The organism is Colwellia sp. KS18-150 (assembly GCF_057551365.1).
Genome location: NZ_BAAJMC010000001.1, coordinates 461372 through 576714 on the forward strand (window position 1 = coordinate 461372; position 115343 = coordinate 576714).

Annotated in this window: 113 protein-coding genes and 1 riboswitch (2 of these 114 running past the window's edge); of the genes, 70 read left to right on the top strand and 43 right to left on the bottom strand. The window is 38.4% G+C overall.

Going from position 1 to position 115343, the window contains the following annotated elements:
* The 4 genes from aceE to ampD form a co-directional block, all read right to left on the bottom strand.
* Positions 1 to 109: the 5' portion of a pyruvate dehydrogenase (acetyl-transferring), homodimeric type gene (aceE, locus tag AC27IF_RS02150; RefSeq protein WP_487051717.1), read on the bottom strand. The gene continues 2570 nt to the left of window position 1, outside the view; 109 of the gene's 2679 nt are visible here — the first part of the coding sequence; it begins with the start codon at positions 107 to 109; its stop codon lies beyond the left edge, outside the window.
* Positions 110 to 316: 207 nt separating this feature from the next.
* Complete coding sequence (pdhR, locus tag AC27IF_RS02155; RefSeq protein ID WP_487051719.1) at positions 317 to 1063, bottom strand: pyruvate dehydrogenase complex transcriptional repressor PdhR; 747 nt, start codon at positions 1061 to 1063, stop codon at positions 317 to 319.
* 322 nt (positions 1064 to 1385) lie between these two features.
* The gene (gene ampE, locus AC27IF_RS02160) at positions 1386 to 2303 is read right to left on the bottom strand and encodes a beta-lactamase regulator AmpE (protein ID WP_487051721.1); all 918 of its coding nucleotides are present in this window, start codon (positions 2301 to 2303) and stop codon (positions 1386 to 1388) included.
* 16 nt (positions 2304 to 2319) lie between these two features.
* On the bottom strand, positions 2320 to 2940 hold the full coding sequence (gene ampD / locus AC27IF_RS02165) for a 1,6-anhydro-N-acetylmuramyl-L-alanine amidase AmpD (RefSeq protein WP_487051723.1): 621 nt from the start codon (positions 2938 to 2940) through the stop codon (positions 2320 to 2322).
* 45 nt (positions 2941 to 2985) lie between these two features.
* Here ampD and AC27IF_RS02170 point away from each other — a divergent pair, with 45 nt between their 5' ends.
* From AC27IF_RS02170 to AC27IF_RS02190, 5 genes are all read left to right on the top strand, one after another.
* A complete protein-coding gene (locus tag AC27IF_RS02170) occupies positions 2986 to 3507 on the top strand; it encodes a retropepsin-like aspartic protease family protein (protein ID WP_487051725.1) in 522 nt (173 codons plus the stop codon).
* Positions 3508 to 3528: 21 nt separating this feature from the next.
* Positions 3529 to 4419 carry a carboxylating nicotinate-nucleotide diphosphorylase gene (nadC, locus tag AC27IF_RS02175; RefSeq protein ID WP_487051727.1) on the top strand — a complete coding sequence of 297 codons (891 nt, stop codon included), beginning with the start codon at positions 3529 to 3531 and terminating at the stop codon, positions 4417 to 4419.
* A gap of 123 nt (positions 4420 to 4542) precedes the next feature.
* Positions 4543 to 4968, top strand: coding sequence for a GNAT family N-acetyltransferase (locus tag AC27IF_RS02180; protein WP_487051729.1), 426 nt, complete (start codon positions 4543 to 4545; stop codon positions 4966 to 4968).
* A 253-nt stretch (positions 4969 to 5221) separates the two neighbouring features.
* Positions 5222 to 6022: a transporter gene (locus AC27IF_RS02185; RefSeq protein WP_487051731.1), complete on the top strand. Its 801-nt coding sequence runs from the start codon at positions 5222 to 5224 to the stop codon at positions 6020 to 6022.
* Between the two features lie 13 nt (positions 6023 to 6035).
* Positions 6036 to 7784 (top strand): amidohydrolase, encoded by a 1749-nt coding sequence (locus tag AC27IF_RS02190; RefSeq protein WP_487051733.1) that lies wholly within the window; start codon positions 6036 to 6038, stop codon positions 7782 to 7784.
* Positions 7785 to 7819: 35 nt separating this feature from the next.
* Here the strand turns inward: AC27IF_RS02190 and AC27IF_RS02195 are convergent, their stop codons facing one another.
* Positions 7820 to 8293 (bottom strand): hypothetical protein, encoded by a 474-nt coding sequence (locus AC27IF_RS02195; RefSeq protein ID WP_487051735.1) that lies wholly within the window; start codon positions 8291 to 8293, stop codon positions 7820 to 7822.
* Positions 8293 to 9471, bottom strand: coding sequence for a PepSY-associated TM helix domain-containing protein (locus tag AC27IF_RS02200; RefSeq protein WP_487051737.1), 1179 nt, complete (start codon positions 9469 to 9471; stop codon positions 8293 to 8295). The genes AC27IF_RS02195 and AC27IF_RS02200 overlap by 1 nt, the downstream gene beginning before the upstream one ends.
* Before the next feature lie 208 nt (positions 9472 to 9679).
* On the opposite strand from AC27IF_RS02200, the gene AC27IF_RS02205 reads away from it, so the two are divergent.
* Complete coding sequence (locus AC27IF_RS02205; RefSeq protein WP_487051739.1) at positions 9680 to 11782, top strand: TonB-dependent siderophore receptor; 2103 nt, start codon at positions 9680 to 9682, stop codon at positions 11780 to 11782.
* Positions 11783 to 11850: 68 nt separating this feature from the next.
* On the opposite strand, the gene msrA is transcribed toward AC27IF_RS02205, so the two are convergent.
* Together msrA and AC27IF_RS02215 are read right to left on the bottom strand one after the other, a co-directional pair.
* Complete coding sequence (gene msrA / locus AC27IF_RS02210) at positions 11851 to 12414, bottom strand: peptide-methionine (S)-S-oxide reductase MsrA (RefSeq protein ID WP_487051741.1); 564 nt, start codon at positions 12412 to 12414, stop codon at positions 11851 to 11853.
* Between the two features lie 24 nt (positions 12415 to 12438).
* Positions 12439 to 13410 carry a prolyl hydroxylase family protein gene (locus AC27IF_RS02215; protein WP_487051743.1) on the bottom strand — a complete coding sequence of 324 codons (972 nt, stop codon included), beginning with the start codon at positions 13408 to 13410 and terminating at the stop codon, positions 12439 to 12441.
* Positions 13411 to 13535: 125 nt separating this feature from the next.
* Between AC27IF_RS02215 and AC27IF_RS02220 the strand changes: the two genes are divergently transcribed.
* On the top strand, positions 13536 to 14780 hold the full coding sequence (locus AC27IF_RS02220) for a sensor histidine kinase (RefSeq protein ID WP_487051745.1): 1245 nt from the start codon (positions 13536 to 13538) through the stop codon (positions 14778 to 14780).
* Positions 14781 to 14806: 26 nt separating this feature from the next.
* A complete protein-coding gene (locus AC27IF_RS02225) occupies positions 14807 to 15343 on the top strand; it encodes a response regulator transcription factor (protein ID WP_487051746.1) in 537 nt (178 codons plus the stop codon).
* Here the strand turns inward: AC27IF_RS02225 and AC27IF_RS02230 are convergent.
* Positions 15340 to 16467: a DUF3083 family protein gene (locus AC27IF_RS02230; RefSeq protein WP_487051748.1), complete on the bottom strand. Its 1128-nt coding sequence runs from the start codon at positions 16465 to 16467 to the stop codon at positions 15340 to 15342. The genes AC27IF_RS02225 and AC27IF_RS02230 overlap by 4 nt on opposite strands.
* A 134-nt stretch (positions 16468 to 16601) precedes the next feature.
* Between AC27IF_RS02230 and AC27IF_RS02235 the strand changes: the two genes are divergently transcribed.
* Positions 16602 to 16823 carry a DUF3820 family protein gene (locus AC27IF_RS02235; RefSeq protein ID WP_487051750.1) on the top strand — a complete coding sequence of 74 codons (222 nt, stop codon included), beginning with the start codon at positions 16602 to 16604 and terminating at the stop codon, positions 16821 to 16823.
* A gap of 334 nt (positions 16824 to 17157) precedes the next feature.
* Positions 17158 to 17331, top strand: a complete 174-nt coding sequence (gene rmf / locus AC27IF_RS02240) for a ribosome modulation factor (protein ID WP_487051752.1) — start codon at positions 17158 to 17160, stop codon at positions 17329 to 17331.
* Positions 17332 to 17468: 137 nt separating this feature from the next.
* Here the strand turns inward: rmf and AC27IF_RS02245 are convergent, their stop codons facing one another.
* The 10 genes from AC27IF_RS02245 to moaA form a co-directional block, all read right to left on the bottom strand.
* The gene (locus AC27IF_RS02245; RefSeq protein ID WP_487051754.1) at positions 17469 to 18215 is read right to left on the bottom strand and encodes a HesA/MoeB/ThiF family protein; all 747 of its coding nucleotides are present in this window, start codon (positions 18213 to 18215) and stop codon (positions 17469 to 17471) included.
* A 27-nt stretch (positions 18216 to 18242) separates the two neighbouring features.
* A complete protein-coding gene (modC, locus tag AC27IF_RS02250; RefSeq protein WP_487051756.1) occupies positions 18243 to 19373 on the bottom strand; it encodes a molybdenum ABC transporter ATP-binding protein in 1131 nt (376 codons plus the stop codon).
* Positions 19370 to 20059 carry a molybdate ABC transporter permease subunit gene (gene modB / locus AC27IF_RS02255; protein WP_487051758.1) on the bottom strand — a complete coding sequence of 230 codons (690 nt, stop codon included), beginning with the start codon at positions 20057 to 20059 and terminating at the stop codon, positions 19370 to 19372. Before modB ends, modC begins: the two co-directional genes overlap by 4 nt.
* Positions 20056 to 20850, bottom strand: coding sequence for a molybdate ABC transporter substrate-binding protein (gene modA, locus AC27IF_RS02260; protein WP_487051760.1), 795 nt, complete (start codon positions 20848 to 20850; stop codon positions 20056 to 20058). Before modA ends, modB begins: the two co-directional genes overlap by 4 nt.
* Positions 20851 to 20853: 3 nt before the next feature.
* Entirely contained in the window at positions 20854 to 21306 is a 453-nt protein-coding gene (gene moaE, locus AC27IF_RS02265) for a molybdopterin synthase catalytic subunit MoaE (RefSeq protein WP_487051762.1), read from the bottom strand.
* A 26-nt stretch (positions 21307 to 21332) separates the two neighbouring features.
* Positions 21333 to 21581 carry a molybdopterin converting factor subunit 1 gene (gene moaD, locus AC27IF_RS02270; RefSeq protein ID WP_487051764.1) on the bottom strand — a complete coding sequence of 83 codons (249 nt, stop codon included), beginning with the start codon at positions 21579 to 21581 and terminating at the stop codon, positions 21333 to 21335.
* A gap of 25 nt (positions 21582 to 21606) precedes the next feature.
* On the bottom strand, positions 21607 to 22092 hold the full coding sequence (moaC, locus tag AC27IF_RS02275) for a cyclic pyranopterin monophosphate synthase MoaC (protein WP_487051766.1): 486 nt from the start codon (positions 22090 to 22092) through the stop codon (positions 21607 to 21609).
* The gene (moaB, locus tag AC27IF_RS02280) at positions 22092 to 22634 is read right to left on the bottom strand and encodes a molybdenum cofactor biosynthesis protein B (protein WP_487051768.1); all 543 of its coding nucleotides are present in this window, start codon (positions 22632 to 22634) and stop codon (positions 22092 to 22094) included. The genes moaC and moaB overlap by 1 nt, the downstream gene beginning before the upstream one ends.
* A 21-nt stretch (positions 22635 to 22655) precedes the next feature.
* A complete protein-coding gene (mobA, locus tag AC27IF_RS02285) occupies positions 22656 to 23255 on the bottom strand; it encodes a molybdenum cofactor guanylyltransferase (protein ID WP_487051770.1) in 600 nt (199 codons plus the stop codon).
* Position 23256: 1 nt separating this feature from the next.
* Complete coding sequence (moaA, locus tag AC27IF_RS02290; RefSeq protein ID WP_487051772.1) at positions 23257 to 24228, bottom strand: GTP 3',8-cyclase MoaA; 972 nt, start codon at positions 24226 to 24228, stop codon at positions 23257 to 23259.
* A riboswitch (molybdenum cofactor riboswitch) is annotated at positions 24215 to 24378 on the bottom strand. (Overlaps the previous gene by 14 nt.)
* A 181-nt stretch (positions 24379 to 24559) precedes the next feature.
* Between moaA and moeA the strand changes: the two genes are divergently transcribed.
* Positions 24560 to 25795 (top strand): molybdopterin molybdotransferase MoeA, encoded by a 1236-nt coding sequence (moeA, locus tag AC27IF_RS02295; protein WP_487051774.1) that lies wholly within the window; start codon positions 24560 to 24562, stop codon positions 25793 to 25795.
* A 97-nt stretch (positions 25796 to 25892) separates the two neighbouring features.
* Positions 25893 to 26294 carry a hypothetical protein gene (locus AC27IF_RS02300; protein WP_487051776.1) on the top strand — a complete coding sequence of 134 codons (402 nt, stop codon included), beginning with the start codon at positions 25893 to 25895 and terminating at the stop codon, positions 26292 to 26294.
* Between the two features lie 29 nt (positions 26295 to 26323).
* Here AC27IF_RS02300 and hemL read toward each other — a convergent pair whose 3' ends face one another.
* From hemL to AC27IF_RS02325, 5 genes are all read right to left on the bottom strand, one after another.
* Complete coding sequence (hemL, locus tag AC27IF_RS02305) at positions 26324 to 27631, bottom strand: glutamate-1-semialdehyde 2,1-aminomutase (protein ID WP_487051778.1); 1308 nt, start codon at positions 27629 to 27631, stop codon at positions 26324 to 26326.
* An 87-nt stretch (positions 27632 to 27718) separates the two neighbouring features.
* A complete protein-coding gene (locus tag AC27IF_RS02310) occupies positions 27719 to 28729 on the bottom strand; it encodes an aspartate carbamoyltransferase (RefSeq protein ID WP_487051780.1) in 1011 nt (336 codons plus the stop codon).
* 118 nt (positions 28730 to 28847) lie between these two features.
* Positions 28848 to 30941 carry a trypsin-like serine protease gene (locus AC27IF_RS02315; RefSeq protein WP_487051782.1) on the bottom strand — a complete coding sequence of 698 codons (2094 nt, stop codon included), beginning with the start codon at positions 30939 to 30941 and terminating at the stop codon, positions 28848 to 28850.
* 115 nt (positions 30942 to 31056) lie between these two features.
* Complete coding sequence (gene hemJ, locus AC27IF_RS02320; protein WP_487051784.1) at positions 31057 to 31509, bottom strand: protoporphyrinogen oxidase HemJ; 453 nt, start codon at positions 31507 to 31509, stop codon at positions 31057 to 31059.
* Positions 31509 to 33299 (bottom strand): chloride channel protein, encoded by a 1791-nt coding sequence (locus AC27IF_RS02325; protein ID WP_487051786.1) that lies wholly within the window; start codon positions 33297 to 33299, stop codon positions 31509 to 31511. Before AC27IF_RS02325 ends, hemJ begins: the two co-directional genes overlap by 1 nt.
* A 242-nt stretch (positions 33300 to 33541) precedes the next feature.
* Here AC27IF_RS02325 and AC27IF_RS02330 point away from each other — a divergent pair, with 242 nt between their 5' ends.
* Positions 33542 to 34258 carry a DUF6776 family protein gene (locus AC27IF_RS02330; protein ID WP_487051788.1) on the top strand — a complete coding sequence of 239 codons (717 nt, stop codon included), beginning with the start codon at positions 33542 to 33544 and terminating at the stop codon, positions 34256 to 34258.
* Between the two features lie 85 nt (positions 34259 to 34343).
* The gene (gene erpA / locus AC27IF_RS02335) at positions 34344 to 34697 is read left to right on the top strand and encodes an iron-sulfur cluster insertion protein ErpA (RefSeq protein ID WP_487051790.1); all 354 of its coding nucleotides are present in this window, start codon (positions 34344 to 34346) and stop codon (positions 34695 to 34697) included.
* A 72-nt stretch (positions 34698 to 34769) separates the two neighbouring features.
* Here the strand turns inward: erpA and AC27IF_RS02340 are convergent, their stop codons facing one another.
* Both AC27IF_RS02340 and AC27IF_RS02345 read right to left on the bottom strand, forming a co-directional pair.
* Positions 34770 to 35801, bottom strand: coding sequence for a sensor domain-containing diguanylate cyclase (locus AC27IF_RS02340; protein ID WP_487051792.1), 1032 nt, complete (start codon positions 35799 to 35801; stop codon positions 34770 to 34772).
* Between the two features lie 143 nt (positions 35802 to 35944).
* Entirely contained in the window at positions 35945 to 37096 is a 1152-nt protein-coding gene (locus AC27IF_RS02345) for a cyclic di-GMP phosphodiesterase (RefSeq protein ID WP_487051794.1), read from the bottom strand.
* A gap of 248 nt (positions 37097 to 37344) precedes the next feature.
* Between AC27IF_RS02345 and AC27IF_RS02350 the strand changes: the two genes are divergently transcribed.
* The 13 genes from AC27IF_RS02350 (at position 37345) to rplI (ending at position 53313) form a co-directional block, all read left to right on the top strand.
* Complete coding sequence (locus AC27IF_RS02350; RefSeq protein ID WP_487051796.1) at positions 37345 to 37962, top strand: tetratricopeptide repeat protein; 618 nt, start codon at positions 37345 to 37347, stop codon at positions 37960 to 37962.
* A 373-nt stretch (positions 37963 to 38335) separates the two neighbouring features.
* Positions 38336 to 40744 carry a ribonuclease R gene (rnr, locus tag AC27IF_RS02355; protein WP_487051798.1) on the top strand — a complete coding sequence of 803 codons (2409 nt, stop codon included), beginning with the start codon at positions 38336 to 38338 and terminating at the stop codon, positions 40742 to 40744.
* Positions 40745 to 40797: 53 nt separating this feature from the next.
* Positions 40798 to 41553 (top strand): 23S rRNA (guanosine(2251)-2'-O)-methyltransferase RlmB, encoded by a 756-nt coding sequence (rlmB, locus tag AC27IF_RS02360; RefSeq protein WP_487051800.1) that lies wholly within the window; start codon positions 40798 to 40800, stop codon positions 41551 to 41553.
* A gap of 103 nt (positions 41554 to 41656) precedes the next feature.
* Positions 41657 to 42940 carry a DUF945 family protein gene (locus AC27IF_RS02365; protein ID WP_487051802.1) on the top strand — a complete coding sequence of 428 codons (1284 nt, stop codon included), beginning with the start codon at positions 41657 to 41659 and terminating at the stop codon, positions 42938 to 42940.
* A gap of 162 nt (positions 42941 to 43102) precedes the next feature.
* Complete coding sequence (locus AC27IF_RS02370; RefSeq protein ID WP_487051804.1) at positions 43103 to 44518, top strand: efflux transporter outer membrane subunit; 1416 nt, start codon at positions 43103 to 43105, stop codon at positions 44516 to 44518.
* A gap of 8 nt (positions 44519 to 44526) precedes the next feature.
* Positions 44527 to 45813 (top strand): efflux RND transporter periplasmic adaptor subunit, encoded by a 1287-nt coding sequence (locus tag AC27IF_RS02375; RefSeq protein ID WP_487051806.1) that lies wholly within the window; start codon positions 44527 to 44529, stop codon positions 45811 to 45813.
* Entirely contained in the window at positions 45813 to 48902 is a 3090-nt protein-coding gene (locus AC27IF_RS02380) for an efflux RND transporter permease subunit (protein WP_487051808.1), read from the top strand. The genes AC27IF_RS02375 and AC27IF_RS02380 overlap by 1 nt, the downstream gene beginning before the upstream one ends.
* Positions 48903 to 49198: 296 nt before the next feature.
* Positions 49199 to 50314: a phosphoserine transaminase gene (locus AC27IF_RS02385; RefSeq protein WP_487051810.1), complete on the top strand. Its 1116-nt coding sequence runs from the start codon at positions 49199 to 49201 to the stop codon at positions 50312 to 50314.
* Between the two features lie 101 nt (positions 50315 to 50415).
* Positions 50416 to 51585, top strand: coding sequence for a phosphoglycerate dehydrogenase (locus AC27IF_RS02390; RefSeq protein WP_487051812.1), 1170 nt, complete (start codon positions 50416 to 50418; stop codon positions 51583 to 51585).
* A gap of 236 nt (positions 51586 to 51821) precedes the next feature.
* Positions 51822 to 52241, top strand: coding sequence for a 30S ribosomal protein S6 (gene rpsF, locus AC27IF_RS02395; RefSeq protein WP_487051814.1), 420 nt, complete (start codon positions 51822 to 51824; stop codon positions 52239 to 52241).
* 34 nt (positions 52242 to 52275) lie between these two features.
* Entirely contained in the window at positions 52276 to 52563 is a 288-nt protein-coding gene (gene priB / locus AC27IF_RS02400) for a primosomal replication protein N (RefSeq protein ID WP_487051816.1), read from the top strand.
* Positions 52564 to 52614: 51 nt separating this feature from the next.
* Positions 52615 to 52842, top strand: coding sequence for a 30S ribosomal protein S18 (gene rpsR, locus AC27IF_RS02405; protein WP_011041278.1), 228 nt, complete (start codon positions 52615 to 52617; stop codon positions 52840 to 52842).
* 18 nt (positions 52843 to 52860) lie between these two features.
* The gene (rplI, locus tag AC27IF_RS02410; RefSeq protein WP_487051818.1) at positions 52861 to 53313 is read left to right on the top strand and encodes a 50S ribosomal protein L9; all 453 of its coding nucleotides are present in this window, start codon (positions 52861 to 52863) and stop codon (positions 53311 to 53313) included.
* 59 nt (positions 53314 to 53372) lie between these two features.
* Here rplI and AC27IF_RS02415 read toward each other — a convergent pair whose 3' ends face one another.
* Positions 53373 to 54341 carry a 1-aminocyclopropane-1-carboxylate deaminase/D-cysteine desulfhydrase gene (locus AC27IF_RS02415; RefSeq protein WP_487051820.1) on the bottom strand — a complete coding sequence of 323 codons (969 nt, stop codon included), beginning with the start codon at positions 54339 to 54341 and terminating at the stop codon, positions 53373 to 53375.
* A 156-nt stretch (positions 54342 to 54497) separates the two neighbouring features.
* On the opposite strand from AC27IF_RS02415, the gene AC27IF_RS02420 reads away from it, so the two are divergent.
* The 26 genes from AC27IF_RS02420 (at position 54498) to tldD (ending at position 85122) form a co-directional block, all read left to right on the top strand.
* The gene (locus AC27IF_RS02420) at positions 54498 to 55457 is read left to right on the top strand and encodes a hypothetical protein (protein ID WP_487051822.1); all 960 of its coding nucleotides are present in this window, start codon (positions 54498 to 54500) and stop codon (positions 55455 to 55457) included.
* On the top strand, positions 55444 to 56061 hold the full coding sequence (locus AC27IF_RS02425) for a PilN domain-containing protein (RefSeq protein WP_487051824.1): 618 nt from the start codon (positions 55444 to 55446) through the stop codon (positions 56059 to 56061). The genes AC27IF_RS02420 and AC27IF_RS02425 overlap by 14 nt, the downstream gene beginning before the upstream one ends.
* Positions 56058 to 56744, top strand: coding sequence for a hypothetical protein (locus AC27IF_RS02430; RefSeq protein ID WP_487051826.1), 687 nt, complete (start codon positions 56058 to 56060; stop codon positions 56742 to 56744). The genes AC27IF_RS02425 and AC27IF_RS02430 overlap by 4 nt, the downstream gene beginning before the upstream one ends.
* The gene (locus tag AC27IF_RS02435) at positions 56737 to 57078 is read left to right on the top strand and encodes a hypothetical protein (RefSeq protein WP_487051828.1); all 342 of its coding nucleotides are present in this window, start codon (positions 56737 to 56739) and stop codon (positions 57076 to 57078) included. The genes AC27IF_RS02430 and AC27IF_RS02435 overlap by 8 nt, the downstream gene beginning before the upstream one ends.
* A gap of 15 nt (positions 57079 to 57093) precedes the next feature.
* Positions 57094 to 58812, top strand: coding sequence for a pilus (MSHA type) biogenesis protein MshL (mshL, locus tag AC27IF_RS02440; protein WP_487051830.1), 1719 nt, complete (start codon positions 57094 to 57096; stop codon positions 58810 to 58812).
* Positions 58813 to 58839: 27 nt separating this feature from the next.
* On the top strand, positions 58840 to 59793 hold the full coding sequence (locus AC27IF_RS02445) for an ExeA family protein (RefSeq protein ID WP_487051832.1): 954 nt from the start codon (positions 58840 to 58842) through the stop codon (positions 59791 to 59793).
* Positions 59790 to 60950, top strand: coding sequence for a tetratricopeptide repeat protein (locus AC27IF_RS02450; RefSeq protein ID WP_487051834.1), 1161 nt, complete (start codon positions 59790 to 59792; stop codon positions 60948 to 60950). The genes AC27IF_RS02445 and AC27IF_RS02450 overlap by 4 nt, the downstream gene beginning before the upstream one ends.
* A 78-nt stretch (positions 60951 to 61028) precedes the next feature.
* Positions 61029 to 62741: a GspE/PulE family protein gene (locus tag AC27IF_RS02455; RefSeq protein ID WP_487051836.1), complete on the top strand. Its 1713-nt coding sequence runs from the start codon at positions 61029 to 61031 to the stop codon at positions 62739 to 62741.
* A gap of 3 nt (positions 62742 to 62744) precedes the next feature.
* Positions 62745 to 63980 (top strand): type II secretion system F family protein, encoded by a 1236-nt coding sequence (locus tag AC27IF_RS02460; protein ID WP_487051838.1) that lies wholly within the window; start codon positions 62745 to 62747, stop codon positions 63978 to 63980.
* Between the two features lie 84 nt (positions 63981 to 64064).
* Positions 64065 to 64571 carry a hypothetical protein gene (locus AC27IF_RS02465; RefSeq protein ID WP_487051840.1) on the top strand — a complete coding sequence of 169 codons (507 nt, stop codon included), beginning with the start codon at positions 64065 to 64067 and terminating at the stop codon, positions 64569 to 64571.
* 113 nt (positions 64572 to 64684) lie between these two features.
* A complete protein-coding gene (locus AC27IF_RS02470) occupies positions 64685 to 65299 on the top strand; it encodes a type II secretion system protein (protein ID WP_487051842.1) in 615 nt (204 codons plus the stop codon).
* A gap of 92 nt (positions 65300 to 65391) precedes the next feature.
* Positions 65392 to 65904, top strand: a complete 513-nt coding sequence (locus AC27IF_RS02475; RefSeq protein WP_487051844.1) for a type II secretion system protein — start codon at positions 65392 to 65394, stop codon at positions 65902 to 65904.
* A gap of 153 nt (positions 65905 to 66057) precedes the next feature.
* Positions 66058 to 66531: a type II secretion system protein gene (locus AC27IF_RS02480; RefSeq protein WP_487051846.1), complete on the top strand. Its 474-nt coding sequence runs from the start codon at positions 66058 to 66060 to the stop codon at positions 66529 to 66531.
* Positions 66532 to 66560: 29 nt separating this feature from the next.
* Entirely contained in the window at positions 66561 to 67025 is a 465-nt protein-coding gene (locus AC27IF_RS02485; protein WP_487051848.1) for a pilus assembly FimT family protein, read from the top strand.
* The gene (locus AC27IF_RS02490) at positions 67015 to 67569 is read left to right on the top strand and encodes a type IV pilus modification PilV family protein (protein WP_487051850.1); all 555 of its coding nucleotides are present in this window, start codon (positions 67015 to 67017) and stop codon (positions 67567 to 67569) included. Before AC27IF_RS02485 ends, AC27IF_RS02490 begins: the two co-directional genes overlap by 11 nt.
* A complete protein-coding gene (locus AC27IF_RS02495; protein WP_487051852.1) occupies positions 67569 to 68429 on the top strand; it encodes a prepilin-type N-terminal cleavage/methylation domain-containing protein in 861 nt (286 codons plus the stop codon). Before AC27IF_RS02490 ends, AC27IF_RS02495 begins: the two co-directional genes overlap by 1 nt.
* Positions 68419 to 68850, top strand: coding sequence for a PilX N-terminal domain-containing pilus assembly protein (locus tag AC27IF_RS02500; protein WP_487051854.1), 432 nt, complete (start codon positions 68419 to 68421; stop codon positions 68848 to 68850). The genes AC27IF_RS02495 and AC27IF_RS02500 overlap by 11 nt, the downstream gene beginning before the upstream one ends.
* 104 nt (positions 68851 to 68954) lie before the next feature.
* Positions 68955 to 73850, top strand: a complete 4896-nt coding sequence (locus AC27IF_RS02505; RefSeq protein ID WP_487051856.1) for a DUF6701 domain-containing protein — start codon at positions 68955 to 68957, stop codon at positions 73848 to 73850.
* A 166-nt stretch (positions 73851 to 74016) separates the two neighbouring features.
* On the top strand, positions 74017 to 75060 hold the full coding sequence (locus tag AC27IF_RS02510; protein ID WP_487051858.1) for a rod shape-determining protein: 1044 nt from the start codon (positions 74017 to 74019) through the stop codon (positions 75058 to 75060).
* Positions 75061 to 75240: 180 nt separating this feature from the next.
* Positions 75241 to 76143 carry a rod shape-determining protein MreC gene (gene mreC / locus AC27IF_RS02515; protein ID WP_487051860.1) on the top strand — a complete coding sequence of 301 codons (903 nt, stop codon included), beginning with the start codon at positions 75241 to 75243 and terminating at the stop codon, positions 76141 to 76143.
* A complete protein-coding gene (mreD, locus tag AC27IF_RS02520; RefSeq protein WP_487051862.1) occupies positions 76143 to 76622 on the top strand; it encodes a rod shape-determining protein MreD in 480 nt (159 codons plus the stop codon). Before mreC ends, mreD begins: the two co-directional genes overlap by 1 nt.
* Before the next feature lie 21 nt (positions 76623 to 76643).
* Positions 76644 to 77240: a Maf family protein gene (locus AC27IF_RS02525; RefSeq protein ID WP_487051864.1), complete on the top strand. Its 597-nt coding sequence runs from the start codon at positions 76644 to 76646 to the stop codon at positions 77238 to 77240.
* A 71-nt stretch (positions 77241 to 77311) separates the two neighbouring features.
* Positions 77312 to 78769, top strand: a complete 1458-nt coding sequence (gene rng, locus AC27IF_RS02530) for a ribonuclease G (protein WP_487051866.1) — start codon at positions 77312 to 77314, stop codon at positions 78767 to 78769.
* 34 nt (positions 78770 to 78803) lie between these two features.
* On the top strand, positions 78804 to 82823 hold the full coding sequence (locus AC27IF_RS02535; RefSeq protein WP_487051868.1) for a YhdP family protein: 4020 nt from the start codon (positions 78804 to 78806) through the stop codon (positions 82821 to 82823).
* 2 nt (positions 82824 to 82825) lie between these two features.
* The gene (locus AC27IF_RS02540; RefSeq protein ID WP_487051870.1) at positions 82826 to 83668 is read left to right on the top strand and encodes a carbon-nitrogen hydrolase family protein; all 843 of its coding nucleotides are present in this window, start codon (positions 82826 to 82828) and stop codon (positions 83666 to 83668) included.
* A gap of 14 nt (positions 83669 to 83682) precedes the next feature.
* A complete protein-coding gene (tldD, locus tag AC27IF_RS02545) occupies positions 83683 to 85122 on the top strand; it encodes a metalloprotease TldD (RefSeq protein WP_487051872.1) in 1440 nt (479 codons plus the stop codon).
* 55 nt (positions 85123 to 85177) lie between these two features.
* Here the strand turns inward: tldD and yjgA are convergent, their stop codons facing one another.
* Positions 85178 to 85696 carry a ribosome biogenesis factor YjgA gene (yjgA, locus tag AC27IF_RS02550; protein ID WP_487051874.1) on the bottom strand — a complete coding sequence of 173 codons (519 nt, stop codon included), beginning with the start codon at positions 85694 to 85696 and terminating at the stop codon, positions 85178 to 85180.
* A 96-nt stretch (positions 85697 to 85792) separates the two neighbouring features.
* On the opposite strand from yjgA, the gene pmbA reads away from it, so the two are divergent.
* Positions 85793 to 87160 carry a metalloprotease PmbA gene (pmbA, locus tag AC27IF_RS02555; RefSeq protein WP_487051876.1) on the top strand — a complete coding sequence of 456 codons (1368 nt, stop codon included), beginning with the start codon at positions 85793 to 85795 and terminating at the stop codon, positions 87158 to 87160.
* A gap of 30 nt (positions 87161 to 87190) precedes the next feature.
* Here the strand turns inward: pmbA and mgtE are convergent, their stop codons facing one another.
* The 12 genes from mgtE to AC27IF_RS02615 all read right to left on the bottom strand — a co-directional run bounded on the left by mgtE (position 87191) and on the right by AC27IF_RS02615 (position 96915).
* On the bottom strand, positions 87191 to 88549 hold the full coding sequence (gene mgtE / locus AC27IF_RS02560) for a magnesium transporter (RefSeq protein ID WP_487051877.1): 1359 nt from the start codon (positions 88547 to 88549) through the stop codon (positions 87191 to 87193).
* Between the two features lie 176 nt (positions 88550 to 88725).
* Positions 88726 to 89004: an HPr family phosphocarrier protein gene (locus AC27IF_RS02565; protein ID WP_487051878.1), complete on the bottom strand. Its 279-nt coding sequence runs from the start codon at positions 89002 to 89004 to the stop codon at positions 88726 to 88728.
* A 5-nt stretch (positions 89005 to 89009) separates the two neighbouring features.
* A complete protein-coding gene (gene rapZ, locus AC27IF_RS02570; protein ID WP_487051880.1) occupies positions 89010 to 89867 on the bottom strand; it encodes an RNase adapter RapZ in 858 nt (285 codons plus the stop codon).
* Between the two features lie 175 nt (positions 89868 to 90042).
* The gene (locus tag AC27IF_RS02575; RefSeq protein WP_487051882.1) at positions 90043 to 90495 is read right to left on the bottom strand and encodes a PTS sugar transporter subunit IIA; all 453 of its coding nucleotides are present in this window, start codon (positions 90493 to 90495) and stop codon (positions 90043 to 90045) included.
* Positions 90496 to 90512: 17 nt separating this feature from the next.
* Positions 90513 to 90800 carry a ribosome hibernation promoting factor gene (gene hpf, locus AC27IF_RS02580; protein WP_487051884.1) on the bottom strand — a complete coding sequence of 96 codons (288 nt, stop codon included), beginning with the start codon at positions 90798 to 90800 and terminating at the stop codon, positions 90513 to 90515.
* Between the two features lie 25 nt (positions 90801 to 90825).
* Positions 90826 to 92349 (bottom strand): RNA polymerase factor sigma-54, encoded by a 1524-nt coding sequence (locus AC27IF_RS02585; protein WP_487051886.1) that lies wholly within the window; start codon positions 92347 to 92349, stop codon positions 90826 to 90828.
* 79 nt (positions 92350 to 92428) lie between these two features.
* Positions 92429 to 93160 carry an LPS export ABC transporter ATP-binding protein gene (gene lptB / locus AC27IF_RS02590; protein ID WP_487052217.1) on the bottom strand — a complete coding sequence of 244 codons (732 nt, stop codon included), beginning with the start codon at positions 93158 to 93160 and terminating at the stop codon, positions 92429 to 92431.
* 13 nt (positions 93161 to 93173) lie between these two features.
* Positions 93174 to 93779: a lipopolysaccharide transport periplasmic protein LptA gene (gene lptA, locus AC27IF_RS02595; protein WP_487051888.1), complete on the bottom strand. Its 606-nt coding sequence runs from the start codon at positions 93777 to 93779 to the stop codon at positions 93174 to 93176.
* A 38-nt stretch (positions 93780 to 93817) separates the two neighbouring features.
* Complete coding sequence (lptC, locus tag AC27IF_RS02600) at positions 93818 to 94384, bottom strand: LPS export ABC transporter periplasmic protein LptC (protein ID WP_487051890.1); 567 nt, start codon at positions 94382 to 94384, stop codon at positions 93818 to 93820.
* Entirely contained in the window at positions 94381 to 94938 is a 558-nt protein-coding gene (gene kdsC, locus AC27IF_RS02605) for a 3-deoxy-manno-octulosonate-8-phosphatase KdsC (RefSeq protein ID WP_487051892.1), read from the bottom strand. Before kdsC ends, lptC begins: the two co-directional genes overlap by 4 nt.
* Positions 94938 to 95903 (bottom strand): KpsF/GutQ family sugar-phosphate isomerase, encoded by a 966-nt coding sequence (locus AC27IF_RS02610; RefSeq protein ID WP_487051894.1) that lies wholly within the window; start codon positions 95901 to 95903, stop codon positions 94938 to 94940. The genes kdsC and AC27IF_RS02610 overlap by 1 nt, the downstream gene beginning before the upstream one ends.
* A gap of 25 nt (positions 95904 to 95928) precedes the next feature.
* The gene (locus AC27IF_RS02615; protein ID WP_487051896.1) at positions 95929 to 96915 is read right to left on the bottom strand and encodes a calcium/sodium antiporter; all 987 of its coding nucleotides are present in this window, start codon (positions 96913 to 96915) and stop codon (positions 95929 to 95931) included.
* A 304-nt stretch (positions 96916 to 97219) separates the two neighbouring features.
* On the opposite strand from AC27IF_RS02615, the gene mlaF reads away from it, so the two are divergent.
* From mlaF to AC27IF_RS02680, 13 genes are all read left to right on the top strand, one after another.
* On the top strand, positions 97220 to 98062 hold the full coding sequence (gene mlaF / locus AC27IF_RS02620) for a phospholipid ABC transporter ATP-binding protein MlaF (protein WP_487051898.1): 843 nt from the start codon (positions 97220 to 97222) through the stop codon (positions 98060 to 98062).
* On the top strand, positions 98062 to 98838 hold the full coding sequence (gene mlaE, locus AC27IF_RS02625; protein WP_487051900.1) for a lipid asymmetry maintenance ABC transporter permease subunit MlaE: 777 nt from the start codon (positions 98062 to 98064) through the stop codon (positions 98836 to 98838). The genes mlaF and mlaE overlap by 1 nt, the downstream gene beginning before the upstream one ends.
* A 62-nt stretch (positions 98839 to 98900) precedes the next feature.
* Positions 98901 to 99374, top strand: coding sequence for an outer membrane lipid asymmetry maintenance protein MlaD (gene mlaD / locus AC27IF_RS02630; protein ID WP_487051902.1), 474 nt, complete (start codon positions 98901 to 98903; stop codon positions 99372 to 99374).
* On the top strand, positions 99374 to 100159 hold the full coding sequence (locus AC27IF_RS02635; protein ID WP_487051904.1) for an MlaC/ttg2D family ABC transporter substrate-binding protein: 786 nt from the start codon (positions 99374 to 99376) through the stop codon (positions 100157 to 100159). The genes mlaD and AC27IF_RS02635 overlap by 1 nt, the downstream gene beginning before the upstream one ends.
* 3 nt (positions 100160 to 100162) lie before the next feature.
* On the top strand, positions 100163 to 100456 hold the full coding sequence (locus tag AC27IF_RS02640) for an STAS domain-containing protein (protein ID WP_487051906.1): 294 nt from the start codon (positions 100163 to 100165) through the stop codon (positions 100454 to 100456).
* A gap of 43 nt (positions 100457 to 100499) precedes the next feature.
* Positions 100500 to 100751 carry a BolA family protein gene (locus tag AC27IF_RS02645; protein WP_487051908.1) on the top strand — a complete coding sequence of 84 codons (252 nt, stop codon included), beginning with the start codon at positions 100500 to 100502 and terminating at the stop codon, positions 100749 to 100751.
* A 149-nt stretch (positions 100752 to 100900) separates the two neighbouring features.
* Positions 100901 to 102178, top strand: a complete 1278-nt coding sequence (gene murA / locus AC27IF_RS02650; protein ID WP_487051910.1) for a UDP-N-acetylglucosamine 1-carboxyvinyltransferase — start codon at positions 100901 to 100903, stop codon at positions 102176 to 102178.
* Between the two features lie 251 nt (positions 102179 to 102429).
* Positions 102430 to 106281, top strand: a complete 3852-nt coding sequence (gene putA / locus AC27IF_RS02655; protein WP_487051912.1) for a bifunctional proline dehydrogenase/L-glutamate gamma-semialdehyde dehydrogenase PutA — start codon at positions 102430 to 102432, stop codon at positions 106279 to 106281.
* 189 nt (positions 106282 to 106470) lie between these two features.
* The gene (locus tag AC27IF_RS02660) at positions 106471 to 107166 is read left to right on the top strand and encodes a COG3650 family protein (RefSeq protein ID WP_487051914.1); all 696 of its coding nucleotides are present in this window, start codon (positions 106471 to 106473) and stop codon (positions 107164 to 107166) included.
* Positions 107167 to 107275: 109 nt separating this feature from the next.
* On the top strand, positions 107276 to 107746 hold the full coding sequence (locus AC27IF_RS02665) for an Lrp/AsnC family transcriptional regulator (RefSeq protein ID WP_487051916.1): 471 nt from the start codon (positions 107276 to 107278) through the stop codon (positions 107744 to 107746).
* A 52-nt stretch (positions 107747 to 107798) separates the two neighbouring features.
* Positions 107799 to 108641, top strand: a complete 843-nt coding sequence (locus tag AC27IF_RS02670; RefSeq protein ID WP_487051918.1) for an HDOD domain-containing protein — start codon at positions 107799 to 107801, stop codon at positions 108639 to 108641.
* 199 nt (positions 108642 to 108840) lie between these two features.
* Positions 108841 to 110265: a sodium-dependent transporter gene (locus AC27IF_RS02675; protein WP_487051920.1), complete on the top strand. Its 1425-nt coding sequence runs from the start codon at positions 108841 to 108843 to the stop codon at positions 110263 to 110265.
* Positions 110266 to 110352: 87 nt separating this feature from the next.
* Complete coding sequence (locus AC27IF_RS02680) at positions 110353 to 111255, top strand: class I SAM-dependent methyltransferase (RefSeq protein WP_487051922.1); 903 nt, start codon at positions 110353 to 110355, stop codon at positions 111253 to 111255.
* A gap of 164 nt (positions 111256 to 111419) precedes the next feature.
* Here AC27IF_RS02680 and AC27IF_RS02685 read toward each other — a convergent pair whose 3' ends face one another.
* Positions 111420 to 112274 carry a DNA ligase gene (locus AC27IF_RS02685; protein ID WP_487051924.1) on the bottom strand — a complete coding sequence of 285 codons (855 nt, stop codon included), beginning with the start codon at positions 112272 to 112274 and terminating at the stop codon, positions 111420 to 111422.
* Positions 112275 to 112379: 105 nt separating this feature from the next.
* On the opposite strand from AC27IF_RS02685, the gene AC27IF_RS02690 reads away from it, so the two are divergent.
* Entirely contained in the window at positions 112380 to 112871 is a 492-nt protein-coding gene (locus AC27IF_RS02690) for a hypothetical protein (RefSeq protein WP_487051926.1), read from the top strand.
* Between the two features lie 28 nt (positions 112872 to 112899).
* On the opposite strand, the gene AC27IF_RS02695 is transcribed toward AC27IF_RS02690, so the two are convergent.
* Positions 112900 to 113625, bottom strand: coding sequence for a DUF3581 family protein (locus AC27IF_RS02695; protein ID WP_487051928.1), 726 nt, complete (start codon positions 113623 to 113625; stop codon positions 112900 to 112902).
* A gap of 92 nt (positions 113626 to 113717) precedes the next feature.
* A complete protein-coding gene (locus tag AC27IF_RS02700; protein ID WP_487051930.1) occupies positions 113718 to 113999 on the bottom strand; it encodes a GIY-YIG nuclease family protein in 282 nt (93 codons plus the stop codon).
* A gap of 54 nt (positions 114000 to 114053) precedes the next feature.
* Here AC27IF_RS02700 and arfB point away from each other — a divergent pair, with 54 nt between their 5' ends.
* Entirely contained in the window at positions 114054 to 114467 is a 414-nt protein-coding gene (gene arfB, locus AC27IF_RS02705; RefSeq protein ID WP_487051932.1) for an alternative ribosome rescue aminoacyl-tRNA hydrolase ArfB, read from the top strand.
* Between the two features lie 85 nt (positions 114468 to 114552).
* On the top strand, positions 114553 to 115343 hold the 5' portion of the coding sequence (locus tag AC27IF_RS02710; RefSeq protein WP_487051934.1) for a DUF2797 domain-containing protein. The gene runs 61 nt beyond the window's last position; only the first 791 of its 852 coding nucleotides appear in the window; its start codon is at positions 114553 to 114555; its stop codon lies off the right edge, out of view.

Consider the following 115343-nt stretch of genomic DNA (forward strand, 5'->3'; position numbering starts at 1 on the left):
GTAAAAAATGCGCGCGCTCCGGCCCTTCATTTTCTAATACTGATTCCATTGATTCCAACCACTCCTGGGTTTCTAATGAATCAATATCAATGTTTGGTAGATCTGACATATTGCGTTCTCTCCAATATCTTTATTTGTATTTAATATTTACCAATTCGGTATAAGCTAGGCTATACCACTGTATTTGTGCAAACTGTCTTTCTTGAGTTAATAGTACTGACTCTAGTTAAGTTTGCTGTTAAATTTTTCTTACATCTAATTCTAATTTTTGCACGTTGTTATGTGCTGTTGTGTAATCATTGAGTAGCAATAATGATTACATTCGTCTCATGGAACGTTCCATACGACTATTTTCTTGGGTTAACTTTAATAAAACTTCTTCAATAAAAGCGAGGTGGCGGTGACTTGCTCCCCAAGCTTTTTTAGGTTGTCCGCTCGATATTGCCTCGAGTAAGCTCTTTCTATAATCAGTTATCTTGCTAAAGATATCAGGGCGTTTAGCTAAAACTGTTAAGTTTTGTTCTATATTGTCTATCAATAAAGCCGACATACTTCGTGCAGTATGTAATATCACAGCGTTATGAGATGCCGCACATATCACAATGTGAAATTCATAAACAGCTTCGGCTTCTAAGCGAAAATTGTTTTCTAACTGGCTACTGCCAATGAGATCATGTTTGGCATGAATGAGATCAAAGTCGGCACTAGTACCTCGCATCGCGGCATAATAAGAAGCCATGCCTTCCATACCATGACGAAATTCTAATAAATCAAATTGTGATTCATTACTATTTGCCATTAAATCGAATAAAGGCTCAGCAAAAGATTTCATGATTGTTTTGGTTACAAAAGTTCCGCCACCTTGTTTGCGAGTTACTAACCCTTTGGCTTCTAATTTTTGTACCGCTTCTCTTAAAGAAGGCCTAGAAACTTCAAATTGTTTCGCCAGCTCTCGCTCAGGTAATAACTTCTCACCCGGCTGTAAGCTACCTTCAATAATCATGTTTTCTAGTTGCGCTAGAATAATGTCAGATAGCTTTTGCTGTTTTAATGGTTGTGGCATTAACGGTATAACCTTGATTCATGTATTATCTGTTTTAGCGACAAATCGCCTATGATTTTAGTGGTAAATTGGTAAGACCATTAAAGTTACAGACAATAAAATAGCAAACAAACGCCATATTTGCAATGTAATTTAGTTGAAGGTGGTTATTAAAGCAAGGTAATTTACTGAGAAATACGGCGATAAAAATAGAGTTTAAACTTTAAACGAGTGTTTAATTTAAGTATTTAAAAGTAATGGTCTTACCAATGTAAGGAGGATTTCAAAAGGTATTTAGGGGCTCTAAATTTAAATAAGATACCCCTTACAAGCTACTTGCTGCTTAGTTTACAATACCCATTAAGGTGAGTATTGAGATCACGGCTAGTAATAATAATACATTACGCTTAGCTAGACGAACTAGCAGGCATGGCTCTGCAGTACAGTCTTCTTCATCAACCATAATGTCTTCTGACTTCTGAGCTACATCAATTAAAATTTCATGAGTAGGTTTCTTACCATCAAACAAGCTTTCTAACCAAATAGGTAAGGCCTTTGAAAAGTGACCAACGAACATATAGCCAAATGAAGTTATACGAACAGGCAACCAATCAAGATAAAACAATACATCATGATAATTTTTACAGCCGGATGAAAGATCGGGCACATCGGGTTGAGCATTTTCCGTGGTTATTTCATCTGCTTCTTCAACATTAAGTTGGCTTTCTTCAGCTTGTGTTTCATTTGAACAGCCATTTTGTTGTTCTATCACGGTTGTTAGCAATCGATAAAATACAACGCCGGCAGCACCAAAGGTGATAAAAAATAACATAATAGCGATATAGTAACGGTAATTCAGCCAAATAAGTGCCTGACCAAACCCCATTTGAGGTAAGTTTTTATCTTGCAATAATTGCTGATGATGCAACTCAGTTGTTGTCGTTTCACCACGAAAAGCAGAATGTAAATATTGCTTATAGCTATCCCTGATAGAGATACAGCCAAAACTGACAATAAGTATTAGCGTCGAAATAATTAAATGCAATAAACCATCACCTACTATGGATAATATTGCGTAGACAACGGCAACCGGAATAAGCAAAAAAATGCTGTAACTGAGGTTGCTATCTTTTAGTTGTGATAATGTGGCATTATTTTGGAAGAAATTGACGTATTGCTGATAATAATGATCAAATCGCCACAGGGATGAGGATAATGATTTTTCCGCTATTAGGGCGATTAGTAAACTTAGTAAACTCATATAATTCTCTATAGGGTTATCTTGGTGTAGTTGCTTTTATTTTTGTTAATTTTTGTTGAAAATATTGCCAATCAAAAGCTTGACCGGGGTCGGTTTTTCTCCCTGGCGCTATATCACAATGACCAACGATATTTGCATCACTGATTAATGGGTAATTCTGTTGCAAACATTGTGTTAATTTTACTAGCTGCTGATATTGTATTTCTTGGTAAGGTAAATCGTCAGTTCCCTCAAGTTCAATACCGATAGAAAAGTCATTACACTTTTCAACCCCTTCAAAACAAGAAATACCAGCATGCCAAGCTTTATCGTCGAAGCTAACATATTGAATAATACTGCCATCTCGTCTAATTAAGCAATGGGCAGAGACTTGTAATGTAGCAATATCTGCAAAACTAGGATGATCATCAGGATTTAAAGTGCCTAAGAAAAGCTCATTTATATGGTTATTTCCAAATTCACCCGCAGGTAGTGAAATATTATGAATAACTAATAAACAGATCTTTTCCTCGAGCGAGCGAGGTGTAAAGAAGTCTGACTTTAGCTGTTTTATGCCTTGTAGCCAACCTTGCTTTATAGCAAAGCAAGGTAATAAATTATTACTTAATTCAGCTTTTTTCTGTGCGCTTAACGACATACAATACTTTTAGTTTCAATTATCTAATTTAATATTGATCTTATTATGACTGAAGATGACTCAACAAACAAAATAGGTAAAGCATTTGTTTGGCTAGCGTGGATTATGGCGCTAGTTTTATTAATGTTTGTTTTTCAGGGAGTACTTGATGAACAATATAACCCTAACAGTAGACCACAGGTTAGCTTAACTAGTGCTGGGCAAGCTGAAGTAGTATTAAAGCAAAACAGGCAAGGGCACTATGTTACACAAGGCTCTATCAATGAAACACCTGTGGTATTTTTATTAGATACAGGCGCGACACAAGTGTCAATTCCTGCCCATATCGCTGATGAATTACAGCTAGAAAGTTTTGGTAGCTATCCAGTACAAACAGCTAACGGTAACGTGACAGTATATAGAACTCAAATAGATCAGCTTAGCATTGGAAACATTTTCCTATATAATGTCGCGGCGCACATTAACCCTGGAATGAAAAGTGATTCGATTTTGTTAGGGATGAGCGCGTTAAAAAAAGTCGAATTTAGCCAAACAGGCAAACAACTTACCTTGCGAGAAACCCCTTAAAGGGCATAACTGGAAAAACCAATGCATACTGCTGAATTAGCCAAACTACAACAAGACATAACATCAACCGTTACTTGGGCGCTTAAAGAAGATTTAGGTATTAATGATGAGCAAACACCAAGCACCACTGACGATATAACGGCAATGCTTATCCCAGAAACCGAACAAGCTGTAGCTACGGTAATTACCCGTGAAGATTGTATTGTTTGTGGTGTGGCATGGGTTAATGAAGTTTTTGCCCAGTTAGATGCCGCCGATATTGATAATGCCAATACTAAAATAACCTGGTTTGTTAATGATGGCCAAATGGTGAAAGCTAATACCACATTATTTGAATTAGAAGGTAATGCGCGAACATTACTTACAGGTGAGCGTAGCGCATTAAACTTTTTGCAAACGCTTTCTGGAACAGCAACCCTGACAAGTCATTATGTGAAAGAGTTATCAGGTACTAATACTAAATTGCTAGATACTCGTAAAACTTTACCTGGCCTGCGTAGTGCACAAAAATACGCGGTACTTTGTGGTGGTGGCGTTAATCATCGTATTGGTTTGTTTGATGCATTTTTAATTAAAGAAAATCATATCGCTGCTTGTGGTGGTATTGCCCAAGCTGTTGCTACAGCTAAGCAAAATCATAGTGATAAAACAGTCGAAGTTGAAGTTGAGTTAATGGATGAATTACAACAAGCTCTTAACGCGGGTGCTGATATTATTATGTTAGATAATTTTACGCCAGCTATGATTGAAGAAGCTGTCACTGCGACCCGAGGCAAAGCTAAATTAGAAGTATCCGGTAATATGACGATAGAGATATTACAAGAATATACTAAAGCCGGAGTAGATTTTATTTCTTCTGGAGCGCTCACTAAACATGTACAAGCCGTTGATTTGTCCATGCGTTTTAAGTAACAGCCTACTTTGAATAAATGGAACATCTAGGTTAGGCAGTTGTTAAACAACTTGTCAGCATCAATACTAGCCTAGATGTGATCTAAGTAATTATTTATACAATCACTATTGTCACTTCACATTATGTCAACTTTACCTCATCAATTTGCATTAACGCTAGACAGCCCGACAGTAGCTGATTTTATATCGTTAAGAACTCAAGTTGGTTGGGAGAGTCCTGCAGAAAATAATGTTAAATTAAGTCTGCAAAATAGTCTTTTTCATGTTGCTATTTACGATAACGAAAAGCTTATTGCCATGGGCCGAGTTATTGGTGATGGCGCTATGTACTTTTACATTCAAGATGTCGTCGTTGCTCCCGACTATCAAGGTCTGGGGCTAGGTGCAACATTGATGGATAAAATAGAGCATTACCTATCCGTTACTGCTAAACAAGGAGCCACTATAGGACTTCTCGCTGCGAAAGGGAAAGAGCCCTTTTATGCTCGTTACGCCTATCTTGAAAGACCTAACCATTCCTTAGGAAATGGCATGTGTAAATTCCTATAAGTTTTCCAGTTAACTTCACTTTGATCACTTACTATTTCTCTGTCATTTGAGCTTACATTTATTGGTTAGCTAAGCCATTATCCCAAGTTGAGGTTAAATCCCCTCTATCGCAGCGGCGATTTTGTGTTAATTAATCGTATGATTTAGATGTTTAAATTGTTAATGTTTGTCTATTCAACATGGTATAAATATTACCATTGAAAAGTAGAAGATTCTTATAAGACATTATCAGTTAGAGAATTAAGGAACCGACATGGAAAAACTTAAGTCAATTGTTTCATTAGTGACGTTAAATGCCATTGCTTTTAGCAGTTTTGCATTTGAAGGGTTAAGTAATGAAGAAGTCGCCAAAAAATTAAATAATCCTATTGCAGCTATGATCAGTGCGCCTATTCAAATTAACTATGATGAAAATTATGGTCTTGATGAAAAAGGCTCTCGGTTAATGGCCAATATTCAGCCTGTTATTCCTATTGAGTTAAATAAAGATTGGAATGTGATTTCCCGTACCATTTTACCTGTTATTAGTCATGATACTGGCAATGAGAGCTTCTCAGGTATTGGTGATATTGTGCAATCAGTATTCTTTTCTCCTAAAGCTGCTACCGATAATGGTTGGATATGGGGAGCGGGGCCCGTGTTATTACTTCCCACCGCCTCTGAAGATAATTTTGCTTCGGATAAATTTGGCTTAGGGCCGACAGCGGTTATTTTAAAACAAGAAAACGGCTGGACTTATGGTGCTTTAGCAAATCATATTTGGAGTGTCGCTGGCGATAGTGACGCGGCAGACGTTAACGCCACTTTTGTGCAGCCTTTTATTGGCTATACCTGGCCAACAGCAACATCTCTATTCTTTAACAGTGAAACTACCTATGACTGGGAGCGTGATGAAAAATCTGTGCCGTTGAACTTAATTGCCAGTCAAGTTGCTCGAGTTGGTAGCCAAACATTAAGTTTTGCATTGGGCGCTAGGTATTGGCTTGATAGTCCTGATGGTGGTCCTGAAGGCCTAGGTGTAAGATTTGCAGTCACTTGGCTCATTCCAAAATAATAAGGACATAGTAATGCGAAACATTCAAATAATACTATTAACGCTGACGATTTCAGTGGCTAGTTTTATCGTCAATGCAAAAACCAATAAAGAAATTAATGAATTAACGGTTTATATCGCTAAAAAAATTATCACTATGGACGAAACTATTCCTGAGGCAACGGCCGTTGCTGTCGCTCATGGGAAAATAGTGTCAGTAGGCTCACTAAAGTCTTTAGCCCCTTGGATGAAAGATCGAAAAGTGGTTATTGATGAAACCTTTAAAAATAAAGTATTAATGCCAGGTTTTATCGACCCGCATGTTCACCCTTCGTTACCTGCTATTTTAACGCAGTTTCCATTTTTAGCCCCCGATGATTGGCATATCCCTACGGGTGATTTTCCAGGGGCTAAAAATCACCAAGAGTATATTGCTAGTTTGAAAAAACAAGTAGCGGCTTATCAAAATGACTCTACAAAAGATCAGAATATTCCGTTTATCAGCTGGGGCTTTCATCAGTTATGGCATGGTGAGGTTTACCGGCCAATACTTGATGATTTATTTCCTAATACACCGGTTATTCTTTGGCACCGCTCATTTCATGAGTTAATTGCCAATACCAAGGCGATAGAGCTACTCGGCGTTACAGAAGCAGAAATAGCGCCTTATGCTCATGATATCAATTGGCAAAGAGGGCAGTTTACGGAATATGGCGCTAAAGTCGTTCTTGTACCTAAATTAATGCCGAAAATCATGACCCCTAAATCATATGCTCAAGGTATGGAAAGTTTTGTTGAAATGCTCCATCTAGGCGGTGTTACTTCAGCAATGGATATGGGAATTGGTATTTTTGGTGATCCAGAAGCCGAAATCGCTATGGTGAAAAAAGCCATGGCAGATGCGCCTGCGCGCATAGTATTAACGCCTTTTATCACCGACTTTCTTACGCGAAAAGTTTCGCCAGCAGAAGCATTAAAACAAGTGCAAACATGGGAGGCTGCGAGTAACGATAAAGTCATGTTGGATGGTCACTTTAAATTGATGATGGATGGCGCTGCTTTTTCTGGCTTAGGCCAAATGGACTTCCCGGGTTATATCGATGGTCATCAGGGTATTTGGATGTCGCCACTAGAAACAACTTATAAATACGCTGAAACATTTTGGAATGCAGGTTATCAGTTACATGCTCATACCAATGGCGATAAAAGCACTGATGCGCTAATTAGTTTAGTGGCGCGCTTACAAAAACAAAAACCACGTTTTGATCATCGTACGCTATTAGAGCATTTTTTATATGGCACTGAAGATCAAATGCACCAAATGGCGGCATTAGGAATGGGCGTTTCGGCAAACCCTTATTATCAATATATTCTTGCTGATATGTACGCAGAGAATTGGCTAGGTGAAGATCGTAGCCGAAATATGTCACCCTTAGCAGGTGTCGGCAGAGCAGGCATGCGTTTAGCTTTACATTCAGACGCACCTATGGCGCCATTAAGTCCACTGACGTTAGTATGGGCAGCCGTAAATAGAACAACCATCAATGGCAATCAAAATGCGAAAACGCAGGCGATTAGCGTTGACGAAGCATTAAAGGCGGTAACAATAAATGGTGCTTGGGCGATGAGAAAAGAGGACAGCATAGGCTCTATTCGTGTCGGTAAAAAAGCTGACTTTGTTGTGCTTGAACAAAACCCTTATAAAGTGCGAAAAAGTAAAATTAAAGATATCGCAATTTGGGGAACGGTTTTCGAAGGTAAGCTTTACCCGATAAAACATTGAAAGTAACCAGCCCAACAGGTGAGTGAAAGAAAATACTAACTTTCACTCACTAATTCTACCGGAATGTCCCAGCTAGTTACTAACTGCTGACCTTGCCAATCTTCTATAGTTAGCCATAATTTATCTTCTTTTTTTATCGTTTTAGGTGCAATAGCATGAACTTCTTGACCATGTTGACTACCGTGTAAAATCCCACCATCACCTGTTTGTAATTGTGCTAATGGCAAAGGCTTAACACCTATATTTAGGTAGCCTTGGCGAATGTCGGCAACTTTGCCTTGACTAAAAATAAGGAAAAAATCTTTAGTGTAAATGCCATCATGCAAGTAAGGAACTTCCAGGTTATAAGGCATAGGCGCTATTTCAAATGCTCCTAAGGTTTGTTTCTCCCATGTGTCCGGAAACTGTGGAAATAAAGATTGATAAAGAAAATAAACAGATAACAGCAAAACAAGGCTATTTATTTTATATTTATATCGATTCCAAAAGGTATTGCTGATACGTGCCATTAAATTGTTTCCTGCTGAGTCAGTGAGGTTTCTCTATTTGCCATTTTTGATGATTTTAATGTCTGGCCTCTGGTAGCTTTTACTGTACGACTTCCCCACATTAAAAATCCAGTGATAGACATACCAGTTAAAATCACCCCAAAAATAAACCAAATTATTTTCGTCCAAATACCGCCAATTGTTCCGTAATGCAGTGGGTTAGCAATATGAGATAAGGTTTGTATGGCATTCATTTTTGCTGGTGATCTTTCACTTTCAATGTTACCAGTCCAAGGGTTAACGATGACACCATAGGAGTATTGATCAAAGAAAATAAAATCACCTTCACCATAGAGTTTATAAGTATCTCTATTATGCTCTGGTGGCATGATGTAGGTGGCTTTAAAGTCAGGAAACTTCTGCTGAGCAATAGTCAGTGCATCAGGTAAGGTGACAGGTTTTACCGGTATGTTCTTACTGCCGATTGGTAATTGAGCTACTTTAACCAGAGGAGGGTGAGGCTCGATATCAATGTGGTTATGCCACAACATAGCTTGTACTAGATACCATAAACCAGTAAGGCTCATCAGTATTAAGAACCAAATGGACCAAACTCCCGACAATTTGTGTAAATCAGCCAGTAGTGTTTTTTTTCCTTGATTAAGGCGTAGTTTTGGCTGAGTGAATGCACGCCAAAACTTTTTATAAACAATAAGACCTGTGATCAGTGCTCCTAACATAACAATTGCCATAGCGCAGACAAGGTAATAGCCGACACTATAACTATTTTGCCAAGGAAATAATAACCAGCCATGTAATGAGCGCATAAAGTTAATGAAGGTCATCCCTTCAACAATGGCTTGAATATCTCCTGTGTATTGATTGACATAAGCAATAGCAAAAGGTTTATCGCTGTCGGTAAAAATGACCGCATTGACCAAGTATGACTCGAAATTCATCGCAGTACTTACTTTTGCTGTTGGGTATGCTTTTTCAACAATAGCTATAAGCTCAGGCATGGTTTTTTCAGGTAGCGCATTTGGGTTAACTGCCCGTGCTGATGGATTGGTGAGCCAAGTTAATTCGTGGCTGATTACAGAGATGGTACCTGTTAAACACACAAAGCAAAAAATTACCCAAATAGGCAAAGAAAACCAACCATGTAGCTGGAACCAGAAACGATTAGAGAGTTTTACCATGATAAATCCGCGTTATTGCGTGTCTGCTTAACTGTAATTTAGCGTGCATAGTAATCTTCTCAAGTTTAATTATCAATCTAATCTTATCGATAATCATTGTTATTTGTATTTTTGAGTAATAATGATAATGGTTATCATTTACATGGTTGATTGTTTAGATGTACAATATGCGCGATTAAATTCTTATAAAAAATATCTAAGGGTAAACATGAAACTTAAACGTACTTTTGCATTATCTGCATTAATGTTAGCCATGGGCTTTCAAGCCCATGCAGAAGAAGTTAATTCTGAAACTATGGTTGAAGCAAATGAAGAGTCAATTGAGAAAATATTAATTGTTGGCGTTCGCTCTGACCGAGTTAGCAAAGGAGCTACAGGCTTAACTATGGAGCTAAATGAAACACCACAGTCCATTAGTGTTGTTACTTCTGATCTTATTAAAAATTTCGCTGCCAGTGATATAAATAGTGCATTGAATATGGCAACTGGTATTACGGTTGAAAAAGGTGAAACTAACCGAACTAGTTATACTTCGCGTGGCTTTGATATCAAGAGTACCCAAATTGATGGTGTTGGATTGCCTAACAGCTGGGGATTAGTAACTGGCGCAGTCGATAGCTATGGCTACGAAGAGATTGAAGTTATTCGTGGTGCTAATGGGCAATTAACTGGTGTCGGAAACTCTGCGGGTACCCTTAACTATGTTCGCAAACGCCCTACTAATGAAAATGAAGGAGAGGTTGCTTTAGCCCTTGGTTCATATGACTTTAAACGTTTACAAGCTGATTATTCATTATTGTTAACTGATAGTGGCAGTTGGGCAGGACGTTTTATCGCTGCGGTTGAAGATAAAGAATCATACCTTGACGGTTTAGAAGATGAGCGTACTTATATCTCAGTTATTGTTGATGGTCAGCTCACGGATAATTCGGCATTAACTTTTGGTGCTTCATATCAAGAAACTGATAGCGATGGTGTAATGTGGGGTGGTTTAGTCTTTAATTATAGTGATGGTACTCAGGCGGAGTGGGATGTGAGCGCTAGCCCAACTCAAGAATGGACATCATGGGATACCACTAAATTAGATGCCTTTATCGAATATCTTTACGAATTTGATAATGATTGGGAAATTAAAGCCACATACACGCGACAAGATTCTGAAGATCAAGGTGAACTATTTTATATTTATGGCGTGATTGATAAAGAAACCAGTTTAGGTTTAATGGGGTACCCAGGGGCATGGGATGGTGAGTTTAGTGCTAATTTATTTGATGTCACCAGTAAAGGCAATTATACCTTGTTTGGTCAAGAGCATGAGTTAACTCTTGGAGCGAGTATATCAAAAAGTAATGATGTAACGATTAATCGCTCAAACACTGATTACAGCATCCCTGCTTGGGGAGCCTTACCTGCTTTTCCTTATGACCTAGATGTAATTCCTGAGCCTGAATGGAGTGATCCGACAAGCTACTCAGACATTGATGTCACCCTAACGCGTGTTTTTGGTTCGACTAAGCTAAATGTAACAGATGATTTGTTTTTGGTTGCAGGTTTTAATGCGGTTGAATATAAACGTGAAGGTTATAGTAACTATACCGTTGATGTTGATAATGATGAAAATGAAGTGAGCCCTTATCTTGCGGCAACTTATGCGATAACTGAAGATATTAATGCTTATGCAAGTTATTCAGATGTTTATCAGCCGCAAGAACAGTACAACTATGACGGCGAATTTTTAGACCCAAGCAAAGGCGTTAACTATGAAATTGGTTTAAAGACTCAATGGTTTGATGATAACTTACTTGCTACGTTCGCTGTGTTTAGTGGCGAGCAAGAAAATATTGCAGCCTACGCCGGTATTAATGCCTCAGGGTTTAATTATTATGAAGGTACAAATGTCGAATCAAAAGGTTTTGAATTTGAAATGACAGGGCAGATAACTGAAAATATTAATACTGTACTTGCTTATACTTATGTTGATATTGAAGATGAGCAAGGTGAAACTGCTAACGAATGGGTTGCTAGAAACGTTGTTAATTTTTCACTTGATTATACCTTGCCAGCATTACCTGAAATTATCTTAGGTTTTGGTGGTAAATGGCAATCAAAAACGGAAAATGCTACCTATGCATTAACACAAGACTCTTACGTATTGATCAATGCTTTTGCCCGCTGGAATATCTCAGAGCAACTGGCGGTTCAAGCTAATATTGATAATATCACGGATGAAAAATATATCACGAGTTTAAACAGTGTTGGTTATTACGGCGCACCAGTAAATGGAAAAATAAGCGTCAGTTATAATTTTTAACTTGTTGGCGATATAAACGCATTAAGCTACTAGCCTAATGCGTTTTTTCTTTGAATGGAGTATTTAATTTACTTTAATTTTTTAATAAATGTTTGTCTAAACTTAGCGAGTTTAGGTGATACAACAGCTTGGCAGTATCGATTTTCAGGATTTTTGTTAAAGTAATCTTGATGATAATCTTCACCGGAATAAAAAGTTACCGCAGCATTCCTTTGTGTGACTATGTCTTGCTCAAACATTTTATCAGTAATCATTTCATTGATGACCTTTTCAACGGTTTCTTGTTGCATAGCGTCATGATAAAAAACTTCTGAACGATATTGAGTGCCAATATCGTTGCCTTGACGATTGAGCTGAGTAGGATCATGTAAGGTGAAAAATATTTCTAAAATTTCTTGGTAACTAATAATGCTAGGGTCGAATGTTAATTGAACAACTTCAGCATGGCCCGAGTTACCTGAACATACCTCTTCGTAACTTGGCGACGTTGAGTCTCCTCCCATATAACCTGAAATTGCAGAGGTAATGCCTTTCACCTGTGAAAATGCACTTTCTATACACCAAAAACAACCACCAGCTAATGTGGCTATTTGTGTTGTACTCTTGGAGCTTGATTGATTTTTGTCTGTCATAATTTAGTTCTCTAATCTTAGCGTCTATGAAAAGAAATTGCTTCTTAACCAAAAGGGTTTACTTCTAAACCATAAAGTAACTATCCACTTTTCACCGGTAGTAACTTCACTACCACGATGTAAGCTTTCAGTAAGTCTTTTTCCTTGGCTATCACAATTATTGAATGAGATAACATTACCTTGCTTAGGCTCGATACTGATAAAGGGTTTTTTAAACTCTGTATTTCCGCCGGTAAAATCATCATTAAGGTAAAAAATAGCGGTTTTAACGCGTTGGCCAAATTGCTCTATTTGTTGTTGAATACTGTTATTGTGCGGGTATAACGCATCATAATGCCAATGATAATATTGATTTTGTTGATAAGACAATATGACGGCAGGCTCGGCAAATTTAATAGAAGTACCCATGGAAATAGACATTAATCTTTCCAGTAACGCCAAAGGTAAAAAGCCATTGGGTAACGATGTCATAAAGTGACGGTTATTTCTAATTGACTTATCTTTACTACCAGCCCCGCCATCACCAAATAAAGTCACTTCTTTTAAATGAGGCTCTGCTTGGCTTTTGAGAGAATCTAACAAACTTTGTGGTACATTTAAACGAGAAACTTGCATATCTACTTCATCGTTTTTTCGAGTGACTGCTTTGGCTGACAGGAGATTAAATTGCTGCAAAATCTTTTCAACCCGAGCAGTCGAAAATTGCTTGTTTTGCTGTTTTACTTTATTTAATGTTTCAAGGAACTTGGTTTTAGTATCCTGTGTATGATCTATGGTTAATGCTGACAAATACTCTTCTAGCTCAGCTAGCATAGTTAATTGCCATGTATCGGCAAATGATAACACTAAGGCTAATTCATATTGACTGGCTTGAGTTCTGACCGTATGGATTAACCATTGCTGGCAAAAAGCCGCGCTGGTATTCGCGTACTCTAAAATCCACTGTCGATTTAACTGACCAAAATATTTTTTTTCTAGAAGCTGTAAGAAAGTCATATCAACAGTGGTAATTCCTGCTTTAATACCAATTAAAGGTTTTCGCGCATTATATGATTTTAAATCAAGAATAAGCTAAAAACATTAGGTATGATAGAAAATAAATAGATTTTAGTTTTGACGCCATGTCACCATTTTTCAAAATAAATAAATTTGCCGCTAACTTAACCTCAAATAGACAAATTCAATTCGTACTGGCCTTGCGTAGCGCGGCAATCTTAGTGCAGTTTTTATTGATTTTATTTGTTAATCTTGGTTTAAGTTATGAGTTGCCTTGGGCGCCACTTTTCAGTGTTATAGTTTTAGAGCTAATCTTTACCCTAGGCAGTTTTTTACTTTATCGGCGCCAGCAACAAATTAGTCAATCAGCGCTACTGGTGCAAATTTGTGCCGATATTTTATTTTTATCTTTATTACTCTTTTTTAGTGGTGGCGCAACCAATGCATTTGTGTCGTTATTACTACTCCCAATTGCGATTGCTGCGGTTACTTTAACACCATCATTACTTGCCCTTGTTGCTGCTTTAGCCATTACTTCCTATAGTGTTTTGCTTTGGTTTTTACCCATGAGTGTTATGCATGGCAACATGCAGGGACACTTTATTGGTATGGGGATAAACTTTTTATTTTCCGCTCTAGTGGTCGCTGTTGTTGTTGGAAAAATGTCTCGTAGTATCAATCAACATGAACTCGCGATTGCCGCTTATCGTGAAAATCTATTAAAACAAGAACAAGTAACCTCTCTTGGGGTTGCATCAGCACAAGTCACTCACCAATTAGCGACACCTATTGCTACCGTGCAGCTACTTGCTGATGAGCTGGAAGAGGAGTTTCCCAACAATCTCATTATTACTGATATGCAAAGCCAGCTAAAACGCTGTACTGACAGTTTAACTTCATTTCGGACCATGGTATTTGATATTAAAGAGCAAACCAGTAAAGCATCTAATATCAGTGCGTTACTTGATGAAATATTAGAAAATTTACGGGTAAACTACCCGGACATCGAAGTGGAGTTGATCAAAGCACATCAAGACGATGTTAATGTTATGACAGATGCGGCGCTACTACCGGCTATTTTAAATTTAATAAATAATGCAGTAAGAGCAACAAAAATAAATTATGCTAGCAAAATTACTTTAACCAGTGAAGTGAGTGATAATAATTGGCAATTTATCATTCGAGATTATGGTTTAGGTTTTACGCTCGAAAAATTAAAGCAGTTAGGTGTTAAACCTGTCAGTAGTGAGCAAGGTTTAGGTATGGCTGTTTTTCTGAGTCATGCAAGTTTAGAGAACTTAGGTGGTAAGTTGGCGTTAACTAACCATCAACAGGGTGGCGCATTAGTTACCTTAAGTTTACCTATTTAATATCAGGGAATTTAACAGGATTACAGATGACAAAGAAATTACTACTGGTAGAAGATGACGCCATTTTTGCAAATACACTAATGCGCCGATTAACAAAACATAATTTTGAATGTCAGCATGTGGAAACTAACTCTGAAGCGTTGTTAGCTTGTCATCGATATCAGCCAGATTATATCTTGCTAGATATGAAACTCGCTCAAGAAACAACGTTGAGTATCATAACACCTATAAGACAATCTTTACCTAATAGCCGAATCATTTTGCTAACCGGTTTTGCGAGTATCACCACCGCGGTTGATGCAATAAAGCTGGGTGCAGATGATTATTTGTCTAAACCAATAGATACCCGAACTTTATTAGCCACACTAAATGAGAGTAAAGCTTCTTTAATTTCAACAGATACACAATCAGATGGTGAAACAATGTCTGCTGAACAAGTGCAGTGGCAACATATTCAGCAAGTATTAAAAGCCAATGATGGTAATATTTCGGCTACGGCTAGACAGCTTTCAATGCACCGAAGAACGCTACAAAGAAAGCTGCAAAAACGCCCGATAAGCTAAAAATTATACGCGACATGTTGATGAAACCTAACAATCATCTCTTCCTTTACTGGCTCCATCTCTAATTCTGTCGCCATTAGACGTAATGCCTGCTCTATTTGATTTAAAAAGCGACCAAAGCCATATTCTGTTTGGTTTTTATCGGTTGCAACAAAAACCAATTGAATAGTATCTACTAATTCGTTTGCATCCCATTTACTGATTATGCCACATGGGTTTTGCTCAGGGTTGTATCCAAGCATTTGTAACTCACCAATGCGTGACACTATATCGTGTAAACTAAAACGAATAATAGGCACTAAACCATTAGCAATTAAAGCACCGTTATTTAAATTATAATGTTTAGATGCTTGAGTAAAAGTATCTGTTATATAGGCGTAAAGTGGATTGTAAGGGTCACTTGAATGGGGATCTACTTCCACCATGTTCAATAACCTATTTGATATCGGTAAACTGATGGTAGCATAGGTCATTGCTGAGTGGTGTTCCGGTAAGCTCACATGTTTACTGGCATAACGCTGAGCAATAGGGCGTAGCTTATGTGCGTGACTAGTGAGGCTGTTATCTGCATTGTTAGGCTTATGTTTTGCAAATAAATCATAAGTAATATGCTGATGATCGCGAAGACGAATATCAGCACAATCAACAGTGATATCTCTAGCATAACTTTTAACTAATTGAGCCACTTTTGAATGAAACCTTGCGGCATTATCTCTGATATCGCTACCTGTTGTTAAAAACAATAAAGCTATTTTTTTAGCACGTTTATTAACATCGAAAAATGACTTCTTTAACTGGTGTGTTTCAGGGTTATAATAAAAGAGAATTTGCTGATTAGTTTGCCATTGGTGCATTTCTTGATTAAAACGAACACGAGCGAGTTTGTCATTGGCGATAAATTGACAACTTTCTATTTCAAACCTATCACACAGGTCAAAAAATGTTTCTGCTAACGTGTGATAAAAATCATAATATCCGTGCGCTTGCTCAGATGTGGATTTTGGTAAGAACTTACTAAGTAACTCATCAGTTATGGCAAATTCGGCCAAAATATATTGATTGTCTCGAGCATTACTCGGAATATAACTTTTATGCGCAGCACTACGTTTTCTAATAATAGACATAGTTTTCCTTGCGTACTTTTGGGTAAATTTAAATTGCGCTAATTGTAGGGACTGAAGATGACACTTTTATGTCATCCTCAAATAAATTCATCACAACAAGCTTCAGCTTCATCGTATATACAAGGGATAAAATTTTGTTAGCAGATCAACAATCATTGATAACGGCAGTAAATACAACTATGCCATTTGGTAAATATGCAGGAAGAAAACTATTACAACTCCCTGAGCCTTATTTAGTATGGTTTAACAGTAAAGGGTTTCCTGAAGGAAAGTTAGGGGAGCAATTAGCACTTATGTATGAAATAAAATTAAATGGCTTAGAAGGAATGTTAAAGCCATTATTAAGAGAAGATTAAGCTTACTTATAAATTAATTATTTCTAATTTTTCGTATTTATATAACGTCTTATTCTAATAAAAAACAGTTGCATTTTTATAAAGAGTTGTTTTTTTTGAGAGAAGTTTTCTGATGATAAAATAGACAATATCAAATATCTTTTAAAGAATTTTTTATGACATATTCATGATAAATTTTTACTTGCATCGAAGTGATAATTATTTTTAAATGAGTTGTCAGCGAGTCAATTTATAAAACAAAACTGACCACAACGTAGTTAGAGTTATTATTTTGCTAATTAAGATAACTCTTTATTTTAAAAGATATTTTATATAGTTACGAGGTGTTTTAAAAATGAAAAGACAGAAAAGGGATAAACTAGGAAGGGCACACTCCAATGGATATCAAGCTGGACTTAGCGGCAAATCGAAGGACAATTGTCCTTATGAAAGTCTTGATGCCAAATCGCAATGGCTCGGAGGATGGCGAGAAGCAGTAAGTGATCGAAATATGGGGTTATTTAAATAATTTTTCGTACGGATATTTTTAGCACAACGTCGCTCTGATTGTTTGTTGAATCAGAGCCTTGTGCTGTTATAGTAAGCAACTTTTCCTTGATAAGCAGATACGCTCTTTATTTGTAAACCTTCAACCTGCCAATTACTCTATTCCCCACATGCAGCACAGTGTTTTTGTTTTTTCATGGTAAATTGCTGCCAGCGATTTGCTAGGCCATCGAATAAATTCAACTGGTTTACTTGAGCAGGGTTCCCCGTTAAAACTTTAATCGCTTGCAATGCTTGCGTACCGGCAATAATGGCTAAAACGGGGCCGAGAATCCCTATGGTTTGACAATTATTTGTCGGTGCTTTTTCTGTCGCTGGAAACAAACAATGATAACAAGCACTGTTTGCATTTCTTGGATCGACAAGTAGTTGTTGACCATCAAACCCTGTGGCAGCACCGATAACCAAGGGAACTTTATGAGTAACACATGATTGATTAATAAGGTAACGGGTTTGAATGTTGTCAGAGCAATCTAAGACTAAGTCAACTTGTGGGAAATAGTAGTCACATAACTCCTGATCTAACATCTCACTGATCGCCTCAACCTCACTATCGGGATATTGCTCTCGCAACTTTTCGGCAGCGGTATCGGCTTTGTTTTCATTGATATCTTGCTCACAAAATTGAATTTGTCTGGGTAAATTACTCAATTCAACGGTATCGCCATCAGCTAGGAATATAGTGCCAATGCCTGCAGCGGCTAAATATAAACTAACAGGGTTACCTAAGCCGCCAACACCAACAATTAATACCTTGGCATTGCGCAACGATAATTGACCTTGAGGGCCAATTTTGTCCATCATAATTTGTCGAGAATATTTTAACTGCTCTTGAGTTGTTAACACGTTTTTACCTTTTTGTTGATGAACTCGTTAATATAGATAAGTGCGCACGGCACTGGCTTTAAACTGCAAATACACATCTTGATTAATAGTCAGCGCTAGTTTTTGTTGTGAAAAAGTGCTGATAGCGACAAAAAAAGTTTGCTCATTATCACCTTTTTCCCCACATATCGTAGTGAGCAATACTTTGTTACCCATGATGTCAATGGCGACTATTTTGGCTAAAAGGTGATTCACAATTGAAGAATTAGCTGGCTCTGTTAGAGAAATACTAATATCTCTGGCTAAAATAAAGCAACGTAATGTTTTTTCACTAATCGCTATGTCTTTTGCCTCGATGGCAGGTAAGTAAATAGTATTGCAGGGGGTACCTGATGGGCTTAACGATAGCTCTGCTAAACCATGGCCATTATTTAGCGTTTTAATGGGTAGTGATAAGCTAGTTTGTTGGTGACAAATTTCATCAATTTGTCCTGATATTTGATTATGGTTTAACTCATGTATCATTTGATGAATACCACCATAACCAATAACTTTCCCTTGCGATAACACCAATAGCTTGTCGCATACTTGTTGTAATTCATCTACAGAGTGACTGACGTACAAAATGGGAAGTTGTAACTCATGCTGAATAGTATGTAATAACTTAAGTAGAGTCACTTTTGCTTGGCGATCCAGTGCGCTTAAGGGTTCATCAAGCAATAATAATTTTGGCTCAGCTAAAATGGCGCGGGCTAGGGCAACTCGTTGCTTTTGTCCGCCAGATAGTTCATCAATGGGTTTATTTAATAAGGCATCTAACTCAGTCAATTTGATTATTCTATCAATTGATAAGCGCGATGTTTTGCGGCGCTTTAACGCAAATCTTAAATTATCTAAAACGTTCAGGTGAGGGAATAGACGGGTATCTTGAAATACTATGCCTATTTCTCTATGTTCAGGATTGACAAAAGTATCAGTGTCGCTGTTGATTAGGATTCGATCATTAAAAGTAATATCACCGGTAATGTTTTTTTCTAAACCTGAGATAACACGCAATAAAGTTGACTTGCCAGAGCCAGAGTGCCCAAAAATCCCAGTGATCCCTTGCAAAGTTAATTCTTGCTCGATAACAAGTTCAAAAGGCGGGAAGTTAACTTTCAAGTGTAGACTCAGCTTCATGACCTAGCCTTTTTAGTCACTTTTACTTTAGCGGTATTCAATAAATAAATAGCAGATAAAAGTACCATAGAGCCTATTAACAAACTCATGGCTAAAACATGCGCTTTGGCATAATCAAAGGCTTCTACATGATCAAAAAGTGCAATGGATAACACTCGAGTTTCACCAGGGATATTGCCACCGATCATCAGGATCACTCCAAACTCACCAACCGTATGAGCAAAGCCTAAACTAGCGGCGGTAATAAAACTTGCTTTAGTGATAGGGAGGACAATATTGAAAAATCTATCTAGCGGACCTGCACCGAGCATTGCTCCTGCCTCAAGTAATGGCTCACCAAGTTGCTCAAAAGATTTTTGTAATGGTTGGACAACAAAAGGAATTGAGTAAAGCACCGAGCCAATAACAATGGCTGAAAAACTAAACGCAAGTTGTTGCCCTGTGGCTTGCTGCCAAAGTTGCCCAGGTAAATATTGTGGTGAAAAAGCGATAAGCAAGTAAAAGCCTAATACGGTAGGTGGTAACACTAGCGGTAGAGCAACAATGGCTTCAATAATTACTTTAAAGCGGCTTTGCATTTTAGCTAGATACCAAGCCAAAGGGGTGCCAATAATGAGTAAGATCACTGTGGTGATCCCTGCCATTTTTAATGTTGTTATTAGGGCAAGTAAATCTGGATTCATCATATATCAGAGCCACCAATATTTTGATTTTCTTGCTGAATACCTTGATTTGCATAGCCAAAACTAACAATGTTTTGTTGGATTTTTGGCGATAATAAATAATTACTTAATTGTTTAGCTTGAGCTTGATTCTTACTGTTTTTCAGAATGACCAGTTGCTGAGGAATGGGTTGATGATAACTACTTGGGATAATAGCGCCGCTTAAATTATTTAAAACCAACTGACTATTTGCTACCAAGCCACTGTTTACCGCTTGACTGCGTACTTGAGTGAAAGTTTGAGTAACGTTAATACCTTGAATTAGTTTAGCTTGGTATTGAGACCACAGGCTTAAGTGCTCTAGGGTTTCTTTTGCTGCTTTCCCATAGGGTGCAATATCTGGGTTAGCCATTGCAAAACGTTGAGGAATAATTGCCAAGTCATTTAACTTTGCTTGGTGAGTCATTGAAAATAAAGCAAGTTGGCCAACCGCATAAGTTTTCCGGCTGTTGCTGAGTATTAAGTTTTTCTGCTCAAGTTGTTCTGGCCTAACAGCGTCAGCAGCTAGGAAGATGTCAAAAGGCGCGCCGTGAGTTATTTGTAGATATAAGGCCCCGGTAGCACCACTAATTATTTGCGTTTCAATATTAGTTTGCTGCTGAAATTCTACTAATAGTTTTTTTAATGCTGGGGTGAAATTGGATGCGACAGCGATACGCAGAGGCTGTTTGTCATTACTGTAGACAACACCACTCAAACTGAAGGTTAATAAAAGAAGGACAATGTTAATTGCTAGTCGTAAAGAAGAGTTCATCTGTTACCATTTAGCTGCTTTATTTTCATCACTGCTTTTGGCATCGAGCCACTTCTTACCTTGCTCGCCACTTTCTTTTTTCCAAAAAGGTGCTTTTACTTTTAAATAATCCATAATAAATTCATTAGCGGCAAATGCATCTTGTCGGTGCATACTGGTTACCCCAACAAAGACAATTTGCTCACCAATAAATAACTCTCCAACACGGTGGATCACTTTAACTCTGCCTATATCCCAACGCTCTTTAGCTTGTTGGATAATCTTTTCTAAAGATTTCTCTGTCATTCCTGGGTAGTGTTCAAGCGTTAAACTACTCACTTGTTGCCCTTCGTTTTTATTACGAACACGGCCTGTAAACGTTACTACAGCGCCATCAATTGCATTATTTTGCTCAAGTAATGCAACTTCGTCAGCGAAATTAAAGTCAGTATGTTGAATCGAAATTTCTGTATTCATAAATAGTAAACTCTTGTGTACTTAGTTTATCCGCCGGTAACAGGAGGGAAAAACGCTACTTCATCGCCGGACTTTATCGCTTGTTCATTGGATACCATGTCATGATTCACCGCAGAAAGTAAGGCACTGTTAGCAAAGACTTGTTGCCATTTTTCGTCTTTGTTTGCCAAAGCGACTTTAACATCAGCAACTGTGGCAAGTTGCTCACTGTTGAGTGTTAATTCGCTGCAATTTAACTGCTCTCTTAAGGCTGCAAAAAATACCACTTTTATCATGATGTAATCCTATTTCTTCAACTTATTATTTGCTTTGCCAGTGGCCTGACTTACCACCTTCTTTGGTTAATACTTTTATGCCATGAATTTCCATGGCGGGATCTGCGGCTTTACACATATCAAATAAGGTTAAGCAAGCAACCGACACCGCGGTTAATGCTTCCATTTCAACACCAGTTTGACCGGTTAACCGACATAGGCTAGTGACTAAGACTTGTGAGTTTTCATCATCAAGGGTGAAGTCTACTTGTACTTTACTTAGCATTAATGGGTGGCATAAAGGAATTAAATCACTACACTTTTTAGCCGCTTGAATACCTGCAATACGTGCAACAGCAAAGACATCACCTTTTTTATGCTTTCCTGTGGTAATCAGTTCAAACGTGGCTCGATTCATAGTGATCAAGCCTTGCGCTGTGGCGGTACGTGAGGTCATAGCTTTTTGTGTGACGTCAACCATATTCGCCTCACCTTGTTGATTCAGGTGGCTTAATTCTACTTGTTGGCTCATTAGTTTCGACTCTCACATTGCTGTGCACTAAGGTTTAAATGTGGCACAAAATTACAAGGTTTGTGGCTAGCATCTAACTGCTCTTTAATAACTTTATCCCAAGCGGTTTTACAGGCATTGGTTGAGCCGGGCACACAGAGAATTACAGTTTTATTAGCGATACCACCAAAGGCACGTGATTGTATGGTTGAAGTGCCTATTTCGCTAAGAGATACATGCCTAAAGACTTCGCCAAAGCCTTCAACGTTTTTATCAAATAACGCCATTAGTGCTTCTGGGGTGTTATCTCGGGCAGTAAAGCCCGTTCCACCTGTTGAAATAATCGCGTTGATTTTATCATCGGCAATCCACTTTGAAACTTGCGCACGTAACTGGTAGACATCATCAATCACTATCGCCTTATCGGCTAGGTTATGACCTGCTGTTGTTAAGCGTTCAACAAGTGCTTGCCCTGAGGTGTCATTTTCTTCAGTTCGAGTATCTGATACCGTTAAAACCGCAATGTTTAAAGGGATAAAAGTTTTGCCGCCATGTGCTGACATAATGTTTCCTTTGAAAGTATCTTAAAGTGTGAAAAGTTTTTTAGCTTGTTGCCATTCATTTGGGGTATTGGTATTAAATAGCGTATTCGTATCGTTGATTTGGATAGCCTGATGCGGAATTTGTTTTAATAACCCTTTAAATGAAGGTCCTTTAGTAGCGAACCTTGCATGGCTTGCTTGGGTATTTGTTTTTCCAGTAAATGCTTGTGATAAAAATAATGCTAAATAGGCATTGTTGGGTAAATATAACGGAATATGGTGGCCGGAAAAATAGGTGGCTTTTTGACTTAATTCGCCTTTAACTCGTAAATCAGTTAATGCTTTGGCAGTCATAAAAGGCAAATCTACTGGGACTATAAGTAAAGATTTAGTCTCAGGGAATCGAGCCAAAACACTTAAAATACCAGCAAGGGGGCCACTTTGTTGAATATTGTCAGGGACATCATAATCATCGCCACTGACGATCACACTATCGACACCTGAGTCAGCTAAAGTTTGTTTAGAGAACTCAAGCATAGTACCGTTGACATGCTTTAATTTGGCTTTATCTTGACCCATACGTGATGATAAACCACCGGCAAGTACCACGCCCAAACAGTTATCTGATGCTTTCAATGTCATGTCAGCCGCCCAGCATGGCTAGATGTTTAGTGGCGCCTGTTATTTTCTCGTGTAGAAAATGTGTGGCTTTTTTATCGCCTAATAAAGAAAGTATTTGTGCTTGCAAAGGCTCTATATTATCACTTTGCATTTGTTCTCGCAGTGATAAACCACTTTCGCCAAATAAGCACAAATGTAGCTTACCTGAAGAGCTAACCCGCAAACGATTACAGCTATCACAAAAATCTTTTGAATAAGGCATGATTAGACCAATTCTCCCCTGATAATCAGGGTGATAAAATTCTTGTGCAGGGCCAGAAGATTTGCTTTGAATCACAGGTAGCCAGCCATCTAAGATCAGGTTTTGTTTAATACGAGAGCCTTGTACGTGTTGAGCATCAAAAAAGGCTTGGTTATCACCGGTTTGCATCAATTCAATAAATCGTAACGTAACCGGAGTATCTTTTAACCAATCTAAATAGCTTTGAATATCTTTACCGCTATACTCGCGCATCAATACGGTATTCACTTTCACTGATGGGCGACCATCAGCCAGTGCCATATCAATACCTTTTAAAATAGTATCAAGCTTGTTATGTCCAGTGATAGCCAAAAACTGTCTCGGATCTAAACTATCTATGCTGATATTAATAGCATCTATACCGGCATCTAACCAATCAGGTAAATGCTGAGGTAGTTTAAAACCATTGCTGGTTATGGCTACTTTTTTTATACCTTGGGTTTGTTTACAGCTAGCAATAATTTCAGGAAGATCTTTTCGAAGGGCAGGCTCACCGCCGGTAATACGAATTTTTTCAGTGCCAAGGCCTGCAAAAGCAGCTGTGACGCGTTGAATTTCTGCAAGCGACATAAAGTCACGCGGTTGATCACATTGATAACCGTCAGGCAGGCAATAATTGCATTTAAAATTGCAAACGTCTGTAATTGAAAGGCGCAGATAGTAAAACCTGCGGCCAAAGTTGTCTGTTAACATGTCACCTTTCCAAATGTCGGGAGGCTAACGTGTTTCCTTGTTAACCCTGGCAGCAAAAGCCTAATTAAAGAGGCTTGCTACGGCTTGAAATAACATGGTCTGAATTAAACAACAGACGTTAGCTATTTCAGCTCGGTGTAAAATACTCATATTAAGTATATATCATTTCATGGCGAGCATAATAATGTTTTTTGTTTTGATACTTTTTGATTAGCATCAAGAATTGTGCAAATTAATGATTATATAAACATAATGCACGATTACTTTTTAATACATATAAGTGATAATAGTAATATTAAGTATTTAAATAAAATTTTGAAGTGAGTTTATTATGTCTGATTGTTGCTCTGCGCCCGGATTATTACCTTTTGATACGGCGATAGAAAATATGTTGTCACAAGTTAAACCTGTGACACAGACATTGAATCTACCGATAACTCAAGCCTTGAACTATGTACTAGCTGAAAATATTACTAGCCCACTCAATGTTCCTAATCATGATAATTCTGCTATGGATGGTTATGCTTTTGCGGTTGAAAGCTTAGACAAAAGCACTAGGTTAACCTTAGTGGGTCGCTCTATGGCGGGAGCTCCATTTCAAGGGAAGTGTGAATTAGGAGAATGTATTCGCATTATGACAGGAGCAAAAATACCTGATTGTTGTGACAGTGTTGAAATGCAAGAAAACGTTCAGGTCGATAATGAAAACATCACATTCTTACAAAAAAAACAGCTAGGCTCTCATGTTCGCAAAGCAGGTGAAGACATTCAATTAGGCCAAGAAGTGTTAACTAAAGGGCATAAAATTACGGCTTTAGATGTTGGTATTTTAGCTTCACTAGGCATTAATGAAGTGACAGTCTACCGAAAGTTAACAGTGGCATTAATTGCTACGGGTGATGAATTAAAATTGCCAGGACAAGCGTTAAACCCCGGAGATATATACGAAACAAACAGTTTTGTTTTAAAAGGAATGCTAGAGAAGATGCATATTGATGTCATTGATTTTGGTGTCATCAAAGATGATTTTGAAGCCATTAAAAGTGCATTTATTAAAGCCGATAGCCAAGCGGATGCAGTAATTTCATCCGGTGGTGTCTCAGTAGGAGATGCCGATTACACTAAAACTGTTTTAGACGATTTAGGTGAAATTGGTTTTTGGAAAATTGCCATGAAGCCCGGTAAACCTTTTGCATTTGGTAAATTACCTCAGAGCATATTTTTTGGCTTACCTGGTAATCCGGTATCAGCCTTAGTCACTTTTTATCAGTTAACAATGCAGGCCCTGACTAAAATGCAAAATGCTCAGCCACTTAAACGTACTGATTTGCGAGTTAAATGCGCCAAAGCGCTAAAAAAATCTCCGGGTAGAATGGATTTTCAGCGGGGAATTTTGTCAGTTAATGAACTCGGTGAAAGTGTTGTTGAGTCAACAGGTGCACAGGGCTCTGGTATTTTATCAAGTTTAACACGTGCTAATTGTTTTATTATTTTAGCGCCAGAGCAAGGTAATGTTGAAGCTGGAGAAAAAGTGACAGTTCAACTGTTTGACCAGTTCATTCAATAACTTAAGCTATTATGTTACAAATTTGTTAAATGATAATTATTTGCAATTTGACGAGGTGCGGTTAAAATATGAGCAACCGTAAGAGAGAGTACCTTTAATGAAACATGAGTTTAGCTTTGGGAAAATTAATATTCTTAGTGATAATATTGCTGAGATCATAATCAATCAAGATGTGGAGTTATCCATTGAAATGGTTGAAGAATTTGAACACTTTTTCACCGAGCAATTTCTAGGTGGTTTTGGTCTTTTAGTCAATAAAATTAATCGTTACCAATACACCTATGAAGCCATGCTAACGATAGGCTCCCATGAAAATCTTAATGCTATTGCCGTGGTCAATTATCACCCTAAAGATGTAATAAAGAGTGAGCAAATAGCTAAGCTCAGAGAATCTGATAACTTAAATTTAAAAAGTTTTTCAGGTTTAGAAATGGGCTGGCAGGATGGTCTAGATTGGCTTAATGCCGAATTGTCAGTAAACAAAGAACTGTCAGAATAATCTAACAGTCCTTTGAATTCATATAGCTATTACAGCTGAGCAAAGCACTTAGCAGCAGCTTCTAATGTATTTTCAATAATTTCATCTGTGTGTGCAGTAGATAAAAATCCAGTTTCAAATGCAGAAGGCGCTAGATAAACACCATGCTCAAGCATTAAATGGAAAAAACGTTTAAATTTATCGCTGTCACATGCCATCACTTGTTCGAAAGTGGTGATAGGGTCTTCATCACTGGTAAAGAAAAAGCCGAACATTGCACCAACATAGTTAATGCTTAAATCTATACCTTGACGCTCCGCAGCTGCTTTTAAGCCCATCGCCAACTTTTCTGTAGCCTCGCTCAGTTGTTGATGCTTATCACCCTTAGCTAACTCAGTTAAGGAAGCAAGACCCGCAGCCATGGCTATCGGATTACCTGAAAGTGTACCTGCTTGGTACACAGGTCCTACAGGTGCGATGAAATCCATAATTTCTTGCTTGCCGCCGAAGGCACCAACGGGCATACCACCACCGATAACTTTACCTAAGGTAGTTAAATCTGGCTTGATATTATAGTGAGCTTGTGCGCCACCTAATGCAACACGAAAGCCAGTCATCACTTCATCGAAAATAAGTACTGAACTATACTCATCACAAATGGTACGTAGACCTTCGAGAAATCCATCTACTGGCGGAACACAGTTCATATTACCTGCTACAGGCTCAACAATAATACAGGCAATTTGATCTGCGTATTGAGCAAAAATCTCTTTTACTTGTTCAAGGTTGTTATAACTAACAGTTAACGTGTGTTTGGCAAAATCGGCTGGAATTCCCGGTGAGTTAGGTACACCTAAAGTTAATGCTCCTGAGCCTGCTTTTACTAATAAAGAGTCGGCATGGCCGTGATAACACCCTTCAAATTTTAATATTTTATCGCGTCCCGTGAACCCTCTCGCTAGTCGAATTGCACTCATTGTCGCTTCGGTGCCTGAGCTAACCATGCGTAATGATTCCATAGAAGGTACTAACTCTCGTACTTTCTCTGCCATGGTAATTTCAAGCTCTGTCGGCGCTCCAAAACTGAGTCCATTTTGTGCAGTGTTAATAACGGCATCTAAAATAGCAGGGTGGTTATGACCTAAAATCATAGGTCCCCATGAGCCTACGTAGTCAATATATGCATTGTCGTCGGCATCATAAATATAGGCGCCTTGTGCGCGTTTTATAAATGAAGGTGTACCACCAACACTATTAAAGGCACGCACTGGCGAATTAACACCACCAGGGATGATATTTTTTGCTTGAGAAAATAAATGCTCTGAATTGCGGGTTGAAAAATTTGTTGATCCATTCATAGTAAAAAACTCTTATTGGGTTCGCTGGTAATGATCTTGGCTACAATTACCAAGTTTTCATTCAGAAAATTATAGAACAAAAGAAAATTAACGCTTGTTTGTGTGCCAGTTTACGTCTTTTTCATATTGGGTTAATTGATCTTCAACACCTAATGTTAAAGCAAATAATGCCATTCTGACTAAAACACCATTTTGTGCTTGTCTGAAAATAGCGAGACTGTCTAAATCATTTAAATCAATATCAAGCTCATTGGCTTCTGGACGTGAATCCCTAGGCAATGGGTGCATAATAACGGTATTTTCACGACAATATTTTTGATAGACACTTCTGTTTAAACTGAAATGGCCACGATATAAATCGGCTTCATCTTTACTCGCAAATCGTTCTTGTTGAATACGAGTTTGATAAATAACATCACAAGATAAGTTTCCTGCCATTGTATCGGTAATGATCACCTGATGACCGGCATCTACTAACGTAGAAACAACGCTATCAGGCATCTGCAGTTCAGTAGGGGAAACCATCGTCACTTTGACATTTTTATATAGGCTAAGTAGCTTGGAAAGAGAGTGTACTGTACGGCCATGCTTTAAATCACCCATCAAAACGATGTCAAGGTTATCTAAACCCTTTTGGTAATGCATCATTTCAGATTGGATAGTAAATAAATCAAGTAGCGCTTGGGTAGGGTGTTCATTAGCCCCATCACCACCATTAATTACAGGTACGGTACTTCCTTTGGCAAATTGTTCAACAGAGTGCATTTGCGGGTGGCGCATGGCGATAACATCGCTATAGCCACTAATTACTTGAGCGGTATCAAATAATGATTCACCCTTGCTTAAAGAGGAGTTCTCTTGACCGACAGTTTCGCGAACAAAGCCACCTAATAAGTTAAAGGCAGTTCCAAAACTTACTCGTGTTCGTGTACTAGGTTCAAAAAATAGGTTACTTAATATCGCCCCATCAAGTACATGACAACGTTTTTTTCTTGCGGCATAAGGCGCCATTTGTGCTGATATATCTAGAATTCTAGCGATTGCTTCACGATCAAATTGTGAAACTGACAGGATATGACTGCCTTGAAATGTCATCATTATAATAGCGTTATTCGCGGAAAAATTTGGCAGGAATATAGCACAAAAATAGCAAAATTTAAAATATTGATATTAGAAGATCGCGAGACGACCTTCTATAACTGAAACGTTAAAGCCGTTATAAAGAGCGGCGACTATTAACCAATATTAGTAAAATTAACAAAGGCCAAAATACCGCGCCGCCACTGCTAGAACGAGCATTAGTGCTGGTCGTTACTGGTGCAGCAGGCGTTGGCGTTGTCACTACGGTCGGGGTAAAAACAATATTTCGAATATGAGCATTATCATCACCTTCTGAGGTGAAAGCATCTTTGGCGTAAAGCCAAGTGATCCTATGGTCACCTTCAGTAAAGGCAATAGTTTCACTCGTGTAAGAAACGTCACCTGAAATAAATTTAATTAACTCGTTATCTAAATACAGATATAACGCATCGTAGGGAGAATCTGCATCTTCAGTATTCTCTTCAGAAGAAACCGCCCATTCAAACGATAACTCACCTTCACCTGAAAGTACTAACATAACCGCACTTTCTTGATTATTAGCAATCACGCCACTGACAATAGCCGCTTCAGTGTTATCGAGTTGCCAAGCATTATCACCGCCGCTATACCAACTTAAAGCATCATCATTATTTGATAGCTGAGTTTTGATAGTATTGGCAACAGCAATGGTTTGTGCCGTTAGCTTACTGCTACTGGTAAGGGTATCGTTGTTGTCTGCAGTAATAACTAGAGTTGCATTGTGGTTGCCAACTTGAGCAGCATCATAATTTACTGTTAATTGGCAGCTGGCACCTGCGTCAATAATATTACAAGTATTGCTCGCTATAGTGAAATTAGCATCGCCATCAATAAGGTAGGTTAAGTTGACACTGAGCTGACTATTATTGGTTAGTGTTATTTCAGAACTTTGCGGTGAATTTTGTGCTTGAAAGCCATAATCAAGGTGTTGTTCAATAGCTACACCTTGAGTAATTTCATTAATCCATTCTATAAAGAGAGCAGAGCGTGTATAAACACCAGGGAAACCATCAGCAGCACAACCAACTCCCCAACTAACGATACCAATTTGCTGCCAACCTTCATTGGTATTAACCATCAATGGACCACCACTGTCTCCTTGACAAGAGCCTTTGCCACCTCCAGCGACCGCGGCACAAATCATAGCATCTGTGACACCAACACTTTCTGATGAATAATTACCGCCATATAAATCAGAGTAGGATTGAGCCAGTGTACTTTTACAGATTTCGTTGGTCATTAGCTGTAAATCAACTTGGTGCAATACATCTGGAAAATCGGAAGTTGGTCCACCATCAGGAGCATAACCTTCTCTTCCACCCCAGCCTATCACGGTTGCTGTGCTATTTTCCATTGCTAGCAAGCTAGTTTGCTCAAGGTTTATTAAGGTGACTGCCTCATTGTTAACACTACTGGTTAATTCAATTAAGGCAATGTCATTATTTAATTCAGTGTCTTGTTCATAATTTGGGTGCATATAGATACGCTCAACTGACTGAGCATTTTCAGCACCATTACTTAAATCATACTCGCCAACATTTACTTTCAATTGTTGGGCAGATACACCATCAACGCAGTGTGCAGCTGTTAATAGCCATTTATCACCTAAAAAAGAAGCACCACAGGTGGATGATTGCGCCAGAGCTACCCCCTCAGATACTGATAAGTTTGCTGTTGAGCCAACTATTGCGATTAAAGCCGCGCCATCGGCCTGAGTAATTGCTAAAGCAGGTATGCTTCCCGTAAAGTCATCACCTAAAGTTCCGTTAAATAGGCCTTCTTCATTGTTATAAATAATGGCGCCAATGCCACCTCCGGCTTGACAGTTTTCAACTTTAACAGAGAAATTAATATCACCACGCTCGATTAAACAAATATTGCCTGTTGCTGCATCACATTGGTTATCGCCAATACCGCAATCTACTATCACTCCAGTGGCAGTGCCAGCAACGCCACCGCTAAAGGCTTGACTATCATAATTAATATTATCAACACTCAGTGTTGTGGTGGTTTCATTGAAGGTATAAACCAGTGCTGACATCCATGGCCAGTCACCTTCGGTAGCTATTTCTCCACCAACTATTTTGGGCTTGATCGGGCTAATTTGAGCAGACGTAGCGTATGTTAGTGCGCTTATAAACAGCGCAAGGGTGGAAACGAAGAAGAGAAATGTTTTTGAAACGTTTTGCATGTTTACTCCTAACTTCAGTTTACTCGCTATGATTAAAAAAGCCAGTAACTCTAGGGATGTTAATATTATGTAAATTTAACACCCTTAGAGTTGATTTTAAAGTTATGGTTTTACATTAACTAAACGTCGGTTTTACGTAAGCCAGAATAATAATGATAAATAGCGCTATAACAGGGATTTCGTTAAATAATCGGTAAAACTTACCGGAGCGAGTATTGTTATCTTCGGCAAAGTCTTTCAGTAATTTAAAACAATAAATATGATAGCCAAAAAGTAAAATCACTAAACTAAGTTTAATGTGTAACCATTTTGAAGCGATGAACCAATCAGCTCCGTAAGCGTGAATAATTGCTAAACCAAAGGCTAAGGTTAGCAGTGCAAATGGCGTGATAAAATACAGTAGACGCTTTTCCATGCCTTTTAACTGTTTAATGACTTCCTCTGAATCTGTTTCTGCGTGATTCACAAAGAGTCGCGGTAAATAAAAAATACCAGCAAACCATGCCACCATAAAAATAACATGAAAAGCTTTAAACCATGCAATATGGCTGACGATAAATGCACTCATTAGATAGATTTTCCTTTCGTTTTCTTGCTTAACTTTCCAGTAACTAGGTATTGTCGAATTTGTTCAAAAGTCACAATACCAATAATATCAGTGATATCTTTTTGATAGATATATACACCACCGCAGCGACTATCCACTAGCGCTAAATAAGCTTCAGCTAAAGTCGCCTGATGAGAAAGAGGGCTGAGTTTATGTAACCACATTTTTTCTGATACCTGATAATCACTGCTGGTTTCTTCACCGACAACCTCTTTAGGGGCTTTCTTGCTAGCTAAAGGAGTCTGTGGGTCAAATTCAGCCCAATAATAACTGATTTGCTGAGTAACTTTTTTATTAACCATGATTTTTTTAATGGTTTTATTAATGACAGGAATATCTTCCGGTGTACTGACCACGCAACCCGCAATAGACTTTTCAGTTTCTTGCTCTATTAATTCAAATTTATCTTTCATGATGCCGAGCACACCAATTTTTTGTAGTGTTTTCTCTATCGGTGGCTTTCGATACACTAAATTTTGCACGTCTAACTGCATAGTGAAAATAGAGCGGTTATGAAACAGTTGCCCTGAAATAATACTGGCGATAGTAATAACAACCATTGCGGGCAGTATTATTTCTAATTGACCAGATAGTTCAACCACAGCTAATAGTGCAGCAAGTGGTGCATTTAAGGTAGCAGCCATAAATCCTGCCATGCCTAATAAAATAAAGTCACTACCAATATGTTCACTGGGTAACACTTGCATCACTATAGCGCCACCCAAGGCTCCGGCAATAGCGCCTATACCTATAATAGGCCCAATTACGCCACCTGGGATGCCAAGGCCTAATGCGAAAGTAGTCATTACAAACTTTGCTAATAATAAAGCCAGTAATAACCCTATTTGCCAGTTATTATTTAATGAAACATCAATGGCACCACTTCCTACGCCCATAGCTCCAGGTACGAGGTAACCTAGACTGCCAGTGATCATCGCCGCAAGCATTAATCTAGGCACAATATGAAGTTGAGCGCTGTGTTTTATCACTGATACTAAAGTTTTATTAAATGCAGCGGCCAAAGGCCCAAGGATAAGCGCCAGAATGATTAGCGGAATATAATGTTGTGGAATAAGCTCTATTTTGTGGAAGTATTCGAAATTATGAGAAACATCAAAAAAGCTTCGGGTCATTAAGGAGCCAACAAGAGAAGCAAGCATTATCGGTATAAAAATATGTACTTTATACTCACGCATAATTACTTCCATAACAAAAATTACCGCAGCGATAGGGGTGTTAAAAGTTGCGGAAATACCTGCTGCAATACCACATGCACATAAGGTTCTAATACTGTTATAGGGTAAGTTTAATGCGCTACCAATGTAACTACTAGCCGCAGCACCTAAGTGGACTGCAGGTCCTTCTCTGCCAACTGAAAAACCTGAAGCTAAAGCTACAGCGCTACCGAAAAATTGATTTAAAGTATTTTTTAAAGGGATAATGCCATGAGCAACCTTTAAACGATGTAATACAAAAGGAATACCCGTTCTAAGGTATTTATAACCGGTTAACCAAGCGAATAATAATATGATTAACGAGCCGATTATCGGTAAATCAAAACGACTTACATCATCTAAGGTGTTATAGTTGTCGCGCTTGATCAAATAGAGCTGTTGAATTTCTTCAATAGTAACTGTGAATAAAATAACTAATAAAGCAGAAGCAAAACCACCTAGAATAGCAAGTACACAAATTTGCCAAGAGGTTTTAGGTAAAGCTAAATGCTTTCTTATTGCGGCAATTGTCGTCATTATTAGTAATTGAAATTATTGATATAAGGTTATTGTACGCGAAATACCCAAGCCACCTCAAGATACGAATTCAGCAGGAATTAGAAACGCCTTAAGGTAAGGTATTAATTGAAGATAGTAATGGTATATTGAACAAGCTTTACTTAACGCACTATGTTGAAAGAAAAGCATTAAAAAGATGTCATCTTAATATGACTCTTCAGACATATTGAAACATCTATTTTGAGGTATTTTAGGTATATATGAATTGGTTAGCAAAAATAAATCTTAGGGTTGTTGTTGAGCGTTTAGGTCCATTTAAATCCGCAGTCTTCTTACTGGTTATTATAGCTCTTTGTCTGTTTTCGGGCTACAGAGTCGGCAATTTCTATCATAATTTTCAAGTTTCGACATTAGCACAGCAAAAACAGCGTCTAGATGATTTATATCACCAACAGTCAAAGCAAGTGGAGCGAATTCATACCTTAGAAGTCGAGTTAGCGGTAGAGCAATTAGCTAACCAAAATGCTCAAGTAACCCTCAAAAAAATGGCCGATGAACATTACCAAGTAAAAAAACAGCTCGCCTTTTATGAAAAAGTGATGGCACCAGAAAAAGAAGCTGATGGCTTAGTGATTGACAATGTTAAAGTAAATGCGACGCAAAGCCCTAATCATTACAATTATCAAGTGATACTGGTACAGCAATTACTCAAAAAGCGTTACGCAAAGGGATATATCGATATAGAAATCATTGGTAGTTTAAATAGCAAGCCAAGTGTTTTGAAACTTAAAGATATTTCTGACGTTGCAAAAAGTGATTTAGCGTTTAGCTTTAAATATTTTCAGGTACTCGAAGGAAGTATTACTTTGCCAGAAAATTTCGTACCAGAAAAAATTCAACTATCTGCTATTCTGAGCAAAAACAAATGGCAGAAATACCAGAAGCTTAGCAAAACACTGCCGTGGAGTATTGAATAATCACACAATAATACTTGATTAAATTAGTCAGGTTTAAGATAATTAGCACGTTTATTGTTGTCCATATTTTATTAAGTAGAGTTTCATGTCTGAGTCCACAGCCAACCAAGAATTACCGATTAAATTTACTGACGCTGCGGCGACAAAAGTATTGTCATTAATCACCGAAGAAGAAAACCCAGAATTAAAGTTAAGGGTTTATGTTACGGGCGGTGGTTGTTCAGGTTTTCAATACGGATTTACTTTTGATGAAAAAGTAAATGACGGAGACATGACTATTGAAAAGCAAGGGGTTTTGATGGTTATTGACCCAATGAGCTTGCAGTATTTAGTTGATGGTGAAGTGGATTACCTTGAAAGCCTCGAAGGTAGTCGATTTGTAGTGAATAACCCAAATGCAACAACCACTTGCGGTTGTGGTTCATCTTTTTCTATATAAATATATTCGAACATTTTATTTTAAAGCCTGCATTATGCAGGCTTTTTACTTTATGAAGATAAAATAACTCTCTTACGCGATTGGAGATTTTTTATGTTCGTAAAGCTGTTCATCGGCTTCTTTGAGTAATTCGTCCATGGTCTTCTTACCATCACTTGCTGCTGCACCACAGCTAATGGTTATCGGTAAAAATGAGCCTTCATAAGGCATAGGGTTGTTTTCAAAGAACTCAGTTAGTCGTTGGCAGGCTTGACGTGCCTCTTGGTATGTTTGGCTAGCTAAAGTAATAACAAATTCATCGCCAGCGTATCGAAAACATTTATCATTCTCACGAATTAATTCCTGTAACTGAGTGGCTACATAAGTAAGAACTTTGTCACCGCAATCGTGCCCGTAGGTATCATTAATTTGTTTGAATTTATTACAATCAATAAATAGTACTGAGAATGGCACTTTGTATCGTTTCTGCCTAATTAACTCTTCATTTATTGACACTTCCATTAAGCGGCGATTGGCGACACCAGTTAAGCGATCATAATGAGCCATGTATTCTAACTGCTCTCTGATCATAGCATTTGATAAACACAGACTAATTTTTACGGCTAAATGCTCAAGATGTATTGTGCCTAAACTAGGATGGTAACGCGCTTTATTTTTATCAATAAAAAGCAAACTAGCAAATAACTCACCTTCTAAAGTGAGTGGTGTTAAAGCAGCAGACTGGCCAATATTAACTAAAGTTTTTGGTATTAATTCGTTAATATCACTAAGCTTGTTGGTTAAATAAGGCTTTCGCTGCGGGTGATAAGCTAGCAACTTTTCTTTGCTAATAGTTCTTGTGTTGGCTTGGTGCCAACTGGTTTGCATATTACCACTGAGTAAATATTTGATGGGCGCAGGATCAACCAAGAGCAGATAAATACCTGTTAAGTTGAACTTATCTTTGATCATGGTTAATAGTTGTTGTAGTAATTCTTTACTCGATTTACAGCTGAGTAATTGTGTTTCTATATCAAAGATTTTTTTTGAGGCAGCTTCATACGCTCTAGAATTAGCGATAACATCAGCTAATTTTTTCTCTAATTTGGCAACATTTTTTGACATAGTTAAACTAACCTCTTTTACTATAACTGAGACGTAAACTCATAGGTGTTGAGTGAGGGGCTTTGTTTGATTACTAGCGTATTACCTTAAGCGTAACTAAGGTGAGAAGCAAGGGGAAAATTATTTGTAAGTAGGGCGGAAATTTAACCATCTGTCATTAACATTTCAATAATTACATTCATATCTAGGTCAAACTCTTCAGCGCAAACACCTTTTTGAATAAAATCATTTGTTTCAGACAAATCAATATCTTCAGCATCAACAAAATCATTGACGGTAACACTATAAAAACTCCGCACCTTAGGTTTGGTTGGGTTACTATCATTACGCTCTTCTATGATGGCTAATTTTTTGGAGTCCAGTTGCACTAATGAGCCAACTGGAAAAACTCCAACACATCTAATAAAGTGATCCACTAATTCTACGTCTAAATGATTGTTCTGCGCTAATTCACGTAATATGGCAAATGCCTTAGGATGAGAAAAACCTTTCTTATAGACTCTTGTCGCGGTTAATGCATCGAAAATGTCACAAATAGCAATCATACGTCCATATTGATTGATATCCTCTCCTTTAACTTGAAAAGGGTAACCCGTACCATCGAGTTTTTCATGATGTAATGCTGCAACCTCTAAACTTAACTGCTCAATATTGGGTGTTTTTTTAATAATATCGATAGAATGGTTTGCGTGGGTTTTCATGATGGTAAATTCATCATCAGTTAGTTTACCCGGCTTATGTAAAATTTCATCAGGGACCATTATTTTACCAATGTCGTGTAAAAAAGCGCCAATGGATAACTGCTCAATGATTTCTCTATCGAGTTTGAGGTATCGAGCAAAAAGTGTGATGTAGATAGATACAGAGACCGAATGCTCTAAAAGGTACTCATCTTTTGCGCGAATATTAACGATACAAGCAAGTGAGTCTGGGTTATTGAAAATGGCGTCTATACTTTTATTACAGACATTAATCACAGGGGATAACTCTATATCTGCACCACTAAGCGCCTGAGAAAATAGCTGTTTTTGTACTTCTTTTGATTCGTTAAACAACTCTTTGGCGTGCTTTAATTCAGCGGTGATTTTAGCTCTAGGATTGCTATTAAGTGTGGAAGAGAGAGTTTTGCTCTCATCTATAATTATTGACTGAACATCTTTGCTTTTTAAGTTATTAATTACATTAATATTTTTAATATGCCCAGATGAGGTTAAATTGAAATTACCCAATTGCTTTTCTATTTTTACTACATAATGACCGACTTGTAGCTCAGTAATATCAATTTCTTTTATCAAACCATGATCCATGTTCAGTGTTATTCTTATAATCAGATACGCCTAATCAATCAGTTTAGCGATATTTTTAAAATAGACAATAACAATTTTCATTAATAATGGCGTCAATTTTGCTACATTATTGTCATTTAGCATTCAATAAAGTTGAAATTTTGCCGATAATAGTTTGTCAGTGATAGTAGATATCAACATTTTCGTGTCGTTATTTTGTGTTGCCAAATATAGGTAAGTTTTCATTTAAGGTATTTATGCGTATTTTTATAGCTCTATTTCTATTATTAAGTTTATCACCAGCCAAAGGGCAGAATTTGCAAGCCGTGCAAATTTATACTGATGATCAGCTGTTAAATTTAATTAAAGATAACAAACACCTGAGCCAAGTAGTGTTAGATGAGTGTCAATTAGTGCAAGATATCGAAGCGCGAGCAATTAAAGCAAAAATGCCTTCATACCAATTTTTATGGGGCGATATGCTTGCCTATGGTGTCTGTGTCAAAAAAGACATCGAGTTAGGATTGCATTATATGCAGTTGGCCGCTGATCAAGGTTTATCTGAAGGGCTTGAACAAATGGGCCGTTATTATCATATCGGTAAATTTATGCAGGTTGATATGAGGCAGGCTATTATCTACCTAAAAGCTGCCGCCGCTATGAATAATCTTGCCGCTCAAATGCGTCTGGCAAATATATATCAACAAGGCTATGGCAGCCCATTAGATTACCCCGCACTTTATTCTCAGCTTCATCATGCTGTGACAGACGATAAAGTTACCTATAAAAAAATTAGTCAATTAAAAAAACAACTGGCGATGAAGATGCCTGCTCATGTAATCGATTCAGCTAAAAGATCAGATTATACTAACTAACCAGCTATTCGCTTGCCATACGTTCATCTAGCAGCTATTTTTACTGACTGCTGTTTTAAATTGTCTTGCGATAGGCCAGCTATTAACGGGAAATTTCCTTAAATTAAGTAAAACTATCAAGCTAGAGGTCGGTTGAGAGGAGAGCTACCTTATTTCAATGAGTGATACGCTTGTTAAGCCGAGTTCAGGTTAACTACCTCGCAAATTTTACTAAAGCTCAGCGGTAAAATACCTCATCTTTTACGGTACATATTTTCTTAACTTTCACCTGATAACTTTGTGATATACTTAGCAAGTATATCAAGTGGGTAAGTACACTTGGTATAGGTAGCTCTTAACATCCACTCATTATAAGTATAAGTAACCTATTATTGTGACTCTAAACGATCCTCACGCTAAACGTGAAGCCAAGAAATATGAAAAGCCTGTCGCCTCTCGCGAATTATTGCTATCTATTATTGAAAAATGCTCACCACCGCCGACTTTTAAAACTTTAGCTAAACAACTTAATTATCAAGACGAGCATTTATTAATTGGTTTAAAACGACGTTTGCGCGCTATGGAGAATAGTGGCCAGCTGGTATTTAATAAATTCAAACAATATGCAATTTTAGCCAAAAGTAACTTACTCACTGGAACCGTAATGGGCCATCGTGATGGTTTCGGATTTTTTGCACCAGATGATGCCAGTGTTAAAGATAAACGAGGTAAAGACTTTTATATCTCTTCCCATGAAATGCAGCGTGTTTTTCATGGTGATGTGGTGCAAGCGGTTTTAGTGGATAGAACCGATAGAAAGGGGCGTAAAGAGGTTAAAATTTTAGAGGTGATTGAACCTCGAAAGGCGCCTATTGTTGGACGGTTTTATGTCGATCATCATGTTTGCTCTGTCGTGCCAGAAGATTCGAAAATAAAACAAGAGATATTAATTGACCCTAAAGAAAAAATGGGTGCTCGACACGGTCAAATGGTGGTGCTTGAGCTAGTTCAAAGACCAACCAAACGTTCTCATGCTATCGGTAAAGTGATTGAAGTACTCGGAGATCATATGGCACCTGGTATGGAAATAGAGATTGCATTACGTGCCCATGATTTACCTCATCAATTCTCACACAATATTCAAGGGGAAATTGCTGGTATAGCTGATGAAGTCGAAGAGGCAGCGAAATTACCTCGTAAAGATTTACGCGATTTACCGTTAGTGACTATCGATGGTGAAGACGCTCGAGATTTTGATGATGCTGTTTATTGTCAAAAAAAGAAATCAGGTGGATGGCGTCTGTGGGTTGCTATCGCTGATGTTAGTTATTATGTACGCCATGGTAGTGCTTTGGATGACGAAGCTATTTCTCGTGGTAATTCAGTATATTTTCCCAGCCAAGTTATTCCCATGCTGCCGGAAAAGTTATCTAATGGCTTATGTTCACTAAATCCGGATGTTGACCGCCTTTGTATGGTGTGTGAAATGACGGTAAGTGCCGCTGGTAAGTTATCGGGTAGTCAGTTTTATCCAGCAGTGATGCGCTCTCATGCTCGTTTTACTTATAGTAAAGTAGCAGCTATGTTAGACGCCGGCGATCACGGGGCAGGACAAAAGCTTAGAGATGAATACTCTAGGTTAATGCCCGATTTAGAAAATTTAAAATCTATGTATTTAGCATTAAGTGATGCTAGAGCAAAGCGTGGTGCCATTGCTTTTGAAACTCAAGAGTCAATTTTTCTGTTTAATGACGATAAAAAAATAGAAAGTGTTGTGCCGTTAATACGCAACGATGCTCATAAGATCATCGAAGAATGCATGATCTTAGCGAATGTTGCTACGGCTAAGTTTATTGATAAACATGCAAAACCAGGCCTTTTTAGAGTGCATGATAAGCCGAGTGAAGATAAATATAATAACTTTGTGAGTTATTTATCTGAACTTGGTATTTCACTACCCGCTAGAGAAGAGCCAGAGCCAAAAGATTATTGTGATATTTTGGCTAAAGTAGCTAATCGACCTGATCAAGAGCTTATACAAACTATGCTGTTGCGCTCAATGCGACAAGCCGTGTATCAAAGTGATAATTTAGGTCACTTTGGTTTAGCCTTACAATCATACAGTCATTTTACTTCCCCTATTAGGCGCTATCCTGATTTGGTCGTGCACAGAGTGATCAAAAGTATTTTGGTTGAGCAAGCTAAAGAAGAAAGTAACTTAACTCAAATTAAAGAAGCTAATGCGGGTGGTTACAATTATCCACTAGAAAAAGTGATTGAGTTAGGCGAGCATTGCTCAATGACGGAACGCCGAGCTGATGAAGCCACACGAGATGTTAGTGATTGGTTAAAATGCGAGTTTATGCAAGACCATGTGGGTGATAGTTTTACTGGTGTGATAAGCACAGTAACTAATTTTGGACTCTTTGTTCGTTTACAAGATTTACACATTGAAGGCTTAGTTCATATTACCTCACTTGGTGCTGATTATTATCATTATGATGATGTTCGCATGTGCTTAACCGGTGAAAATACCGGAGTCAGATATCGTGTTGGCGATGTTGTTACAGTGCAAGTTGCTGCCGTTAACTTAGATGAGAAAAAAATTGATTTAGCTGTGCAAGGAGCAAGCTCTCAAAGCAGCAAAAAACCTAAATCTAAATCAGCAAAGAAAAAAGCACCAACTGCGGATAAAAAACGTCAAGATAAAAATGATTCAAGCAGTAAAGTAAAATCCAAAGTTAAAAAACGTAGCGCCCGTAAAAAGCGTCCCGGAAAAAATGCTCGTAAAAAAGCAAAGTAATTATTGGCAGTGATTAGTTAATTAACTATTCACTGCAGGCAAGGTAGAAGAAAATGGCGAAAAATGAAGAATTAGTATTTGGTATTCACGCAGTTAATGCATTGTTAGAAGTTGCTCCAGAGCGTTTTATCGAAATGTGGTTATTAAAAGGGCGTGACGATGATCGCTTATTACCTATTATCAATTTAGCGCGTAAATACGGTATCGCAGCACAAATGGTGCAAAGGCGAGTATTAGATGACAAAAGCCAAGGTGAGCAGCATCAAGGTGTCGTTGCTCGGGTAAAACCGGGCAAAATGTACAATGAAAATGATTTGGACGATATTATTAGCGCAGCAGAAAAACGCGATATACCGCCATTTTTTCTAATTTTAGATGGTGTTACCGACCCGCATAACTTAGGCGCTTGTTTACGAAATGCTGATGCTGCTGGCGTGCAAGCGATTATTGTTCCTAAAGATAATGCCGCGAAAATAACGGCAACCGTTCGAAAAGTGGCTGTTGGGGCTGCTGAATCTGTACCACTAGTTCAGGTGACCAATCTTGCTCGTACGATGAAGCAATTGCAAAAGCAAGGTATTTGGATCATTGGCACCGCAGGTGAAACGGATACCTGTTTGTACGATGTAAAACTATCTGGCCCTATGGCGTTAGTGATGGGAGCTGAAGGAAAAGGTATGCGTCGTTTAACGCGTGAAAACTGCGATCAGTTAGTTAAATTACCCATGGCAGGTACCGTTTCCAGTTTAAATGTATCGGTAGCAACCGGCATCTGTTTATTTGAAATGGTAAGACAACGCAATATTTAAACCTACTTCTCACTGATAAGCTGCTTGCAGTAAAAAAATTCTTTATTTATAGTGGCTTATTAACATAAATACTTATACGGATATAAAACAAGGATAGAAACACGTGAAAAAAATTAGCCTTTTTATCGCAGCAATTATTGCTGCAGCATTAATTGCCCCTAAATTTATTGGTGGTGTTGTTGAAACGGAATATCAATCAGCGCTAGATAAATTAGCACTAAACCCTGCTATTGAAATTAACTCAACTAACATTGTTAGAGGTTGGTTTGGCGGCTCTGCAACCACAGAAATGACCGTATTGCTCCATGATGATGAACTTGGAGATATTAGCTTGGTTGTTAAAGATGATTTATCTTTTGGGCCAATAATCTTTACCGATAATGGTATTAAATTCGCGTTAAGTTACTCAAAAGCCAAAATCAATTTTAAAGAGCTGATACTTGATGAAGAGATCGCTGATTTTATTAACGATAAGATACAAATCACTGGCTTGTTAACATTTTCAAAAGATGTCGTTTCAACTGTAGTTATTGACGAAGTTTCCAAAGAAGTAGATGGTAACACCATTATATCGTCTAAAGCGGTTGGAGAGTTTGTTTTAGAAAATGAAACACGTGTTTATGGTCAATTTAATTGGGGTGGCTTAACGGCGAGCACTAACGATGAAAAATTTTCCATTGGTGCAACCAGCTTTAGTTTAGATCAAACAATTATTGCCGGTGATTATTATCAAGGTAATGCCATATCTACCGGTGATTTTAATTTTACCATGTCAGCCATTAATAGCAGTGATGCGATGGGCAATGAAGTTGTCGATATTCAAAACTTAGTCATTGCAGCTGTAGCCTCTGTTGAAAATGACTTAATGAAAATTAGCCTAACTTATGGCGCTGATGAAATGAAGTCAGCGGGACAACATTTAAAAAATGCCAATTTACAAATGGTTGTCGACAAGCTGGATGTAAAGACAATGCAGGAGGTAAACACCTTTTTTGCTAGCCTTTCTACGAATGAAGAAGAAATGTTTAATGAAGAAAATATGGCCAAGATATCTCCTTTATTAACAAAAGTATTAGCTAATGATCCTGTTATTGCCATTGAAGATCTCAGTGTCGAAACACCAGAAGGTAAAATCGAGACTGCAATGGAAGTTAGTATTGATAAAAATACTTTTGATGTGAATAACTTAATGTCCATTATGGCGGCTTTAAACGCTGATGCAAACGGTAAAGCTCCATTTGATTTTTTTGCTAAGCTTGGTTTAGCGCCAATGATTGATGCGTATATCGAGCAAGGCTTGTTAATTAAAAAAGAACAAGAGCTGAGTTTTAAAGCTAATTTTTCTCAAGGCCAGTTACAAGTTAACGGTCATGTTATTCCATTATAGCCGCTACTTTTAGTCACTAAATTAAGTGACTAAAGCTTGCAAAGAGGCTTTGAAATTATGGAATTTACTCAAACTGTAAAGTTGTGTAAATTCCATAGAATTTATAACTAACAATGCATTAGAATATTAATATACTTATCATTTTAGTGTCTTTTGTTACTAGTGAAAAACCTTAAACTCCTCACGTTTACATTTCTTCCTTTCTTATTGTTTGCCTGTAGCGGTACCTATGAGCTAGATGAAACGCTGCAAAAATCTCATGCACCTCAGCAATGGTCAAATGATTTACTGACCGAGCAAGTTAAAGAAAACTGGTTTGAACAACTGCAAAATGAGCAAGTGCATCAATTAGTAGCCCTTGCATTAAAGCAAAACTTTGAATTAAAACAACAAGCTTTCGACATAGAGATTAAAAAACAACAATTAATCATTGCCGGAAGTGAATTGTGGCCTTCATTAGATGCCTCCATGTCTGGCGGTAGAAGCAAAACCATAGCAGATGAAAGTTCAGCCAGTTATGGTAATAGCGCCTCATTAAATTTGACCTTACAGTATGAACTCGACTTATGGGGAAAATTATCTGATGGTGAAAGGCAAGCAAATTTAGAACTCATGGCACAGGAAGCGAGTTTTGAACAAGCAAGGCAGCAGCTAGTTGCTGACGTTATTAAAGCTTGGTTTAGTGTAATTGAAGCGAATAAGTTATTAGCGCTTTATCAACAAAGGACTTTGAACACTAAGCAAAATTTACTGATCATTGAGGCGGGTTATCAGCAAGGTTTAAATAGCGCACTGGATGTTTATCTTACCCGTAATGAAGTAAACAACGAATTATCCAAAACATCCGAGCAGCAAGCGAATAGGACTTTAGCTATTCGACAGCTCGAAAAGTTAATTGGCCAATACCCTGAAGGTAAATTATTTGTTGAGGCAGATTTACCTTTATTAAATTCAGAAATTCCACTTGGATTGCCGACTGACTTGGTGTCTAGAAAACCAGAGTTAGTTGCCAGCTGGTATCAATTACTTGCGACTGATTCGGCATTAGCTTATGCACATAAACAGCGCTTTCCGAGTGTCAGTATTACCGCCTCATTAAATGATAACCAGCAAGATATTTCAGACTTATTGTCATCATCTTCTTTAGGTTGGTCATTGTTAGGTAATGTCGCTATGCCAATATTTAATGCCGGTAAGCTTAAAGCAAATGAAGAACAATCTCGTTTAGTGTTAAAGCAGACAGAGCAAAACTATTTATCAACGCTTCATGACGCGTTTGCAGATGTCGAAAATGCGGTAACTTATGAAGCGAGTTTAAAAGAGCGTTACGCAATGATGGTGACTGCCAAAGAGAATGCCATTGCGGCGCAGACCTTATCTTTTGAACAATATCAAAGCGGGCTTGTTGATTACACGACAGTGCTTGATGCGCAAACCCGCTCTTATGAAGCGCAAAGTACAGTGATACAAATTAAAAACCAACTGATTATCAATCGAATCAATTTACATATTGCTCTGGGTGGAAGCTTTTCTACCTCTTCCTCAGATACAACAACTGACACTCAAGCTAAGGACTAATTAATTTAATGAACATCAACAAGGTTAAAAAGGTACTGGTGCCAGTAGTCATTTTAGTTGCTACTTTTTTGCTTGCCAACTTTATTGTTAACAACCCGCCAGAAAACAGCCGCGGTGGCGGGGCTACTTTAGCGCAAATTACTGTTGAAACCCTCAACATAGAACCCAAATCCTATACCGTACATTTAGATAGTTTCGGTACAGTTCAACCCAGAACACAAAGCGTACTTGTTGCGCAAGTGTCGGGTGAAATAAATGAAGTTAATGAGCAATTTAGAGACGGTGGCTTTTTTGAAAAAGGCGACATTTTAGTTCAGCTTGATGATAGGGATCATCGCGCAGAAGTAAAAATAAATCAGTCAAATTTACTCTCCGCTAAACAAAGTTTAATGGAAGAAAACGCCCGCGCTAAACAAGCATTAATTGATTGGCAACGACTAGGTAATGGCGAGGCGCCCAATGATTTAGTCTTGCGTAAACCTCAATTAGCAGCAGCACAGGCACAAGTGTTGTCAGCGCAAGCTAACCTAGAAAAAGCTCAGCTTTTACTTGAGCGTACCAAAGTAGAGGCTCCTTATGCCGGCAGAATTTTAAAGAAACATGTAGATTTAGGACGTGTAGTCGTTAACAACTCACAGCTAGCTGATATTTATGCCATTGACTATGTAGAAATACGATTACCAATTAATAATAAAGACCTTAGTTTTATGGTGCTGCCTGAACAATATCGCCACTCTGATGAGGTAGTTTTAGGCTCGCATGTTAACTTTACTTCAGACTTGATAGGGGAGCAGCATTGGCAAGGTAGAATAGTACGCACGGAAGGTGCTATAGATGAATCCTCACAGCAACTTTACATTGTAGCGCAAATTGATGACCCCTATGACGCACAAAATAATAAAGTCGCGCCGATTAAAATTGGTCAGTACGTAAATGCTGAAATCATTGGTCGCACATTGGCACAAGCGATAGTGATCCCTAATTCAGCCATTTATCAAGGCAGTTATGTTTATATAGTTGAGCAGCTTGATGATAAAAAAATATTGAAACGACAAGAGATCACGATTCGATGGCAAAACAGTCAAGATGCGATCATTGAGTCAGGTATAGGTATTGGTCAACAATTAGTACTAACGCCTTTAGGGCAAGTAAGCTCAGGTACGCCAGTAAAAGTGCTTGGTGATAAGGGGGAAATGTCTGCGACTAAACCTAAGGGGCCGAGACCTAATCGACCAGAGCATAAAAGACCTTCAGGAAAACCTCAAGATGCGAATAACACATTGAGGGATAACTAATGATAGCTTGGTTTGTTCGCAACCACGTAGCCGCTAATTTATTAATGGTTACGATACTTTTTATTGGTATATTCAGTTTAACAAGCCGAATACCATTAGAAGTTTTTCCTTCAGTTGTAATGGATAGAGTAACAGTAAATGTTTCTCTGCGCGGTGCTACACCAGAAGATGTAGAGCAAGGTGTCGCTATTCGTATTGAAGAAGCGGTTCAAGATTTAGAGGGCATTGAGCAAATATCTTCTCGTTCTTCAGAAGGCTCAGCGTCAGTGAGTATTGAAATTGATTCAGCTTATGATGCACGCGAGTTATTAGCGGATATAAAGTCTCGAGTTGATGCCATCAATACTTTTCCCGTCGAGGCAGAAAAACCTGTTGTCGCCCTTGCTGAGCGTAAGCGAGAAGTTATTGCTGTAACTGTGTCGAGTATTTATAGCGAAAAAGAAATACGTGAATTTGCTGAGCAAATACGTGATGATTTATTACAAATATCAGGCGTCACTCAACTCGAGCTCAGTGGTGTTCGGGATTATGAGATTGCTGTTGAGGTTTCCCAAGAAAAACTCCGTCAATATGGTTTGAGTATTAGTCAAATATCTACTGCTATTGCTAACTCAAGTAGTGATATCTCTGCGGGTAATATAAAAGCACAAGGGGGGGATATTCTTATTCGCTCTATAGGTCAGGCCTATCATAAAGATGAATTTTCACGTATTGCGATAAAAACTAATGCTGATGGTTCATTATTAACCTTAAATGATATTGCCACCATTAATGATAGTTTCGAAGAAACCCCAATAAGAACACGCTTTAATGGCAAAAGTGCTGCTTTCATAGATGTTTACCGAATAGGGCAACAAAGCGCCATTGACGTAGCAGATAAAGTTAAAGATTATATTGAGCAACGGCAAAGTAGTTTGCCCCATGGTTATGAATTAAGTTATTGGGATGATGACTCACAAATTGTGAAAGGGCGTATTTCTACGCTAACAACTAATGCCATTCAAGGGTTGATTTTAGTGTTTGCACTATTATCACTGTTTTTGCGGCCATCGATTGCGATATGGGTTTGTATTGGTATCCCCGTTTCTTTTATGGGGGCGTTTATTTTTATGCCTTTAATGGGCGTAACATTAAATATAATGAGTTTGTTTGCTTTTATTTTAGTGTTGGGGATCGTGGTGGATGATGCCATTGTTACCGGCGAGAATATTTATACTCATTTGCAAAAAGCAGAATCTGGAGAGCATGCCGCTATTGTTGGTACACAAGAAGTAGCGACACCGGTTACTTTTGGCATATTAACTACTGTAGCAGCATTTATACCTTTAGCCTTTATGGAAGGTGGTCGAGGACCCTTATTCGCTCAAATTCCTGTGGTAGTGATCCCGGTACTGATCTTTTCATTAATTGAGTCGAAATTTGTTTTACCTTCACATTTAAAAAATATTAAGTTACGCCATGAGAAATCAGAGCCTAGTAAGTTTGAGCAATTCCAACAAAGGTTTGCTGATGGTTTTGAGCGCGTTATTTTGCGTTATTACCAGCCATTACTCGCTATCGCATTAAGGCAAAAGTTAGTTACCTTAAGTCTATTTATCGGTGTTTTTGTTGTGATAACGTCACTCATATTCAGTGGCTGGACAAAGTTTATTTTCTTTCCGCGTATTCCTAGTGAAACAGTAAGATCAAGCATTACCATGCCTGTAGGCACCCCTTTTGACGTAACTAATGGCTTTGTCATTGATATGGCTGATAAAGCCGAGTTGTTGCAAAATAAATATCGCGATGATGAAACCGGTGAAAGTGTTATTTTAAATATACTCGCGACCACAGGGGGACGTGGTGGCGTTTCTCATTCAGGTAATGTGCGTTTTGAAATTACTCCCGCTGAGCAAAGAGAGTCAAATATTTCTTCTCGTGAGTTAGTTCGTGAATGGCGTCAAATGATTGGTGTTATTCCGGGCGCAGAAAGTGTGACTTTTAGAGCTGAAATAGGTCGCTCATCAGACCCGATTAATGTGCAATTAAGCGCCACTTCATTATCAACCTTGCAAGAAGTGGCTGACAAGGTGAAACAAAGACTTCATACCTACCCAACGGTATTTGAGATTGCCGATAGTTTGTCAGATGGTAAAGAAGAGTTACAAATTGAGCTGACCAAGCAAGGTAAAGCGCTAGGGTTAACGCGCATTGATATTTCCAAGCAAGTACGCAGTGCTTTTTTTGGTGCTGAAGTACAGCGAATACAACGTGGTCGAGATGATGTTAGGGTGATGGTACGTTTACCTAAAGCTGAACGAAGCTCGGTAGCTGACTTAGAAAATATATTAATTTCAACGCCTCTGGGTGGAAATGTGCCTTTATCTCATGTAGCGCGATTAAACCCAGGCCAAAGCCCTGCAACTATTAATCGTATTGATTTATACCGCACAGTTAATGTGACTGCCGATGTGGAAAAATCTAATACTAATATGACGGTACTGCAAGCCGAGTTAAAAACGTATCTAGATGAGTTGATCAGTCAATACCCAGGAGTTAAGCATTCATTAGAAGGTGAGGCAAAAGAGCAGCGAGAATCATTTGGCTCACTTGGTTGGGCGTTAGTATTTGTATTTTTTATTATTTATGTGCTTCTAGCCATTCCATTTAAATCCTATATACAACCGATAATTGTGATGAGTGTAATACCATTTGGCATGATTGGGTCTGTGATGGGGCACTGGGTTATGAACATGGAGCTAACACTGATGAGCCTACTCGGCATGTTGGCATTAATTGGCGTTGTAGTGAATGACTCATTAGTCTTGGTTGATTTTATCAATAAAAAGCGTCAAGAAACCAAAGATGTGCTTAGTGCTGTATTAGCAGCCGGCGCAGCTCGTTTCAGGCCGGTGATGTTAACCAGCTTAACCACTTTTATCGGCTTAATGCCTTTGTTATTTGAAAAATCGACACAAGCACAGTTCCTTATTCCAATGGCTGTCTCTTTAGGGTTCGGAATATTATTTGCTACTTTCATCACCTTATTGCTAGTACCAGTGAATTATCTGTTAGTCGAAAAGGCAAAAAATGCCTTTTCGTCCCTTTAATTAGCCAAAGCTCTGGCTAATTAATCAAACCACTCTAGCCACTCTGAGGACTGAATATGAAAAGTCCTCAGAGTGTGCAACGCTTTTCATCCGTTATACGAAATCGTATAACTCGTTGCTGAGTCTCTCTAAAGGCTTATGCATTTAAATTCTGTTTTAGAACATAACACTTTGTTAATGCCTTAGATTGTTGAGCAAGCTCTATTGAGGGCTGTATAAAATTAAGGCACTATTTAAGCAGACACATAAGAAATAACTTAAAGCTCACCGAGTCGTAAAGTCACCAAGGAATATTAATGAAACCAACTGTTAAACCGTCAAATCCCAACTTTTCTTCAGGACCTTGTACTAAACGCCCTGGCTACCAATTAAGTGCTTTAAATACTGATAGCCTAGGACGTTCTCACCGTAGTGCTATAGGTAAAGACCGCCTTAAAAAATCCATTGATGAAACGATACGTTTATTAAAATTACCAGAAGGTTACAAGCTTGGCATTGTACCGGGCTCAGATACAGGTGCCATGGAAATGGCGATGTGGTCAATGTTAGGTGAACGTCCAGTGGATGTTTTTGCTTGGGAGTCTTTTGGTGCAGGTTGGGCGTCGGATGTCACTAAACAGTTACAACTTAAAGATGCCCGTACATTTGTCGCAGATTATGGTCAATTGCCAGACTTTTCTCAAACAAACCCAGATCACGATGTTATTTTCACTTGGAATGGCACAACCTCAGGGGTAAAAGTTGATAACGCAGATTGGATCAGTGATGAGCGTACAGGATTAACTTTTTGTGATGCCACTAGCGCTGTATTTGCGATGGACATTGATTGGGAAAAAATTGATGTTGCTACCTTTAGTTGGCAAAAAGTGCTCGGTGGTGAAGGTGGTCATGGCATGTTGATTTTAAGCCCTAGAGCTGTTGAACGTCTTGAATCTTATACGCCAGCATGGCCCTTGCCGAAAGTTTTTCGTTTAACCAATAAAGGTAAGTTGATTGACGGTATTTTCAAAGGCGCCACCATTAACACACCATCATTATTATGTGTGGAAGATTACCTTGATGCCTTAACTTGGATTGAAAGTATTGGCGGCCTACCTGGCGCTATCGAAAAAAGCCAAGGTAACTTACAAGTATTAGCTGAGTTTGTTGCACAAAATGATTGGATTAATTTCTTAGCACAAAGTCCAGATATTTGCTCAAACACTAGCGTTTGTTTTCAACTCGCGGCAAGCGACGAGCAGATTAAAGCCATGATTAAATTATTAGCCGATGAAAAAGTCGCTTTTGATATAGGTGCATATAAAGATGCTCCTTCTGGTTTACGTATTTGGTGTGGCGCAACCGTTGAAGCAACAGATTTAGCGGCTTTATTGCCATGGTTAACATGGGCATATCAACAAGCTACGGCCTAATTACTATGGTTACAGCCGGTTAATTCGTTTAACTGGCTATGAAAAGTTCTGAGCATAAAAATTAATACCTAAATTAATGATAATAACAATGAAGAGGACTCATGAAAAAAATTAGAACCTATAACAATATTGCTGATAAAGGATTAAATAAATTTCCGCAAGAAAGCTATCAAGTTTCTGGAGCAACTGAAAATCCTGACGCTATTTTACTGCGTAGTCATAAGCTCCATAATGAAACATTACCTAGTTCAGTGCTCGCTATAGCTCGTGCTGGAGCAGGGGTAAATAATATTCCGGTAACCGATTATACGCCACAAGGCATTGTGGTTTTTAATACGCCAGGGGCAAATGCTAATGCAGTTAAAGAGCTCGTACTCGCTAGTTTATTATTAGGATCTCGTGGGATTACGCAAAGTATGAAATACGTTGATTCGTTAGCAAGTGAACAGGATGCAACTGAGCTACATAAAAAAGTTGAAGCGGGTAAAAAGCAATATGGCGGTAGTGAGTTAGAAGGGAAAACACTTGGCGTTGTAGGTTTAGGTGCTATTGGAGCTAAAATTGCGAATTTGGCACTTAATCTAGGGATGAATGTTATTGGTTATGATCCAAAGTTAAGTGTTGAAGCGGCTTGGCAGTTATCATCAAAAGTGACTCGTGCAGCTAATTTAAATTCGTTATTAGCCAGAGCTGATTTTATCACTTTACATGTACCTGTTGTACCAGCCACCTTAGGTTTTATGAACGAAGAGGCTTTTAGTGCGATTAAAGAAGGAGCTCAACTTATCAATTTAGCTCGTGGTGAGTTAGTGGATGAAAGTGCAGTCATTTCAGCGTTAGATTCAGGGAAATTAACACGTTATATCGCTGATTTTCCAAGTGAGGCACTGATTGCTCATGATAAAGCGATATTATTCCCACACCTTGGCGCGAGTACTGTTGAAGCAGAAGAGAACTGTGCTGTAATGGGGGCAAATCAGTTAATCGATTTTCTTGATAACGGAAATATTGTTAATTCTGTCAATTTTCCTGCGGTATCAATGGAAAGAACGACAGGTTATAGAGTTACCTTTGCCAACGATAATGTACCAAAAGTGTTAGGTACAGTGTTAAATTTATTGGCGGACTTAAATATTAATGTTTTGGATATGGTTAACAAGAGCCGAGATGAAATTGCTTATACCATATTAGATATTGAACAAGAGCCTACCGAGCATTTAATATCGCAAATTTCAAATGTCGAACATGTTTTTCATGTACGTAGTGTCTGAAATTAAGTTCTACAATCCAATATAATAATGATGAAAAGGGCGGTTAATCGACTGCCCTTACTCATTGCGCCTCTAGCTCAATACCCATCACATCTTATCGCCAATAAATTATCTTGCATTAGCCGCTTATTTTCCCTACAATACGCGTCCTTAATTCAGCCCGAACTTTTTGTTCCTTGCTTCAACTGGTGTTGGCTGAGCCAGATAATGAGGCTACAACCCATAAGGAGCTCGTAATGCGTCATTACGAAATCGTATTTATGGTTCACCCTGATCAGAGTGAACAAGTGTCTGGTATGATCCAGCGCTACACAGACTTGATCAATGCTGCTGAAGGCAAAGTACACCGTCTAGAAGACTGGGGTCGTCGTCAATTAGCATACCCAATCAATAAATTACACAAAGCACACTATGTTCTTATGAACATTGAAGCGCCACAGTCAGTTATTGATGAACTTGAAACTTCTTTCCGTTATAACGATGTTGTTATTCGTAACATGATCATGCGTACTAAAGACGCGGTAACTGAAGCATCGCCTATGGCTGCTGCTAAAGATGACCGTCGTGACGATCGTCGCGAAGTTAAGAAAGATGTTGCTGCTGCGCCAGTTGAAGCTACAACAGAAGTATCTGAAGAAGCTGCTAGCGAAGAATAAGTAATCTGTGATTGACTCGCAAGAGAATTGCCTTGTGTTGACAGGCTCGGTTGTGAAAACACCAAAGCAGTCAACTAGCCCAGCAGGTATTGTTCATAGTCAGTTTTCAATAGACCATAAGTCTATACAAAATGAAGCTGGTATGAATCGACAAGCATTTGTCAGAATACAAGTTGTTGCTACAGGTGATTTATCACACTTAACTCGTGAATTAGTTGTTGGGCAACATGTAAAAGTGACTGGTTTTATTAATCGTCACGAATCTAGAAATGGTAACCCGCTTTTAGTTATACATGCTCAACAGATAGAAATGATTAATTAGTGTTTTTACTTTGACTATCAAGTCAGAATAAAAGCCAAATCGGAGAATATTATGTCTCGTTTTTTTAGACGTCGTAAGTTTTGTCGCTTCACAGCGGAAGGCGCAACATCTATCGATTATAAAGATATTGCAACTTTAAAAAACTATATCACTGAAAGTGGTAAAATTGTTCCTAGCCGTATCACTGGTACTGCTGCTAAATATCAACGCCAATTAACTCGTGCGATTAAACGTGCTCGTTACTTGTCATTGTTGCCATACACTGACTTACACAAGTAAGCTAATAAGGGGTTTATTATGGAAGTAATTCTTCTAGACAAAATCGCCAAATTAGGCGGCCTTGGTGACAAGGTATCTGTTAAATCAGGTTATGCACGTAACTACTTATTACCTCAAGGTAAAGCAGTTTTTGCATCAGCAGCAAACGTTGAGCACTTTGAAGCACGTCGTGCTGAATTAGAAGCTAAGTTAGCTGGCGTTTTAGCGACAGCTGAAGCTCGTGCTGCTAAGCTTGCTGAATTAACTGAAGTTACAATCGCATCAAAAGCTGGTGACGAAGGTAAATTATTCGGTTCAATTGGTACTCGTGATATCGCTGATGCGATCACTGAAGCTGGCGTTGAAGTTGTTAAAGCTGAAGTACGTTTACCATTAGGTGCAATCCGTGAAACTGGTGAATTCGATATCGCAATTCACTTACACACTGATGTTGATACTAACATCAAAGTGGTAGTTATCGCTGAAGCATAATGCAAATGAGGCATTAGCCTTATAAAAGCATTAAATAAAACACCGTATTCGCTTAGCGATTACGGTGTTTTTTTATGTTTAGCTAATCGTGGCATAGGCCATTCATTATCATTCAGTAACCCTCGCTCTATCATGCCTCCTAGCCCTTGTAGGCCGCCAGTGTGTAATAAAACCACTCGCTCACCTGGTTTAAAATACCCTTGCTCAAGCAAATCAAGAAAGGCGAGTAACATCTTACCTGAATAAACAGGTTCAAATTGAATACCTGTTTCAGTTGAAAAATCTTGTATTCGCTGTGCATCTTGGTTAGAAAATTTAGCGTAACCGCCACGATGAAAAGTAGTGTCTATGTGCCAATTATTGTGAGCTTCAATATGAGCCGGTAAAAGTTTTTTCACTTCCCCAGTGAGATAGTCAGCACCTTTTAACACGGCAATACCTAATAATTTGTGTTCAGTATCGTTATATTCTTTATCACCAGCGATAAGCCCTGCCAATGTACCGCCACTACCAACAGGGGTTAGCAAAGTATCAAACTCTAGTTGTGACTTTAATTCCAACATCACTTTTGCAACACCTGGAATAGCAAGCTCATTGCTACCGCCTTCAGGGATAACAGAGTAATTGGGGTAGGTTTTTTGTAATTCTGCTAGGTAGTCTGCATCGTTTCGGCGACGATATGTTTTTCTATCAACAAAGTGTAATTTCATCCCCCAATTACGCGCACAAGTTAAGGTGAAATTATTGGCATATTCTTTTTCACCTCGAATAATACCAAGGCAAGGGATTTTTTGCTGATAACAAGCAAAAGCAAAAGCATGAATGTGGTTAGAGTAACTACCACCAAAAGTTAATGCCCCTTGAGTTTCTGCCTGCTGGTTAATATTCTCCAAATTAAAGGCTAATTTTCGCCACTTGTTCCCTGAAATAATAGGGTGAATACAATCATCTCGTTTTATATAAACGTGAATTTGATGCTTTACAAATATAGGATGTGTTAATAATTCAACACAAGAAAGACTATTCATGATGCCTGATACTGAAAATACTGCCAATTAAGTAGCTAAAAGGTTAAAAACAAGTAAAAAAACTTGCAGCTTAAGGCTAATAAAGGATAATGTTAAAAGTACTTCTTTTAAATGCTTTTTAAGCGTTTTTACATAACAATAATATAGCACTAATTGATGTCATTATTAACACAGATAAGTAAGTTGTTTTCAAAGCAACAGTCAAATCAAATTCTTGGTATCGCTTTGCAGCAAGAGTCATTTACCGCTTTTTTGATGCCTACCACTTCAGACTCAAAGTCAGAGGTTGAAGACTCCCAGTCATTCTTTCAAGACTCCGAGGTGCGGCTCGCCAATTTCGATAAAGCGATATCAGCTTTTAATGCTAAAACCCCCTTGGCGGGACAATGTCACATCGTACTTAATGGTCAGCAATCACAAATTGTACAAGTCGATAAGCCTAACGTACCGGCGAATGAAATTGTATCGGCATTAAAATGGCAGGTTAAGGATTTAGTCAGTATCTCTCCTGATAATATGGTAGTCGATTATTTTGATGGGCCAATACTGTCTGGTGGTAAAGAAAAAATTCATGTCGTTTGTGCACCTTTAAATGAGCTGAAAAAGTTGGTAGCTGCAGTGAATCAAACGGACGCTGAGGTTGCGAGTATTGTGACAGAAGAATTTGCCTTCGCTAATTTATTGCCTGTGCAAAGTGAAGCTTGCCTGTTAGTTTGCCAACAGCCAAATGAAGAAATTACCTTAATTATTATTAAACAAGGTCAGCTGTATTTTCATCGTCGCTTACGTGGCTTTAGTCAGATAGCTCAAAAGAGCGAAGATGAGTTAGCAATGACAATGATTGATAGCTTAGCACTAGAAATTCAACGCTCTTCTGATTATTTTGAACGACAATTAAAACAAGCACCCATTAAACAGATTAAAGTGTTATTGCCTATGGACTCAGAAAGCTTTTTTGCTCGAAAATTGGCTGAAAACACTCATATACCAGTGACTTTGTTAGAATTACCTGATGAATACCAGCAGTTTAGAGCTTATGCTGCTGCTATAGGTGCCACCATGCTAGAGACTCGAATTGCTGAACAATCGCAGGGGGCAACTCATGTCGGCCAGTAATCCGAATAAATATCATATCAATTTATTACAAGCAGAATTATTGCCTGAGAAAGTTCTGTTAACTTTACCTCGTGTCGTCATGATGTGGTCTGCAGTATTGTTTTTAATGATCGCTTGGGTAATGGCAAGTAATTATACTCAGCAAAAGCTAGCAACGACTCATAAAACCGTTCAGCAAGAAAATACGCGCAATACTACGCAACTAGAAGTACTGACGACTGAATTAAATAGTCGAAAAATCGATAGTCAATTAGCTGAGCAGCTAGAAACCATTAAGTTACTTATGCTGAATAAACAAGCATTACACGCCAAATTAACGGATCCAAACCAAACTTATGTTGCCGGCTTTGCTGCGGCAATGAAAGAGTTGTCTCAAATGCATAGTGAAGATATTCGCTTACAATCTATCCACTTAAGTAATGAGCAAATGATATTTAGTGGCTTAGCCTTATCTCCTGAAGCTGTACCTGCATGGCTTGCGGGTTTTGAGCATTCGTTATTACTCTCAGGTAAGTCATTTGAGCATTTTAAATTATCTGAAAATGAGCAAAATATTACTGAATTTACCGTGAGCTCTAAAAAAACTCAGGGGATGCTACCATGAAAAAACAGTGGCAAGAGTACAGCGAAAAATATTTGCTGTTAACTATTAGAGAGCAGTATTTAATTTTGGTTACTGGCTTAGTGGCGATATTCTTTATTATTTACCACTTGTTTATTGACCCAACAATCATGGCAAATAAGAAAGCTAGCGCGAGTATTGAAAGATTAACTAAAAGTAATCGTACTTTGAAAATCTCTGTAGCAGAGTTAGAGGCTGCGCTGAAAGCAGACCCTAATGAAGCGACCAGAGAAAAGATTTCCCAATTTGAAGCTAAACTTGCAAAAGTTGATGCTAAGTTGTTAACGCTGACTTCAGACTTAATCAACCCTGTGCAAATGCGTCACGCGCTCCTCGATTTATTAAAACTTGAAAAGGGCGTGTCATTATTATCTTTTGAGCTCATTGGTGCGCAGCCCTTGTTAGCGTTAAAAAATAAAAATAAAGAGGACGGCGTCGCAGTTCAACAACAAAGCGAAAGCGGCCAAAATCTTTATCAGCATGGCATTAAAATTAAGCTATCAGGTAGTTATTTTGAGTTACAAGATTACTTAACACAACTTGAGCAATTACCGTGGAAGTTCTTTTGGCAAGACTTTAACTTTAAGTCGACTCAATACCCCAATAGCGAACTAGAAATAATCATCTATAGCCTAAGTACTAAAAAGGAGTTTGTAGGTGTCTAAAATAACATTCACTTGGTTACTCGCCGTATTTGCTCTTGGCTTGTCTGCATCAAATAGCCATGCGGCTAAAGTCGACCCAACAGGACCTTTTGGTCACAGTGGTGCTTTATCTCAAGCATCTGTTGAGGGTAAATTAGTTTTAGAGTCTATTATTCATGGTGATGGTATACATACCGCCGTGATTAATGGAAAAATATTAAAACCCAATGATACGATTGGTGAATATAGATTAACTGCAGTCAATGATAAAAGTGTAATATTACGCAGCGATACACAGCGTCTTAAACTCTACATTTTTAAAGAAAATGTCGTTAGCGTCAATGTCGTTAAGTAATGTGGTAGCAAAATAATGAGAATAACAAAACAACCTATGAAACATTCAAAACTGAAAGTAGCTTTATCGAGTTTGCTATTAACCTTAGTTGGTTGCCAAACAACACCAACAGCGCCTACTGACATGAAAGAGGGCTTAGACCTTGCACTTGAAGATACGCGAAAAATCAATGCACCTAAGCCATTAACTCAGGTACCTAATTCTGTACAACAGGAGTTAATGCAGCAAAATATGGCGCAAGCCAAGCAGGGCATGTTGAGTGAGAAAAGGTTAGAAGTTTCTGCTACTTCTGTGGATGCCAAAGACTTTTTTAACGCGATTGTTGATGGCTCTGCCTACAGTGTTGCCATTCATCCTGAGGTTACGGGAAATATTACATTAAACTTAGCGGAAGTGACATTAACCGAAGCGTTAGACGTTATTCAAGACATCTACGGTTATGACATCCGTGTAAACGGTAATGTGATTCAAGTTTATCCAGCGGGAATACGTACCGAAACTATCGCGTTAAACTATTTGTTTTTAAAGCGCTTCGGTAGTTCAAGTACCAGTATTAATTCTGGTGGTGTTTCGGAGAATGATCCGAACAACAGCAATAACAATAATAACAACAGTAATAACAATAGTAGTAATAATAACAACAGTAATAATAATAGTAGCAATAGCAACAACCAGAACAATCAAAATAACAGTGGCATAAATCTTTACACTGAAAATGAATCCGATTTTTGGACCGAATTAAAAGAAACGTTAACCGCTTTTGTGGGTACCGAAGGTGGCCGCTCAGTTATTATTTCACCACAGGCAGGTTTAGTTACCGTTCGTGGTCTACCAGCAGAAATAACTGCGGTTAAAAACTTCATTAAAGACACTGAAACCCACTTACACCGTCAAGTGATTATCGAAGCGAAAATCATGGAAGTGACGCTAAGTGATGAGTATCAACAAGGTGTTCACTGGGATGAAGTATTAGGTAGTATAGGTGATACAGATTTTACTTTTGAAACCACAGGTAATATCGCTGGCAATGTTATTTCAAGTGAAATAGGTGGCACAACGTCATTGAGTTTTTCTGGTCCAGACTTTAGTGGTGTCATTAGTTTGCTGCAAACACAAGGTAATGTGCAGGTATTATCAAGCCCGAGAATTACCGCTACGAATAATCAGAAAGCTATTATCAAAGTCGGTGAAGATGAATACTTTGTTACCGAAGTGTCCAGTACAACCACCACAGGTACGTCAACCACCACTACGCCTGAAGTTGAATTAACGCCATTTTTCTCTGGTATTGCTTTAGATGTCACTCCACAAATAGATAAAGAGGGTGGCGTTATTTTACATGTTCACCCATCTGTCACTATTACTGAAGAACAGAATAAATTCATTCAACTTGGTACAGAAGAATTAATTTTACCACTAGCTCAAAGTCGAGTGAGAGAGTCAGATACTATTATTCGTGCTAAATCAGGTGAGATTGTTGTAATTGGTGGCTTAATCGAAACGTATACCATTGATGAAGAATCTAAAACCCCATTACTAGGTGATATTCCTTTTGTTGGTGAGTTATTTAAGAGTAAAAGCGAAACCACGCAAAAACGTGAATTAGTGATTTTGCTAAAACCGATAGTGATTGGTCAAGATACTTGGAAAACTCAGCTTGAGGATGCACGAGCTTTATTAAAGAAATGGTTCCCTGAAGAAGATGAAGATGCTGCGCAAATGCAGGAAGATTAAACAAGTAACTGAGATAGCCCTTAATATATGTACTTGTACCATTTTGGTCTAACGGAACTACCATTTACGTTAACACCAAATACAAACTTTTTCTTACCACTAGAGCCTCATAATGAGGCGCTAGCTGTACTGATGACAGCATTGAAAACGGGTGAGGGCTTTATCAAAGTTGTGGGAGAAGTGGGTACAGGTAAAACGTTATTGTGTCGTAAGTTACTCAACGAGATACCAGAACATTTTGTCACGGCTTATATTCCCAATCCTTATTTAAACCCTGATGAATTAAGACGTGCGGTTGCCATTGAGTTAGGGGTTAAGCAAGCCCAACGTATGTCTGCGCAGTTGTTAACGCAGCGTATCCAAAATCGATTACTAGAATTGCACGCCAAAGGTCACTCGGTGGTGCTAATTCTAGATGAAGCGCAGGCACTTCCTGCAGAAAGTTTAGAGGCGCTGCGCCTATTTACTAATTTAGAAACCGAGACGCGTAAACTTTTGCAAGTGGTATTGTTTGCTCAACCAGAGTTAGATGAACGCTTAGCAGAGACAGAATTTAGGCAACTTCGACAACGAATTACTTTTTCATATCGATTACGCGCTATGAATAGTTATGAAGTACAGCAATATATTCAGCACAGGTTACAAGTTGCAGGATATAAAGGGGCGGTACTATTTTCAGCCAAACTCTGTAAAAGGATCACCAAGGTTACTCAAGGGACCCCGCGTTTAGTCAATATACTTTGTCATAAAATGCTAATGTTAAGTTACGGTCAAGGGCATTATCAAATGACTAAAAAACAGTTATCAGCGGCAATTAAAGACACAGAAGGGTTAGTGGTTAATAATCGCTTTAGTTTATTTGGCAGAAGTACTTGGTATTTAACGGTAGGCTTGTTGATCATAATGTCGAGTTATTTTGTTTTAGCATACTTTTTAGGTATTAATGTTTTGGCGGTCAATTTTTCAGGTGTCAGTATATGAGTGTCATCAATCAAATGCTTAAAGACTTAGAGCAACGTACGCCTGAACAAGGAGCCACTCCTAGCGTAGTTCCGGTCAGTCATAAGCCTTCAACAATGAAAATAGTCCTAATTTCATTGTTAATATTACTTAGTTTAAATGCGTTAGGTTTTTATATTTGGGATCTACAAGCACGGGTTGCGAGTAGTGAACAAAAGGTGCAAGAGCATAAACAGCAGGCGATTGCTACGCCAGCACTAGCAGCGTCATCGCAGATGGCTGAGCCAGTCAATGTGGTCAAAACACCAGATTCAATTAACAAGCCTGAGCAAACTACAAGCGTAGAGTCTACTCCGCAAATAAAAAGTGTGGAAGCGGCTGAAAAAGTGATGACTACAGAGTTGACGACAAAGGTCTCTCCTACAGTTGCCAAAGTGCCGATGTCAAAAGTAGCGTCTGAACCAACTCAAGCAACTCAGCCGGCTCAAGTCAGAGCAAGTGAGCAAGCTAATAAAGTTGTTAATGTTCCCGAACAAACTAAGCAAGTAAATAACAATAATACTGGTAATGTTAAATCGAGTAGCATGACAGTTTCACGCCGCCAATTAACAACCGCCGAGTTAGTAACGCAAAAATTAGCTAAAGCTGAAAAAGCGGTTAATACCAATCAAATAGCCAAAGCAGAAAGCTTGTTTGAAGAAGTCTTAATTTTAGCCCCTGGCAACAAACAAGCCCGTAAAAAATTAGCGGCCTTATGGTTTGGCCGTAAATCATATCAACAAGCAATAAATTTATTGTCGCAAGGTATCGCAATCGATAACCAAGACAGTGAATTTCGAATGTTAAAAGCTCGTATTCAGTTACAACAAGGACATCATAAAGGCGCTTATCACACCTTAAAACCTTTATTTGAACTTGAGCAGCAAGATTATCAAGTAATGCTAGCTAATGTAGCTCAGCAAATAGAAGCTTACCCAAGTGCTATCACCGCCTATCAATTATTGATCAGCATGCAGCCTTATAGCGGCAAGTGGCACTTAGGCTTGGCAATTGTTTATGATAAAGACAGTCAATTTACTTTAGCGGCCAAAGCCTACTCAATGGCATTAAGTAAAAATGATTTATCAAAAGCTTCTGCTGAATTTGCAGAGCAACGTATGCAAGCGCTTGGAGAATAATTGACATGCAAAAACAAAACGAAAACATGTCCTTACCCATGACCGCTAATCACCTAGAATATTTGGAGAAAAATTAGAATGGCAGCTCCTAAGTTAAAAATGCGTTTGGGTGACTTATTAGTTCACGAGCACATTATTACCAACGAACAGTTGATGCAGGCGTTAAATAGTCAAAAATCAACAGGCCGGAAACTGGGTGATACCCTAATTGAACTTAGTTATTTATCTGAGCGCCAACTGTTAGAATTTTTGGCTCAGCAACTGGAGTTGCCTTTCTTAGATATTAGTCAGCGCCGTATTCCCACTGAAATAGCTAATTTAGTCCCTGAAGTTCATGCTAGACGCTTAAGAGCATTGTTGATTGAAGATCGAGGCGATTCAGTGTTACTTGGCATGAGCGATCCTGCTGACTTAAACGCGATTGATCAGCTCGAGCAAATGCTAGCACCTAAGCGACTTGATTTAGCAGTAGTCATGGACTCTCAGCTTTACGAAGCTTTTGATGGTTTATATCGCCGTACTGCCGATATTGAATCTTTTGCTAGCCAATTAGAAGAAGAATACGAGCAATCATCTAGCTTTGATTTGTCTACTTCTTTTGTCGATGAAACCGGTGATGCAACGGTTGGAAAATTATTACAATCGGTATTTGAAGACGCGGTACAAATGCGTGCTTCAGATATTCACATCGAACCAGATGAAAACCAACTACGAATTCGTCAACGTATTGATGGCGTATTACAAGAAAATATCTTAAAAGAAAACAAAATAGCTTCAGCCATGGTGTTACGTTTAAAGCTGATGGCAGGGTTAGATATTTCAGAAAAACGAATTCCACAAGATGGTCGCTTTAATCTACAAATTTCTGGGCACAGCATAGATGTGCGTATGTCCACTATGCCAGTTCAACATGGTGAGTCTGTAGTAATGCGATTGTTGGATCAATCGGCAGGTTTATTGTCATTTGATCAAACAGGTATGCCAGACGATCTGATCAAACGTGTTCGACATCAAATTACTCGTCCTCATGGCATGGTATTAGTTACTGGACCAACGGGTAGCGGTAAAACGACTACCTTATATGCGGCATTAAGTGAGCTTAACCAAGCTAGTAAAAAGATTATTACCGTTGAAGATCCGGTGGAGTACCGCTTAGAGCGAATTAATCAAGTTCAAGTAAACCCTAAAATTGATTTAACCTTTTCGAGTGTTTTGCGTACCGCGCTTCGTCAAGATCCCGACATCATGATGGTGGGGGAAATGCGTGATCAAGAAACGGTTGAAATCGGTTTACGAGGTGCATTAACAGGTCACTTGGTACTATCAACCTTGCATACCAACGATGCTATTACTAGTGCGCTACGATTAATTGATATGGGAGCAGCAGGTTTCTTAGTCGGTAGCTCATTACGAGCGATTATTGCTCAGCGCTTAGTACGTCGAGTTTGTGATTCTTGTGTTGAAGACTATACACCGGATGCACAAGAATTATTATGGTTAACTAACTTAGCCGGTGAGCAAGCAAATACCACCAAGTTTGTTCATGGTCGTGGCTGTCAGACATGTCAGTACACAGGTTACAAAGGGCGAATTGGTGTTTTTGAATTGTTAGAAATGAATGAGTCAATGATGGCGGCATTAAAGCGTGATGATACCGAGGCTTTTACTCAATTATCAAAAGCAAATCCAAGCTTTACACCATTAGCTAATTCAGCTTTTGACTACGCAAAACAAGGGGTAACAACAGTTGAAGAAGTGTTACGCTTGGTTGAAACAGTTGATGTGAGCTAATTTATGGCATCATTTAATTATGTTGGTCGAAATAGCAGCGGCGCTCAAATAAAAGGTGCTATGGAAGCGGTTAATACTTCTGCAGTGGCTGAGCAATTACAAAGAAAAAGTATCACGCCTATTTCTATCACTGCGGTAAAAGATAAAGGTGCAGACAACCTTGCCAGTAAAGATGTTCGTGAACTTTTTGGCTTAACGCATGTGTCGCTAGATGAATTGATTATCTTTTCAAGGCAAATGTACGCCTTAATGCGCTCAGGGGTGCCTATTCTACGTGCGATTAATGGCATGGCTGAGTCGAGTACTTCAGTTTCATTGAAAAAAGCGTTGACGGAAATCGGTAGCCAATTAGAAGGCGGTTATACCTTATCGTCAGCATTGAACCAGCATCCTAAAATATTTAACTCACTATTCGTGTCATTAATTCATGTGGGTGAAAATACGGGGCAATTAGAAGAGTCTTTTTTAAAGTTAACCACTTATTTAGAGCGTGAACAGGCGACTCGTAAACGTATTAAAACAGCATTGCGTTATCCAACCATGGTATTAATTGCTATCTTTTCAGCATTAGTGATATTGAATATTTTTGTTATTCCAACGTTTTCCAATATGTTTGCCAAATTAGGCGCTGATTTACCCATTATGACCAAGTTTTTGATAGCAAGCTCAAACTTTTTTATCAATTTTTGGCCTTACATGTTGCTTGGTATTGTTATTGCGTATTTTTCTTTTCGACGGGCACTTCAAACTGAAAAAGGCAAGTATCAATGGGATAGACGCAAAATTAAGTTACCTATTATTGGCAGCATTATAGAGCGCTCTATTTTAGCGAGGTTTTCACATAGCTTTGGCATCATTTTAAAAGCAGGCATCCCGATGACCACAGGGTTAACTTTAGTGGCTGACGCGGTTGATAATGCTTATATGAAAGAGAAGATAGTCGCGATGCGACAAGCCATTGAAAGTGGCGAAAGTTTATTACGCTCTGCTATTGCGAGTACATTATTCACACCCTTGGTTATACAAATGGTTGCCGTAGGCGAAGAAACAGGGCGAGTGGATGAACTATTAAAAGAGGTAGGTGACTATTACGAGCGTGAAGTTGACTATGATTTATCTACGTTAACCGCGCGAATAGAGCCACTTTTATTAATCGTTGTGGCGGTGATGGTTTTAGTTCTCGCTTTAGGTATATTTACCCCAATGTGGGATATGGCATCGGCCATGCAAGGCAAATAATAACTTGCTTTACTCTGAGGTATTTGCTGAGTTTGGCGAACACAGAGATAGTGTTGTTATAGCAATAAAGTTATGGGTATTTAAGTGACAAGCAACAGTGAAAAAAGAGATAAATCATTAGCTGAGTTTGTAGTTATCATCGTACTGGTTGGAGTATTGATGAGTGTTTTTATTAATTACTTTATTAAACAAGAAGCTCATTTTAGTGAGACCGGCTTTAAAACTTTTGCACAACAATTTACCGCTAAAGTGTCGGCGGTTCATGCGCAGTGGATGATGGACAAACAGCCTAATACGGTAAAATTAGCAACAGTGAATAGTAGCGAGAAGCAACTGGTTACTGTGAATAAGCATGGTTGGATAGACGTGAAAACTTCTTCTTTAGCATGTGAGAAAATCTGGCAACTAGTGATGGAAGCACCATTAAATTTCATGAAACAACCTGTCAGTGCTATAGAGGTTCGTGATTTTAGTCATGACTCAGCAGACACAACTAACTTAGTCTGTCGTTATGTATTACCTAGTGGCGCATATTTTGACTATAATCGAGTAAATGGCAGAGTTAGTGTTGTCGTTTCAAGACAAGACTGATGTAAAAGTGTGCTTTTTTGTAATTTTAGTGTTAAATAAGTGACTTAGTAAATAGATCACTGTTACAATCGTTTAAATAAGAAATTGATTTTGAGGTAATTATGAATCAAATAATGAGTAAAAGAGTTAACCTGAGAAAACAAGCAGGTTTTACCTTAATTGAATTAGTCATTGTTGTGGTTATTTTAGGCTTTTTGGCAGTAACGGCCATTCCTAAATTTCTCGATTTAACTGAACAAGCTAAACAAGCCAATATTGAAGGTATGGCAGGTGGTTTTGCTACCGGTGTTTCTTTAGCAAGAGCACAGTGGGAAGCAGAAGCACGTCCTTCGGCTGGTGGTGTAAATCGTATAGATTATGACGGCACTGAGTTGTTTTTAACAACACCTCCAACACCGAATCCAACAAATATTAGACCGGGTTATCCAACAGGGTTTGCTGCAGATAATGGTGATGGTACCGCTATGGCTGTAGCTGATTGTATTGAAGTATGGCAAGGTATTTTGGCTCAGCCTCCTACTATTACGTCAGTCATTGCTGATTTGAATAATGATAAAAGTATTAATTATTATGTCAGTATTGATTCAAATGAGTGTCAGTATTTTTTAAGAGAAACCTTAAATCAAGATGCCAATGGTGCATATGAAGCACCTGCAGATACGACAGTAGGTAATAACTTTACTTACAATAATGCTAATAGCTCTGTTGTCGTTAATATAAATAATTAATGAGTCTAAGTTTATGCTTAGGCTTAACATTCCTAAATGTTATCGTTTGGGAATATTGTTTTAAAATTTAAATATAAGAAAAAGGAAATACTATGAAGCGCTTAAATAATTTCACCAATAAACAACAAGGTTTTACTTTAATCGAACTTGTTGTCGTAATCGTTATTTTAGGTATTTTAGCCGTAACAGCTGCCCCTAAATTTATTGATTTAACATCAGATGCACGTGAATCTGTAATGGAGGGTGTTAAAGGAAGTATTGAAAGTGCGGTATCTATGGTTAACGCTAAAGCGTTAATTGATAATGAGATCGGCGCTACAGGTCAAGTTATAATAAATGGTGAGTATTATGCATTAGTAAATGGTTTTCCTGCAGCTGCCGGCGTTGGTGATGCTGATGGAACGGAAGATAATGGATATGGTATTACTGAATTGGTAGAGTTGGAGTTAGATGCCGATGGCGGTGATTTTCTAGTAACTGATGCTGCCCCAGCATTATTTCAACATGCAGGTGCACCAACAGCTGCAGAGTGCCAATTATCTTATCCGGATGCGGCTGATAATGCAACTCGTCCTTTAATTACAGAAACATTCACCGATTGCTAGTGATTGTGTGAATTTTTTTAAAAGAGGGCTAGCCCTCTTTTTTTATGCATGAAATTTACCGTTGAATTAAACTAAGGTAAGATAACTAATAATAAGTTATAAACCAGTGCTTATTGGTTAGTTAAAAATTAAATTATTGTAGTAGAGAGATAAATGAATAATAAAGGCTTTACCTTAATCGAATTGATCGTTGTTATTGTTATTCTAGGTATTTTATCCGTTACGGCAGTACCTAAATTTATTAATCTACAAGCTGATGCTCAAACCGCAACGCTTGAAGGTGTTAAAGCCGCAATGGAAGGGGCGGCTGCTTTAGTTTATGGTAAGTCGATTGTTGCTGGTAATCAAAATATTGCAGAGAGTAATGTCTCTACTCCGTCAATTATTTTAACGGATGGTACCGTGTTAGAAATTAATTACGGTTACCCAAAAGAAGTGGTTGCTGATTGGCAGGCGCTTTTAGATATAGACAATAATGACTTTTCAATTTCAATTGGCGCAGACCTTTCTCTGATAATACACCCTGCGGATACATCGCCAACGCTTGATAGCGATCCATGTATTGTTTCCTATCGACAAGCGACTTCTTCATCACGCCCTATTATTAGGGTAAACCCTTGTACGTAAAAAGCTAATAACTATTGATGAGCCTAAATTTGAAAAAATCATCTGCTAAAAATCAAGGTTTCACCATGATTGAACTAATCGTGGTCATCATTATGTTAGCGATTATGGCAATCTCTGTAGTGCCAAAATTTTTCAACTCTAGTGGCTTTCAAGAATACACTTATGAAGATGATGTCATTACTACGCTACGCGCCATTCAAGTTAGGGCTATGCAGCAAACCAATGGCGGTGGTTGTCATTTGGTGCTAATTACCGAAGACGGTATTGGCATTCCCGAAGACTGCCCTAATATTACTGGCGGCTGGTTTAGTGACACAACTTCTGTGGTTATCGAGTCAGGCCATGATGTCCGTTTCGATCTTTCTTCTGGCATAGTATCATTTACTTTTGATGGTATGGGGCGACCAAGTTGCGGTGGCTGCTCAATTACTATTGTTGGGGATAGTACACTGACGGTCACCATTGAGTCTGAGGGATATATTCATGGTAGCTAACTCTATTAACATAAAAGTAAAATCACGCGGCTTTACCTTGATTGAGCTTATTATCGGTATTGTGGTTTTAGCTATTTCCTTTTCCTTACTCACCACCTTGATTTTACCTTTAACTGAAAAGAGCGCCGAACAACTTCATCAAGTAAGAGCCGCAGAGCTAGGTCAGTCTATGATGAATGAAATTCTTGCCAGAGCATTTGATCAGCAATCGGACATGGCGGGCGGTTTAGTACGTTGTGGTGAGCCAAATGATGGTAGCAATGACTGTTCTACTACGCTTGGCGCAGACACAAGGGAAACAAAGCGCGCTTTATATAATGATGTTGATGACTATATTGATTTTGACTTTATTAATGAAACTAATGCTTTAGGCGAAAGCTTTACAGATCTCTATCCTGGATTTAATGTTTCGATATCGGTTTGCTACAGTAATTATACTGCAACTTGTAGCTCTGGTATTGAATTAGTAAAACGGGTCACTATTACCGTAACAACGCCACAAAACTTTGATTATGTCTTTGCTTCCTATAAGGCAAATTTCTAATGATTAGCAACAAAACACCTATATTAGGCAGCAGTAATCTTAATAAGAGTCGTGGTTTTTCTTTAATTGAAATCATCGTGGTTATCGTTATTTTAGGGGTGCTGGCTGTTGGGGTAAGTACCTTTATAAACTTTGGTACTCAAGTTTATACCGATGCAGCAGATCGAGAAGAAGTTGTGTCGTCAGCACGCTTTGCCATTGAACGGTTAAATAGAGAATTAAGAGCTGCGGTTCCTAATAGTATAAGGCTCACTGCTAATACCTTAAATGGTGCAACAGCAGAGCGATGCATTGAATTTACGCCAATTATTTTAAGCGCTATTTATACCGATGTTGCGGTACCTCCAGAGATAGCAACAGAAGATATCAAGGTGATAGCTTTTAATAAGGATTTATTTAATAACGGTTTTAGCCCTGATTTGAAGGTTGGCGTCTATGTTCTCAATAATGAAGATTTTTATAGTGGGACAAGCAATAAAATTTTTACTTTAAAAGATAATGCTATTATTGAAGTAGGTAATGAATGGACAATAAAGCTAGATTCAGCACAAACCTTTACTGAAGATTCTCCCACTAATCGTTTATACTTTTTCAATCATTCGGTAAGTTATTGTGTTCAAAATGAAGCGTTAAGACGCCATGAGAATTACAGCCGAGCTGCAGATGGTACACCAAGTTCAGCAGGGGTATTAATGGCTGAAGATATCACTATTCATGAAGGACTTACGGTTATTCCGCCGTTTTGGTTAACGGAAGCGACTCAGTTAAGAAATTCCATGGTATTGGTTAAGCTTGCTTTTAGCGTTAACAACGAACACATTGTTTTTAATAATGAAGTGCAGGTATCAAATGTTCCGTAATGCAATTATTAACGTCAATCAAAAACAGTCAGGCAGTGCCTTGGTTACTGCGATATTCGTCTTGGTTATTATGACTTTGTTAGGCACTGCATTGGTTCGTATGCAACACTCAAGTAGTGAAACAGTGGTATATGAGGTGATAGGCACTCGAGCTTATGCAGCGGCACAAACAGGTATTCAATGGCAGTTATCTGAATTATTTCCACTAAATACCGTCGGTATAACTGCCTGTAATAGTGGTAGTGTAGAACCGGATATTGGTAATACACAAGGATTAGAAGGTTGCTGGTTTGAGGTTTTATGTAATGAAGATATTTCGCATGATGATATTCAATATTACACCGTTACCAGTGTAGGTATTTGTGAGGTGGCAGATGTTGTTACAAGTCGGACGATTGAGGTAGAGGCGAGGAGTTTATAAGGTGTATAGTCAAATTAAAACTCAATTAAATACCGGTAATAATTTTGATGTTTGTCTTACCTTCCATCATACACCTTGCAATCTCTTGGAAAAAGGTAGTCAGAATGAAGTGTAATTCAATAGTATTTGTAGTCTTTGTTAGTTTACTTCAGTTTTGCAATCTAGCTAATGCTGATATAAACATTGATATTTACGATACTGATACTAATGTTCTTTCACTAGCGAATGCTGACGCTACCATTGCATTGACTCATGGCAATGTAACTACAACCAGTTATATTGGCGATACGGTTAATTTATGGGATGGAAGAGGCAGCCAAGGTCATTTTAGCCCTTCTGCTGACTTTTCAGGTGCAACCGATACTTTTGTTGTGCATGCAACGGCAACTATTGTCATAGAAACATCTGGTTGGTATACCTTTGGTACGAGTAGCGATGACGGTGCTCGTTTAATCATTGATGGCACTACTGTAATTAATGATGATTCTCGCCATAGTGTTAGAGATTTTTTTGGTCAAATCGAACTTTCCATAGGTGAATATTCATTAGATTTAGTGTTTTTTGAGCATACGGGGGGCGCATCAATAGAGTTGTTTGCTTCACAAGGGCAACATGCAAACTTTGCTTCTGGAGACTTTCAATTAGTGGGAGATGTCGCTAATGGTGGAATTGAAGCTAAAACTTCTGCACCTGCAACAGTTCCAAGCTGTGATATGATTTTTCCAGATGCAGTGCAAAACAATAGTAATAGCGGAGATATTACCTTTGAGCAAGGTGCTCAAGTATTTAATAGTCCTGATAATATACTAGAATCAAACAATGAGATTAATGATAGTGTTAACGTACTTTTGACGTGTGATACCGTTAATTGTACCCATTCTGGAAGCTCGGCAGAGTCGATAAACTGGAATGATTTTCCTAATAATAGTAATAACGTTAATGTGGGCTTTGAAAAAGTACAGCTGATTAGTCCAGGAAATTATAACAATATAACTTTAGATACTCGGGCTGAATTACAATTAGAGCCGGGAGATTATAAAGTATCTGGCTCATTATTGACTAATTTTCAAAGTAAAATAACAATACAAGGAAGTGGTGTTGTTCGACTATTTGTTAAGAGTACAGTCTATTTAGAAAATGAAAATGAAATAAACATTGCTGGAAATGCTGAAAGTATACTTTTATACAGCAATGAAGATATTACTATCGACTTCAGAGCTAAAGTTAATGGTTTTTTATATAGTAAGAAAGATATTTTAATTGACAATGAAGTTGAAATAACAGGAGCAATTAACGGTAAAAATGTACAACTTAATTATCAATCAAAAATAACATATAGCTCAATTGAACCAAATTTTGGTGATTTTTGTGAATCAATTTCCCCTAATTCAGATATGCTCGGCTTGTATCAATTTGAACAAACCGATTTCTCTACTCAAATTAACGACTCAAGCGGCCTTAATAATCACGGAACTAATTTTGGCGGTGCTTCAATTGCCGAAGGCAAATATTGTCGAGGTTTTGATTCAAATGGCACTAACCAAGGCACAGAAACAGACAATGCCTTCTCTTCAAACATTGATTTAGAAAATGATGTCGGTGTCCAAGGTAGTATTAGTTTTTGGTTCAATAGCAATACTGACTGGGATGAAGGTGGTTATAATAGCCGAGGGGAAAGAACTCTTTTTGACGCAACTTTAGGCCCTGATACTGCGGGCAGTAAATATTTTGCTTTAGAAATCTTAAGTAATGGTCGGTTGCGTTTTGCCTTTGAAGATTCTAATGATAGAGATTTTAAATTAAATGAACCCAATGGCACAGTTCGAGATGCCGATACTTGGTATTATTTAACCACCACTTGGGATTTTACCAACGACTCTTTTCAGCTTTATTTAGATGGAAATTTGTTGGTTGAACAAACTTTCAATACTAGTGGTCAATTAAGTGATGTTGGCGATATCATATTTGCCGATAACTCAAGCGTATATGCACGAAATAATAATGGCTCGCTGCCTTCAAGAACCTCAGCTAATGGTCGTTTTGATGAAGTTCGCATTTATGAGAAAGTCATCAGCCAAGCGGAAGTTCAAGCGGATATGAACGATGAGCCTTCATGTGAAGCTGATGTTATCGCCGAATGGCGTATGGATGAGCTCTCTTGGTCGGGTATCGCCGGTGAAGTTATTGATCAAACAGGTAACTTTAATGCTCAAGCCTTCAATGGCGCTAACACACAACGGTCTTCTCCTGCTGTCGAGGGTAACCCTGGAACCTGTGGTTATGGGGAGTTTGATGGTGTTAACGATTATGTAGAAATAGCAGATAATCCAGCGTTTGATCTTACCGATGAATTAACCATAACTACATGGATAAGAGCCGACGTTATCCATAACTCGGGCTTGAAAACTATTTTGTCTAAAGATGAAAATTATGAATTTCATCTGGATTCATCAGGTGAAATTTTTTGGTGGTGGGGCTCAGGTTCTTTTGCTACAACAGGAGCAAATATAGTTGCGAATAATTGGTATCATGTTGCTATTACTTATAAAAGCGGAGAGCAGTTTATATATGTAAATGGAGATGTAAAAGGTAGCAGGAATTACAGTGGTACTTTACCGTTAAATAATGATCCTCTTCAAATAGGACAAGATCAAGGCTTTGGAGGACGATTTTTTGACGGTAATATAGATGAAGTTAGAGTTTATGATAAAGCAATATCAAGTAGCGAAGTCAATATTATCTATAATGACACTCATCCTTGTGCATCATATATCGATCACTTTGAAATAGATGTTATTGATGGTCAAGGACTTACCTGTGATGCTGATAATATCACCATCAGGGCCTGTGCCGATGCTTCTTGTACCATGCTTAACACAGATGCGACTGATGTGCAGCTTTCCGTCAATGGTATTTTTAATAAAACCGTGACTGTTATTGGCAGTACAGATACTAGCTATAATTACCCCACTGCAGGTGTCGCCACATTAAGTTTAGATCAAACTTTTGAGTGTGTTAACGGCAGCCCCGGTGATTGTGATGTTACTTTTGCAGATACTGGTTTTAGGTTTTATGCCGATACTGAAGGCACGGCTATTCCAACACAACTATCTGGAAAATCATCAAATATAGACTACAACGCATCAAGGCTATTTGTTCAGGCGATTGAAACCAACCCTGTTTCAGGAGCTTGCCAAGCAGCACTTATTAATACTACGGTTATTGAAATGGCGGCAACGTGTGAAGACCCTGTGGCTTGTGCTGGTCAGCAAGTGTTGATAAATAATCTTACTACTCCAGTGGCTATTGATACTTTAGATAAAGCCGCGACATTAACCTATAGCTCAGTAAATTTAGACTTTAGTGATGATAGTGTTAATACCGCCGAATTCGTTTTTTCCTATCCAGATGCAGGCAGTGTTCAACTTCATGCCAGATATAACATTCCTGATGAAGATGGCAATCCAACGGGAAATTATATGACAGGCACCTCTAATGCCTTTGTCGTTAAACCGCTTGGCTTTTATGTAAATGTTGAAAATAATCCACAAGCAATTAGCGACTTGGGGGATGTTTTTATTGCTGCTGGAGAGGACTTTACCACCCATTTGACGGCTGTGCAGTGGCAAGATGGTGATGATGAAGATAATGATGGTGTGCCAGATGATGGCGCGAACTTATCAGATAATTTGCCTACGTTAAATTTTGGTAAAGAAGACACCCCTGAAACTGCCGTGATTAACCACAGCCTTCATTTACCAAACCCTGCAGTGTTAGGTAATTTGACCAATAGCAGCTTTAGTGACTTTGTCTTAGGTGTTGCCACTAATAGCGCAGCTAACGATAACGCCATGACTTATGATGAAGTCGGGATAATAAACTTTGCCGCAACCTTAACTGATAACAGCTATTTAGGTGTTGATAATGTCTCCGGCACTGAACCTTTTGTCGGCCGCTTTATTCCTCATCATTTTGAGTTATCGATAGCCGGCTCAGGTGATGGCAGTCTTGCTTCAGTGTGTGCTGATGTTAATCTTGATATGGATTTTGCCTACATAGGCCAAGGAACGGTTGCCGATGAAAATGTCGGTGTTTTGCAATACCTTGCGTTGCCAACAGTCACTATTACCCCGCAAGCTAAGTCTGGTGATCACACTGAAAATTATACCGGTGATTTTAATAAGTTATTATTAACAGGTATTAGCCGTTTTCAAGTGGACGATGGTATGGGGGGCTTAATCGATGCGCCTCTTGAAGATGGAACACAAAACGGGCGTGATGATACTAATAAAGTGAAATTGACGGCAAATTACTTTGATGGTGAATTGACGGAAACAGGTGCTGTGATCACTTATGAATATAGTGATGAAGATAACTTTATTTATACTCATGAGCCCAATTCTGAAATACCTTTATTCATCGCAGATATCAACTTAAGGCTTGCCATGGTTGAAGATGAAGATGAAGTTAGAGCCAATGATACGGATGGCGATCCTGATGGTGTGGGGCCAATACTAGAAGATGCAACCGTGATTACGCTAGAGCCAGCGGGTAAAGAAATTCGCTTTGGTCGAGCACGTTTACAAAACAGTTTTGGACCAGAGACTGCCGATCTTCCGCAGCCATTTTCAGTCGAATATATGAATGTTGACGGAATATTTGTTGTTAATGAACTTGATACTTGTACTGCGTTTGATGCTGCTAAAATTGAGTTAACTGATGGCACACTCGATAAGGATGATACCGGCGTAAATACTGCTACAGGACAACTTGATGATGAGCTACCTGTCGGTGAATCAAACGCCATGGTTTTAACCGCTCCCGGTGCAGGCCTGCAAGGGAATGTAAATGTCGAATATGAAATCTATGATTGGTTAAAATACGATTGGACTTGGGATGGAGTTTCTATCAAATCATTTGATGAAAACCCAACGGCTGTCGCAACCTTTGGCTTATTTCGCGGCAATGACAGAATTATTTACCAACGAGAAGTACATTAGAGGCAGAAACTTATTCGCGCATATGTGCTAAACGGGTAGGTTATTCTTTAATTTAGTATTTTCAAGTAGCCTGAATATTAATACTCAGGTATGATTGGTCGATCAATAATAAGCAATATATTCAAGTTATAAATTAACGCGCATTTTCACAGGACATTTCGAGCTTATGTTTAAAAAATTACGTGGTATGTTTTCTAACGATTTATCTATCGATTTAGGTACAGCCAACACCCTTATTTATGTTAAAGACCAAGGCATTGTATTGAACGAGCCTTCAGTAGTGGCTATTCGTCAAGACAGAGCGGGTGGTTCGAAAAGTGTTGCAGCAGTGGGTGTTGCTGCTAAACAAATGTTAGGTCGTACTCCTGGAAATATTGAAGCTATTCGTCCAATGAAGGATGGCGTAATCGCTAACTTTTTTGTTACTGAAAAAATGCTACAACACTTTATTAAACAAGTGCATAGCAATAACTTTTTACGTCCTAGTCCGCGAGTTTTAGTTTGTGTTCCATGTGGTTCAACTCAAGTAGAACGTCGTGCTATTCGTGAATCAGCGATGGGCGCAGGCTCACGTGAAGTTTACTTAATCGATGAGCCTATGGCTGCTGCTATCGGTGCTGGTATGCCAGTATCTGAAGCGACTGGCTCAATGGTTGTTGATATCGGTGGTGGTACTACTGAAGTAGGCATTATTTCACTTAACGGTGTAGTTTATTCTTCTTCGGTACGTATTGGCGGTGATAAATTTGATGAAGCTATCATTAACTATGTACGTCGTAATTTTGGTAGTTTAATTGGTGAAGCTACGGCCGAGCGTATTAAACATGAAATTGGCTCGGCATATCCGGGTGAAGAATTAGTAGAAATTGAAGTTCGTGGTCGTAATTTAGCTGAAGGTGTACCACGTAGCTTTACCTTGAATAGCAACGAGATTTTAGAAGCATTACAAGAGCCGTTAACGGGTATTGTTAGTGCTATTATGGTTGCCTTAGAGCAATCACCTCCAGAGCTAGCATCAGATATTTCTGAACGTGGTATGGTACTTACCGGTGGCGGCGCTTTATTAAGAGACTTAGATCGTTTACTTATGGAAGAAACAGGTATTCCTGTTGTTGTTGCTGAAGATCCATTAACTTGTGTTGCTCGTGGTGGTGGTAAAGCCCTAGAGATGATTGATATGCATGGGGGCGATTTATTCTCCTATGAATAAAAGCTGTGGGCCTTCATTGCTATTTAAGCCAACTACTGCGTTGAATGTACTCATTGACTAGCGTCAACTCCGTGCTCTCGCCTTGTACTTGAATTAAATACCTGCGAAAACCCAACAGCTTAGGAAATGTTCTTTATACATATTCGAAACTCATAACTGATAACCCGTAACTGGTTTTTTATGAACCCAATTTTTAAACATGGTCCATCCCCACAGCACCGACTAGTCTTGGTGCTGTTTTGTTCTGCATTATTGATTTTTTTCGACCATAAAATGGCGAGCTTTGAGTCAGTTCGAGGTTATTTACAATCGCTAGTTAGCCCATTGCAATATATAGCTAATACACCTAAACAGGCGATGACATGGGCTTCAGAAAATATCGTCACTCGCAAACAATTGATGGCAGAAAACCAACAATACCGTTTAAACGAATTAACCTTTCAAGAGCAAGGTATTCAGCTTGATATTATCAAGCAAGAAAATGCTCGCTTGCGCTCCTTACTTGCTTCTCCGCTACGCAGTGATATTAAAAAAATGGTAGCAGAAGTACTTTCTGTTAGTAGTGATCCCTATACACATCAAGTGGTGATCAATCGAGGCTCTGCAGATGGCGTTTATGAAGGTCAGCCGGTACTTGATGCACAAGGTATTGTTGGGCAAATACTGCATGTGGGTCAAACGAGCTCGAGAGTTATTTTAATTACCGATATTTCTCACGCAGTACCGGTAAGAGTTAAACGTAATGGCTTGAGATTAGTGGCTAGCGGTAGTGGCCGAATCGATCGATTAACTCACAATTTTGTCCCTCATAGCGCGGATGTGCAAACAGGGGATATATTAGTTAGCTCAGGTTTAGGCGGGAAATATCCTGAAGGTTATCCTGTCGCGACGGTTTCATTTGTAAGTCAAGATGAATCACGTGAATTTGTTAGCGTTTACAGTACACCAATTGCTCAAATAGACAGGTTACGTTATTTGCTTTTACTCTCTGAGAAAAATGTTAACAGTATTTTCGCCCCGAAAGAAAATAAGAAAGTGATGAACACAGAGCCTTCTCAATCGACACCAGAGGTTGAAGAATAATGTTTGCGCACAATGGCATTATTATTATCTTTTCGCTATTAATTGCATTAATGGCAACAATTATGCCGCTGCCGTTAAGTGTTGATGCTTTTCGTCCAGATTGGGTATTGATTGTGTTAATTTATTGGACGATGGCATTACCCAATAGAATTAATATTATTACCGCATGGCTGATGGGATTTTTGTTAGATGTATTACTCGGCTCTGTATTGGGTGTACACGCTGCAGCCATGGCTGTTGCTATTTATATTGTTGCCGAGAATTTTCAAAAAATAAGAAACTTCTCGGTTGGTCAGCAAGCACTTATTGCCGGTGTCGTTGCTGCCTTGTATCACTTAGTGGTTTTTTGGCTACAGCGATTTTTAATCGATGTGGTATTTTTAACGAGCTATTTATATCCAGTGATCACCTCTATTATTTTATGGCCTTGGATGTTTTTATTACTGCGTAAAGTTCGTCGACATTTCTCGATTAAATAGCTCACAATAGAACTAAACATAATGAAAAATCTTGTACTTGCTTCACAATCACCTCGTCGACAAGCACTGTTAAATCAATTGGGTTACCAGTTCTCAATCATAGTTGCTGATATTGACGAGAGCGTTAAACTTGATGAAAGCCCCAATGAATATGTTCTGCGCTTAGCTCTGCAAAAAGCACAAGTGATCTTTGACCGTCTATCTGAGCAAGAGCAAGCCAATACATTGGTGTTGGGTGCTGATACCTGTGTCGTTCACAGTGATAAAATACTGGGTAAACCTGCCAACGAAAAGCAGTGTATTGATACTTTGAAACAATTAAGTGGTGAAAATCATCAAGTTTTAACCAGTATTGCTGTGGTAGGTGTTAATATAGCCGTTAAAGAGCTCGTAACAACGCAAGTCAATTTCAAGCCATTAACTACCCCCGAAATGCAGCGTTATTGGCAAACTGGCGAGCCTTGCGATAAAGCAGGCTCATATGCCATTCAAGGCATAGGCGGGCAGTTTGTTACCAGTATTGAAGGTAGTTACTCTGCGGTTGTGGGGTTACCTTTATATGAAACATCGCAGTTATTAGCTCGCTTAGGTTTAGCGAACAGTATCCAGGGTATTTGAATATCAGATTGAACACCTAACCGTGTCTTAGCTAAAGTCGTTAGCGCACGAAAGCAAGGAGTAGGAATAAAATGAGTAGTGAATTATTAATTAATGTTACCCCAAGCGAAACGCGTGTTGCTTTGATCGAAAATGGCTCGTTGCAAGAAGTACATATAGAGCGTGAAGCAAAGCGAGGTATTGTTGGCAATATCTACTTAGGTAAAGTCATTAGAGTACTACCGGGTATGCAAGCTGCTTTTGTAGACATTAATTTAGATAAAGCTGCTTTTTTACACGCATCAGATATTAATTCAAAACTTATTTTAAAAGAAGAAACTGATCAGGTGCCAGATATTCGCTCTTTAGTGCACGAAGGGCAGTACATCATGGTGCAAGTGGTTAAAGACCCTTTGGGCTCTAAAGGTGCTAGATTAACGACAGATATCACTATTGCTTCTCGCTATTTAGTACTGATGCCTCACTCTAGTCATGCCGGGATATCACAGCGTATTGAAGATGATGAAGAACGTAAACGTTTAAAAAATATCATTAGCCCATATTGTGATGAAGAGCAGGGGTTTATTGTTAGAACCGCTGGTGAAGGGGCCGGAGAGCGAGAGTTAAAGCATGATGCGACTTTTTTACAACGTGTATGGAAGAAAGTGCAAGAGCGTAAGCAGCGTAAACAAGTAAAAATGCCACTTTATCAAGATTTATCTTTATCGTTTCGTGTGTTGAGGGATTTTGTTGGAGTGGAGTTTGAACGAATTAGGATTGATTCAAAGCTGACTTTTGATCAGTTACGCACATTTAGTGAAGAGTTTGTACCTGAGCTTACGAAGGTCATGGAATACTATCCAGGTGAGCGACCCATTTTTGACTTGTTTTCTGCTGAAGTAGAAATTCAACGAGCGCTACATCGTAAAATCGAATTAAAATCAGGTGGTTATTTAATTATTGATCAAACTGAGGCCATGACAACAATCGATATCAATACCGGCGCTTTTGTTGGTCATCGAAATCTCGAAGATACAATTTTTAGTACTAATATTGAAGCGACTCAAGCTATTGCTCGACAATTAAGACTGCGAAATTTAGGCGGCATAATCATTGTAGATTTTATTGATATGCATAATGATGATCATAAACGCCGTGTACTTAGCAGCTTAGAAGTAGCTATGTCTAAAGATAATGTTAAGCATAGTGTGAGTGGTTTTTCTTCACTGGGTTTGGTTGAAATGACTCGTAAACGAACGCGGGAAAGTTTAGAGCATATATTATGTGATGAGTGTCCTGTATGTACTGGTCGTGGTAATCTAAAAACTGTTGAAACTGTTTGTTTTGAAATATTACGTGAAATCGTAAGAGTCAACAGAGCTCATGATGCTGATACGTTTATCGTTTATGCTTCTTCTGCGGTGAGTGACTTTTTAGTGAATGACGAATTTCATAATTTAGCGGAAGTGGAAGTCTTTATCGGTAAGTCAATAAAAGTACAAACGGAAACTATGTATTCACAAGAACAATTTGATGTAGTAATGATGTAGCCGATTGCGTCGTTATATAGGAAAATAATTTTTAATGTCTGTTACAAGCGTCTCAAATCGTTGGTTAAACCGTATTTATAAGATACTGGCAATATTGCTAGTATTACTTGCGGTAGTGATCAGCGCCCTACGTTTGTTATTACCCTATGTAGAACACTACCGAGAAGACTTTCAAACTTATATTAATGAAAATAACCAAACCGATATCACTATTGGTGGTTTAGGTATGAGCTGGCAAAGTTGGGGGCCAACAATCATAGCTAAGCAAGTTACTTTCCTTGATAGAGATGATGCTTATGTACATATAGAAAGCATTGAAATGAAAATTGATTTTCTGTCTTCTATTCAAAAGCAAAACTTGGTATCAAGTAACTTAATTTTAGATGGTGCAGAAATAAAGCTAGCCGAAGGGGCTTGGAGCAGCGATGAGGCAGTAACTGAAAATCCAGCAGCAGCTAAATCTGAAGATCGTGCATTAGAGGGATTTGAGCAGATTTCCTCGATATTCTTGAACCGCTTGAGTAAATTCACTTTACGCAACAGTCATGTGGTGATTTATAACGAAGTACTCACTCGAAACTTTCATGTGAGTAATCTACATTGGCAAAACCATGAAAGCCGTCATCAGGCTCAGGGAACTGTGATTGTCGATGAATTAAGTAGTAATAACCTAAACCTAAAGATTGATCTTCGTGGTGATTCAGTTGATGAATTAAAAGGGTTAATGTACCTAGAAGCGAATCATCTCGATATTACCCCATGGTTAGATACTGTTTTAGCGTTAGATAATGAGAAAACTAAAGCTGATATTGGTTTTTCTACTTGGCTGAAAGTGGATAATGGTAAAATTGAGCGTTTGCAAGTCGCGTTACATGAAAACCATATAAGCTGGCAAGACAAGACTGGGCCAAATAACTTGTCGTTAAGCTCAGGTCAGTTATTAGTGGTAAAAGGAGCACAACCAGCAACTTTTAAGCTCTATTCGACCCCACTGAACATGAAGTTCAATCAAGCGGATGAGCAAGAGTATATTATTCAAATGAATAAAACAGCAGAAGGCTTTTCTGTGTATTTATCATTTTTTGATTTAGCGTTAATCAGCCAAGTTTCCCCCTTATTTATCGGTGAGCAATCTACACGGGAACTACTTGCTCAGTTAAATATTGCTGGCAATGCACAAGATATTTACTTAAGAAAGTCTATTGATGATATACAAGCTCTTGCTACGTTTAGTGAAACATCAACGCATTATAGTCAGGGAATACCTGGGGTAAAAAACTTATCTGGAGAGTTAAGTTACACACAAGATACCTTGCATTTGGATTTAGAAGCAACGGATGGTGATTTAGATTTCAAGCAGCTTTTTGTTGCCCCGATTGTTTATCAATCTCTAAGTGCGGATGTCGAACTTAATTTTAATGCTCTCACTCCCGATAAGAAAGGTTGGCATGTACTGGTTAATGACATTTCGGTGACATCGCCAGAATTGACCATGAGTGCCGATTTAGCTTTGTTTTCAGAAGAAGACAGTGATACGACTATGTCATTGTTAGCAACCATTACAGACGGTGAAGCAAACAAAGCAGGGCATTACTTTCCATTAACTACTATGAGTGCTGATTTAGTTGATTATCTAAATGCAGCTATCGTTTCAGGAAAAATCGCACAAGCTCAAGTCTTAATGAATGGCCCACTTTCACATTTTCCTTTTACGGACCATTCGGGCATTTTTGTTGTTGATGCTGAGCTTGAACAATCAGTATTTAATTTTGCTAATGATTGGCCAAATATCAATAATTTTTCAGCGAACTTAAATTTCACCAATAACAGCATGTTAATTACAGGACGTGATGGTGAGCTTTTAGGGCTTGGCGTTGATGGTATGCAAGCCTCAATTGACGACCTAAGCGGTGAACAAATCTTAACGGTTGATACGCTGATTAAACCCTCAGCGGCACAATTAATTGAAAACTTAATGATGAATAGCCCACTAAGAGGCAGCGTTGGCACTGTGCTGACACAACTTCAGGTTGGTGGTGATGTTGCTGGTGAATTTCATTTAAACTTGCCGCTTAATGATACAGAGCAAGTCTTAGCTAGCGGTGTGATTGATTTTTCTGATAATACTGTGGCATTACAGCAACCTAGGATGAATTTTGCTCAGGTTAATGGACAATTACATTTTGCTAATGAAATAATCACGACCAAAGCGCTGTCGTTGACTTGGTTAGGCATGCCTATAGCGCTTGATATAACCGGCATTGACCGAGAAGAGTATTATGATACCGACATTGCCATACAAGCCAGCTGGCCAGAAGCAAGTTGGCAACAACATGTGACACCTTTATTGAAGAAGTACGCCAGTGGTCAAGTAGAGTGGCAAGGTGCTTTATCTTTGCATCAGCATCATAATAGTGGCTTCTCTTATAACTTTACAATTGATAGTGAGCTCGAACAAGCCGCGCTTAATTTACCGCAGCCTTATAACAATGCTCAAGGGCAAAAAGTTCCTTTAACTGTCTCAGTTACCGGTCAACTAGATAAATCTACTATTAATGCTAGCTATGGCGAACAGCTGAGTTTCTTTGGTGAGCTTAAGCATGATACGAGTCACTTTGAGCGCTCACACCTTGTTTTAGGTGATGAGAAAATGCTATTACCTATGGCTGGTTTTCATATCACTACGCAATTGGCGCAAGCTGATATTAATCATTGGCAACCTCTCATTAGTGATATTATCGACTCTGTCACGGCAGGTCATGATGAGACAGAGTCTAGCGGTGAAATTGATAACAGTGCGCCTTTGTTTTCTACGCCTGAGCGTATTCGCGGTACGATTGCTCAGTTAGATATTCTGGGACAACAATTGAATAACGTTTCCTTTAATTTACTCGATAAAAATCATTGGTGGCTATTACAGCTTAACGCCAAAGAAACGCGTAGTCGCATCAAATTCTTTCCTGATTGGCTTGAGCAAGGGATTGATGTTAATGCTGATTTTATCCATTTTTCCACTGACAAAACTAATGATGAGTTATCACCTGAAAAAGACAGCATTGTGGCAGTTAATGATGAACAGGATGTTTTTGCTAACATTCCGAAAGTCACATTATTTTGTGAACGCTGCCAAGTGGATAAACTGGATTTAGGGCAAGTAAGTTTTTCATTAACCCGTCAAAATGACGAGGTTATTAATATCGATTATTTTAACGCTAAACGTGAACAAGCTGAATTTAAGCTTACTGGTCAGTGGCAAAAAGATGCCCATGGCTCTATGACAAATGTTCGCGGCAATTTAATGCTAAAAGATATTGAGTACGAATTGGAGCAGCTTGGTTATGCATCCATTATTCGTGATAGTGGCGGTGAATTAGATTTCACCTTGGCATGGCAAGGTGGCCCACATGATTTTGGCTCTGAAAATTTAAATGGCGATATAAAAGCAACTGTTGATGACGGTTATTTAGCTGAAGTAAGTGATAAAGCGAGAATATTTTCAGTATTGAGCTTAGATTCACTCGTTAGGAAGTTAACTTTGGATTTTCGTGATATTTTCAGTGATGGCATGTTTTATAGTGACATGACAGGTGATTATCATATTAAAGATGGCGTGTTATATACAGATAATACACGCATGAATGGTACAGCAGGAAACTTATACGTCAAAGGCAACACTAATTTTGTTAATGATGTACTCGATTATCAAATGACTTATAAACCTAATTTGACGTCGAGTTTACCTGTTCTAGCATGGATAGCGACGTTGAACCCCGTGGTGTTTTTAGCCGGTGTCGCGATAGATCAAGTGATTACCTCTCAGGTGGTTTCAGAATTTAATTTTGAGCTTACCGGGAGTATAGAAGAGCCGGACTTTAAAGAGGTTAACCGTAAATCTCGAGATATCAGTGTTGGTCGCTCTAAACCACCCGAATTTGTTGATAATAAAGATAAGAATGAGAATAAAGAAAGTAAAGATCTTAAGCCGCAGTCATTGATGCAATATAACGAAACCGAGCAAATCAATAACTCAATCAATGCACTGGATAATGGTTAAAAATGACTTTAATACTCAGTGCTATTCAGTTAAATGCTAAACCAAAGATTGCCGATAACCTTAACGCAATTGCTCGGCAACTGGCTAAGTTGAAACAGAATTCACCCAATGATGAAAATTTGGTCGTTCTGCCCGAATGTTGTTTGTTTTTTGGTGGTACAGATCGAGCTCAGTTGGAATTAGCTAAGCATAATAAACTTGAGCAGAGTAAGTTTATTAGCAGCTTACAAACAGAGTTAAGTCAATTGGCCAAGCAATTTCAAGTCTATTTAGTTGCCGGCACTATTCCTCTGTTAACTGAGCAGGGTGATAAATTTACTAATACGAGTTGTACTTTTAACCCTGATGGTGAATTAGTTGGCCGTTATGACAAGATACATTTGTTTGATGTGAATGTTGAAGATAGTGAAAAAACATATTGTGAATCGCGATATACTCAAGCAGGAAGTCAAACTTGCCTTGTGAATACGCCATCAGCTAAAATTGGTGCAACGATTTGTTTTGATGTTCGCTTTCCAGCACTTTATCAAACGCTAAGAACACTTGGCGCAGAAATAATCACTGTACCCAGTGCTTTTACTCGCGTAACAGGAAAAGCGCATTGGCAAACACTGTTAACCGCTCGTGCCATTGAGAACCAAGTTTATATCATTGCCGCAGGACAAGAGGGCGTGCATGAAAATGGCAGAGAAACATGGGGGCATTCAATGATAATAAGTCCATGGGGCGAAGTGTTAACTTGTCTTGAAAGAGGCGAGGGCATTATTAGTGCTGAGTACGACCCAGAAGAAATTAAACGAATTAGAGCAAGTATGCCGTTGACGCATGCCATATTATCCAATTAACAACCGAGTTATGAATGAATAAAGTAGAGCAAGCCTTACTAGCCGATAGCCATATAGATGACGCTATTTTATCGACCACTTTAACAAGTATGATGGGGCGACAAATAGACTTTGCTGATTTATATTTTCAGTCAAGTCAACATGAGTCTTGGATGCTAGAAGATGGCATAGTAAAAGAAGGCTCTTATAATATGGAGCGTGGCGTTGGTGTTAGGGCTATATCAGGCGAAAAAACAGGTTTTGCTTATTCAGATGATATTTCTCCGCTTGCACTACAGCAATCTGCTGATGCAGCAAAAGGTATCGCTGATAGTGGTCAGGGAGCAACTGTTCAAGCATTTAAGCGTCAGTCACCCATTAAGGTTTATCAAGCGATAGAGCCTTTAGGCAGTTTAACTCAAGAACAAAAAATAGCACTGTTACATGAAGTTGAAGCTCATGCTAGACAAGTAGATAAACGAGTATCACAAGTTATTGTTAGTCTATCAGGGGTTTATGAAAAAATATTAGTTGCCGCTAGTGATGGTACTTACGGAACCGATATTCGCCCTTTAGTGCGCCTTAACTGTTCTGTATTAGTTGAAGAAAATGGTAAGCGTGAACGAGCGAGTGCCGGTGGCGGTGCGAGAACAGATTATAGTTATTTCTTTGAAGCTGTGCAGGGAAAAGCGCGTTATTTATCGTTTGCAGAAGAAGCAGTTCGCCAAGCATTAGTTAATTTAGTGGCAATAGAAGCTCCTGCTGGAGCGTTCCCTGTAGTTTTAGGTGCTGGGTGGCCAGGTGTATTACTTCATGAAGCTGTAGGTCACGGTTTAGAAGGTGACTTTAATCGTAAAGGCTCGTCGACTTTTTCAGGAAAAGTGGGTAGCAAGGTATGCTCTGATTTATGTACCATTGTTGATGATGGCACCATGGCCAATCGCCGTGGCTCTTTGAGTATTGATGATGAAGGGACGCCAGGGCAATACAATGTACTGATTGAGAAAGGGATCTTAAAAGGCTACATGCAAGATAAACACAATGCTAGTTTGATGGGAGTGAAACCTACCGGTAATGGCAGACGAGAATCATACGCCCATTTACCTATGCCCCGCATGACAAATACTTATATGCTTGGTGGTGAGTCGACACCAGAAGATATTATTAAGTCGGTTAAGAAAGGTATTTACGCCCCTAATTTTGCTGGAGGTCAAGTGGATATAACTTCAGGCAAGTTTGTTTTTACTAGCTCAGAAGCTTATTTAATCGAAAATGGTGAAATAACCACACCAGTTAAAGGTGCTACGTTAATTGGTAGTGGACCTGAGGCAATGAAAAGTGTCTCTATGGTGGGGAATGATTTGAAACTAGATGCAGGTGTCGGTGTTTGTGGTAAAGATGGGCAAAGTGTTCCGGTGGGTGTTGGTCAGCCGACATTGAAGATAGATGAGATGACTATCGGTGGTACGCAATAGTTTCTATTAGGTAATTGTTGATGAAAAAGCGGGGTTTATACCCCGCTTTTTTGTATTAGCTATTCTCTTTCAAATAAGCAAATAAATTTCTATAATGCTTACCTAGCTTTTCTGCCTTTTTCTCTTTTGCTGCGTGTCGAACCAGCTGTCTTAATTTTTGTCGTTCCATGCTCTCAAATTCAGTTAAGAGCGCTTCAATTGTTTCATTACCTTGCTCAATTAATTGATCGCGCAAACTTTCAAGGCGCTCGAACTTAGCTGTTGCTTGTTGGTGCTTATTTTCCATAACCGCAATCGCTTGATGAATGGGCGCAAGATCTGTTTCAAGTAATATCTTAGCTATGTGGCGAACATGTCTACGCGCAGCTTCGTGCTTATTTTTAATCTTATCGGCTACTACCATGGCATCTTTAAGATCTTCACTTAAAGGCAATAGGCTACGTTGGTGTTTAGACATTTCCACCAAAGACTGAGCAAAGTCTTGCAACTGATGCATTTCTTTTTTTATTTCGGTTTTACTTTTTAATTCTATTTCTGATGCTAAGTCGTCGATATCGTTGGCAGAGTGGGGCATAATAGTGGTTACTACAAGTCAAAATTAATCAATACTAACTTTATTATACGCAAATTCCGGTAAAGTTGATATTTAAAAGCCTAAATAGATAGAGTTATGACCACAACAAATAAAACTACCGAGCCATTAATCGCACAAATGGGTGAAGTCAAAGAACGTGTTGCAAAAGTGCTAGAGCTAGCAAAATCCTTGGGAGCCGACGGCGCAGAAGTCGCGATGAGCAGGCAACAAGGCTTAAGCGTAGGCACACGTTTAGGTGAAGTAGAAAATGTTGAATTTACCAATGATGGTGCTTTAGGCATTACGGTTTATCAGCAAGGACGAAAAGGTAGCGCCTCAACAGCCGATCTGTCAGAAAAGGCATTAACACAAGCGGTAGAAGCAGCCGTTAACATTGCTAAATATACTTCCGTTGATGATTGCTCAGGTTTAGCTGATAAAGCCTTGTTAGCTATGGACGATATGGATTTGGATTTGTATCACCCAAAAGCGTTATCAACAGAGCAAGCTATAGACATTGCCAAAGCGTGTGAGCAAAGTGCCTTAGATAGCGATAAACGCATCACCAATTCTGATGGTGCTAGTTTAGATTGTTTTGCAGGCTTTAAAGTTTATGGTAATAGCAATGGTCAAATTGCGGCTTATCCAAGCTCTCGTCATAGTCTGAGCTGTGTCGTTATTGCCGGTAGTGATGATGAAATGCAACGTGATTACGCTTACGATGTTAATCGTGATTTTTCTTTATTAGAAAGTGGCACTAGCATTGGTAGTAAAGCTGCCAAAGAAGTGATTTCACGCTTACATCCACAAAAATTATCGACGATGAAAGTCCCAGTACTATTTCGTGCTGATATTGCCAACACCATTTGGGGGCATTTTATTGCGGCTATTAGTGGTGGTAACTTATACCGTAAATCTTCTTTTTTATTAGATGCCTTAGGTAAAAATATCTTCCCTGAGTTCTTGTCTATTCAAGAGCGCCCACATATCCCTAAAGCACTAGCTAGTAGTGCTTTTGATAGTGAGGGAGTGGCAACGATTGATAGGGACATCATCATTGATGGTGCCTTACAAACGTATCTATTAACCAGTTACTCAGCACGTAAATTAGGATTAACAACTACAGGTCATGCCGGTGGTATTCATAATTGGCTAGTAACGAGCAACGACTCTCAGCACAAAGGTGATTTTGATGCCATGCTGAAAACCTTAGGGACAGGCCTACTGGTAACTGAATTGATGGGGCAAGGCGTCAATGTTGTTAATGGTGATTACTCACGTGGTGCTGCAGGTTTCTGGGTTGAAAATGGTGAGATAGCCTATCCGGTGAGTGAAATCACTATTGCAGGTAAATTAGATGATATGTTTAAAGGTATTGTTGCTGTCGGCTCTGATATTGATATGCACGGTAGTATCAGAACAGGCTCGATACTAATTAATGAAATGCAAGTGGCTGGCCAGTAGCATTTCATTGATATTTACTTTCTGTAGGGGTTAAGAAAGGAAAAGTGTTGCAGTACCTAAAAAAGCGAAGATACCAACAACATCGGTAATCGTTGTTAAGATGACCGTGCCAGCCAAGGCAGGGTCAATATCCATGCGTTTAAGGATTATAGGTACGGCAACGCCTGCTAAACCGGCTGCTGTCATGTTCATTAGCATGGCAATGGCTATTACCCCACCTAATACGATATCTTGCTGCCAAAGTGCGACGACAGAAGCGATAAGTAAAGCCCAAATTAATCCATTTAAAAAACCTACTGCAAGCTCTTTATATAATAATGCTTTTGCGTTGCTATCCCCAACATGCCCTAGTGCCATACCACGAATAACTAGGGTTAACGTTTGACCGCCAGCAACACCGCCCATGCTAGGTACTAAGGTATTTAATATGGCTAAGATTGCTAACTGACTTAATATACCTTCAAACATACTCGAAACAGCAACTGCCATTAATGCTGTTATTAGATTGACGCCAAGCCATAATGAACGTTGTTTGGTACTTTTTACTACTGGCGCAAAGGTATCAGCTTCATCATCTAAACCCGCCATACTCATCATTGAGTGCTCTGCGTCTTCACGGATTATATCAATAACATCATCGATAGTTATACGACCCAGTAAGTGGCCTTTTTGATCGACAACAGGAGCAGAAAACCAATCATGGCGCTCAAACAATTGTGCAACGTCTTGTTCACTCATATCCGCTTGGACTGCTTCAACCTCGGCATCAATCAAACTAGAAATGATCACTTCAGGTTTAGCGGTAATAATGGCAGCTAAGGAGACGGCACCAATAAAATGATTATTGCGATCAACCACATAAAAAGAATCGGTTGCTTCAGGTAGCTCAGCTTTTAAGCGCAAATAACGCAATACTACATCCACAGTCACTTCTGGACGTATGGTGATGGTATCGGTATTCATGATACCGCCAGCAGTATCCTCTTCATAAGATAACGCTGTTTCTATGCGACTTCTATCCTGAGAGTCCATCGAGTTGAGAACTTCTTGATAGTCGCTGTCAGGTAGAGTACGTAGTACTTCGGCGATATCATCGACATCCATGCCTTCAGCAGCAGCGGCTAGCTTCTCAGGTCGCATGCCCTTAAGAATGCCTTTACGTACCTCTTCACTAAGCTCTTCTAATACTTCACCGTGAAATTCAGCGTCGATGAGTTGCCATAAAACAAGACGGTTTTTGGCAGGGGAAGATTCGAGAATTAATGCTAAATCGTATGCTGGTAACTCTTGTAGAAGTTTTCGAACATAAACAAACATACCATCACCAAGAGCTTCATTAACTTGGTGGAGTCTTTGTTGTATATCTTCTTGCTCTGTTAGCTCTGACATAACGGTTTAATCTATTGGTTATTATTCGAGAAAAGTTTTGCAGATGTTCACTAGCAATTAAATGTTAACCCAATTGCTATGACAAGATAAGTTTATCGCAACTTAGTGGTTTTATCAGCTTTTTTATATATTTATAAAGATATTGTCGTGTGTAATTTAATTCAAAAAACTGCACTTTACTCTGATTCATCAAACTTGTCACAAATCAACTGGCTAATCGCAGTTAACGCTTGCTCAGCATCTTGACCTTGGGCAGTTACCTTAACGATTTTTCCTTGGCCACCAGCAAGTAGCATAATGGCCATAATGCTATTAGCATCAGCACTTTTACCTTCTAATTCAAGGGATATTTGAGCAGTGAAGTTTTGGCATAACTGAGCTAGCTTAGTGGCGGCACGTGCGTGCAATCCTAGCTTGTTTATGATGGTTAATTCTTTAGATATAATGTTACTCATAAGTGTTAGCTACTCTTACTTTTTTCTATATCTCTATGGTGAGTTTGTACATCTTTTTGTTCTTTTCTAAAGTTACTGGCCAGTAGCTCTGCAATATAAACTGATCTGTGTTTTCCACCTGTACAGCCTATTGCTATGGTGACATAGCTACGATTATTGCGCTCTAAATGTGGTAACCAAGTCATCATGAAACTGTTAATTTGCCAAATAAATTTTGTCACTATAGGTTGGCTAGCAAGAAAGTCTTTTACTGGCTGCTCTAAGCCTGTATGGGCTTTTAACTCTTTTTCCCAAAAAGGGTTAGGTAAAAAACGGGCATCAAAAACATAATCGGCATCAGCTGGGATGCCATGCTTAAACCCGAAAGATTCAAATACTAGCACCATGGCACCGGTTTTCTTGCCTAGAATTCTTTCTCTCACTAAATCGGCTAATTGATGTGGACTCAGTTGACTAGTGTTTATGTATAAATCAGCACGAGTAGAAATAGGAGATAATAGTTTCTTTTCTAAGGCAATCGCCTGATCTAACGGAATATTTTCTTTTATTAATGGATGTAATCGACGAGTTTCACTAAAGCGTCTTGTGAGATCTTTATCATCGGCATCTAAAAATAAAGTGGTGACTTCTACCGCATTAGGTAAATAGTTAATAATATCAGGGATATCTTTAGGATCATTAGGTAAGTTACGTACATCTAGACTCACAGCAACGGTTTCATAATCGTTTATCACGGTATGAGTTAATGCTGGCAATAAATTAATAGGGATGTTGTCAACGCAATAATAGCCTAAATCTTCCAATACTCTTAAAGCTACAGATTTACCTGAGCCTGAGCGGCCACTAACAATTATAAGTTTCATAGGTGATGTCTCGAGTTACTAGATATTAGTATTGAGAAGTACAAGCAACTCGTTACCTTTGATCTGCAATCTTATGTGTATATTAAATTAGGTTCTAATGATAATTTTTTATTATTACAATCACTTAAGTGCTGTTTCAATAATATTTACCAAATGATAATTATGTGCTGGTAAATTAATGTGCCTGCTGAATTAAGTTAAATAATGTTTGCTTATTGATACACTTTCTCACTTGTTTCGCAGTTTTTCGCTCACTAAATAATTTAGCAATACTCTGCAAAGTTTCTAAATGCGCTTGGGTACTGTCTTGAGGTACAAAAAGACAAATAAAGATATCGACAGGTTTGTTATCTATAGCATCGAATTCTATGGCTTTTTCTGTCGTCAATAATACCGCAACGGCTTTATCTGAATTCTTTAATTTACCATGAGGAATAGCAATACCATTACCAATACCAGTACTGCCCATCTTTTCTCGATTAAGTAAGCTGTCTAATAAAATAGTACTGTCACTCTCACCTAATTCATGGGCGGCAAGCTGACACAATGTTTCTAGAATGCGTTTTTTACTGCTAGCTGGAACTGCACAAGCTGTGCAGTCCAGTGTTAAGATATCTTGTAAAGTCATAATAGGTTGAACGAAGTTTAATGATTGGCAATTTTGCCTTTATATTTGAGTACTTGACGATCTAATTTATCAACTAAAGTATCGATTGAAGCATACATATCAGTGTTAACGGCTGAAGCATGAACTTCGCTGCCATTTAAATGCACTGTTGCTTCTGCTTTTTGGTTTAACTTTTCTACGGTAAGAACAACGTAAACGTTGTTTATGTGATCAAAATGTCGCTCTAATTTAGCAAACTTAGTATTAACATATTCGCGTAAAGAGGCTGTAACTTCTACATGGTGGCCAGTAAGGTTAATTTGCATAAGCGTGATCCTTAATAAGTTAAATTTACAATAAACTTTTACGTTGGTTAGACGGTGGAATAGACAATGATTCTCGATATTTGGCTATAGTACGTCTGGCTACATTAATTCCCTGCTCGGCTAATAAATCAGCCATCTTACTATCACTTAGCGGTTTAGCAGGTGTTTCCGCCAAAATGAGCTTTTTAATGAGTGAACGTATGGCAGTTGATGAACATTCACCACCATTCTCAGTACTCACATGACTTGAAAAGAAATATTTTAATTCAAAAATACCTCTTGGGGTGTGCATGTACTTCTGAGTGGTTACTCTAGAAATAGTTGATTCATGCATATCTACCGCTTCGGCTATATCGTTTAGTACCATGGGGCGCATTGCTTCTGCACCATGTTCTAAAAAGCCTTGTTGACGCTGTACAATACAATTCGAGACTTTTAATAAAGTGTCATTACGTGACTCTAAACTTTTTATAAACCATTTAGCTTCTTGTAAATTTGAGCGAATGAACTGCCCATCATCACTTGATGATTTTGTCGTTTTGGTCATGGCGGCATATTGCTGATTAATCGACAATTTTGGTGCAGTATCAGGATTTAACTCGACTATCCAACGACCATTTTTTTTCTCTACAGAAACATCAGGAATAACGTATTGATCATCACCTTGAACGACGGCATCACCAGGACGAGGGTTTAACGTTTGAATTAAACGCATCACTTCTCGAAGTTGATCTTCTTTAAGTTTGGTTTTACGCATTAATTGGCGGTAGTCTCGATTACCCAGTAAGTTAATATGCTCACTAATGATGTGCTTACTTTCTTTTAGGTAAGGGGTATCGTCATCAAATTGATTTAATTGAATGGTAAGACAATCTGCGATAGATTGGGCAGCTACACCTATAGGGTCAAAAACATTAATACGTTTTAATACAGCTTCTACTTCATCTAGCTCTAGCCCTTCAATACCTACACTCTCTAAGATATCATCACAAGAAACGGTTAAGTAACCAGCATCATCAACCGCTTCAATAATCGCAATAGCTACGGCTCTATCAGTATCTGTAAAAGGGGTTAATTCCATTTGCCATAATAAGTGATCTTGAATGGAATCAGTCGTTTCACCTTGATATGTATAATCTTCAGAAGGGCTACTCACTGCGCCGGTATTGGATGTTCCCGCACTATAACTTTCTTCCCAAGTGGTATCGATATTTAATTCTTCTGGAATATCATTTTGCGCTAAAGCTTCCGTGGTAGTTATCTCGTCAATAGTTGCACTGGCATCTTCGCTGCCTTCAACAGTCGCCTGTTCAGTGTTATCCGTTGTTGATGAAAACGCTTCTTCTAGCTTTTCATTATTACTGTCACTATTTTCGTTAGTGTCGCTAGGAGTATTTTCATTAACTTCTAACAGCGGATTACTTTCAAGGACTTCTTGAATTTCTTGCTGAAGTTCTAACGTCGAGAGCTGCAAAAGCTTGATCGCTTGTTGCAGTTGCGGCGTCATGGTAAGTTGTTGTCCTATTCGGAGCTGCAGTGATGGACGCATTTAGTTTTGATCTTATCCTGTTTTTTTGTTTATATTATTTACTTTGGATTATAGCTTAATTTGCTAAGTACATTAGTTACTATAGCGTGAATTGCTCACCAAGGTATACATCTCTTACTTTTTGATTCGCTAGAATTTGATCCGCATCACCTTGAGCAATAATTTCACCATGGCTAACTATATAAGCATGCTCACAAACATCCAAGGTTTCTCTGACATTATGATCAGTAATTAAGATACCTATGCCACGTTCTTTAAGATGAATAATGATCTTTTTTATATCCCCTACTGAAATAGGATCAACGCCAGCAAAAGGTTCGTCTAATAAAATAAATTGTGGTTCAGCAGCTAGCGCACGCGCTATTTCGACTCTTCTTCTTTCGCCGCCTGATAAACTCATGCCTAAATTATCTTTGATATGGCAAATATTAAATTCTTCGAGCAAGTGTTCAAGCTTTTCTTGTTTTTGACCTTCATCAAGGTGTTTACGAGTTTGTAAAATAGCCATGATGTTTTCAGTAACCGTCAGTTTTCTAAAAATAGACGCTTCTTGAGGTAAATAACCGATCCCACGTCTCGCTCGTTCATGCATAGGCGCTAACGTAACATCTTCATTATTTAATATTATTTGACCGTTATCGTTAGGTACTAAACCAACAATCATATAAAAAGAGGTGGTTTTACCGGCACCATTTGGTCCTAATAAACCTACTATTTGGCCAGTATTGACACTCAGGCTAACATTCTTAACCACTTGCCGGCTTTTATATGACTTCGAAAGGCCATCTGCGGTTAGTGTTGCTGTTTCCATATTACTCATTTTGTTAGTCATTATTATTGTCTTTATTGGTTTTCTTCTCTGCTTCAGACTTCTCTTTTTGCGCTTTAATTTGTGCAGGCTGTAGAATAGTGGTGACTGAGTTCTCACTGCTACTTTCAGCTTCAAGCTTTTCATTTAAGGTATTGTAAGTGATGATTTCACCAGTCACTTTACTACCCGCTTGTTTTACTTGCGCATTGCCTGAAACCGTAATGAGGTATTGATCAGGCTGATATTTAATTTCATCTGCTTGTAAGCTGATTAAACTGCCATCTTCTAATTGTTGCTGAAAAAGGGCAGGTTTACCTTTGGCAAGGTAAGTATCGAATTTATCACCTGTTGTTGCATCAACTTTACTAAAAACTTGAACAATATCAGCCGTGATAGCAATGGAGCCTTGGCTGATACTAACATTTTCGAGATAACTAGCAATTTTATTCTTTAAATCAGCACTTTGGCGATTTGATTTTATTGTGATTTCTTGAGTTAGGTCTTTCTTTGCGGCGTGAGCAGAGCCTACAACACTAAGTAATCCGCTGGCGATTAGTATACTAATGCCGAGAGTTTTTATTTGAGTTATCGTGCGTTTTATTGGGCTGTTTTTTATCATAAATTCTTCACAATGTTATTAATTTTGAGCTTTTCTTTTTAGCTCTCGGTTTTTTTATAAATGGTGCGCACATGCTCGGTTAATGTCATTTGCTTAGTATTTAAGTCAATGATTAAACCTGAGCCATACATAGTGAAGTCTTTTCCCTGTACCATCACCGTTTGCTCAGAGCTGATTATATTCGTTTTTAAATCTAATTCTAAATATTTACAATGAATTTCTTGTATTAGGCTATCTTCATCAGTTGCTTTTAAGTGCACACGATGATTTAAGATGACGCGATTATTTTTATACAGTGTCGCCTCTTTTGCACTCAGTTGCCAAGGAGATTCACTATTTTTTGGATGCAAGGTGTAATTTGGCAGTTCAAAATGGGTTACTTCAAGTTTTGAATAATGCTCCATACGATCAGCTACAATTGCATGAGATAACTGCCCTGTTTCAGCGTAAACATCGCTTTTCAATGCTTCAGCAATAAAGTCTGGCACTAAGTCCTGGGCAATATCTTCCCCAGGTAACACTTGCGAACTACGCCACTCTACAATACCGTAGGCCATCGCACCTAACAATAAAACTAATAGTGCCAGCGTATGCAGTCGACTCATATGCTAGCGCCCGTTGCACTATTTAGAGTACCTTGGCATTGCATAATTAAATCACAGACTTCTCGAACCGCGCCAAAACCACCACGAGTAAACGTTTGATAGTTTGCTTCTGCTAACACACTTGGATGAGCATCCTCTACTGCAATACCTAAGCCTACATGTAAGATACAAGCTAAGTCGGGTATATCATCTCCAATATAAGCGATTTCATCGGCGGATAAATTAAGTTGTTGTGCTAACGCTTGCAGTGCCGGTAATTTGTCTTCTTGCCCTTGTACAATATGTTTAACATTTAATGCCGACATACGATTAGCCACAATAGCTGATTTTCTGCCAGTAATAATAGCAACATCAACACCACTATGGCCAAGTGCTTTAATACCAAAACCATCTTTAGTATGGAAGGCTTTTAACTCTTCACCATCATTACCTAAATAGATTCGCCCATCAGAGAAAACGCCGTCAACATCACAAACTAATAATTTGATATTTCTAGCTTTGTGCAAAATATGTTCACCAACGTCACCATATAAAGTATTTGAAACCTTATTCATTACAGTACTCCTGAGCGTAATAAATCATGCATATTCATCGCGCCAATTGCATGATGATTTTCATCGACGATAAGTAAGCCATTAATTTTTTTATCTTCCATAATATTTAAAGCTTGAGCGGCCAACATATCCGCTTGAGCAACAGTGGGGTTTGTTGTCATGACTGTGTTGATGCTGTCTTGATGTATATCAATCTTTAAATCAAGGATGCGCCTTAAATCGCCATCGGTAAATAACCCGGTTAGCTGCTTTTTATCATTAATAACGGCGGTCATACCAAGGCCTTTTAATGACATTTCAACCAGTGCGTCTTTTATTAGCGCTTTCTCATTAACTACAGGTAAGCGATCACCTTGATGCATAATATCACTTAATCGTAATAAGAGCCTTTTTCCTAGGCTGCCGCCAGGGTGTGAAAGGGCAAAATCATCTGCAGTAAAACCTCGTGCATTAAGCAAAGCAACCGCGAGTGCATCCCCCATGACTAAAGTTGCTGTGGTACTTGAGGTGGGCGCTAAGCCTAGAGGGCAGGCTTCGGTAGATACTTTAATGCACACATGAGTGTCAGCTAACTTAGCTAAAGTTGAGTCAGTATTACCCGTCATTGAAATCAATTTAGCACCAATACGTTTGATCACGGGAATTATCGCCAGCACTTCATTGGTTTCGCCAGAATTGGAGATACTTAGTACGACATCATCTTTAGTGATCATACCTAGGTCACCATGACTTGCTTCGCCCGGGTGAACAAAGAATGATGGAGTACCAGTACTCGCTAACGTTGCTGCTATTTTACCGCCAATATGACCGGATTTACCCATGCCAATAACGATGACTCTACCTTGACAGGCGTACATCAATTGACAGGCATACTCAAAGCTATCATCAATATATTGCAATAGCTCTGTAATAGCTTGCTGCTCTATATTGATGACGTTGGTAGCAAGTTCTTTAAAATTCTTCATGGCACATCTTTAGGTTATGTAGTAATTAATTCATGCTTGTTTGACTAAAAAGCAGCATTTGATAAGCGATAAAGCAAAGTAATAATAATGCACCTTTTGCGCGAGTAAGTCTAAAGAAGCCAGACTTTCTGCTAAAACACAATAAGAATAATAAACCTGTTATGGCTATCATCACAGGAGCATCACGTAGTGAGGCTTCAGGGTTTATAGCACCTGGAGCTATGATGCCAGCAAAAGGTAATACGGCTAAAATATTAAATATATTAGAACCAACAATATTTCCCATAGCTAAGTCATCTTCTTTTTTGATGATACTCGCAATGCTGGCTGCTAGCTCAGGTAAACTTGTACCGATAGCAATAATGGTTAAGCCTATTACTAAGTCACTAATACCATACGCTTTAGCGATAAATATGGCTGAGTCCACAAGAAAATGAGCACTTAGTACTAAGATTGTAATGCCAGCAATTAACCAGAATATTGACTTTAATGTACTGGTAGCCTCAGGTAAATCTAGCTCTGCTTCCATTATCATAGGATCGTCAAGGGTGTTATTTTTACGCTGTTTCAATGCTTTAATGAGTAAAATTGCTATGAAACCGAAAAAACTAACCATTAACGCTATGCCTTCAGGAAAGCTAAAGAAGTTATCTGAAAGCATCCAATAGGCTAGTAAAGTCAGCAAAAGCAGAAGTGGCAGCTCTTGTTTAATGGTTGAAGAGGAAACAACTAAGGGTTTTACTAAGACGGTAAAACCAAGTACCAAAGCGATATTGGTAATGTTTGAACCAATAGCATTACCAATAGCTGTGTCAGGGCTTCCTTGAAATGATGCAGCAGCAGCAACCATCATTTCAGGAGCGGATGATCCCATCGCTACAATAGTTAAGCCAATTATCATTGGCGAAATACCTAAATTTCTAGCTAAAGAAGAGGCACCAAAAACAAATTTGTCTGCACTCCAAACTAATGCGATTAAGGCAACCAATAAAATACTTACGTGTTCAAACATTCACAACTCCAAAGGTAATATCAGTTAGGCAAACAATGAGCCGAATTGATACAGGATGCTAAATTGTCGCTCGTTGTGCGTTAAAAAAAAAGCAATTAATGCTATTAAGGGCAAAATAGTTGCTGTTTGCACTATTTTCAACCACGAATTAAATTGAATTGAATCGTTCAAATATTTTTTTACATTTTCTGACATTTTTTATCGGGCAATTTGTTAATTTTTAGTGAACAATTAGATTCCCTCAGGTAAAATTGACCACAATCTGGTAAACCACTAGCCTAATAAATAACATTGACGTTAATCTATGACAACAAAAGAAAACTCAGACAGTTTAGTCGAGATAAATAACTTAACCTTTAAACGAGGTGAACGAGTTATATATGACGATATCAGTTTGTCGATACCCAAAGGAAAAGTAACAGCAATTATGGGACCCAGTGGTATTGGGAAAACTACTTTATTACGTTTAATCGGTGGTCAAATACGCCCTGAAAGCGGGCAAATTTTATTTGCTGGTAATGATATCCCTAAACTCTCTCGAAAAGAGTTATATGAAACACGTAAACGAATGAGTATGCTGTTTCAAAGTGGCGCTTTGTTTACTGACATGAGTGTCTACGAAAACATAGCGTTTCCCATTCGAGAGCATAGTAATTTACCTGAAGTTATCATTGAAAAAATCGTGTTAATGAAGCTTGAAGCTGTTGGGTTACGTGGGGCAAAAGATTTACAGCCAAGCGAACTTTCTGGTGGTATGGCGAGACGTGTTGCTTTAGCTCGTGCCATAGCTCTCGATCCTGAATTAATTTTATATGATGAACCTTTTGCTGGACAAGATCCTATTTCTATGGGGGTGATTGTCAGATTAATACGGTCATTAAGTGATGCTTTAGGTTTAACCTCCGTCGTGGTTTCGCATGATGTGCCTGAAGTAATGAGTATTGCTGATTATATTTATATTGTCGCAGAGAAAAAAATTATTGGCCAAGGGACACCTGAACAGATCAGACAAGATAATTCAGCCTTAGTTAAACAATTTGTACAAGGGCATGCAGATGGTCCTGTACCGTTTCATTTTCCCGCAAGTAGTTATCAGCAAGAGCTTGTTAAAGGGTCTAATGATAACGCCCTCCAAGGCGGAAAATAATGAAACAATTACAACAGTTAGGCCGAAATACCTTAAACCTCATAAGTGGTTTAGGACGAGCAGTTATCATACTGTTATCGGCGATAATACAAACACCAAACCCTAAAAAAAGTTTACCATTATTATTGACTCAACTCTACAGTGTTGGGGTTATGTCACTGATTATCATTGTGGTTTCGGGTGCTTTTATAGGAATGGTACTCGCTTTACAGGGCTACACTATTTTGGTGGATTTTGGCGCTGAAGCAAGCTTAGGCCCTATGGTTGCCTTGTCACTACTTCGTGAATTAGGTCCTGTAGTGGCAGCATTACTTTTTGCTGGTCGTGCTGGCTCAGCATTAACCGCAGAAATAGGTTTAATGAAAGCGACTGAGCAGTTATCAAGTTTAGAAATGATGGCGGTTGATCCTCTACGTCGAGTTATCGCACCACGCTTTTGGGCTGGCTTGATTAGTTTGCCTTTATTAGCAGCTATTTTTTCTATGGTGGGTATCTTAGGTGCACATCTTGTTGGTGTGGATTGGCTAGGCGTAGACAGTGGAACTTTTTGGTCAGTGATGCAAGGTCAAGTCGACTTTAATAAAGATATACTCAATGGCGTAATTAAAAGTGTTGTTTTTGCCTTTGTAGTTACTTGGATTGCTGTTTATAAAGGCTATGATTGTGAGCCAACCTCTGAGGGGATCTCTCGGGCGACAACAGCAACCGTGGTTCAGTCTTCGCTATTAGTATTAGCATTAGATTTCATTCTAACCGCACTTATGTTCGCAAAATAAGCGTTTGTTAGTCATTAGTAAATAGATAGTTTTAAATAAATTAAAGGCGTTTGGTGAAAGACATGATGTCAAAAAAAATAGAATTAATGGTAGGTTTCTTTGTTGCTTTAGGTATTGCGGCATTACTTATGTTATCACTAAAAGTTGCCAATACAGGGATATCAGGCAATGGTGAAACTTATAATCTGCTGGCAAAATTTGATAATATTGGTGGTTTAAAAGTTCGCTCACCAGTAAAAGTTGGTGGTGTTGTTGTCGGTCGAGTGAGTGATATTAGCCTAGATGAAGAAGATTATACTCCGGTTGTCACTTTAGAAATCTATAAAGATTATAATAACTTTTCTGAAGCAACGTCAGTCGCTATATTAACCTCAGGGTTATTAGGTGAACAGTATTTAGGGTTACAGCCCGGTTTTATGGATGACTCCCTTGAAACTCTACAGCCAGGAGATTTTATCGAAGATACTAAACCTGCGTTAGTATTAGAAGAATTAATAGGACAATTTTTATTTAGCCAAGGAAGTGGTGACGATTAATGATAGCAACATCAGAAAAAGTAAAAACTTATACAAAAAGAATATTATTTTTAGTAACTGTATCGTTAGGCTCAGTAAGCCTCAATGCAACTGCTTACACTCAAGATGAGGCAACAAGTTTACCTGCGGGCGCAACTCAATTACCGGCAGAGCCAACTCGCCTATATGTTGATAAAAAAGATCCTTATGTAATGATCAAAAAAGTAGCTGGAAAAACTTTTAAACGCTTTGCCGACGAAGAACAAGCTATTAAAGTAAACCCTAATCTACTTAAAGATATCGTTCGTGAAGAATTGATGCCTTATATTAATTACAAATACTCGGCGTTTAAAGTGATTGGTAAGCATTTAAAGAAAACTACCGAAGCTGAACGACGTGCTTTTGTGCCGGTATTTCGAGAGTATTTAGTAACCTCTTATGCGCAAGTTTTTACTTTATATGATAATCAAGAAGTGGAATTCGCCCCAGCTCGCGACTTTGAAGATAAAAAAATAGTTGCAGTAAACACTCGTGTCTTAATGCCAGGCCGAAATAATATTGATGTTTCTTTTAAAGTAAGAAAAAACCGCAAAACTGACGAGTGGAAAGCGTTTGATATGGTAGCGGAAGGCGTTAGCTTGCTCGATAGTAAGCAAGCTGAACTTGGCAGTATTATTCGTCAAAAAGGCTTACCCTATGTTACTGAGATGCTTAAAAAGAAAAGTGAACGAGACATAGTTTTTAAGAATAAAACTAGTCAAGACCAAGTCTCACAAATGAGCAAACCAACTAAAAAAGCAGGATAACTTGTGACTGATATAGATGTTGTTTTTGGCGAAAAGCTCATTTCTTTGCAAGGCGAGCTCACCAGACATACGTTGATGAAAGTATCAAAAAAGACCAGTAAATTCATACAAAAGCAACGTAAAGTTTTAGTAGATCTACAACAAGTTACTATGGTTGATACGGCAGGACTTGCTTGGTTATTCTTCATACTTGAGCAAGCTCATCAGGTAAATTGTCAATTAGCCTTTGCAAATTTACCTGCTAAGTTAGATAATTTGATTAACTTAAGTGGCGTTGAAGGTTTTTTACCTAAATAATGAGTGATGCCACGCTAAAAACTTATTAAACGAGGAGCTCCCTTTGGAAGTAGCAGACATAGAAAAATTGATTAATGACGCATTAGAGCTTGATGAATTACAGGTTAAATTTGATGGCTCACAATGTAGCGTCATTGCCGTAGCAGATATGTTTGCGGATTTATCCCGTGTTAAACGTCAGCAAGTTGTCTTTGCAGCACTAGCAGAAGAGATTAAGTCGGGAGCCATTCATGCGGTTACCGTGAAAACTTTTACAAAAGCCCAATGGCAACGAGATAAAATGTTCAATATGTAATGTATTGGTACCTACCCTTTTTTGATTTGTTTTTAAATAAGAAAAAAGCTGCTCATTGATCAAATTAATGTAATACTGGTTATTATCAGTTTCAGAGCGCTAAATGAGCAGCCTCTCCCCATTAATCTAAACTTAAGAAAGTAAATATTTTGGACGCATTTAAAGTTATTGGTGGCAAGCCACTACGTGGTGAAGTTACTATCTCTGGCGCTAAAAACGCCGCACTCCCTATTCTAATGTCAGCACTATTATCAAAAACGACTGTCGTTTTTAATAATGTACCTCAGCTTAACGATATTTTAACCACGGTAAAACTATTAGGCCAACTTGGTGCTAAAACAGAATGGTTGAGTGATGATAAGTTAAGTATTGATGCGAGCACTATTACTGAATGTTGTGCACCTTATGATTTAGTGAAAACTATGAGGGCCTCTATTTTAGTATTAGGTCCTCTGTTAGCTCGTATGGGACATGCTGAAGTATCATTGCCCGGTGGCTGTGCGATAGGAGCTAGACCGGTTAATCTACATATCCATGGTCTTAAAGCGATGGCCGCAGATATAGAAGTTGAAAACGGCTATATTGTTGCCAAGAAGCAAGGTCGTCTTCAAGGTGCCAACATTTTCATGGATATTGTGAGTGTTACTGGCACTGAAAATTTAATGATGGCTGCAGCGTTAGCTGAGGGCACAACGGTTATCGAAAATGCCGCACGAGAGCCAGAAATTGTTGATCTTGCCAATTGTTTAATCAGCATGGGAGCAAAAGTATCTGGTGCAGGCACTAATACACTAACTATCGAAGGGGTTGAAGAGCTTCGAGGTAGTGAGTATTCAGTCATGCCAGATCGAATTGAAACCGGCACTTTCTTAGTTGCAGCTGCTGTGACTCAAGGTAAAGTAAAATGTTTAAATACAGACCCAAGTGCTTTAGAAGCAGTATTAGCCAAGCTAACGGAAGCAGGAGCTAACATTACTACAGGCGAAAATGCTGACGGACAAGAGTGGATAGAGTTGGAAATGACGGAGCAGCCAAAAGCCGTGAATGTTATTACCGCACCACATCCAGCATTTCCAACCGATATGCAAGCTCAGTTTATGACCATGAATGTATTGGCTCAAGGAACAGCCACGGTAATTGAAACGATTTTTGAAAATCGCTTTATGCATGTGCCAGAATTGCAGCGTATGGGAGCAAATATTACCCTAGAAGGAAATACTGCCATTGTTACTGGTGTTCATACTTTAACCGGAGCTCAAGTTATGGCAACTGACTTACGTGCTTCGGCAAGTTTAGTGATTGCTGGACTCGTTGCACAAACTCCTACTCAAGTCGACAGAATATATCATATTGATCGCGGCTACTTACGTATCGAAGATAAGCTACAAGCATTAGGTGCAGACATTACTCGCATTAGTGCTGATTAAGTATTACACAAGCTAAAAAAACAACAAACCACACACTTCCAGTATAAAATATTGGGGTTTGTGGTTTTTTCAGTATTATAATCGGTAAAAACCCCTAAATAACTAGCACATTCTGTGGTCTTCTATTTAAAATTCGTTTCAAAATAATTATCTATAAGTTAACTATACTGAGTCATTTAGTATAGCTTTATACCAACTACATTTATTAATTAGTGTCATTGGTATTACTTAAATTTCTTTGAGGAACGCCCATGCTTTTTACTGGTTCATTAATCACTGACTGTCCTATTCGTCAGAAAATTCGTGAGTTTTATCGTATTGATGAAAACGTTGCTGTCGATCATATCTTACCCTTTGCTGAAGTTAATGTTGGCGCCCGATCTCTTGCCTGGGATCGTGCCAGAAAAATGGTATTGAAAATTCGTCAAGATCAAGACGGAAATGGCGCAATTGATGCGTTATTAAATGAATATTCTTTATCTTCTGAAGAAGGTGTCGTGCTGATGTGTCTTGCGGAGGCGTTATTGCGAGTACCCGATAAGCATACACAAGATGCCTTGATCCGAGATAAAATTTCTCAAGGTCAATGGAGCTCACACTTAGGCTCAAGTGATTCGTTATTTGTTAATGCTTCGTCATGGGGATTACTGATCACAGGCTCAATGGTTGAATACGCCGATAAGCGTAAACAAGATAAATTTGGTTTACTGAAAAAGACAATTGGGCGCTTAGGGGAGCCAGTTATCCGTAAATCAATGAACTATGCCATGAAGGTTATGGGTAAACAGTTTGTGATGGGTGAAACAATCAAAGAGGCAACAGAGCGAGCGGCTGAAAAAGAGCAGCAAGGTTATGTATACTCCTATGACATGTTAGGTGAAGGCGCACGCACCATGAGTGATGCCAATCGCTACTTACAATCTTATCAGGATGCAATTGAAGTTATTGGTCAAGTCTCACTGAATTCAGGAAAAAATGACCCTCGTCGAGTGCCGGGTATTTCGGTGAAGTTGTCAGCGATTCATCCCCGTTATGAATTTAGTCACAAAGCACGTGTTATGGACGAAATTGTTCCTAAATTAAAAGCGCTGTGCTTACAAGCAAAGCAATATAATATTGGCTTAACTGTCGATGCAGAAGAGTCTGAGCGATTAGATATTTCTTTAGATATTATTGAAGCAGTGTTTACCGATGCGGACTTAGGCGATTGGCAAGGATTTGGAATAGCCTTACAGGCTTATCAAAAACGAGCCATTTTTGTCGTTGATTGGCTCAGATCGTTAACCTTGAAAGTTAATCGTCGTATGATGATTCGCTTAGTTAAAGGGGCATACTGGGATACTGAAATTAAAAATGCTCAAAAAGATGGTATGAGCCATTTCCCTGTTTTTACGCGCAAATCATCAACCGATGTTTCTTATCATGCTTGTGCTAATAAACTACTTGAATATCGAGATAGCATCTATCCACAATTTGCTACCCATAATGCCTATACAGCAGCGACTATTGTTGAATTAGCGGGTGATGATAAACAAGGCTTTGAATTTCAATGTTTACACGGTATGGGTGACTCTTTATACGATCAAATTGTTTCTCAAGAAGGGATTCAATGCCGCATCTACGCGCCTGTTGGTTATCACGAAGATTTACTCGCTTATTTAGTACGTCGTTTGTTAGAAAATGGTGCTAACTCTTCGTTTGTGAATGCCATTGTAGATGAGTCGCAACCGGTTGAGTCGTTACTTGAAGATCCCGTTGAAAAAACACAGCGATTGAAAAGTAAATTTAATAAACAGATCATCATGCCGTTAGATTTATATCGTGATGAGAATAAAAAAGTTACAGAAACGTTAATTGCCAGTCGTGATAATTCTAAAGGCATAGATTTAACTGATATTAATGCTGTTAGTCAGCTAAAAGTTAATTTAGACAATTGGTTTGTTGAAAACTTGCTTAATAAAAATGATCTACCTGAAGGTGCGTTAGCGGTAAAAAATCCTGCCGATCATAGTCAAATTATTGGTTACCATCTTCATCATGATGAACAGGCGATGCTGACAATGATCGATAACGCTCAAACGGCGTTTATGTCTTGGTCACAAAGCCCTACTGCAGAGCGAGCTGATTTACTTTGTCGTATTGCCGACATATTAGAGCGACATATGGATGAGCTCATTGCCCTTTGTATTAAAGAGGCAGGTAAAGTAGCACAAGATGGTATTGATGAAGTGAGAGAGGCGGTTGATTTCTGCCGATATTATGCCGCTAGAGCCATTGAACAAAGTGAAGATGAACGTCTCAAAGCACGGGGAGTTATACTTTGTATCAGCCCATGGAATTTTCCTTTAGCCATATTTTTAGGGCAAGTAGCAGCAGCAATTGCAACAGGAAATACCGTACTTGCAAAACCTGCAGAGCAAACAGGTTTAATTGCATTACGTACCATTGAGTTAATGGAGTCAGTAGGATTACCTGCTCATGTAGTGCAAGCGGTAATTGCTAGAGGCAGTGTTGTTGGTAGCATCATAGTTCCTGATGAAAGAATAGCGGCGGTTATGTTCACTGGTTCAACTGAAACAGGAACACGTATATCTCAAACGTTATCTGAGCGAGGTGGTGATCAAGTTCCGTTAATTGCTGAAACAGGTGGTCAAAATTGTATGATCGTCGACTCAACTGCTTTACCAGAGCAGGTGGTTGATGATGTGATTTCTTCAGGTTTTCAATCTGCAGGGCAACGCTGCTCAGCTTTAAGGGTGTTATTTTTACAAGAAGATATTGCCGATAACGTCATCACTATGCTCAAAGGTGCTTTAGCTGAATTGCACATTGGCAACCCGGAAAAACTCAGTACTGACGTAGGGCCTGTGATTGATCAAAAAGCGCTTGATGCCCTGAATGCTCACGCTGATTATATGAAAACTTACGGTGAGCTTTTATATGAATGTGAATTTGGTAAAGAAGTATCGACAGTCGATGGTCATTACTTTTTTGCTCCTCGTTTATATGAAATTAGTGATATTAGCGTTTTGAAAAAAGAAGTGTTTGGTCCTTGTGTTCATATTATTCGCTTTAAGGGCGAAGAAATAGAACAAGTTATTGAAAATGTAAATAGTACAGGCTTTGGTTTAACTATGGGCATTCATACTCGTATTGAACACCGTGCTCAAGAGTTAGCTAAACTATCGAGAGCAGGAAATGTTTACATTAATCGAAACATGATTGGCGCTATTGTTGGCGTTCAACCTTTTGGGGGCCGTGGCTTATCTGGCACAGGACCGAAAGCCGGTGGACCAAATTATTTAAACCGTTTAGTGGTTGAAAAATCGACACCAAGCATAGATCAATTTAAGAATACAACCCCTCAAACCGTGGCGTTAACGGGTGATGATAAAGTTCAACGTCAGGCTGCAAACTTTATGGAGCAAGCGAGTGTAGCAGAAAAAACGTGGCGTTTAACTGAACTTGTAACTCGTATATCTTGTGTTCGCCAATTGCTGGCGAAAATTGCTAAAGTCGATATAGTGTCAGAGTTAGCAGATGATTTGAATAAGACTTTAGCGTCTTCAAGGGATCAGCTTATTCGCATTGAAAAGGCACTTAAAAAACCAAAAGAATTACCAGGACCAACCGGTGAGTCTAATATTTTATATTTAGAAAATAGAGGTTGTATCATTTGTTTTGCCGATAAAAATGTAAGTTTTCACTTTTGGGTTATGTCAACCGTTACAGCGTTAGCAACCGGTAATACAGTTGTCACTGTGGTATCTGATTTATTTTATGAAGAGGCATTAGCGTTTAGAGATAAATTTCTGTCAACGGGTGCTGATGCCGGTGTATTGCAAGTGGCGAAACTTTGTCACTTAGAAGCCATGCTTTCACATCAAAGTCTTGCGGGTGTTGTTGTTGATAGTAACTGTGACCGTAAACATTATATGAGTGAGAAGTTGTCTGAGCGACAAGGTGCTATATTACCTGTGATTACTTCTGAGTATTTTGATAATTTAATTCAACGTTTACTAACAGAAAAAACGGTCAGCATTGACACAACAGCCTCAGGTGGCAATACATCATTAATGACTTTGATTGAAGAAGAAGTTTAGCAAGGTATTAACAGACATCTTTTAGGTATTATCAGGCGAAACCGAGAGGTTTCGCCTTTTTTATTTTATATTTTCAAGGGGTTTGTTAAGGTAACTATTTTTACTAATTAATTTTATGTGCTTGATATTAAGTCTAGGTGCACTCTCTGTACTTGTAATTAATGAGCATTTAAATAATAAGGTAACTTTATGCTAAATAAGTACTTACTTACCTGTTATCTGCTTTTAATGCTGACTGCATGTCAGAATAAAATGATAGAGTCTGACAGCTATCCAATATCAGAAAATCCAGCAACTCCATTTACTGAAAAAACATTTGTTTATACATGCGAAGATAACTATTCATTTGTTGCCCATCAAGAAACGGCGGAGACTGTTTGGTTATTTTTACCGACTAATACCACAAAATTAACTAAAACGACCAGCGCTTCGGGTGTTAAATTTATTGGTTATGATGAACATAAAAACTCGTTGTTATTTTGGCAAAAGAATCAACAAGCTTTGTTCATTGAGGGCAATCTACACTATAAAGACTGTCAAAATGATCGCAAAGCAGCTATTTGGGAACAGGCTAAATTAATGGGGGTAGATTTTCGAGCCATAGGCCAAGAGCCAGGTTGGTCTATCACTATTAGTCAGGAGCACGGGATAAAATACCAAGGTAATTATGGGCAACTGCAAGTTAAATTTCCTTACCAAAAACCACGAATAACCAATAACCCCGCCAAAAGTACATTTGAGTTATCAAATGAAAGGCACCAACTTACCATAATACTAACACCGCTTCGTTGTACTGATAGCATGTCAGGAGAACAATATGAGACCAGTGTTGAATTAACATTTGATAACAAGGTACTCAAAGGCTGTGGCAAATCATTACATTAATTTTAAGATAAAGCGTGTTATAGCTATTAAATACTATTGAGCACTTTACATCAGTGCTGCCTATGGCAATATATCGATATTGCCCTATATATAACTGTGTAATAACCATATGAACAAATCAAAACCTTTAGATCGCCTTGATAAGACTATATTAAAAATATTACAGTCGGATGGGCGAATTACCAATGTCGAATTAGCTCAAAAAATAAATTTAAGCGCTAGTCCATGCTTAGATAGAGTGAAACGTTTAGAAGCCGACGGCTATATTAAACGCTACGGCGCCTTTCTCGATGCCAGTAAACTAGATTACGGCATGACGGCTTTTATTCAAGTAACTTTAGATAGAACGACAACCGATATGTTTAAGTTATTTAAAGCGGAAGTGGTAAAAATAAAGGAAGTGGTTGAATGTCATCTTGTTGCTGGTGGTTATGATTACTTAATGAAAATTCGATTTGCCAATATTGACTGTTATCGCCAAGTGTTAGAGAAAGTGGCCGGTTTACCAGCCATTTCACAAACACATACTTATATGGTAACTGAACATATAAAAGAAGATGCTGGTGTACCGTTCGATTAAAGGCTATTAATAGTTATACTACAAACACAATCATTATAAACTAAGGATGTTTATGAACGCACATGAATACGCATTACAAGCTAATGGCTCATTTGCTTTGCCAGATGCTTGTTTTAAAGTGAAAGCTTTAATGGAAGATGAAAATTCAGCAATTAGTGACTTTGCTGATGTGATCAGTGTTGATCCTTCGATGACTTCTCGATTACTACAAATTGCCAATAGCGCTATATATCGTTTTCCGGGTGAAATAAGTACCATCTCTCGTGCTATCACTATTATTGGAACTCAAGCCATTTACAATATGATGCTGGTAGATGTTGCCGCTTCTGCATTTAAACATTTTGAAAACCAAGCTATCGATTTAAAGCGTTTTTGGCGCATGAGTATTTATTGTGGGTTAGTGACAAAAAATTTAGCCATTAAAGCGGGTATTAAAGATATCGAACGTTTATTTGTCGCCGGTTTATTGCAGAACTTTGGTGAGTTATTGGTGGCGAAAATTACGCCAGAAACGGCTCAGCAATGTGAAAAATATTCACGTGAGAATCTTCCTTGGGATTTACAAGAATTAGCTCTAGGCTATACGTATACAGATATTTCAGCAGAATTACTCAAGATTTGGCAATTACCAGAAAAAATAATTATTCCTATACGTCATTTCAATCAGGCGCAAAGTGAGCAAATAAATAAAGATGTTAAGGTGTTAAATTTAGCGTCAAGACTTGCTTTACTAGATAGTCATAGTGATGAATTTATCTATGAAGAAATTATTGATGAGTCTTTATGTCAGAGTTTAAAATTATCAACCGAGGATATTGAGCAAGTAACTGAAATTGCAGAAAATGATGCTGCTGGCATCTTATCGGTGATGAACCCAAAACTTTTTTCTCGATGATTGTTACGGTGAACTTGACGATAAACAAGCCTACAAGTGGACAAAATACTATACACCTAGCCATGATTAATGCGGTATTTAAACAAGACAAGCTTATTAAAGCTTGTTAGCATCAATCGATTCAAATAATAAAAGCTATCGCTTTTTCACATAAATAATTAATGAATCAACATTATAATAAGTTAAATGAAGGAAGTTTATGAGCGCATCTAGAGAGCATTTTAGCTCCCGTATTGGTTTTATTCTCGCTGCGGCAGGCTCTGCTGTTGGTATTGGTAATTTAGTGGGCTTCCCTGTCAATGCCGCTAAAAATGGTGGTGGTGCATTCTTGATAATGTACGCTGTATTTGTTTTTTTAATATGTTTACCTGTGATGATCGCCGAAATGGCGGTGGGGCGAAAAACAGCAAAGGAGCCTGTAGGAGCATATAAAACTTTAAGCGGGAATAACAAATTATGGAGTGCAGCGGGTTTATTGGGGGTTTTAACCCCTTTTATGATCGCAGTATTCTACATGGTGATCACGGTATGGCTCTTTGGATATATTGCTTTAACCTTATCAGGAAAGCTCGATTATTTAGCTAGTGGCGCAGGTTTTGGGGAGTTTATTAACAGCCCTTATTTATTTGGGGCGATGGCGGTAGTCGCTGCTATTGTTAATTTTATTTTAGTCGCAGGCGTTAAAGACGGTATAGAAAAGGCCGCTAAAATTTTGATGCCGACATTATTTTTTATGTTAATCATCATGGTGATATTTGTCTTAACGCTTGAGAATGCGTTTGCCGGCGTGGAATTTTTCATCATTCCGGATTTTGATAAAATTACTCCCAGCGTAGTCAATGGCGCTTTATCACAAGCATTTTTCTCACTGTCGTTAGGTATGGGTATATTAATTACCTATGGCTCATATATCGATAAACGAACTAATATCCCAAATTCTGCAAAGTTAGTGGCTATCACTGATACTGGTGTTGCGTTCATCGCAGGGTTAATGATTTTACCCGCGGTTTTTTCTTTTAATCCCAACGTAAATCCAAGCGAATTAAGCGATAGTTCAGTTTCATTAATTTTTACCTTTTTGCCTAAGATATTTCTAGCATTACAAACTAGCATTGGTTATTTTGGTGCCAGCGCAGTGGCAGCTTTCTTCTTTTTATTAGTCTTCTTTGCGGCCATTACTTCTTTAGTTTCAATTATTGAAGTGCCAGTTTCATATTTAGTGACTGAAAAGAATCATAGCCGTAAAAAGGCGTTATCAATATTGCTAATGACTGCTGGTGTATTAACAGTATTTGCAACCGTGTCTTTTGGTATGGTGACATTCTTTACAGAGTTTACTTCATATGCAGGTGGCACTAAGTCTTTCTTTGATATTGTTTATGATGTGTTTTATGACACCATACTGCCCTTAAACGGCTTTTTATTGTGTATGTTTGTTAGCTACCGCTGGAAGAAGAAAAACCTTTCTGAACATTTAAGTGTTGGCAACGAAAGTTATATTGGCTCATGGGTAGAAAAATATATTAATTTCTCGCTCGGAACTTTTATCCCCGCCATTGTATTGGTTATTTTTATAAATACCGTGGCACATAAATTCTTTGCGGTAAGTTTGTTCGGTTTCTAAATACTGACTGAATACATAAATGCTATATATCACTAAGCCGTGCGATGTTATTATTGCGCGGCTTTTTTCTTCTAAACAACTTCTTTTATGATTGAATATATCTCTATTACAGATCTTAATGACTGCCAACGGTTATTTCATGGTCGTGGTCATGCTTATGAAAATTTATCTCATGTAAATGTGGACTGGTTTTCACCGGTAATTTTAATCACATTATATCAAGCGGTTGACCAAGAATGGCTGATTGAGCAAGCGAGACAATTACAAGCAATGGTTAATGACTGTCGTAGTGTGCAAGTTCAACGTCGTTATGAAAAATTTTCGCCAACAACAGTACTATTAGGTGAAGCGGTTGATAGCACAGTCGTGACTGAAAATGATCTTTCCTATCATATTGCCTTTGGTAAAGCACAAAATAGTGGCTTATTTTTAGATATGGCTAACGGGCGCAATTGGGTATATCAACACGCTAAGAATAAAAACGTTCTTAATCTATTTGCCTATACCTGTGCTTTTTCCGTCGTTGCTACTGCTGGAGGTGCTAGCCAAGTGGTTAATATCGATCTCAGCAAGGCCTCGTTGAGTAAAGGCCGTGATAATCATCAATTAAATAAGTTGGCGAAAAAAGAAGGTAAACGTGTTGTCTTTGAAGGCGTTGATATTTTTAAATCAAATAGCCGTATTAAAAAGTACGGTAAATATGATTTATTAATTTGTGATCCACCTTCATTTCAAAAAGGGAGCGTAAATATTGAACGTGATTACGCTAAGATTATCCGCCGCATTCCACAGTGGATGAATGATAATGCTAAGCTCATGTTGTGTTTGAATTCACCTGATCTTGATGAAGAGTTTTTAAAAGCAGAAGTACAGCTTGAATGTCCTGATTGCGTTTTTGAGCAAAAAATTGCGAATCCGGCTGTATTCAAAGAAGCCCATGCTGGAAAAGGTTTAAAGGTGTTAATTTTTACATATCAGCCAGAGAGATAGCTAATAAACCTCAACTAGGGAGAACGACTTGCTTTCTAGCAACTACTTTTCCTTACTAAAAGGCGAATTAAGAAAAAGTATCAAGCTATAATGATGTAAAGAATAATTCATAAATATTTCAATTGGTTAGCTAATCCCTTATCCCGAATTGAGGTTAAGTCGATTTATTCTTTTCTTATACGCCAGTACCGGGCAAACCTTGGTATTCCTGACCGTGTTTTACCGTTATATTTGTAGCTGATTATAGTGCCTATTTCAGGTGGGTTTGCTCTGTCAGTATCAGTAAACCCTGAGCCTATTTTAAAGACAATGTCTTGTGAGGTTTTAACTTGTAGTGCTCCAAGCATTCCTTGGTATTTTCCTTTACCACCAATATGTGCGATTACTATGGCTTCTGCGTCTTGATGTTTTTTTAGTTTCATAATATTGGCGGTTCTACCGACATGATAATAGGCACTTCCAAGATGTAACATCAATCCTTCACCATTGTGCGTTATTATAGTATTTAGCTGTGCTTCTACTGCTTGTATGGAGGGTAGTTTGAATTGTTTAATCATCGCTAAATATTCAGAGTTACTTTGCTCAACTAACAGCTCCATAGCTTTTATTCTTTGAGTAAAAGGGCCTTTATGCTGCGGCAAATCAAAAATCATAAAACGGACCTTATACCAGCAGCTTTCAATAATTTTTATTTTACTGACACATGAAAGCGTTGATTGAAATTGGTTTCTACCTATCCATAACTCGCCATCGATAGCATAGTTTGGCCAGTGTAGAGTAAACCATTTAGGCGTATGAATAATATTGCCCTGACGTGTTAAAAGTTGGTGACCATCCCAATAACCACGAATACCATCAAGCTTCTCAGAAATCCAAAACTGACTTATATCTTCAACTATTTTATAAGGTTTAGCATGTTGAATCGCTGGCTTTTTTGATATGTCACTTTGCCCATAGATTGGCCAAGCAAAGAATAGTATTAGAGGCAGCGCTCCTAACAAACATTTACTTTTAACCATAAATAACATCCGTGTTGATTTGTTATGTTAATCATAGTTTAAAAAATAGACTATGCTTATTCAAACATTGATGTTTTGAAATCAGGCTATTCAAGGATTGAATACATGTCACCACGAACACTCGCTGTAATTATCTTTGGCTTACTAGTTGTCTCACCTATAAGTGAAGCGAAAAAGCGTTGTAAACCTTTACTAGAAAAATTGCATAACATTCAGTCCATGCAGCGCCATGGTTATAGCGCTAAGCGAGGTTTGAGTTTACGAGATCGTGAGGATAAAGCTCGAGAAAAGTGGTGGCAATGTGAAAAAGGCAAAGCACCAAGTGCAAAAAAGAAGAAAGTTGCCAGCAAAAAATCTAAGCAAAAAGTGACTACAACACAAGCTAGCTATAAAAAAATTAATGCCGGTACGCCATTTAAAACTAGCAGCAATATTGTGATTAAATCGAAATATCAGGGTAATAAAAAGCGTGCTTGGTTAGCATTTTATCAATTACCTGATGGTTGTCATCGTCCTAAAAGCATACAACGTTTTGCATTTTGTAGTGAAGATAAACGGGCACAGAGGCAAAGCTTTGAAAGCGGGTATATTGATTGATAAAACCTTTTAACAAGGCTTTATCAATTTATGCACTATAAGCGAGTTTACTGTCTTTATACTGTGCGACCATGTTATCAACGCTCTCTTGACAATAATCTCGTAAGCCACTTAAAAGCATATGCTTTTTGCCATGACCAACAACTTCACCATCACTAATTAAATCGAATTCAAGCCAAGCATCGCCACGCTTTCCTTCAATAGTTAAGCTGGTTTGTGCGAGCTTTAAAGATAAAGTTTTAATATCGAGGCGCTTTAAATTGATTTCCATGCATTGATACATAACCATTGGTCGAGCTGGATTGATCATTACATTTTTATTTGCCATTAATTTCACTAAAATATCAGGAAAAGTGTGACCTGAAAAATCAACGTAAGCTTTAGTTAATGCATTGATTAATGAAGGGCATTTTGTTTTTTCGCCTTTGGCTTCAACCGATAAATAAGTTTTATCATTATCGTCAGTAACATCATAAAACGTTTCAATTTCGGTGGGAAAGGTTAAAGAAACACCATCATTTACCATACCTGAAAAGTTAAAGCTCATCTCTTTATGTAAGCCAGATTTTGCTACTATTACCGAAAATAATAAATCTCCCGGCACACAAAAGCGTTTAGCTTCAATATTATGCAAAGGATTAAAGTCATCCGCTATTTGTTTGGCAAAATCGCTGGCTTGTTGGCGAGTAAAGCTAATTTTCTCGCTATCAATAGGGCAGTATTGCTCAATAAACATAGTTTTATTATCTGACATAGGGTATCACTTCATTTTGAAAAACGGGGCATTCTAACAGCGTTCGATGGATAAATCGAAAAAAACCGCGTTAAAAACAACAAAGCAGACCTCTACAGTGATTTATTCTGCGTTCGATAAGTTTGAACGAGTTGTTCTTTTTTACTTTTGGTCAGCTTTCTTAATTGATACTCTCGCTTACTTGCGCTGCTTTTATCGACGGATGGTTCAAGAAAAACGAGGGTGACAGGTCGCTTTGCTCTAGTATACTTAGCACCAAGCTTGGTATGATTATGTTCATGTAACCTTCGTTCTATATCGGTAGTGATACCAGCGTAGAGACTATTATCATTACAACGTAGTAAATATACGTACCAAGAGCTGTTTGTTGTCATTATTATTTATAGCGAAATGATTAGAGGGCTAAAGTAAACCGATGGTAAATAAAAATGTTAGAGATATCAAATAGCGTTAGTTTGGCTGATTGGGAAATAGAGCTTAGTGCTATTCGTGCTATGGGAAATGGTGGTCAACGGGTAAACAAAGTTGCCACGGCTATCCATTTACGTTTTGATATAAAGCGCTCGTCACTTCCTGCAGCTTATAAAGAAAAATTACTGGCAAGTAAAGATACACGAATTTCGAAAGATGGCATTATCATCATTAAAGCACAGTCGTACCGAACCCAAGAAATGAATAAAGACGATGCCTTAAAACGTTTAAAAGACTTAATTGTGTCAGAGATGGTGGTACAAAAAAAACGTCGAGCAACTAAACCAACTAAAGGCTCAGTTCAACGAAGGCTTGTAGCGAAAGCCAATAGAAAAACAGTAAAACAAACCCGTCAGAAAGTTAAATTTTAAAGTTATAACTTCATAATAACAACCGGTTCTATATTCTTGTCCTGAAGACGTTTGAGTATTTTATCGATAAATATAGAGAGCATAAATGACTATTTCAGCAATAGGCGCAGTAGAGAAACTTACTGCTCAACTTGATAGTAATAATGTCGTTCAATATCAGCTACCTTTAGCTGCCATTAACGATGGCGATATACAGCAAAGTATTCAATTAAATCCTATTATAGGTAGTGAGCTAACGTTACAATTTCATAACAAAATAGCTTGCAAAAACTGTGGTAAAACTACTAAAAAGAGTTATTCTCAAGGGTTCTGCTATCCTTGTATGGCCAAGTTAGCACAATGTGATATGTGTATTATGAAGCCTGAAACATGCCACCATCATATGGGGACTTGTCGTGAGCCAGAGTGGGGCGAACAGCATTGTATGGTTGATCATTATGTGTATCTGTCTAACACGTCGGCTTTAAAAGTAGGGATTACTCGCCATACGCAGTTACCTACTCGTTGGATTGATCAAGGCGCAACACAAGGGTTACCCATTTTTAAAGTGAGTACTCGCTTACAATCAGGACTTGTTGAAACTGCTTTGGCTGAATTTATTGGTGACAAAACGAATTGGCGAGCTATGTTAAAAGGTAGTAATGAGCCTTTAGATTTAAAAGAACATGCCAATCAATTAGTGCCAAAAATTGAAGCGAGGTTAGCAGATATATCCTTGAAGTATGGCGCAGATGCCGTGCAACTATTGGATGAAGAGGTTGTTGAAATTAATTACCCTGTAAATGAATACTTAACAAAGATTAGCTCATTTAACTTTGATAAAACGCCAACTGTATCAGGAGTTTTATTGGGGATAAAAGGACAATATCTTATTTT

What these genes read in the sequence shown, in the direction of transcription:
- AC27IF_RS02315 (WP_487051782.1), bottom strand. Translation starts at nt 30,941, where the DNA reads ATGCAAAACGTTTCAAAAACATTTCTCTTCTTCGTTTCCACCCTTGCG.
- AC27IF_RS02635 (WP_487051904.1), top strand. Translation starts at nt 99,374, where the DNA reads ATGATAGCAACATCAGAAAAAGTAAAAACTTATACAAAAAGAATATTA.
- AC27IF_RS02525 (WP_487051864.1), top strand. Translation starts at nt 76,644, where the DNA reads ATGAAAAATCTTGTACTTGCTTCACAATCACCTCGTCGACAAGCACTG.
- AC27IF_RS02425 (WP_487051824.1), top strand. Translation starts at nt 55,444, where the DNA reads ATGTCGGCCAGTAATCCGAATAAATATCATATCAATTTATTACAAGCA.
- mobA (WP_487051770.1), bottom strand. Translation starts at nt 23,255, where the DNA reads ATGACATTGAAAGCATCAGATAACTGTTTGGGCGTGGTACTTGCCGGT.
- AC27IF_RS02185 (WP_487051731.1), top strand. Translation starts at nt 5,222, where the DNA reads ATGGAAAAACTTAAGTCAATTGTTTCATTAGTGACGTTAAATGCCATT.
- hemL (WP_487051778.1), bottom strand. Translation starts at nt 27,631, where the DNA reads ATGAATGGATCAACAAATTTTTCAACCCGCAATTCAGAGCATTTATTT.
- AC27IF_RS02455 (WP_487051836.1), top strand. Translation starts at nt 61,029, where the DNA reads ATGGCAGCTCCTAAGTTAAAAATGCGTTTGGGTGACTTATTAGTTCAC.
- AC27IF_RS02610 (WP_487051894.1), bottom strand. Translation starts at nt 95,903, where the DNA reads ATGAAGAATTTTAAAGAACTTGCTACCAACGTCATCAATATAGAGCAG.
- AC27IF_RS02310 (WP_487051780.1), bottom strand. Translation starts at nt 28,729, where the DNA reads ATGATGACATTTCAAGGCAGTCATATCCTGTCAGTTTCACAATTTGAT.
- mlaE (WP_487051900.1), top strand. Translation starts at nt 98,062, where the DNA reads ATGAAACAATTACAACAGTTAGGCCGAAATACCTTAAACCTCATAAGT.
- modB (WP_487051758.1), bottom strand. Translation starts at nt 20,059, where the DNA reads ATGATGAATCCAGATTTACTTGCCCTAATAACAACATTAAAAATGGCA.
- rmf (WP_487051752.1), top strand. Translation starts at nt 17,158, where the DNA reads ATGAAAAGACAGAAAAGGGATAAACTAGGAAGGGCACACTCCAATGGA.
- arfB (WP_487051932.1), top strand. Translation starts at nt 114,054, where the DNA reads ATGTTAGAGATATCAAATAGCGTTAGTTTGGCTGATTGGGAAATAGAG.
- AC27IF_RS02565 (WP_487051878.1), bottom strand. Translation starts at nt 89,004, where the DNA reads ATGAGTAACATTATATCTAAAGAATTAACCATCATAAACAAGCTAGGA.
- AC27IF_RS02225 (WP_487051746.1), top strand. Translation starts at nt 14,807, where the DNA reads ATGACAAAGAAATTACTACTGGTAGAAGATGACGCCATTTTTGCAAAT.
- rlmB (WP_487051800.1), top strand. Translation starts at nt 40,798, where the DNA reads ATGGCGAAAAATGAAGAATTAGTATTTGGTATTCACGCAGTTAATGCA.
- AC27IF_RS02660 (WP_487051914.1), top strand. Translation starts at nt 106,471, where the DNA reads ATGCTAAATAAGTACTTACTTACCTGTTATCTGCTTTTAATGCTGACT.
- AC27IF_RS02500 (WP_487051854.1), top strand. Translation starts at nt 68,419, where the DNA reads ATGTTCCGTAATGCAATTATTAACGTCAATCAAAAACAGTCAGGCAGT.
- lptC (WP_487051890.1), bottom strand. Translation starts at nt 94,384, where the DNA reads ATGAGTCGACTGCATACGCTGGCACTATTAGTTTTATTGTTAGGTGCG.
- modC (WP_487051756.1), bottom strand. Translation starts at nt 19,373, where the DNA reads ATGAAGCTGAGTCTACACTTGAAAGTTAACTTCCCGCCTTTTGAACTT.
- AC27IF_RS02195 (WP_487051735.1), bottom strand. Translation starts at nt 8,293, where the DNA reads ATGGCACGTATCAGCAATACCTTTTGGAATCGATATAAATATAAAATA.
- AC27IF_RS02490 (WP_487051850.1), top strand. Translation starts at nt 67,015, where the DNA reads ATGGTAGCTAACTCTATTAACATAAAAGTAAAATCACGCGGCTTTACC.
- AC27IF_RS02325 (WP_487051786.1), bottom strand. Translation starts at nt 33,299, where the DNA reads ATGACGACAATTGCCGCAATAAGAAAGCATTTAGCTTTACCTAAAACC.
- AC27IF_RS02375 (WP_487051806.1), top strand. Translation starts at nt 44,527, where the DNA reads ATGAACATCAACAAGGTTAAAAAGGTACTGGTGCCAGTAGTCATTTTA.
- AC27IF_RS02575 (WP_487051882.1), bottom strand. Translation starts at nt 90,495, where the DNA reads ATGACTTTACAAGATATCTTAACACTGGACTGCACAGCTTGTGCAGTT.
- AC27IF_RS02540 (WP_487051870.1), top strand. Translation starts at nt 82,826, where the DNA reads ATGACTTTAATACTCAGTGCTATTCAGTTAAATGCTAAACCAAAGATT.
- AC27IF_RS02695 (WP_487051928.1), bottom strand. Translation starts at nt 113,625, where the DNA reads ATGTCAGATAATAAAACTATGTTTATTGAGCAATACTGCCCTATTGAT.
- erpA (WP_487051790.1), top strand. Translation starts at nt 34,344, where the DNA reads ATGTCTGAGTCCACAGCCAACCAAGAATTACCGATTAAATTTACTGAC.
- AC27IF_RS02665 (WP_487051916.1), top strand. Translation starts at nt 107,276, where the DNA reads ATGAACAAATCAAAACCTTTAGATCGCCTTGATAAGACTATATTAAAA.
- AC27IF_RS02430 (WP_487051826.1), top strand. Translation starts at nt 56,058, where the DNA reads ATGAAAAAACAGTGGCAAGAGTACAGCGAAAAATATTTGCTGTTAACT.
- AC27IF_RS02180 (WP_487051729.1), top strand. Translation starts at nt 4,543, where the DNA reads ATGTCAACTTTACCTCATCAATTTGCATTAACGCTAGACAGCCCGACA.
- AC27IF_RS02680 (WP_487051922.1), top strand. Translation starts at nt 110,353, where the DNA reads ATGATTGAATATATCTCTATTACAGATCTTAATGACTGCCAACGGTTA.
- AC27IF_RS02380 (WP_487051808.1), top strand. Translation starts at nt 45,813, where the DNA reads ATGATAGCTTGGTTTGTTCGCAACCACGTAGCCGCTAATTTATTAATG.
- AC27IF_RS02460 (WP_487051838.1), top strand. Translation starts at nt 62,745, where the DNA reads ATGGCATCATTTAATTATGTTGGTCGAAATAGCAGCGGCGCTCAAATA.
- AC27IF_RS02230 (WP_487051748.1), bottom strand. Translation starts at nt 16,467, where the DNA reads ATGTCTATTATTAGAAAACGTAGTGCTGCGCATAAAAGTTATATTCCG.
- AC27IF_RS02700 (WP_487051930.1), bottom strand. Translation starts at nt 113,999, where the DNA reads ATGACAACAAACAGCTCTTGGTACGTATATTTACTACGTTGTAATGAT.
- mgtE (WP_487051877.1), bottom strand. Translation starts at nt 88,549, where the DNA reads ATGTCAGAGCTAACAGAGCAAGAAGATATACAACAAAGACTCCACCAA.
- AC27IF_RS02190 (WP_487051733.1), top strand. Translation starts at nt 6,036, where the DNA reads ATGCGAAACATTCAAATAATACTATTAACGCTGACGATTTCAGTGGCT.
- ampE (WP_487051721.1), bottom strand. Translation starts at nt 2,303, where the DNA reads ATGAGTTTACTAAGTTTACTAATCGCCCTAATAGCGGAAAAATCATTA.
- yjgA (WP_487051874.1), bottom strand. Translation starts at nt 85,696, where the DNA reads ATGCCCCACTCTGCCAACGATATCGACGACTTAGCATCAGAAATAGAA.
- nadC (WP_487051727.1), top strand. Translation starts at nt 3,529, where the DNA reads ATGCATACTGCTGAATTAGCCAAACTACAACAAGACATAACATCAACC.
- moeA (WP_487051774.1), top strand. Translation starts at nt 24,560, where the DNA reads ATGTCTGATTGTTGCTCTGCGCCCGGATTATTACCTTTTGATACGGCG.
- rplI (WP_487051818.1), top strand. Translation starts at nt 52,861, where the DNA reads ATGGAAGTAATTCTTCTAGACAAAATCGCCAAATTAGGCGGCCTTGGT.
- mlaD (WP_487051902.1), top strand. Translation starts at nt 98,901, where the DNA reads ATGATGTCAAAAAAAATAGAATTAATGGTAGGTTTCTTTGTTGCTTTA.
- AC27IF_RS02390 (WP_487051812.1), top strand. Translation starts at nt 50,416, where the DNA reads ATGAAAAAAATTAGAACCTATAACAATATTGCTGATAAAGGATTAAAT.
- pdhR (WP_487051719.1), bottom strand. Translation starts at nt 1,063, where the DNA reads ATGCCACAACCATTAAAACAGCAAAAGCTATCTGACATTATTCTAGCG.
- AC27IF_RS02510 (WP_487051858.1), top strand. Translation starts at nt 74,017, where the DNA reads ATGTTTAAAAAATTACGTGGTATGTTTTCTAACGATTTATCTATCGAT.
- rapZ (WP_487051880.1), bottom strand. Translation starts at nt 89,867, where the DNA reads ATGAAACTTATAATTGTTAGTGGCCGCTCAGGCTCAGGTAAATCTGTA.
- AC27IF_RS02480 (WP_487051846.1), top strand. Translation starts at nt 66,058, where the DNA reads ATGAATAATAAAGGCTTTACCTTAATCGAATTGATCGTTGTTATTGTT.
- AC27IF_RS02420 (WP_487051822.1), top strand. Translation starts at nt 54,498, where the DNA reads ATGTCATTATTAACACAGATAAGTAAGTTGTTTTCAAAGCAACAGTCA.
- AC27IF_RS02585 (WP_487051886.1), bottom strand. Translation starts at nt 92,349, where the DNA reads ATGCGTCCATCACTGCAGCTCCGAATAGGACAACAACTTACCATGACG.
- AC27IF_RS02475 (WP_487051844.1), top strand. Translation starts at nt 65,392, where the DNA reads ATGAAGCGCTTAAATAATTTCACCAATAAACAACAAGGTTTTACTTTA.
- moaC (WP_487051766.1), bottom strand. Translation starts at nt 22,092, where the DNA reads ATGAGCCAACAAGTAGAATTAAGCCACCTGAATCAACAAGGTGAGGCG.
- hemJ (WP_487051784.1), bottom strand. Translation starts at nt 31,509, where the DNA reads ATGAGTGCATTTATCGTCAGCCATATTGCATGGTTTAAAGCTTTTCAT.
- AC27IF_RS02385 (WP_487051810.1), top strand. Translation starts at nt 49,199, where the DNA reads ATGAAACCAACTGTTAAACCGTCAAATCCCAACTTTTCTTCAGGACCT.
- putA (WP_487051912.1), top strand. Translation starts at nt 102,430, where the DNA reads ATGCTTTTTACTGGTTCATTAATCACTGACTGTCCTATTCGTCAGAAA.
- AC27IF_RS02205 (WP_487051739.1), top strand. Translation starts at nt 9,680, where the DNA reads ATGAAACTTAAACGTACTTTTGCATTATCTGCATTAATGTTAGCCATG.
- moaD (WP_487051764.1), bottom strand. Translation starts at nt 21,581, where the DNA reads ATGATAAAAGTGGTATTTTTTGCAGCCTTAAGAGAGCAGTTAAATTGC.
- AC27IF_RS02505 (WP_487051856.1), top strand. Translation starts at nt 68,955, where the DNA reads ATGAAGTGTAATTCAATAGTATTTGTAGTCTTTGTTAGTTTACTTCAG.
- mreD (WP_487051862.1), top strand. Translation starts at nt 76,143, where the DNA reads ATGTTTGCGCACAATGGCATTATTATTATCTTTTCGCTATTAATTGCA.
- AC27IF_RS02670 (WP_487051918.1), top strand. Translation starts at nt 107,799, where the DNA reads ATGAACGCACATGAATACGCATTACAAGCTAATGGCTCATTTGCTTTG.
- AC27IF_RS02340 (WP_487051792.1), bottom strand. Translation starts at nt 35,801, where the DNA reads ATGTCAAAAAATGTTGCCAAATTAGAGAAAAAATTAGCTGATGTTATC.
- moaB (WP_487051768.1), bottom strand. Translation starts at nt 22,634, where the DNA reads ATGTCAGCACATGGCGGCAAAACTTTTATCCCTTTAAACATTGCGGTT.
- rpsR (WP_011041278.1), top strand. Translation starts at nt 52,615, where the DNA reads ATGTCTCGTTTTTTTAGACGTCGTAAGTTTTGTCGCTTCACAGCGGAA.
- AC27IF_RS02170 (WP_487051725.1), top strand. Translation starts at nt 2,986, where the DNA reads ATGACTGAAGATGACTCAACAAACAAAATAGGTAAAGCATTTGTTTGG.
- AC27IF_RS02415 (WP_487051820.1), bottom strand. Translation starts at nt 54,341, where the DNA reads ATGAATAGTCTTTCTTGTGTTGAATTATTAACACATCCTATATTTGTA.
- lptA (WP_487051888.1), bottom strand. Translation starts at nt 93,779, where the DNA reads ATGATAAAAAACAGCCCAATAAAACGCACGATAACTCAAATAAAAACT.
- AC27IF_RS02220 (WP_487051745.1), top strand. Translation starts at nt 13,536, where the DNA reads ATGTCACCATTTTTCAAAATAAATAAATTTGCCGCTAACTTAACCTCA.
- AC27IF_RS02215 (WP_487051743.1), bottom strand. Translation starts at nt 13,410, where the DNA reads ATGACTTTCTTACAGCTTCTAGAAAAAAAATATTTTGGTCAGTTAAAT.
- mshL (WP_487051830.1), top strand. Translation starts at nt 57,094, where the DNA reads ATGAGAATAACAAAACAACCTATGAAACATTCAAAACTGAAAGTAGCT.
- lptB (WP_487052217.1), bottom strand. Translation starts at nt 93,160, where the DNA reads ATGGAAACAGCAACACTAACCGCAGATGGCCTTTCGAAGTCATATAAA.
- kdsC (WP_487051892.1), bottom strand. Translation starts at nt 94,938, where the DNA reads ATGAATAAGGTTTCAAATACTTTATATGGTGACGTTGGTGAACATATT.
- AC27IF_RS02445 (WP_487051832.1), top strand. Translation starts at nt 58,840, where the DNA reads ATGTACTTGTACCATTTTGGTCTAACGGAACTACCATTTACGTTAACA.
- AC27IF_RS02615 (WP_487051896.1), bottom strand. Translation starts at nt 96,915, where the DNA reads ATGTTTGAACACGTAAGTATTTTATTGGTTGCCTTAATCGCATTAGTT.
- AC27IF_RS02535 (WP_487051868.1), top strand. Translation starts at nt 78,804, where the DNA reads ATGTCTGTTACAAGCGTCTCAAATCGTTGGTTAAACCGTATTTATAAG.
- AC27IF_RS02470 (WP_487051842.1), top strand. Translation starts at nt 64,685, where the DNA reads ATGAGTAAAAGAGTTAACCTGAGAAAACAAGCAGGTTTTACCTTAATT.
- msrA (WP_487051741.1), bottom strand. Translation starts at nt 12,414, where the DNA reads ATGACAGACAAAAATCAATCAAGCTCCAAGAGTACAACACAAATAGCC.
- AC27IF_RS02350 (WP_487051796.1), top strand. Translation starts at nt 37,345, where the DNA reads ATGCGTATTTTTATAGCTCTATTTCTATTATTAAGTTTATCACCAGCC.
- modA (WP_487051760.1), bottom strand. Translation starts at nt 20,850, where the DNA reads ATGAACTCTTCTTTACGACTAGCAATTAACATTGTCCTTCTTTTATTA.
- rng (WP_487051866.1), top strand. Translation starts at nt 77,312, where the DNA reads ATGAGTAGTGAATTATTAATTAATGTTACCCCAAGCGAAACGCGTGTT.
- AC27IF_RS02495 (WP_487051852.1), top strand. Translation starts at nt 67,569, where the DNA reads ATGATTAGCAACAAAACACCTATATTAGGCAGCAGTAATCTTAATAAG.
- tldD (WP_487051872.1), top strand. Translation starts at nt 83,683, where the DNA reads ATGAATAAAGTAGAGCAAGCCTTACTAGCCGATAGCCATATAGATGAC.
- AC27IF_RS02300 (WP_487051776.1), top strand. Translation starts at nt 25,893, where the DNA reads ATGAAACATGAGTTTAGCTTTGGGAAAATTAATATTCTTAGTGATAAT.
- AC27IF_RS02690 (WP_487051926.1), top strand. Translation starts at nt 112,380, where the DNA reads ATGTCACCACGAACACTCGCTGTAATTATCTTTGGCTTACTAGTTGTC.
- moaE (WP_487051762.1), bottom strand. Translation starts at nt 21,306, where the DNA reads ATGAATACAGAAATTTCGATTCAACATACTGACTTTAATTTCGCTGAC.
- AC27IF_RS02675 (WP_487051920.1), top strand. Translation starts at nt 108,841, where the DNA reads ATGAGCGCATCTAGAGAGCATTTTAGCTCCCGTATTGGTTTTATTCTC.
- AC27IF_RS02450 (WP_487051834.1), top strand. Translation starts at nt 59,790, where the DNA reads ATGAGTGTCATCAATCAAATGCTTAAAGACTTAGAGCAACGTACGCCT.
- ampD (WP_487051723.1), bottom strand. Translation starts at nt 2,940, where the DNA reads ATGTCGTTAAGCGCACAGAAAAAAGCTGAATTAAGTAATAATTTATTA.
- pmbA (WP_487051876.1), top strand. Translation starts at nt 85,793, where the DNA reads ATGACCACAACAAATAAAACTACCGAGCCATTAATCGCACAAATGGGT.
- AC27IF_RS02685 (WP_487051924.1), bottom strand. Translation starts at nt 112,274, where the DNA reads ATGGTTAAAAGTAAATGTTTGTTAGGAGCGCTGCCTCTAATACTATTC.
- hpf (WP_487051884.1), bottom strand. Translation starts at nt 90,800, where the DNA reads ATGCAAATTAACCTTACTGGCCACCATGTAGAAGTTACAGCCTCTTTA.
- rpsF (WP_487051814.1), top strand. Translation starts at nt 51,822, where the DNA reads ATGCGTCATTACGAAATCGTATTTATGGTTCACCCTGATCAGAGTGAA.
- mlaF (WP_487051898.1), top strand. Translation starts at nt 97,220, where the DNA reads ATGACAACAAAAGAAAACTCAGACAGTTTAGTCGAGATAAATAACTTA.
- AC27IF_RS02330 (WP_487051788.1), top strand. Translation starts at nt 33,542, where the DNA reads ATGAATTGGTTAGCAAAAATAAATCTTAGGGTTGTTGTTGAGCGTTTA.
- mreC (WP_487051860.1), top strand. Translation starts at nt 75,241, where the DNA reads ATGAACCCAATTTTTAAACATGGTCCATCCCCACAGCACCGACTAGTC.
- moaA (WP_487051772.1), bottom strand. Translation starts at nt 24,228, where the DNA reads ATGTTAACAGACAACTTTGGCCGCAGGTTTTACTATCTGCGCCTTTCA.
- AC27IF_RS02200 (WP_487051737.1), bottom strand. Translation starts at nt 9,471, where the DNA reads ATGGTAAAACTCTCTAATCGTTTCTGGTTCCAGCTACATGGTTGGTTT.